We start from the raw sequence: 109818 nt of genomic DNA, 5'->3' as shown, positions 1-109818 counted from the left end.
CTCCTCGGCATGCGTCTTCGGAGAGACCGAATGATGCATCCACTCATAACCCTGGCGGTAGACGTCCTCCTGGGTGCCGAACGGACGCTTGTCGAGCTGCATCTTGGCGCGCTGATAGACCACCGCACGGATGTCGCGCGAGAACGGCATGCCGTCCTTCTCGCTCTCGAAGAAGTACTGCCGCATCTCCGGGCGTATCTCTTCGAGCAAAAAACGGATATGCGCCGAGATCGGGTAGTTGCGCAGAACGGCGTGACCCTTCTGCATGAGGTCGCGGACGCCAAGAGCCGTCAACGCGCCGAAGATCAGGATCGGGATCAGCAGGATGTCGAAGATCTTGCGGTCGGCGATGCCGATGCCGATCAGAAGCGCGGTGACCACCGCGCAGATCGTCAGGACGATGAAGCGCGGGGAGAATGGCAGCAGCAGGGTTTCCATGATCCCCTCTTCCGCCAGCGGCAGCCATTTGGGCGATAAGTTGGACGATAAGTTGGACGATTCCTGCGTCTTATTCACGTCGGCCACGATTCCCATCCTCTCGCCAGCATGAGGCGGTACGATACGCCCGCGCCTGTCATACGGATATGACGCGGCGGTTGTTTCACGCTAGCGAATTCGGCGGGGACAAATCAATCAGCCCGATGGGCGGGCTGCTGCGGTGCAGCAGAGGGCGGGCATTAACCGGTCGAGGCGCTTTACGCACAGCCGTCGTCCTGGCGAAAGCGATGCCCCCTAAGGGGGCGGATTCGAGGACTGACAACGAGCAGCCTTCGCCAAACTTCATTCGGCGGGTATAGGTCCTGGCTTTCGCCAGGACGACGTCGAGAGGGCCTACCGCTCGACGAACGCCTTTTCGATCACGAAATGGCCGGGCTTGTTGCCGGAGCCCTCGACAAAGTCGCGGCCCTCGAACATCAGTTTCAGCTCCTCGAGCATCGCCGGGCTGCCGCACATCATGATGCGGTCGGTCGCGATGTCGAGCGGCCCCTGGCCGATGTCGTTGAAGATCTGCTCGGAGCTGATGAGGTCGGTGATGCGGCCGCGGTTCTTGAACGGCTCGCGGGTCACGGTCGGGTAGTAGATGAGCTTGTCCGCGAGCAACTCCCCGAACAGTTCGTCCTCGCGAAGACCGGCGACGAGCTTCTCGCCATAGGCGAGCTCGGAGACCTGACGGCACCCGTGCACCAGCACGATGCTGTCGAATTGGTCGTAAACCTCGGGGTCCTTGATCAGGCTGGCGAAGGGCGCCAGGCCCGTGCCGGTCGAGAGCAGCATCAGCCGCTTGCCGGGAATGAGGTTGTCGGTGATCAGCGTGCCGGTCGCCTTGCGGCCGACCAGGATGGTGTCGCCTTCCTTGATCTTCTGGAGACGCGACGTCAGCGGGCCGTCCTGAACCTTGATCGAGAAGAACTCGAGCTCTTCCTCGTGATTGGCGCTCGCCATGCTGTAGGCGCGGAGCAGCGGGCGGCCCTCAACCTCGAGGCCGATCATCGCGAACTGGCCGTTCTGGAAGCGGAAGCCGGAATCGCGGGTGGCGCGAAAGCTGAACAGGGTGTCGGTCCAGTGCTGGACGGAAAGAACCTTCTCTCGGTAAAACGCGCTCATGACTTTCGATATTCCGAATAATTGCGGGTTTAGGGCAAAAGCGCTGCCCGGCCCCTGAAAGCGGGGCGGACACCATTGCCATGGCGGAGGATTTCGCGAGTGTGATCTACGCCATTGAGACCAATAATCAACCTCGTTCCGGATGCAATTGATGCCGGTCAAACCGGCATTTGCGGCGGAAATGGTCGCATCATTAATGGATCTGCTGTCCGGCGCATGCGGAGGGCAATTTCTTTTCCCTCCGAGGCTCGAATACAGCACTTAATTTCCGTAGCGCTCGCGAGAATTTCATTAAGAATAGCTCTGATTTCACCCCCGTTTGGCGCCGTTTCCCGGATTTTGCGGCTTTTGGCGCCAAGATCGACTGGAACTGGAAACTGGCGGCTGAGACACATGGCGAGCGGCGAGCGGATCTTCGTCCAGGCGATCAAGCGCTATTGCGCAACCCATAGCATTGCGCTCGATGTCCGTGCCGATGGCTGGCTGCTCGCGATGCGCCGGGGCGAGCAACGCCGCTTCGCGTTCGGCTACGACATTGGCCTCAACAGCGCCATCGCGCACCGCCTGGCCAACGACAAATCGGCCACCGCCGAAGTGCTCGCGCTCGAGGGCGTGCCCTGCATTCCCCATCGCCTCTTCCTCAATCCCAAATTGGGCGAGAAAGTTGTCGGCGTCGCCTGGCGAGAGGCAATGCTGGCACTGCTTCACGACAATCCGCAAGGCGTGGTGGTGAAGCCGAACGAGGGGACGTCGGGACGATCCGTTTTCAGGGTAACGACGGAAACAGAGCTCGATCATGCGGTTGGCGAAGCCTTTTCGATGAGCGCCGGACTCGTGATCTCACCCTATGTCGTGATCGAGGACGAAGTTCGCGTGGTCCTGCTCGATGATGTGCCACTCGTCGTCTACAGCAAGCAGCGTGGCTCGGATTGGCGGCACAATCTCGATGCGGGCGCAAAGCCCGTGCTGATGCAGGACGGCGATCTTCGCACAGCCTGCGCAAAGCTCGCCATCGACGCCGCCCATGCCATCGGCGTCACCTTCGCCTCGATCGACCTCGTGCGCGTCGAGGGCGTCTGGCACGTGCTCGAGATCAATTCCGGCGTGATGATGGAGGCGCTGTCGAAGCTGCATCCGGAGCTGGTGCGGACGACGTACGATGCGGCGCTGGATCTGGTGTTTGGGGACAAACACTGAAGCGACACGCGCGCTGCGGCTTCAACTCACCGCCAGCCGATACGCGGCCTTGGCATTCACACCGAACGCCTTCTCCCGCACCTGCGGCCCGAGCTTCGTCAGGCAGGCCTCCAGCGCGCCCTTGATCTCACCATAGCTGCCCGCGAGCAAACATACCGGCCAGTCCGAGCCGAAGATCAGGCGATCTTCGCCAAAGCATGTCGCGGCGTGCGCGACGAACGGAAACAGCCGCTCCGCATTCCAGTCGCTCCAAACCGCTTCCGTCGCCAGCCCCGAGACCTTGCACCAGACATTGCCGCAGGCCGCGAGTGCCGCGATGCCATTGGACCATACAGTGCTTCCACCATCGGCGATCGGCGGCTTGGCTGCGTGGTCGAGCACGAAGCGCGCCTGCGGGAAGGCCTGTGCGGTTGCGATCGCGGCCGGCAGCTCGCGGGTGCGGACCAGGAAATCGTAGGCAAGATCGTGCGCGAACACGGCCGTGAGGCCGCGCTGAACGTCCTCGCGCAACAGCCAATCCGGGTCGGCCTCGTCATGGACCTGATGGCGGATGCCGACCAGCTTGTCGCCGCCGGGCGAAGCGCGCAGCCGGTCCAGCGTCTCGCCGAGTGCAGCGTCGGTCAGATCAGCCCAGCCGACGACGCCGATCACCGAGGGCGTCGCATGCGCGATCCGCAGGAATTCCTCGGTCTCCGCCAGCTCGGAGCGGCACTGCACCAGGATGCTCGCGTCGATGCCGTTCGCCTTCAAGAGCGGCGCGAGATCGGCCGGACCGAAGGCACGCCGGATCGGCGTGAGCTCGGGCGCGTCCATCCAGGGATAGTCGGCGCGCGCGGGATCCCAGAAATGCTGGTGAGCGTCGATGATCATGCCCTACGCTCCGCCGGGCAATGGAGCGCGGGCATCGACGAGTTTTCGCGCACGCAGCTCCTGCCAGAACGCCGCCGGCACCGCCATCTCCGACATCGCGATGTTGTCGGCAATTTCCGCGGCATTGCGCGCGCCCATCACGGCGACCGTGACCGCCGGATGGGCCATGCAGAAATGCAGCGCCGCGGCTTTCAGCTCGGTGCCGTGCTTGCGGCAAAGCTCGTCGAGCGCGAGCGCGCGGGCGACGAGTGCCGCATCGGCGTCCTGATAGTTGAACTTCGCGCCCGTGTGCGGATTGGCCAGGATGCCGCTGTTGTAGATGCCGCCGAGCAGGATGCCGATGTTCTTCGCGGCGCAGACCGGGAACAGCGCATCCAGCGCGCCCTGATCGAGCAACGTGTAGCGGCCGGCGAGCAGGAAGCAGTCGACCGGAACGGTCTCTGCGAACCGGACCAGCATGTCCGACTGGTTCATGCCGGCACCGATCGCCTTGACAGTGCCCTCACTGCGCAGGCGCTGGAGCGCGCGGAAGGCGCCGGCGACGGCGTCGTCGTAGTGGTCGTCGGGATCATGCACGAGCAGGACATCGACGCGGTCGAGCCCAAGCCGCGCCAGGCTTTCCTCCACCGACCGCATCACGCCGTCATGACTGAAATCGAACACCGGCCGCTCCCGCGACGTGCCCTTGTAATGCTCGTCCTCGGCGGCGGCGCCATCGGGCGCACGCAGCAGACGACCGACCTTGGTCGAGATGGCGTAGGAGTCACGGGGCTGTTGCCGCAGGAATGCGCCGAGGCGTCGCTCCGCGAGGCCAAAGCCGTAGAGCGGCGCGGTGTCGAAGAAGCGGATTCCGAGCGACCAGGCGCGGGCGATGGTCGCCTCCGCATCGGCATCGCTGACGGGGGTGAACAATCCGCCGAGAGGCGCGGAACCGAGGCCGAGCGAGGTGACATCGAGAGAGCCGAGCCGCGACCTTTTCATTCCCATTGCCTCGTCAGTCTTCCCCAACAGCAAAATCATCTCTCCCGCTTGCGAAAACCGCAAGCGGGAGAGGCACGCGAGGAGCGCGGGGCTGGGGACGCTCCTATTTCAGCATCTTCGCGACGTTGTCCTTGGTCACGAGATCGAGGCCGGTATAGATGATCTCCGGCACCTTCTGGCCCTTCTTGATCGCCAGCAGAGTGTCCATCGACTTCTCGCCCATCTCGAACGGGCGCTGGCCGGTCAGCGCGTTGGAATAGCCGTCGCGCAGCAGTTCGAGCTGCATCTTCAGCGTGTCGGCGACGACGAGGGTGAACTTGCCGGCATCGATGTCCTTCTTGTTCTTGTTGACGAAGGCCTTGTAGCCCTCGGGCGCGAACATCGGCCAGCCGCCGACCGGTACGATCGCGGCGAGGTCCGGCGTCGCGGTGCGGAGGTCTGCCATCTGCTGAACCGCAAGCGCGGAATCGTCGTTGCAGAAGGTCGGCGACCCAGCGACCTCGACCCATTTCGAACCCTTGAGCGCTTCCCGCACGCCGTCGACGCGCTCGGCGAGGTTCTTGGCGCCCGGACCGCCGGAGACCACGGCGTATTTGCCGCCCTCGGGCCGGAGCTGCAGCAGCTGCTTGCCCAGTGCGAGACCGAAGTCCTTGTTGTTGGTGCCGATATAGGCGATGCGCTTGGAGCCCGGCGCATCTGCGTCAAACGTGATGACGGGGATGCCGGCCGCGGCTGCCGCGTCGATCGACTTGGTCATCGCCGCAACGTCGGCGACCGAGATCGCAAGCCCATCCACCTTCTGCGTGATGAAGTCCTGGATGATCTGCGCTTGTGTCGCCGGCTCGTGCTCGATCGGCCCCTTGTAGATACATTCGACGTTGCCGAGCTCCTTGGCGCGCTTGAGGCAGCCATCGCGCGCCACGTCGAAGAACGGATTGTTCATCGCCTTGGGCACGACCGCGAACTTGTAGGTCTGGGCGAACGCCGGCGTTGCCATCATCGCGACGGCCATACCAGCCAGAAGTAATTTCCTCATAGTTTCCCTCCACACTTGTGATGCCTATCCTTTGAAAGTTTCCGGGAGGCGGATAGACGTTAAATCGTTATTCTCCCGGAAAAGTCGTCTCAAGTCATGCGCGACCGGATGCGGTCGACCAGCACGGCGAGGATGATGATCACGCCCACCAGCGTCTGCTGCCAGTAGGAGTTGACCTGCGCGAGCACGAGGCCGTTGCGGATCACCTCGAGCAGCACGCAGCCGACGATGGCACCGAGCGGCCCGCCGACGCCGCCGGCCAGGTTGGCACCGCCGATGACGGCCGCGGCGATCACGTTCAGCTCGTACGAGGTCGCCATGTTCGCGGGCGCCGATCCGAGCCAGCCCGAGATGATGATGCCCTGCAGCCCCGCGGCGAGCGCGCAGACCGCATAGACCTGGATCTTGACGCGCACGACCGGGATGCCGGTCAGCTCGGCCGCCTTCTCATTGCCGCCGAGCGCGAAGACATGGCGGCCGAAGGAGCTGTGATGCAGCACGACCGCCATGATCGCGGCGAGGATCACCAGGTAGATGAAGGGCATCGGCACGCCGAATATGTCGCCCGAGGTGAGCGCATAGAAATAGTTGGCATCGGGGCCCCCAGGGAAACTGCCGCGGCCGTTCGAGACGACATAGGCGAGCCCACGCACGATCGAGAGCATGCCGAGCGTGGTTACGAACGGCGATAGTCCCAACACCGCGATGCAAAAGCCGTTGACGAGCCCGACGAGCAGCGCGACCACGAGCCCGGCCAGCACCGAGAGCAGCAGGATCAGGCCCGGCACATTGGCAATTGCGGTCTTACCGTCGGCGGCCAAGTGGACGAACGGCGATCCGGGCGCCGACAGCTCGACCATCACCATTGAGGTGATCATTGCGGAAAAGCACATCATCGAGCCGACCGAGAGGTCGATGCCGCCGGTGATGATGACGAAGGTGATGCCAAGGGTGGCGATGGCGATGAAGGAAAAGTTCTTCGCCACGTTCTGCATGTTGCCTTGGGTAAAGAAATAGGGGCTCGCAAAATGCATCACGAGGAGCAGCACTGCGAGCGCGACCAGGACGTAACCGGTTTGCGAGGCGAACAGGCCGCGCTGCCACCATCTGACCTTGCCGATGTTGGTGAACGTGATCGGAGATTCCAATTGCATCGCCATTTACGCAGCCTCCTTCGCGCCGGTGATGAGGGCGGTCACCTCCTCGGGGCTGGTGTCCCGGATCGGCTTGTCGGCGCGCTTCTCGCCGCGACGCATGACGATGACGCGGTCGCACACCGCGAACACGTCGGGCATGCGGTGCGAGATCAGCATCACGGCAACGCCCTGCTCCTTCAGCCGGTGGATCAGGCCGAGCACCTGCTCGACCTGGCGGACCGAGATCGCGGCCGTGGGCTCGTCCATCATGACCAGCTTCGCGTTGGAGAGCCGCGTCCGCGCAATCGCAACCGCCTGGCGCTGGCCGCCCGACATCTGCTTGACGAGGTCGTCGGGGCGCGTCTCCGAACGCAGCTCCCCGAACAGCTCCAGCGCACGCGCCGCCATCGCCTTGTGGTCGAGCAACGCGAACGGCCCGATCCTGCGCTTCAGCTCGCGGCCGAGAAAGACGTTGGCCGCCGCCGTGAGATTGTCGGCGAGCGCAAGGTCCTGATAGACCACCTCGATGCCGACGCCGCGGGCATCGACGGGCCGGTTGAAATGAACCGCGCTGCCGGCGAAACGGATTTCGCCGTGGCTGGGGCGGAAATTGCCGGCGATGATCTTGACCAACGTCGACTTGCCCGCGCCGTTGTCGCCCATTAAGCCGACGACCTCGCCGGGGAGGACGTGCATGTCGACTTCATGCAGCGCGCGGATCGCGCCGAACTCCTTGCCGATGCCGGTCAACTCGAGGACCGGTGTCGCTTGTGCATTTGTCATCAGCGGCCTTCCTCAGATGTAGCGGTTGACGAGGGATTCCAGATATTCCTGCCGGCCCGAGCGCGGCTGCGGGTCAAAGCCCGGGCCGTGCGCGCGGTCGGCAAGTTCGGCGAGCGAGCGCTGGCCGCCGAGAATGGCGCGGCCCTCGGGCCCGGCCCATCCCTCGTAACGTTTCGCAAGCGGCGCAGTGAGCACACCGGCGTCGAGCATGTCCGCGGCGGCGAGCAACGCCCTCGCGCAGGCATCCATCGAGCCGACATGGGCATGGATCAGATCGTCGGGATCGATCGACTGGCGGCGAATCTTGGCGTCGAAATTCAGCCCGCCGGAGCTGAAGCCGCCGCGGCTCAGGAGCTCGTGGAACACCAGGGCAAGCTCGGGCACGTTCATCGCGAACTGATCGGTGTCCCAGCCGAGCAGATCGTCGCCGCGGTTGATGTCGAGCGAGCCGAACACACCCAGCGCCTCCGCCAGCGCGACCTCGTGATGGAAGGAGTGGCCGGCGAGGATGGCGTGGTTCTGCTCGATGTTGAGCTTGACGTCCTTCAGCAGGTCGTAACGCGCGAGGAAGCCGTAGCAGGTGGCGACGTCGAAATCGTATTGATGCTTGGTCGGCTCCTTCGGCTTCGGCTCGATCAGGATCGGTCCCTTGAAGCCGATCTTGTGCTTGTGCTCGACGACCAGCGAGACGAAGCGGCCGAGCTGGTCGAGCTCGCGCTTGAGATCGGTGTTGAGCAGCGTCTCGTAGCCCTCGCGCCCGCCCCACAGCACGTAATTCTGGCCGCCCAGACGGTGCGTCACCTCCAGGGCGGCGCGGACCTGGCCGGCGGCATAGGTGAATATCTCGGGGTCCGGATTGGTGGCCGCGCCCGCCATGTAGCGGCGATGCGTGAACAAATTGGCGGTACCCCAGAGCAGGCGCACTCTGCTCGAGGCCATCTTCGCCTCGAACAGATCGGCGATGGCATTGAGGTTGGCGACGGATTCCGCGAGTGAGTTCCCTTCCGGCGCCGCATCGACGTCGTGGAAGGTGAAGAAGGGCACGTCGAGTAGGCGGAACAGCTCGAAGGCGACGTCGGCCTTGGCGCGCGCCTGCGCCATCGCATCGGCGCCGTGGTGCCAGGGCCGCAGAAACGTCTCGCCGCCAAAGGGATCGCCGCCGGGCCAGCACAACGAGTGCCAATAGCAGACCGCAAAGCGCAGATGGTCCTCCATCCTGCGACCATGGACGAGGCGGTCCTTGTCGTACCAGCGGAAGGCAAGCGTGTTGCCCGCATCCTTGCCGGCGAAGGCGACAGGTACGCTCGTATCGAAGAATTTCGCTGACGCATTCACTTAGGCACACTCCTTCAACGCAGGATAAAGCTCGCGCCAGCGGCGATAGGCCTCGTCATAGGCCGCAGCCACGGATGCGCGAGGCGTAAAGCTCGCGAGCCGACGCGGACGGGTGCAAACCGCAGCCGCGTCTTCGCCGGTGGCGGCGAGCCGGCCGAGCCTGGCGGCGCCGAGCGCCGCACCGACCTCGCCCTCCTCGACGCGGTGGACGGGAATGCCGAGCACATCGGCGCAGATCTGCGCCCACAGCGGCGAGCGCGAGCCGCCGCCGACGAGATCGACCTCGGGAAGCGGCCCGCTGGCCGTGCTCAGCGCCGCCAGATTGTCGCGCGCGGCGAAGGCGACGCCTTCGAGCACGGCCTGAACGATCTGGGAGCGCCCGGTCGCACCGCGCAGGCCGACGAAGGCGCCGCTGGCGGCGGCATCGTTGTGCGGCGTGCGCTCGCCGTCGAGATAAGGCAGGAATTGGACCGGGCTCGGTCCATCGACACGCTCGCCGAGCGGTGCCAGCAGCGCTGCGGCCGGTGTCTCCATCACGCCCGCGAGCCAGGCCAGCGAAGCTGCAGCCGACAGCATCACGCCCATCTGATGCCAGCGGCCGGGCAGTGCGTGACAGAACGCATGGACCGCCGAGGCCGGCGCCGGTGCAAACCGATCCGTGACGCGGAACACCACACCTGAGGTTCCCAGAGACAGAAACGCATCGCCCGGCGTGATGGCGCCGAGCCCGATCGCGCTCGCGGCATTATCGCCGGCGCCGCCGGCGATAACGACATCCTTTGCCATGCCCCAGCGTTGCGCGTAGTCCGGCGCGAGCGTCGCGCTGACCTCGCTGCCCTCGACCAAGCGCGGCATGTGATGAAGGTCGAGCCCGGTGGCATGCAGCAGCAGGGCCGACCAGCGGCGCAGACCGACGTCGAGCCACAGCGTGCCGGCCGCGTCCGACATGTCCTCGATCATCTCGCCGGTCAGGCGATAGCGGACATAGGCCTTGGGCAGCAGCACTTTTGCGACGCGCGCGAAGATTTTCGGCTCGTGCCTGGCGACCCAGAGCAGCTTCGGCGCGGTGAAGCCGGGCATGGCCAGATTACCGGCGATCGCGTGCAGCGATGGGCAGCGCCGCTCCAGCGCGACGCATTCGGCGTGCGAGCGGCCGTCGTTCCAGAGGATCGCGGGACGCAGCGGCCGTCCATCCTCGTCCAGCAACGTCGCACCATGCATCTGGCCCGAAAGCCCGATGCCGCGCACCCGCGCGACCTCACGCGGATGGCGGGCGGCAAGATCGTCGACCGCGCCGACCGCCGCATCGACCCAGCCGTCGGGATCCTGCTCGGACCACAGCGGCGCGGGATGCGACAGCGCAAGCTCGCGCGCCGCCGTCGCGAGAACCGCGCCGGCTTCGCTCACGAGCACCGCTTTCACACCTGATGTGCCGATGTCGATTCCGAGATACACGCCATCCTCCCTTTCGCCTGTTGCGGTGCGCGAACTCAAAGTCGCCTTATCCGCAACGGGTCGTTTTGAATTCCACCTGCCGCTAAGGCAGATTCTCTCGCATCACGATGTCGATCCTGATCTTCTCCTGTTCGCGCAAGATCGGCTCGCCACGCGCGAGCGCGAGCAGCACGCGCACGGCGGCGCGCGCTTCGTGTCCGGGGTTCTGCGAGATCGCGGCATGCATCACGCCCTGCAGCAACAGCCGGCGCGTCAGCGCGGTAAGGTCGTGTCCGACGAACACCACCTGCTTGTCGCGACCGGCATCGCTCAATGCCTTCTCGTTCAACGCGTTGGCGACACCTTGCGTGCCGGCGCCGACATTATAAAGGCCCACAATGTCGGCATGCCGGCTCAACAGCCGCGCCAACACCTGCTCCGAACGCGCGTCCTCGTCGCGTCCTTCGAGCACCGGCAGCACACTGAGGCCGGGGAATTCCGACGCCATCACCTGATTGAAGCCAAAAATGCGTTCGGCATGGTCGCGCAGGCCCTGTGAGCCCGCGACGATCGCAACCTTGCCGGACTTTTGTCCCACCAGCCGCCCGACCAGCGCGCCGGCGGTGCGCCCGGCGGCAATGTTGTCGATGCCGACATAATGGTGCCGGCGCGACGAGGGCACGTCCGAGACCAGCGTCACGACCTTGGCGCCGGCACCGACGAGATCGTCGATGGCGGCGCGGACGCCGGGATGGTCGAGCGCCACCACGGCGATGCCGTCGTAATCCTCCGAGAGCCCTTCCAGGGAAGCCGCGAGCACGGACGGATCGAATACATCGGTTGCGATCGTCTCGACGCCAAGGCGACGGGACGACAGCCAGCCCGACATCTCGCCGAGATAGTCCTGGATCTGCTGCATGAACGGGTTCGGTCCCGACGGCATCACGAAGGCGAAACGGCGGGCGCGGCCGCGGGCGAGCTCGGCGGCGGCCACATGCGGCTGGAACGAATTGCGCTCGATCGCCTCTTTGACGCGCCGGACCGTATCCGGCCGCACGCCCGGGCGATTGTGCAGGACGCGGTCCACCGTCGCGAGGCTGACGCCGGCCTGGCGGGCGATGTCCTTCAGCGTCAGCGCGGTGGTGGTGAGCGTATCGGCCATGGCTGAAGGCTAGCAGAGGTGTTTTGAGGTACGCAACTCATTTTGAGGGGCGGCGGGCATTTTCCTTCGGCTGAGCCCAGGAACAGCCTCTTGCGTCCGCCGTTGCTGCCCCGTGCGTAACGATATCACCCATGATCCCGGCGAGGGATTGAGCCCGACGCTCGAGCGCAACATCCAGGCCCTGGTCGAGCGCCGTCGCCGCGAGCAGCGCGCGGCCAGGGGTCAGGAAAGGGTTGCCGATGCGATCACGGCGTTCACCGGCAGCATGGCGTTCGTCTATCTCCATGTCGCGGTGTTCGGCTTCTGGATCATCGCCAATCTGCATTGGCTGCCTGGAATCCCGGCCTGGGACGAGAGCTTCGTGGTGCTGGCGATGATTGCTTCGGTCGAGGCGATCTTCCTGTCGACATTCGTGCTGGTCTCGCAGAACCGCATGAGCGCAGCAGCGGACAAGCGCGCCGATCTCGATCTCCAGATCAGTCTTCTCGCCGAGCACGAATTGACCAAGGTGGCCCGCCTCCTCACGCAAATCGCCGAGCGGCTCGACGTCCAGCCCGACTCGCAGCGGGATCTGGAGGAGGCAAGCCGCGACATCGCCCCCGAGCGCGTGCTCGACAGGATCGAGGAGACGCGTTCCTGAGCTATCGGCTCGCCGACAGATCCAGGGTCAGGAACAGGCTGTTGGGATCCTCGACATAGCCTTGGAACGGGCCGCAGAGGACAAAGCCATGTGCCCGGTAGAGCGCGTGCGCCGGCTTGAAATAGTCCCACGAGCCGGTTTCGAGGCTGAGCCGCGCCACGCCGCGCGCGCGGGCTTCCGTGATAATGTGGCGGAGCATCTCAGCGCCAAAGCCGCGTCGCCGCGTGGTCTGGAGCGTATGCATCGACTTCACCTCGCCATGCCCGGCTGACAGCGTCTTCAGCGCCCCGACGGCGACCAGCGTCTCGCCGTCCCAGCCGGTCCAGAACGCGACGTCGGGCGCGCGCAGCCCGGAGAGATCGAGCGCATGGGCGCTGCCCGGCGCGGTCTGCGCCCGCGCCGCCGTGACGTGATGATCGAGCAGCGCGATGACGCGCGGATCAAAGGTGTCGCCGGTGCGGATCTGCATCGTCAGGTTACCGAAGGGCTTTATATAGCATCAGCAACATCACGCTTTCGCACAAGAGGCGCCGCGGGGCGTGGTGACGAAATAGCGCGCGTCCTGTCTGTCTCCTTTCGAAGATCGCCGCCCGCATCACGTCGAAATCCGGGCAGTCGCTGCCGAGCAGACGAGAATAGAATGCCAATATATTAGAATCCGGACGCGCGCGAATGCGCCCTCGGCGAAAAATCCGTCATCTCCCTCGGGATTCGACGGTCGCATTTGTCCAGCGACAGGCGCTTGCGAGCCTGGCGCGGACAGCATCGATGCCGGCGAGTTCGAAGATCGCACTGATGTTGCGCCCGGCACCGTCGGCTACGGCGATAGACGTTCTTCCGACGCGCAATGCGCGCACCAATTCGACCGGGTCCTCTGCCATGGAGGCGGTACGACCGTCAGATGCCAATCGCCACCGCATTGGCGGCGCCGTTGCCTGTCCGGGAGAGATTGCGACCTCGACTTCTCCTCCGCGCAAAGCGCGCCAGAGGCCATTGGCACCGAGGGTCAGCTCGGTCCGCAGGTTGCGGCAACGCAGCACGAGCACTTCCGGTGCGTTGGCTATCACCGGAGGAAGCGCATACAATTTAGCGACGAAAAGCGGCGAGAAGTCCCTTGGAGACGTGGTTTCGCTGATCAACCAACCCCCGGCGATTGAAGGTCCCGCAGGTGCGCCGTCCCGATTGGCCGGTGCCGGTGCCGGTGCCGGTTCGGCCTGAGGTGGCAACGGCGGCATGAGGGCGTGGGGTTTGGAAGGCGTATCGCCGGGTTGCCTGACCTCGTCTTTGTTGGCGAACAAGCTATCGAGGCACTGTTTCTCCGCGCTGTGCGCCTTCAACCTGCATCCGAGACGGATCGAGGTGTCGATGCCCGCCTGATCGCATGCGGCTTCCGCCATACGGGTTTCGGCAAAGCACTGGTCCAGACCTTTAAGCGTGCTTGAGGCGGACTGACCATGGGTTTCCGCGATCTCAAGGCTGGCAACCAGGACGGCGGCGAGCCGTCTCATGGACGTCCCGTCCGATTGGCCATCCGGGGATCCTGCCAGCTCTCGGCCGCCTTCAGGCGCTGCAGTCCGGGAACGCCCGCACCGGGATTGGCCTCCTTCCACTTCGGGTCGAAGCCGGGCTCGCGCAACTGGTCGAGCCTGCCAAACAACTCGCTGACGAAGGCCGTGACGCGGTCGTATCGCGGTGTGCCCGGATTCCAGTTATAGGCGACCAGAATCGTGGGCACCGCGATCGTCTCGATATCGCCCCCCGCATGAACCAGAGCGGGATAGTCGGCCGGTGTGAGCGAGGCGGGCACGTAATAGTCCGCCAGCTTCGGACCCCACGGCACAGCCAGGAACTTGAAGCCCTCGTCCCATTTGCGCTTCACGAACGCGTCTACCGGCTTGGACGTGACGAAAACCACGGCCGCCATTTCGCCCTTGCGCATCTGCTCCAGCGCGACCGGGTGAGGCACGAAGATCTTCTCCACCTCGATGCCCAGGCGGCTGAAGATGAGCGGGCCCGAATAGGCAGCAGCAGTGCCCTGCGTGTTAAAGTTCACCTTCTTGCCCGCGAGGTCGGCGAGCGAGTTGATCTCGGGGCGCGCAAACACGTGCAGCTCCGAGGGAAACAGGTTCATCACGTGCACGATGCGTTTTTCGATCTCGGGCACCTGCGCACGATACTCCTCGAGCGAATCGCTGTTGATGATCGCGATATCGATCCCCTTTAGGTAAAGCAGATCGTTGACGTTCTCAGTCGGTCCGCGCGTCACCACCGGAAGCACATGCACCTTGTTGCCTTCGTTGACGACGCGTGAGATCTCGGTGGCGAAGCGCAGCGGCGCGCCTTCAAGGAGACCGGCGGCTAATGCGACTGTGCCCGCATTGACGCGATCTCTCACCTCTTCCTCAGCACTCCGAGGTTGAACGAGCCGCACGGCGCGGCTGCCGCGCGGCGGCCCGGATGCGGGCGGCTCGGCTACCGACTTGCCAACCGTCCTGTTGGCATTCTGCGCCATAGCGGGCAGCGCGAGCAACGACAGGACCAGCACGAACATCAGCTTGCGCATCATCCCGGCCTCCTCTCCGTTCGCTCCGGTCTAGGGCCGGACGTAGCTCCAGCCCTTCTCCTGCAGCTCCATCATGCGCACGACACCCGAAGCAACCATGGAAGCCTCCGGCAGCAGCTCGAGCGGCTTGCCTTCCTTCTTTTCCATCCCTTCCCGGGTGACGCCGCATGCGGCGAAGCGAACCTTGTTCGGGAAGGCGATGTCCGTCATGGCGTGAATGCGATCGGCGACGGGCGTCGTGTCCTTGCGCAGCATGTGCAATCCCGGACCGAACGCCACGATCTCGACGTCGGCTTCTTCGCCCTTCTTGCGGTAATAGTCGAGCACATTGGTGGCGTTGTTGAGCGCGAGATTCATCACGGCGGCGTCGTTCTGGTTGACCTGGATCACGAGCCGGTGCGGCGCCGGCTTCACCGGGTGCACGGCTGCTTGCTTCCTCGGGATCATGGCGTGGGCAGAACTCGCAGAGGCCGGCGGCTGTTGCACCGAGCTCATGGCGTATACCGAGCTGATTGCGAATGTGGCGAGCATCGCTGCGGCGATATGGATTCGTGCATCAGGCATGGACCATCTCCGTCTGCGATTTGCGCTCGACACGGAGTGCAACTCGCTTGATCCGGACCAGGCCCTCAGTGAGGCCGCAGGTGTTGCGCACTGGACTTGCGTTGGCGTGACCCGGACCGCGAAACATGAACTCCCGGCCCGCCCTTCGACAGCCTGCAGTTCGTGCTAAGCGCAATGGATTAAGCGCAGCGAGCGTCAGCTCAACGTGCCGTTGCGCCCGGGCGGATCGTCAAGAGAGACTTCAAGTCAGGGCGATTGTGCTGCGGCCAGGGCTTTGGAGCGGGCGAAGGGAATCGAACCCTCGTATGCAGCTTGGGAAGCGAAGAACGGAGAGTGAAAAGCTTTAACCAAGGCAAAGCTAAATCTTTGAAATGTAGTAATTTTTCGGTATTATGGCGATATTCCGGGCGTAGAACATTTCGGGTGTTTCGGAAGCTGCATTTGTACGATTGTTGTATGGGCGTGGGATGTCGAAAAGTCCGGTCTACAAGCGAGAAGTGAAGTCGTTGAACGAGAACGACGTCCAAAGCGCCATCTCCTACAGCGCGAGCGGCGCAATGGCGGTCAAGGTAGCCGAATGGCGCGATAAGAAAACGACGGGACTGACGTTGCGCATCACGCCGGGCAAGGTCGTCTGGTACGTGCGCCGTCGTGAAATAACTTTGAGGCTGGGCTCGGCTTCCGAAATCAATCTCGACCAGGCCCGGTATTTCGCCGGGCAGACGAACCTCGCCGCCAAGCGCAAGCGTGATCTGCGCGAATTCGTCGACCAGCTGGTGCGACTGACGCTCACCTCGAAATACAAGGATGAACTGGGACACCAGGAAGCGGCGGATCAATTCGCCGACGAAACGTCGCTGCTCGCCTACCGGAAGCGAACCGGCGACACTGGTGTCACCTGGACTTGGAAGGCGCTGACCGCGAAGTTTCTCGAGTACAAGCTGCCGAAGCTGAAGACCAGGTACCGCGAGAAGTACGCCCGCTTCCTGCAACTCGATGAATATGCGTCGGTCAACGAAAAGTTGGTTGGCGAGATCAAGCTGCGGGACCTCGAGCGTCTCCGAGACGATATTTTTTCCACTCATAAGAAGTCGACCGTCAACAGAGCCGTCACGCAATCGAAGAGCATGCTGACGTGGGCATGGAAATTCCACGCAACGGATTCCGGACTGGACGACGTCGAAGTGGGGTGCTGGCACCGGTGGTCGTTCGAATACGCCTCGGGCAAACGCACCCACGCTCCAACCATCGAGGAAATCGCGCGCACCCTGGTGATCGCCGAGAAGTTTCGGAAGCTTGCCGAGGGCGAACATGAGACCTATCCGGGTACGTTGGGCGCGCTGTGGGCGGTCGCTTTGACGGCGCAAAGAACCGGCGGCCTTCTGCAGTTGCGCGCCGACCGCCTCTTCGATCCCGACAGAAAGGACCGCAAGCTGCGAGGATGGAAAATCGCGAACTGGACCGAAGAGGAGATGAAAGGCGGACGCGACGGAGGGCGTCCCTTCTCGCTTCCTATCCCCCCGGAGGCATTGGGGATCCTAGCGGCCTATCATAAGGAATCGGGAGGCGAATCGGAATGGATGTTCAGCGGCCGCGATGCGGACGCGCACATCAGCCAGTCCGCGCTGAACCTTCTGTTGCACCGACTTCAGGGACGCGTTTACGACCATACGGTGAAGCAGAAGCCCCAGCGCAATGGCAAGCCTGGTCCCAAACCGAAGCCCAAGAAGCTGCGGCCCAACCTGTTCGCGCTCTATGGCATCGAGCCTTGGACGCCGCACGAGTGCAGGACGACCATGACGACATTCCTCGACGACAGGCGCCTCGGCGGAGCGGCCACCGCGATACTCGGACACAAGATGGTCCACGACCGCGTCGATGAACGCGAAAGAATGGCGACCGTGACCGAGCAGCACTACAACCGCTCTCAAAGGATTGGGTTGAAGGCGGAAGGCATGACGCTCTGGGTAAAAGCGCTTCTCGCGGCGTATAAGAAGGAAAAGCAGAAGTTTCGCGACTTGCGACAAGCCAAGCTCGCAGCCTGATTCCAAACGGATCACGCGCAGCTGGCGTGGAGAGTGGGACTCTCTTCCCCCATGCCAAGAATGCGCAAAAACCCGCAGAAAACAAGGATTCCTAAAAAGCCCGGCCGAGTTTTGTGACCACCGCTGTGTACCACCTGTCCGGCCGATTCGGCCGTCAATCTCGGCCGATTTCGGGGCAAATGGAGACCTAATGCCGTAGGTCCGGCCGCCTCCGCCAGCATCCGATCGCTGCACTCGGTGGAGCAACTCGATTCCGCTGCCGCGCACGACACCGCCGGCGCCGAACTTCTCCGGACCTGGCGAGGCCTGATGGCGTATCCAGCCTTCCTTCGGTTTTTGCACCGTAACCGGCGGGAGCCTTGAAGTCGTATGATAAACGCCTCTGATCCAGCTAGACTATGACGGCGCATTGATCGCGAGTCCGGCCCGCTGCAGCATCCGGATTTCATGCTCCGGGGCGCAGATTTGCCCGCGCATCCGGACGATTTCGTTCCGGACCCAGTGAAGTCTCATAGGGTCGGCTTCGGTGCGGGTGCCCGCAGTCCAGCCGAGCGTTGGGTAAGTCGCCCAGCATCTGGTCGAGAGGCTATGGTTCGCGCTGGTCGCCGTGAAACTCTGTTCTGGATTCGGACGCATTTTCACGAGGACTCACCCAGGAACGTCCGCGAGACCAAGGAATTCCTGCAGCCGCGCCCGATCTGGTGTTCTACCTTGAAGGGACCTTCGAGTGTCGTTGATACCTTCTGTTCCAGATTCAGAGCCGCGAGTTGCCTGGCTTGGCGCGCCACCTATGCCAGTTCTGCTGAAACCCAGCCTCGCCTTCCTCCGCTTGTAGATCAACAAGGCCAGCATCGTAGCGCAACAGCCGGTATTGAACGCGTTGAGTAGCGAAAGCGGCACATCAGCGAGCCGGACCCAAGCATAAACCGCCGTGGTCAAGTTCGCCCCGGTCCAGATCAGCCAGCTCGAAACCGATATGGCTTTGGCGCCGCTCTTGTCCTGGGCGAGCAAAACCAACTGCGGCGCGTAGGACATCAACCGCAGCATGTTGAAAAACCCGTAGGTCAAGGTCAGGAAGTCGAGGTTTTCCGGCAGCATGGCCCGTCTCCAACCACAGCGCTTTCAATTGGCTGGTCGAGAGTGCCGACTCTGCCTGGGCAGATTGGTAGGCGGCGATTGTCCCGCCTTCATCATCAATTCTAATTATGGGCCGACAATCGGGTTACCGGCGGCGTTAGCCGCGAATCGGGGAAATCCCGCCGAGCAAGGCGACAACGTCGGTTTGGCGCTGGCAGCCTGTTTTCTCCAGCACGCCACGAACTTGCACACGAACAGTGTTCGGCGAGACGCCGTTGTCGCCCGCGAGGTCGTCCACCGTCTTCCCGGCGGCAAGGCCCCGGGCGACACGGGCTTCGGCCGGCGTGAGATCGAACAGCGACATCACCAGCTCCACCGGCGGCGAGGTTGGCGCGGCGACCGGCATCAGGACGAACACGGCGGTGCTACGGGCGAAGATATCGCGCGCGGAATAGCGGATCGGCACCACGTGACCGACCATCAAGGCATCTGTGACCGAATCCCGAACGGGAAACGAACGAACACCGCCATTGTCGTTCAGCGCGATCCGCGCAAGGGCCTCCGTGAGCATTTCGTCGGCACGACGATCTTTCAGCGTCACCCGGTCGGCCGACCGCCAATGCACGAGATTGACCATGCCTTCGACCAAAGCATTGGCAGCGAGAACCTTGCCGCCCTCGTCCAGCACCAGCGCCGCTAGACCAAGCGCCGCAAGTGCCTGGCTTGCGGCCTGCGCGCGCTCGAGGTGCAAGCGTGCCGCCATCACCGCCGTGCGGGCGAGATGCGGTCGCAGCATATCGAGCCTTTGAATGGTGGCAGCGTCGGCAGGCCCCTGGGCGATGGTGCGAGACAAGACGATCGCAAGGGTCTCGCCGGTCGGTAGCGCAAAAGCTGTCGCCGCGCCCCAGCCAAGGCCCATCTTGCGCCAGCTGTCGCGAAAAATCGGTTCCTCATCCAGTTCGCCTGGCAAAAACAGATCAACTTCGCGAAGGAAGCCGGGATGACGGCTTTTATGAATGAGCGACATAACCCGACCGCGCCAATACCAGCCGTCGGCGACAAAGCGCCCAGCTATGTCGCGGGTGTTTTTCGAAGCCGTCCAGGCCGTCACTTCGGGATTGGTGACGAACAGGGAGCCGCCAGCGGATTCGGATATTTTCGAGGTGTCTCGTAAGACTTGCGGCCAGAGCTCCGGCACGAAGCTGCACTCGTAGATCCGGTCGATCAGCTCAGCTTCCATGGATTTACCCCTCGATCTTCTGGCATACTAAGGTCAAGCTGTGCTGGATTTTGCGCGACGACCACGGAAATAAAGGCTCGCTGCGCCGCCACCGCCTAGCAATGTAAGGCTCGGGGCCATTGTGTTGAAAGTTCACGGACGTTGCAACGCTTAATCGGCAACGTCCGATGTTCGCGAAATTTTCGGGCTAACGGCGAGACGTCCAAAGATTTCCTAAGCAAATTACCGATCGGATTTTGCTCAATCCGATCTTCGCGTCTATGACAGGCAGGGAGAAAATGACGTTCTCCCCCGTGTTAGTCGCGCGATGTTCTTCCAAAATCAACTTAGCCCGCTCCGCGCAACATCACTGCGGGAATTGATTGGTCTACGATCGAGCTGTCAAGAAGTGTCGACGGACTGCTTAGGTTCGTCCCAGGCGGCACCGGGGTGTGGCGCCCGACGAAGAATCCTTCGGAGGTATCTTGTTTTCGCGCGCCGGGCGGCAGTAGATTTCGTCCAGGCGGGGAAATCAAAATGTCGATGCTGTATGCGGCCCGGAAGACGTGCCCGGCGTGCGGGCGGCCGATGAAGCTCGCGGCCGAAGAGACTGGTCCCGGACGCGAGCGCTACGTCTGCACGAACTGCGACGACGACCCGCTGCACGATCCCGCCGTCCGCAGGTGGGCGGAGAGCCCGCTAAGGCCGCCGGCGAAATAGGAGTGCTCGATTAGAATAGGTCCGCCGCGATGTTCAGGCCGTAAGTCATGGCGGCCGCAAGGGACAGCAAAAGCCCGACGCCGCAAAAGATCAGGATCGTCTTCAGTTCGTCGGCGACGACATTCATGCCGGTCGAGCGGGAGAGCATCTTCGCCAGTGCAGCCATGATCGGTCTCCTCCGGGAATGGCAGTAGCATAGCCTGCAGCGGCCCCGACGAATGTGAACCAGCTCTCAGATCCGTGTGCGGAGTTTGCCTGAGACGAGCACACCCCGCCGTCGCCCCCGTTCAGTTTGGCCCTCTAGTGATGCGCAGGGGAATCCCGTGCGCCGGCCTCAACGTTATCCGCTGCAGCGGCCAGACCCTGGTGCCCGGCAGGACTTCCAGATCGAAGCGTTGCATCAGCACCGCCAGCACGATCGTCGCCTCCTGTAGCGCAAAGGACGATCCGATGCAGGTGCGGGGCCCCACGCCGAAGGGTAGGTAGGCGAAACGGGGCACTTCGCTCCTTGCCGGCTGCAGGAAGCGCGCCGGATCGAACACGTCCGGCCGGTCCCATAGGCGCTTATGCCGATGCAGCACGTATGGGGCGATGACGATCAGGGACCGCGCGTCGACCTCATGAGATGCCAGACGGTCGGGCCGTTCCGACATTCGGCTGAGCGCGGCGATGGGGGGATAGAGCCGCAGGGCCTCTTCGACAACCGCCCGCGTCACCACAAGCCGATCGGGGAGGCCCGCGGCCGGGCCGCTCAATTCGCGCTCGGCCTCCTCTCGAACGCGCATCCGCCACTCAGGAGCCTGCGAGAGCAGAAAAATCGACCACGCCAGCGAATTGGCGGTCGTTTCGTGGCCGGCAGAGAGGAATGTGAGAATGTTCGACCTCACCTCGGCCAGACTCATCGGCTGTCCCGTCGAAGGATCGAGCGCCCGCAGCAGGAGTGTGAGCAGATCATTCGGAGCCGTGTCGGCGGAGCAGGCAAGCCGCCGGCGCCGCGTCTCGACGATCTCGTCGATGATGCGCTCGAAGTAGCTCATCGTCCGGCGCAGCCGCGCCCGCCCGGGTCGCGGCACGAATTCCGGAGCGCCGAACAGATCGAGCGCGCCGATCCGTCCGATCACGCCGAAATAAGCATTCATGGCTCCACGAAATTCCTCAAAGTCTCCGCCGATCCCGTCAGAGAAGATGGTAAGCGCGAGGACGTTGAGCGTCAGCAGCGTCATCTCGGCGGCGGCATCGACCACGGCACCGTTGTCGAAGCGGCTCCATTTCTCGGCGAGTTCGTGCGCTGCGGTCAGCATCGCCTCGGTGAAGGACACGACGGTCCGCTTCGCGAACAGCGGCGCAAGAGTCCGGCGCTGCACCTCCCAACGGTTTCCTTCCACGCTCAACAGGCCGTCGGCGAGGCCGGAGGACAGGATGCGGCGCTGGATCGGGTCCTTGCGGTAGTTGTCTGCGTTGTCGAGAAGGACGCGCTTGATCGCGGCAGGGTCGTGAACCAGAAACGCCCGAGCAAAGGGCAGCCTGATCATCGCGACTGGCTCGCGGAAAAACTCGGCGCTCCAGCATTCGAGAGGATTCCGTCGTAGGGTCCGGATGATCGCGATCAGCCCGAGGCGTGTCGCCGGCGGCTCGGGAGCCGGCGGTCTATAGTCAATGCCGGTCGGACTGCGATCGAGCATCGGGCCTTCCCGCATCGCGAGCCGGCGCATTGCCGGCTCCAAACACTCCCAGGCACGGCCGCCGCATCCCGCGACGCCTGGTCGGGGGCGGCATCCAGCTCCAAGGTAGCCGGTCCGGATCGCCGGTCAAGCGTCGCCGCCCTGTCGAGATGTGCAGGCGCATGCTGGAAAAAGGCGCGGTGCTGAAGAAATCGTTACGGTACGCTAGTGCCCGACGGTTGCAAGGGCCTGACTGTCCGGGCGTGGGACAGCTGCAGCACTCCCTCGAATGGCGGCTCAAGTCCGAACAAAAAGAGCGCTCCCGATGAACACGCACACACGGCGAGAACACCGAAGACGGTCGCTCTAGGTGGGGAAAGAGCTCAAAGCGGGCGAACAGCACAGCGGTGCCACCCCCGAGGATTAGGACCGGGGCGCTGGCTGCGCGCTGCCCCGGATTCTTACGGTGCCGTCTTCGGGTGATCGTTTACGGTCCGCGCTTATATTGCGGATGATGGAGAGCGAGTACGACCCCGAACGCGAGGCCGTCGCGGCGATCAAACTTGCCGCGGGAGCCGTTGGCGCCGACCGACAGAGATGGATCCGCACAGCGCTGGCGTGGATCCAACTCACGCACTTTCGGGCGCCTACACCCGAACGCCGCGGGGCGGAAGAGCTGGTCTAGTCTAACTCCGTGGGGCACTCCGGGCAGGTATCGCCGCTCGAGTCCAGCACGTCGCGGACTTCAGCGACGGCATCGTGCGCAGGTACGCCCGACGGCGAATTCCGGGCCGCGACGTCGAAGGCGCGCTTGCGCGCGTGCGGGTCCGCGCGATCCTGGATCCCGCTGTGCGCCTCGCATTTGCGGATGGCACCGGCCTCGTAAAGCACAGTGGATGGCCAGCCGCGCCGCGTGTGGATCGCCCGTGCTCTTTCCTTTATCATCAGCATCGAGACGGCTCCTGCCGTGACGACTCCTTGGGACCGCCGGGCTGTTCCGGGCGATTTCTGCCGAGGAAGAACCTCACGGCCTCTGCGGCGAGTCTTCCTTGACGCCACGGGCGACGATCCGGAGCGCGCCGCCGGGAAGCGGCCGCTGCAGTTTGAGGCTTCGTCCGGAGGCGCGGTCACCCAGGCCTCCACCTCTTCAGGCGTGGTCAAGATCACGGGCATTGCCTTCGGGTGGATGGCGCCGAGCTCGGCATTCGGCTCCGTCGTCAGGGAACGCGTAGGGGTCGTTGACCGACCTCCGCCAGCATCCAATCGCGGAACGCCATCGCCGGCGCATTGCTCTCTAGCAACGACGGATGAACGAGGAAGTGCGATAACGGCAGGCGGCAGTTATGGTCGGACAACCGGACCAATTTGCCGTTGAGCAGATCGGCGCGAGTGACCGAGCGGCGCGCGAGCGCAATTCCTTGCCCATCGATCGCCGCCTCGATCAGCAGATTCGCGTCGGCGAAGGAGTTGCCGACGATCTTGCGGTCGATCTGCACCCCGAACGATTTGAACCAGGTCGACCAAGGGACGTTCGGATCGATCAACAACCGCTCGTTCACGAATGCCGACGGGTCTCGCGTGAACTGCCCTCCGTTGTAGCGCGGGCTGCAGACCGGGAAGATCTCCTCGTCCATCAGCCGGATGGCGTGAAGCCCCTTCCAGGTTCCGGTGCCGAGACGTAAAGCGACATCGACCTTGTCCGACTTGAAATTGGCGAGTTGCCGATCCGACTTCACGTTGACATGGATGTGGGGGTAATGCTCGTTGAATCGGGGCAAGCGCGGCAACAGCCAGCGGGCCGCCATCACCGGCAGCAAGCTCACTGTGACTTCGGCATCCATACGGGAAGATCTCAGCGAAGTGAATGCCCCTGTTAGCTCGGCTAACGAGCGCGCAACCCGATCATAGAGACGCCGCCCGTCCGGCGTGGGTACCATTCGGTGCCCCATTCGCTCGAAAAGCTTGATCCCGACCCGCTCTTCGATCTGCCGAATCCTTTGGCTTACCGCTCCATGAGTGATGTGAAGTTCTTCAGCCGCTCTGGAATAACTGCCATGACGAGCGGCGACTTCAAACACGCGCATGGCTTCGAGTGGCGGTAAACGGACCATTTTTAGATTGTTAGTTTTGCTAACAGAGCGTGTCAATTCATATGGTTGGGCCGCGTTCAGTGGCCGTGGTCATTTCGCTCTCTGCAACGGGAGGAAGTGATCGTGAACGGACCCGCGAATATCGCCGATTCAAAGCCGCACGCGGCGCGCACGCTGCGCGATGACCGACTTGACGCGCTGCTTGGCCATCCGGTCGCCTTAACGATCCTCCGCCTGGCGGTCCCGAATTCGACCGTGATGCTCGTCCAGGTGCTGATGGGACTTCTCGAGGTTTACTTCATCGCAAAGCTCGGGCTCGACGCTCTCGCCGGAGTGACGCTGGTCTTCCCGCTGCTCGCGCTTACCGTAGCGATCTCCCAAGGTGCGACCGGCGGTGGTATCGTCACTTCGGTGGCGCGGGCGCTAGGACGCGGCGAATTCGCCGAGGCGAGTTCCTACCCTTGGTACGCGATCGAGTTGGCGCTGCCGCTTGGATTGGCAACCACCGCATTGATGTATGGGCTGGGGCCCTTGATCTATCGTGCGATGGGCGGGCATGGCGCTTCGCTCCAGATCTCGCTGCAATATTCGACGGTGGTCTTTGGCGGAGCGACGCTGATCTGGACATTCAACTTGCTGATGGCGGCGGTGCGCGGCACCGGAAATTTGCGAGTGCCGGTCGTTGTCGTGTGCTCAGGCGCAACGCTGCTGGTACCGTTATCACCGCTTCTGATTTTCGGCGGCTTCGGCATTCCCGCGCTTGGCCCAATCGGCGGTGGCGTCGCACTGTTGATCAACTACGCTCTCGGAACACTTGCCTACGCAATCTACCTGTGGGGCCATATGGGCTTGTTGCGGCCTTCGCCAACCCCACCGCGCCTGGCGCTCGCGCCTGCCTTGACGATCCTCAAGATCGGCGGCGTCTCTGCCATCATCGCGGCGAGCACCAATGTAACGCTGACGCTTGTGACCGCTTACGTCGGCTCCCATGGTATCGCTGCTTTGGCAGCGTATGGCTCAGCCTCACGTCTAGAGTTCCTGCTTGTGCCGATCTCCTACGGTGTGGGCGGCCCGGTCGGCATGGTTGTCAGCGCCAGCCTTGGCGCCGGACTGATCGAGCGTGCGCGGCGCGCCGCCTGGACGGGCGCGGTTATAGGCGCTGCGGTGACCGCCACAATAGGACTCATTGGCGCGCTGTTAGCGCGCCAATGGATCGGCCTTTTCAACGACGACCCCGCGACCATCCAGGCGGGCGTGCAGTACCTGCACGATGTCGGCCCCTTCTTTGGGTTCTTCGGTCTCGGCTTTGTGCTGTACTGTGTAGGCCAAGCCACCCGGCGGCTCGCGCCTTCGCTGCTCGGAGTTCTGACCCGCGCGCTGATCGCTGCTGCGGGCGGTTATCTGCTGCTACGCTGGAATGCGAGTCTCGACCTGAACTTTTTCGCAGTCTCTGCTGGGATGATGGCGTTCGGGTTGATACCGCTTTCTAGTCTGATGCAGCGCGTTGGCTTCGAAGCCGATGATATCTCCAGCAAGAGAACCAGATAGTCCGCCGGCAAGAACCGACCGGAGCCGCAATCACACTCGCCCCCGACACTCTTGGCTCCCTCATACCTTCGACTGCATTTTTCCCGGAAGCTTAACATGCCTGAATCCCCAGCCGGCAAAACCGGGCTACGCTACACCTTTCCCTCGGGGGCGCCTCATGTTTGGTACGGAGACAACCGCGCTTTTGCGCGCGGTCCTGGACGACGTCTGCGAAAGCGTTTCGCATCGCGAGATCGAGGCGCGGACTCACGTCGCTTCGAAAATCCTGGAGGCCGCCACCATAGGCGAGGCTTCGGTGGATGATCACCGCCGCCGGTGTGAAGGCGGGAATAGACTTCGGTTTGTCCCCGATCGGTCAGCGCAACGGCGCGGAAACAGCGGTCAAAGGCGGAACTGTCGGATTTTGCATAGACGAAAGCCAGCGACTGGATACAGGCTGCGCGAAGAGCTGTTCAGCGGGCTCAAACAGGCAGGGTGCAGTCATGCCAATCTCGATCTCGATGATAATTCTCGGTTCGCAATTGCTTGTCCCAGTAGCCGATAACGTGCCGAAGTTCGACGTGGGGCGGAGTTGCAAGCTTGACCTTGCAGCTGCGGCCGGGCTTACGGTCGATCAGTCTCTCAAGAGGTGTATAAATGATGAGCAAAAGGCGCGGCGCCAGCTTGGTGCGCTCTGGTCGAAAATGTCGGTCTCGCAGAAAGAAAGCTGTGTCGGCCAAGAGGCCATTGGAGGTACGCCAAGCTACGTCAGTTTGCTGACGTGCCTCCAGATGGATCAGTGGGTCCGCAAACCCTGATGTGTGTTGACGCTGTGGCTTGGCATTGGATCGCAGCAAGAAAAGCATCCACTCGCATCAGGCGTAGTGATCGAGCTCGCTCAGCGCAATCCGCACTTCGCGAGCGAAATCGATAAGCGATACAGCGAACGCGCCCAGCGCAACCATGAAAAGGATAGCCACGCCGTGCTCGTGGTGGATCTGAAGAAAAGCGCTTGCAAACGCGACCATAACAAGGGCTGTGACGGCGATACTGCCGATTACCGCCCAGAAGATTGCCCGGTTCAGCATCGCTGCACGCCGCATCAGCCGCGGAAGATCCACCTTGAGCCGGGATCTGACCGTGTCGTCGTCGGCGATTCCATTCAGGAGGATCGTTCTATCGATGATCCTGTTCAAGCGGGAAATCAGGACAGCAATGAAGGCCGCCAGTGCTCCCAAAAGGAACGCTGGCGCTGCCGACTGTGAGATAACGTGCGAAAGCTGGCTGACCGTTGGCGTATCTGGGGACATTGCACTCAGCCTGTTGCCTGCGCGAGGATCATCGCGGCAGTCTTAAACCCGCTTGATGCCAGGCGGCTGCCACGTTCCTTGCCCGGGCGGCAGGATCGATGGGGGCGTTGGCTTCGGCCAATACAGGCGCATTACGAGATAGATCTTGTCGTCCGGCGCCGGCAGCCAATTTGCTTCCTTATCCGCACCGGGACTGTCTTTCTGGATGTACAGCGTCACCGAGCCGTCTGCGTCCTTCTTCATCGCCGGTAACATTGGAGAGTTGATGAGGTAGCGCTTGATCGGGTTCTTGACCAGGAGTTGGCTCTTGCCGTCGTACATCGTCACGGACCAAAAGGCGTTCACCGGCGGCAACTGGCCCGGTGCGAAGGTGATCGTGTACTTGTGCTTGCTGCCATCGAGCGGCTCACCGGTCACGTCCGTTCGGGTATAGGGGTACATCGCTTCGACGGCGTCATTGCCCAAGAGACCGCCCTTGGCAGACCCGGCTCGCATCAGCCAATCGCCATTGTAGAACGCCTCATCGCCGAAAAACGAACCGACGTTCCAGCCGTTGATGTTTTTGTTTCCGCCGGCCAGCCATTTGTCGACTTTGTCGTCACCCTGCTTCATGCCCACCAGGATTTCGGCTTTATGTTCGAGCGAAAGATCCTTGAAGACAAACGTCTTCCCGGGGCCGACGCCAATCCTCGCAAGCTTCGCGCGAATCGCCTTGTCCCTCGGCGTCTCAGGGACGAATTGCAGGGCTGCGTCGAGATACTGAAAGAAGTTATCCTTGATCCCCGCAGTGGTGGCGGGAAGGAAATCGATCTTCGGCGCGGCGGGTGGCGCCGGTTGCTTAAGGAAGGCCGAAAGCGGCTGGGCCTTGTAGCCGGTCTGAACTTTTTCGACCTTCGAGATATCGTCGGGGTTGAAGAGTTGAGTACGAATGAGAGCGAGTGGGAACGGCGTCGTCGATCGGAAGACTTTCTTAACCCCGGGCGGAGTTTCACTTTTCCAGTCGGGGCCAACCACCAGATAGTCGCCCGGCTCGGTCCCCGTGGCGCGGGTGCCGATGTAGCCAAAATTGTAGGTGTTTCCGTCGATAAGCTGGACCGCGTAGTAACGGTCCTTTGCGATCATCGGCACCGAGATAACCATCGGCTCAGCGCGCAAATCTAGCCAGATAAACGAGTAGGGAGTGTCGCTGTTCGGCGTGATGACCGCCGTATCCTCCGGTGTAGCGACGTGGTGAAGGCTGTTGATCTCGTTGAAGGGGGCCTTGAACTGTCCGGAGTTCTTGTCCACTGCGAACTCTTGCATGACCGCATAATACATTACTAGCGGTAGGCCGTAGATGAAGCCTTCTTCAGCGATGTCCTTGGCCTCAAACAGATTGGGCCATTCGGCTTTGTTCTGGGCGCTCGCGGGGGCAGACTTCACGAGTGAGGCGGTCATTACGGCAACCGCTGCGGAGCGAAGCAGATCGCGTTTGGTCAACATGGGAACATCCTCTTGTCAAATCGTGCAAAGGCTGCCGCGCACGCGCGAGAAACTTGAGACAGCCTACGAGCGGGCTGATGGGCCGACTATGCAAAAACGGACTCGCCACGAACGAATACTGCCCCGTCCATACTTGAGGTGCTGGTTCGAAAGGCCCCTAAACGTGGCCCTCCCGACAACATCGTTCGATTTTGCATAGACGGACAATCCCGCGTGTTCGTATGAACGGTGGTGGCCCAGGCTCGTTGTGCTTGGACGCTGTTCAGCGTCTCGTAAGAGGCGTCGGTCTCGCGGGGCATCCTATGGCGAATCTCGTCACCAACCTGCCACGACGGCTCCGGATAGTCGTTGTCGGGGTTGCAACTGCTGCCATGATTGGCGGCGGCTGGTTCGTTTATCGACATTTTACCAAACCTGTTATGCTAACGGTCGCCACGGGGTCGTCGGACGGTGAAGCGCAATTGCTCACCTCCGCGATCTCGGCCCGGTTGGCGGCATCAGGCGCTCATGTCCGACTAAAGGTCGTCAATGCGGGCACATCTGCGGGAGCGTCCGAGATGCTGGCTGGGGGCAAGGCCGACCTTGCTGTGGTGCGTGGCGACACGGGCGGTCTTTCCGACGCGCGAAGCGTGCTTCTTCTGACCCATGGGGTGGTTCTAATTGTGGCTCCGTCGCCTGCGAGCGCCGACAGCCTGGGCGATATGCGCAGCATAACCATCGGCGTCATCGGAGGCGACGTTAACCGGGCAGTCGTCGAAGCGCTGAAGCAAGTCTATCAGTTCGATCGCGCCAAGGTCAGCTTCCAGAATGTTGCCGTTGGGGAGGCGGCGGCTGCGCTGTCGTCTGGAAAAGTTCACGCCCTGCTCGCGGTCGTTCCTCTGACCGAGAAGTACCTGGCGAAAGTCCGAGAAATGTTTCAGCAGAACGGTGGGAAGGCATCGGCTCCGAAGCTCATCGAAATCGCCTCAGCTGGGGCCGTCGCCAACGTCGCGCAATACTATGAGAGCTACGACATCCCAAAGGGAACTCTACGCGGAGCTCCGCCGGTACCGTCAGATGATCTCACCTCGCTGCGGGTCTCTTTCTATCTTGTCGCCAACAAATCGGTTGATGCAGACACGATCACAGACCTGACGCAATCCTTGGTGGACGTTCGTAGGGATCTGCTGTCGCTATATCCGGTTCTAGCGCAAGCCGGCGCACCAAGCGCGGATGCCGATGCGCTCATACCGATCCATCCAGGAGCCGCCACCTACTACAACGGCAACCAGCAAAGCTTCCTCGATAAGTATGACGACAAGCTCTATTATCGATCGCTGCTGCTTGGATCTCTGATCTCGATTGTTGTAGCCGCGTGGCGCTTCGCCGGCTCGGACGTGGCATCGAAGAGCTTGCTCGGACCGTTGTACGAACTCGGTCGTGAGATCAAGGGCGCCGAGAGCGAGGCCGAACTGCAGGAGATCGAGAAGAAGATTGACAATATACTGAAGGTTGAGCTCGCCAGGAACGCGAACGGGGAGGGCGCCGACAATGCCGATGTTGGCGCTTTGGGTCTTGCAGCACATGGACTGCAATATTTGATGACCCACCGCCGAACCCTGCTACGCAGGGCGCCGGCAGTTGATGAGTTTGCCAAAGCCAAGTAGTGCGGGAAAACGATCATGGGCCCGAAAGGCGCCGGCGAGAACACCGCGCCCTGAATCAATGGGGATCGCGGCTGTCCGAACTTATTATGAGTCTACCTATTTCGTCACCATTCGCCGGGTCGGCGCCACGGTGCTGACTGGCGCCATGGGGGAGATCGAGAACGTCAGCCAGGTGTTCCAACCCGCCGGCCGGTTCTCCGCGGCGAACTCGCCGTATCCCTTCAGATTGAGGTAGCCCTGCATATCACCCACCGGGAATAGATATCCGATCTGTGGCCCAATTCCGAGGACGCGAGAGCGGAAGCCGCCGAGGATCGGGTGCTGGCCCGAATCGTCCGTGATCTGTTGGTACGCATATCCGACGAGGCCGACAAAAACCTGCTTCGACAGGAACTGGGATGCACCCCAATCGACGTGGAAATCGACCCCGTTCTGGTATTGCGTGTCCTGGTTCTTGAAATTGTAAGTCAACCCGCCGACTGCCGAAAATTCGTGGCCGGTTGCCGGATTGAAATAGGTGTAACCGCCGCCGCCGTCGATCGCGCCGTGACCAATGCCGAGGTTGGAAAGGCGGCTGGGATCGTAGGCCCCGACCGGAATGTCTCCGGTCACATATGTCATGAAATTATGTACGCCGGCATTCCATTTCAGCGTCGCTTGCGGATACAGGTCTCCGACCGATGTAAGTGAATCCGAGATGCTTCCTGTGCGGGTTGTGACGAGCGGACCGACTGCTGTGGTGAGGGTCCCGTCCAGGCTGGTGCTGGCTCGGCCGAATATGCCCGTGACACCGATCGCAAACTGCCCGCCCAGCACCGGCGTCGCGAAGGTGTAGGTCGGGTTGAGCAGCACCAGGTCGGCCTGCGCATTCAGATGCAGATTCAAATTGGCGTTCACCGCCGCGGGAAATCTGCCGATCTGAATCTCCCTGGCCGCCGCTGCAGCACCGAATGCCGATACCGAGGTATGATAGTAGACCTCCGCCATGGACCATCCGGGCACCTGGGGCGTGGCCGCGAGGCTGCTGAACCGGCCCGGGAGCCAATATGAAACTCCGCTTTCGTCGGCGTAAGCCGGCACGGAGGCTGATCCTATCATAGTCACAGCCAAGCCAAGGCCGCCTAGCAAGATCCGGCGACTAAGCTTTTGTTCGGAAATCTTGCGTGTCATCTCATATCCCCCGAGAACTGGACTGTCAGTCCAGCGATTGAATGTCTCCATGCAGGTCGCCGCTATGCAAAATCGGCCCAAGCTGATGCTTGAAAGTCACGCCGGCCTACATTCCAAATGCAAAGCTGGATCTATGATCAGCAGCGCCACTGATCGCCGTCGTGATAGCCGGTGATGCGCGATGAAGTGTCTTCGAGGGACTCTCGCCGAACACTTTGCGGTATTCGACTGAAAAGCGTCCCAGCTCCACAAAACCAAAACCTGTTGCGATTTCCGTCACGGTTACGACTTGGCTATCTGCGGATAAAAGGGCACGTCGAGCCTCGGACAATCGCAGCATCCTGAGGTGCCGGCATGGCGGGATGCCATGCACTTTGTGAAAAGCTTTGCGGAGAGTTCGCTCGCTGACGATAAGGGCGCGGCAAACGGACGAAATGTGGAGCGGTTCATCGAGCTCGGAGAGCGCCAGCATCTCTGCCTGCTGCACAAGTTCGTAGCAGGCCCGGTTTGTCAACCCGGTTAGCGTTTGCGGTACCCTAACAACGCACCCATGCAATTCCATTCGAAGCAGCCTCCGTTTTGAGCGCGGCAGACCGGCTCTCCTTGGAGAATAGACAGCACTCAGGAGCGCCTGCGGTATTGTCCTTCGGGGCAAACCGAAGTTGCCTGTCAGAGCCCGGACCTAGCGACGGCCGAACTGGTGCCGCCTTACGAATTGGCGTCCAGCGAGGGCGCCGCCAGCAATCCGACGCGCTCCGCAATAGAAACAGCCTGGGCGAAGGATTGAACCTGCAACTTCTGCATCACCGCTTGCCGATGCGCCTTGATGGTTCGCTCGGACGTGCCCAGTACGTGCGCAATCTGCTTGTTCAATTTGCCGCGGACCATCAATGAAAAAACCTCGCTTTCCCGCGGCGTCAGTGTCGCGACCAGCGATTTAAGCGAATTTTGCTGATTTTGGCTTGCGCGTATTCGCTCATAGCGAACGAGCGCCCGTTCAATCGCGGGAAGCAACGTGTTCTTTGACACGGGCTTGGCGAGAAAGTCTTCGGCGCCGGCCTTGATTGCACGCACGCTGGTTGGAATGTCCCCATGCGCGGTCATGAAGATAATAGGCCAGTCTGGCGATAACCTGGCCAGTTCTTCCTGCAACTGCAGTCCGCCCAGAGAGGGCATCTGGACGTCGAGCAGGAGGCAGCCCGGCTTGGCATCCTTGATGTTTCGCAGGAAGAAAGCAGCGGAATCGTAATCAGCGACCTGATACCCGGAGATTCTCAATACGCGAGAGATCGCGCTACGGAATGACGGGTCGTCGTCCACGACATGAACCACCGGGCCGCCGGTCATAGGTTTTCGCTTTCGTCAGGGACCGCCGGACAAATCCGAAAAGTCTTCGATGCAGCAGCCGCGTCAAACGGCCATTTGCGGCGACTAAATCTCAGGAAGAATATAGATGACCAGCATAGCCCGGCGCGGCCTCAAGCGTCAACTCAACGTTGCTTTGCCGCAGGCAGCCGCGCGGCTAAAGATAGGCAGTATAGGCGCTGACCCAGACAAGAATCGAGGCGAGGAGGCCAATCACGCCCGCTTTCTCAGCAAATACCGTCGCCGTTCCTGACATTCCTAGCCGCAGCGAGTCTGGGCTCAATTCATCGGGTATGGAAATCACTGCCGGAAAAGCGGATGTACCCCCGAGCGCGTTGGTGCGCGCCAGCGTGCCAGAAGCGGCAATCTGGCCTTGGCCGACCCCCTTTGGTATCGCGATGATCTTTGCGCGATAAATGCGTCCGGGATCGTTGTCGAACACGATATCGACGTGAGCGCCGGGCTTGATCGTCTGAAACCCGTTCTGCGAAAACATTCCAACAATTGTAATCTCACTCTCAACGATGAAGGACATCGCGGATTGCAACTGCTTGGCCCTGTCGCCGACGGTCAGAGCCACTGCGGTCACATAGCCATCTGCGGGTGCGCGAACGATTGTCTGCGACAGCTCCCAGTTCGCATTCTCTAATTGAGTTTCGATTTGCGCGACCGACGTGTTGACGCCGCCGATCTCGGAATCCATCGCGAGCTTGGCACTTTGTTGCGTAGCTTTGGCAGCATTGACTTGCGCAGTCACCGTCTCGAACTGGACCTGGGTGTCTTGCTCCTTGAACTCGGTGTTTGCCCCCTCCGTCGAAAGCGTCTGGATGTCGGCGAGGCGCTTCGTGTTGTACTTTAGTTGTGCGGTAAGCCCCGCAACGTTCGCCGTCGCCTGCTCATAATTCGACTTCAGGATTTGCACTTGCTGGCGTGCTGCGGCAAGCGACGCCTGCAGCTGCTTCACCGTGTACTGGAACGGAGCCGGATCGATTTGAAACAGTACGTCACCTGCCTTCACCGGCACGTTCGGCCTGACCGGAATGGCGATGATCTGTCCGGTTACGTTCGGGGTCACTTCGACGACCTTGCCGGCCACAGTAACCTTGCCGGCCGGCGTCAAATAATTGAACAGTGCCAGAAATGTCGCGAGAATGAATACGCCAACGAAGATCGCCACCGTTCCTGAGGCCCAGCTCCAGCGAGCAAGCTTGAACTTCGAGAATACCGCCCACAACGCTACAACATAGAGGCACAGGATAATGACCACGGCGAGCCTCCCGTCGTTGGTTGATGCCAAAGGTCTACCCTGCACAACGTTCAAGGACCGGACTATGCAAAAACGGTCTGACCGAGTTCTCTTTCCTTCCGAGTACTCGCGGCATTTCCAAATCTGGGTCGTTTTTTGCATAGCGGATGCTGCTTGGGCTTTCGATAATTGGCAACGAGCGTAATGCCCGCGACGATGTCGCGATACGCGCCGAAATCCCACAGGAGAAATGGACATGATGCGCGCGAGACTGACACAGATCGCAGGACTGCTGGCCGCAGCGGTGGTGATAGGGGGCGCGGAAGCAAGCTTCGCTCAAAGTACCCCGGCGCCGTCTGCCATGAAGACGATCGGCACTCCTTCCGCTGCCACCAAGCCCGAAATCGTGCCGTCCTTGTTCGTTTTGAACTCGCGCGGCGCGACACTGCAGGGGGACACGCTGATTCTGACCGGCGTAACCCCCAGCTCCATCATATTTGCCGATCGGCCCGTGCGCTCCGCGGGCCATCAACCGACGGCAGACGTTATTGCGGAATGGGGATCGGGCGATGACAGCTTTACTAAGAACCCACCGAACGCCACGGTGTCCGTGCTGGGCAAGGAGGGTGCGGTGAAGGACGCCGTGGTGGTGCTCAAGAACCCGAAGCTCGAGGGCGACAAGCTCACATTCAATGTGCAGACCCTCGAAGGCGACCTCGCCGGCGCGGATGGAGCGGCTGCGCTGTTCATCGACATCATCGGCCGGCCGTTTACGCCAATGTCGTTTGCCGGTGTGGCGCGGCGCTCGGCGTTCCGGGGCGCCATGTATGCCGGCGCAGTCGGGGCAGCAGCCTATGCTGCGCCCTACGCCTACGCATATCCCCGTCCCGTCTGCGGCTACTATCCGTATCCGCCGTGTTATTGAGACTAGCAGGGGAAGGCTAACCTTTCTTCCCTGCCGGACAGCTCACAGCTGTCCGGCACCGGCAGAACTGGAAGGCGGCAAACGGAACGGAATGGAGAAGAAGAAATGTTTAGATCCTTGATTCTGGCCGCGATAATTTACGTGGCGATGGTCCCGACGGCTGACGCGCAAGTCGATCTAAGCACGTATGCCGACGCCAACGGCTTCATCAACGTTCAGAAGCTGACTTGCGCTCAGCTGGCGGGGACGTGGCAAGGTGACGCCGACATGCTGACCACCTGGTACAGCGGCTGGTACAACGGTCTTGCCAAAAAGCACTACCTTGACTTCAAAAAGGGCAAAGAAGCGGAGCACGAAGTAATCGTCTATTGCAAAGCCAATCCCGATCAATTGATCATTGAGGCGATCGCCGTCGTGTTCAAGGACATGCGTGCGAAACTCGGAATAGATATGAAGCCTTAGGCTTCCAGAAAGGATCTAGCGATCCTGAACAAAGCGGCATGAACCATCGTGTTCTGAGAGCACCAGCACCGAGGCAGGTGCTATGCGCGAAGGTCGCGTGTTGGAAGCGCTGATCGCGGCCACAATAGGCTTGTTTTTCTTGCGCGGGGACAACTGCAAACAGCCAATGATCATTTCGTCATGCGCACCATAGCTGTGGTCGACGACAGTCCCAGCATGCTCCAAGGCCTGGGCCGCCTTTTGTCGGCCCATGGCTTCCATGTCCGCACATTTGCATCGGCAGAGGCGTTTTTGGAGGCCTATGTCGAGTGCGAAGCGGATTGCTTGCTGTTGGATATTCACCTCGGGGGGATCTCAGGGATCGACCTGCAACGGCAATTGATCGCGCTAGGCAGTGAATTGCCGGTCATTATGATGACGGCCATCCACAATGAGGTCACTCGGCAAGAGGCATTCGACGCCGGCTGCGTTGCGTATTTGAAGAAGCCATTTCTGTCGAAATTGCTTATCGATGCTATTGGTCGGATTCCATAAGGCCCGGAAAGTCTCATTCCTTACTGATCGCGCGAATTGCTGCTGAAGTCGGTTTCTACGATTATTCTCCCACATGCTCGACGAGTCGAGTATCATTGGCTGTCCCACCATTGGGTCCCGTGTAAGCAGCCCCTCATCGCATGTTAGCTAGAATACTTTGCAGTTCGGTCGTTCTGCTCTTGGCGATGTCCGTGGCGGCTTTTTCCCAGCCGAAGCGGGTGCTGGTTGTTCATTCCGTCGGCCGCGATTTTTCGCCATGGGATGATTATGCGAGAAACATCCGCGAAGAGTTGAAGCTTCAGTCGAAGGATCCGGTCGATATCTTCGAGGCGTCGCTGTCGACGGCCCGCTTTCCTGACGGGAACGAAGATGCCTTCGTCAACTACTTGAATGCGGTGTTTTCTGAACGCCAGCTTGATCTGATTATGACGATCGGCGGCCCCGCAGCACGATTCTTTCAGCAGAACCGTCAACGAATTTTTCCTTCGACCCCCACCTTGTACGCGGCCCTCGCGCAGCAGATGTCGTCGAACGCACCCGCGACCGATGCAATGGTGTCGGTAACTGTCGATGTATTAGCCACTATCGATCAGATCCTGAAGTTGATTCCGGAGACAATCAACGTCTTCATCGTGATAGGAAACTCTCCGATCGAGAAGCTATGGTTGGGGGAGATGCGCAAACTGTTCCAGCCGCTGACTCATCGGCTCGAGATAACTTACTCCAACGAAATGTCGCTCGAAGAAATCCTCAAGCGGGTGGCTACCCTACCACCCCGGTCCTTCATCGTGTACGGGCAAATGTTGGTGGACGCCGACGGCGTCGTGCACGAGGGCAAAGCAGCCATAGATCGGATTCACGCGGTCGCTAATGCGCCGATTTTTTCGGAACAGGACGCCTTCTTCGGCCGGGGCATCGTGGGTGGCCGGATGACGAACATATCTGACGTCGCACGCCAGTCTGCCGCAGTTGCCGTGCGCATTCTGAAGGGAGAATCTCCGGGGGACATCAAGGTGCCACCCATCCTCGCCGCATCGTCTAGATATGACTGGAGAGAGTTGCAGCGCTGGAACATAAGCGAAAGCCGATTACCGCCAGGCAGTGAAGTGTTCTTTCGAGTGCCCAGCCTTGGGGAGCAGTATCGCCCCCAGCTGACGGCTGTCTTCGCGGCCATCCTGCTGCAGGCAGGCATCATTGCATTGCTCCTCGTCGAGCGACGCCGACGGCTTACCGCCCAGGCGGAGGCGACTAGTCGTCGGCAGGAGGTCGTCCGTCTGAACAGGGTGACGACCGCAAGCGTTCTGTCGTCCTCGATCGCCCATGAACTTTATCAGCCGCTCGGTGCAATCTTGAGCAACACCGAGGCCGCGCAGATGTTGCTCAAGGCTAGTCCGCTAGATGTGTCTCAGCTTGGGGAGATCCTTTCCGATATTGTCCGTGATGAGCAACGTGCGAGCGAGATCATTAACGGATTGCGGAACCTGCTCAACAACAGAATGGAAGCCGATCTGCAAGCCCTCGATTTAAACGATACTGTGCGCGACGTCGTCAGGATCGTCTCTCCTGAAGTCACAAGGCGGGGAGTGGTTGTACGAACTGTTCTTGCGACGGAGCCATTGTGGGTGCGCTGCGATCCAATTCATCTACAGCAGGTCATCATCAACCTAGTGATGAATGGCGTCGACGCGATGGAGGAGGTCCCCAACCCGCATGAACTGACGATCCGAACCAATCTGGCTGATGCCGGCCATGTCGAGGCTAAAATAGCCGACTCTGGCCCGGGTATCTCCCATAACCAGCTCACTAAGATATTCGATGCATTCGTCACGACGAAACCGCAAGGGACCGGGCTAGGGCTGCCCATCGCACGGACGATCGTTGAAAGTTACGGAGGCGAACTCTGGGCTGAGAACCGTAAGCGCGGCGCCGTGTTTTCCTTCAAGCTGCCTCTAGTTGCATCAACCTCTCTGAGCCACAAATAGCGGTCTCATCATACTGCGGCCAACTCCGCTCACGCTGCCGGCCGTCATGTCCATAGTCTTAGATGGCTCGTGGTCAGATCCCTGTTAACGACCGCGCATCTGGTTTGAATATTTACGGAGCGCGGCGCTCCAGTTCTGTAGACGGTAGTGGACTGTGACAAGAACTCCGCCAAAATATTGGTTTATTGTACCTTTCAGTCCAGCGATCTATTTCGATGTGGTACCCTTGAGGGGCGCCGCGAAGCATTAGTTTCCATAGGCGAAATCCCGTTAGCTGAGGGAACTGGCTGATCTGACCCTTCGATAGTTGTTGCGCTGTTGGGCACTGGCAGAGGTCGCACTGGGGGGATAGTGGGACTCCCATCCCCTATGCCGCGATTGCGCCAAAACAGCTGATAAACAAGGATTCCCAAAAAGCCCGGCCGGATTTTGTGACCACCGTTGTGTACCACCGCGACGGCCATTTCGGCCGTCAATCTCGGACGATTTCGAGACGCTTGAGGTCGCCGGTCGCCCTGACCGTTGCTCTATCCGGACTTCCCGGCGGCTATGCGATCGAGACGTAGCCGGTGTCGATGGTCGGTAAGCAGGCGAGCGCCTCCCAGGACGGCCGCCAGCGTTCCCAGGCCGGTGCCGCCGGCGATCAGGAACATGATCAGCAATTGATATTTGACCGCATCGACCGGCTCGACGCCGGCAAGGATCTGGCCGGTCATCATCCCGGGCAGAGAAACGAGGCCGATCGCCGCCATGCTGTTCATGATCGGCATGAACCCACTTCTCAAGGCGTCCCGTATGATCGGGAGCATTGCTTGGTGTCGGGTGCCGCCTAGTGCCAGACAAGCTTCTACGGCGGCCCGTTCCCGCACCAAGCTGTTCGTCAGCACGTCCAGGCCAAGGCTTATTCCGGTCATGGTGTTGCCCAACATCATGCCCAGCAGAGGCAGCGCATAGCGCGGATGGTACCAAGGATCGGGGCGTAACTCGGTCAGGAGCGCGAACATCGTGACGGTACCGGCAGCGAGTAGCGTACATGTCGCTCCCAGGCCGTATTTCCAGACGCCCGTAAGACGCCGCTTCTGCCGCGCGACGATTTCCCGCGAGGCGAAGAGAACCATGATGAACGCGGCGAGTGCGGTCCAAATCGGCGAGACCGCGGCAAACAGGAACGCCAGCACGTATCCGACGAGAACGAGCTGAACGACCATCCGGACGGTCGCGATGGCCAGTTGCTTCTCAAGTTTGAGGCGGAGAACAAGCGAGAGGACGCCATCCATGACGACAAGGAGCGCGGGTAGGATCAGATCGCCGTACGAAAGCTGAATGTACGTCACTGCCGGCTTTCCTTGATGCCGCCGTCAGGGCTCATCGCGAATATCCTTGATCCGACACGTCGCGCTTGAGCGTCATCATGGGTGCTCCAGATGACGCTCGTTCCGTCCGCGACACGTTCGGCAATCAAAGCCTCGACGGTGGCGGCGGATGCCGAGTCGAGCGCCGAAGTCGGCTCATCCAGTAGCAGGACGCGCGACCGCAGCATCAGCCCCCGCACAAGCCCCAATCGCTGTCTCTCGCCCGTCGAAAGTCTCTGAACCGGCCAAGGTCCGCAGTCGTCTGGAAGGCCAAGACGCATGACCAGCGGTAGCGCATCATCCCAGGCCGTGAAGTGCTCCTGCACGATGTCGGACCACCAGCCCGGCTCGGCGGCGATATAGGTCACTCGCTTTCGCCAGGTGGGGGCGGGCATAGACTCCCTAGGCGTTCCGTCAAGCTTGACCGCCCCTTCGTTGGGGTCGAGGTCCGCGATTGAGCGAAGCAGCAAGGTCTTCCCGACGCCGGATGGTCCCTGCAGGGCGACGCATTCGCCGTCCTGCAGATCGAATGACACTGAGATGTGCAAGCGCTTGAGCCTGCTGACCGTCAGCATGCGTCAAACCTTGAGCTGCAAGCGATCGGCAACCCGACGGGCGATCTCCGCCGGCGCCTCGGCCGGGTACGGATGCACAGAGCTGACGTTGATCTCGCCGAGCACGTAGCTATCGTTCCCGTCCGCCTGGACGGGTCCCAGCATGAAGTCGGCGTCCCAGATCGCGGGCAGGTCGCCTCGCGCGATATCCAGCAACGAGGTCAGCTGCGGCGTCCACTCGTCTTCCATCACCCGACGCAGCCGCTGGAAGCGCGGGTCTGCGTTGGACGAGTAGAGCCGCGGTCCAGCCTCGGCGCGCGCAGCCGGCGAGTCGACCAGGGCCTTGACTTTGTGATGGCCGAAGCCGGCGCAGCGGTCGCCTGCCATGTAGCAGCGCACCACGCCCTCGCTCAGGCGAGGCTGGAACGCCTGGTCGATCACGCTGCCGTTCTCGAAATACTCCGCACAGCGGCGGAGAAAATTGTCCAGCGTCAGTTCCTCGGGCGTGTCTTTGGTCGCGTCCAGCACCCTGATCATGGATGAGGTCGGCAGCTTCTCGACCTTCCAGACGCCCTGGCCACCGTTGCCCCGGTTGCGCTTGATCACGCGCGGGCCGGAGGCGAGCCGCGCCGGCAGCTCCGCGCGCATCGCAGCGGCGGTTTGGTACAGCGCCGTGTCGCTTCCCCAGCCCATGGAGCGGGTGCGATAGAGGACCTCCTTGGTGCCCATCTTGAGGATTACGTCCGGATGAGCGCTTACCCAAACGCCTTGCGCGGCGACGTCGCGCAGCAGGGCATCGATACCGGCCCGGTTCCGACCGTCTTGGATAGGGTTGACCCAGACGAGTACGCCGTCAACCGCGAGCAGCTGTTCGCGGACGGCGTCTGCGAAGCTCTCGTCGTAGATCACGGGGCGCCCTTGGACGCCGACGGCGGCAAGCGCATCGAAGACGTCGACGAAGCGGCCGCTTTTCGGGGTGGCATCTCGACGCGCGGCGGCGTCTCCTCGCGAGAGGGTGGCTACGGTGCGTCGGGCAGAGGAGTGTTTGTCGGTGTCCATGCGCAAGCTCCACGTGTTGCGTGCTGCGCAGAGCTTGGACCGAAGTCTCGCCGGGAGTCTGCTTAATCCCGCCCAGGCAGTCTACGTGATATCGCGTGGATCCTTCAAGCGGCGGCTTTCTTGATTGGCGTGTTGACGTAGGGGAGAGTCGCTTCCGTTCCGGACGGCGGTGAAATTTTCGTGACGTTCGGTTTCACGCGCCCGAGCGATCGCGGGTTGACAGCCTGGCCGAGTGAGTTTTTAGTCGCGTGACGGGGATATGCGATCTCCCCGCGAGGCGTCATGCTCAAGAATCGCGTCCTGATCACGAAGGGCGCAGCATGTCAGCATTGTACACCTACCTTTCACCCGACAAACTATCTCGATCGGTAGGCTCGGCGGCCGCGCCGACGCTGGGCCGGCTCGCGGCTTCGCGCGGCGCTTCGCGCATGTTCGACGACGCCATCGAGCGGGTGAACCCAGGTCTCCTCCTACACGACCGATGTTGCCGCGACACGATCAGGGGATCGCACGATGGGCCGGCCAACAAGGTCGGGTGAGGCCGGATGCGGGACTACTTCTGGGGCTGGGACAACCAGGAGATCAGACATGCGAACATCGACGATCTATCAGGTAGCGATAATCGTGACCCTTGCGGCGGGGCTCTCGCCCGTCCACGCCCTGACTCAGGAGGAGCTCATCGCCAAGATCCAGGCGGCCGGCTACTCGCAGGTGAAAGACGTCAAGTCCACGGCCGAAGGCATCGCCGCCAAGGCGGTGAAGGACGGCAAGCCGGTGACGCTCGTCGTCGACAGCAGCGGCCAGATCAAAGAACGAAACTGAGGTTGAGGAGTCGCACAATGAAAAAATTCATCTCGGCTCTGACAGTCACCGGCGTCTGCCTTTTTGCGTTCCGCCTCGCGGCCTTCATCCCGGCGTACGCCCAAGATGCCAACTGGCAGAAGGTGGATGAGACCCTGGGTCGCAAGCCCGCCGTTTCGGACGATGTCCGGCGCTACGGCTTCCCTCGCAGCGATCTCACCGTGACTCTGGACGGCGTCACGGTGAAGCCGGCGCTGGCGCTTGGCGGTTGGGTCGCGTTCAAGCCTGCGCATGGCGGCGCAATGGTCATGGGCGATCTTGTGCTGCTCGAGACTGAAATCAATCCCGTCATGGCGAAGATGATCGCGAGCGGTCTCGAAATTACCGCCGTACACAATCATCTACTCCGCGCCAGCCCGGCGACGTTCTACATGCACGTCGCCGGCCACGGCGATCCCGTCAAACTGGCCTCGGCAATTCATGACGCACTTGCCGAGAGCAAGACACCGCTAACGATCACGGCACCGGCGAGCCCGCCGCCCGCAGTCGAGCTGGACACGGCGAGGCTCGACCGTATCATCGGCGTCAAAGGGCAGGCCAATGGCGGCGTCTACCAGTTCAACGTGAAGCGGCGGGATCCTATCACGGAGGACGGCATGCCATTGACACCGGTCGGCCCAATGGGCGTCGCGATTGGCATCAACTTTCAGCCGACCGGAGGAGGCAAGGCCGCCATCACGGGCGACTTCGTGCTGACCGGCGACGAGGTCAACCCGGTCATTTTGGCGCTGCGGGCGCACGGCATCGAGGTGACTGCGCTGCACAGTCACATGCTCGATGAGCAGCCAAGGTTGTTCTTCATGCACTTCTGGGCGAACGACGACGCAGTGAAGCTCGCGCAGGGTCTGCGCGCGGCCCTCGACAAGACCGCCAGCACGAAGGGTTGAGCCAAAGATCGAGCGAAGGAGTGCAAGGGGCCACCCGCGATAGACTGGATTTCTGACCTGAACAGGTCTCTGGCTATTGTGTGCGAGGATTTGAACGCGATGGTCTAAGAACCGGTCGCCGCAGCGGGCCTTTTGGGTGCGGCACTCAAAGAAGAGCAATCTGTGAACTAGCTCATTTTAGGTTGAAGGAAATCGTGTCGTAATAGGCATGCGAGTCCGAGGATTGCACCAGGAGGCGGGCAATGCCGATCACAACGGAGACGACCTCGTTCACCAAAGACATTCAAGGCCGCTATCTCTGCAACAATCTCGCGGAGGTCGATGCATGGAAATCCGCAGGCGGGCGTCCGTTCGATTTCATCATTGTGGGAGGCGGTACGTTCGGCTCGGCTATCGCGGAGCATCTGTGGTTTCGTCAGAAGCAGAGTGGCGGCGGATTACGGACACTGGTCGTAGACGCCGGGCTGTTCACCGTTCCTGAGCACGTCCAGAACACGGGAATCCAGGGGTTTGCCGATCCGGCCAATCCGTTCTTTCTGAACGAAAACCTGCCGCAGCCGGAGCCGCCGCGCAACGAGGTGTGGGGCATTCCTTGGAAGTCGACCATTCCCTTCAAGGGACTAGCGTATACGCTCGGAGGCCGATCACTCTATTGGGGCGGTTGGTCGCCTCGTCTGCTGGACGAGGAGATGTTGGGTTGGCCCGCAAACACCGTAGCCGATCTGAACAGCCGCTATTTCGATGAGAGTTCTCGCCAGATCGGTGTCGATGAGGCGAACGACTTCATTTTCGGCGAATTGCAGAATGCGCTGCGTCGCCAGCTCTTCGACAATTTGTCGAGCGTGCCCGGAGCGTTCGCGCTCGACGCGCTCCCGCCGTCTCCGCTGCTGAAGCCCGGCGCCGACCCCGCACAGTTGCTTGGCCTGTCGTCGAGCGGCGGGCTTTCGCAAAACGACCTGCTGAACCTGCTGAAGCTGGAAGCGCCGCTTGCTGTGCAGGCGCGCGCGCCACACGCGGGGTTCTTTCCCCTGAACAAGTTCAGCGTCGTTCCGCTGCTGATGAAGGCTGCTCGGACCGCGGCGAGCGACTCCAACGGCAGCGATTCCGTCAAGGAATTCATGGTGCTGCCCGACACGCATGTGCTCACGCTGCGCAGCGTTCCTACCTCAGCAGGGACTTGGCGCATCTCGGGCATCGACACCAGCCGAGGTCCGATAGATTTGGCACCGGGTGGTGTGGTCGTCATGGCCCTCGGCACGATCGAGAACGCGCGGCTGGCTCTCGCATCGTTCGATGCCACCGGACTTTCGACCCTGCCGCTCATCGGCAAGAACCTGATCGCGCACCTTCGCTCGAACCTCGTCGTCCGCGTGCCGCGGTCGGCGATTTCCGGGCTTTCCGCAGTGGTGAACGAGCTGCAGACCGCGGCCCTGTTCGTGAAGGGGCGGGCCACGCGCCCGAATGGTGATCTGATCGGCCACTTCCACCTTCAGATCTCCGCGAGCGGCGGCGCCAACACCATCGGTGCCGAGGACGAGCTCTACCGCAAGGTGCCCGACGTTGACTTCTTCGATCAGCTGAAGACCTCGACCGATACGCATGTTGCAATTGCGATCAGAGGGCTCGGAGAGATGGAGCCCGCCGATCCGGCCAATCCTGCGGCTCATCCAAGCCGCGTTGATCTGAGCTCGCGGACCGACGAGTACGGTGTTCGTCGCGCATCGGTTGCGCTGACGCCGACGCAGCGCGATCGGGATCTCTGGGCCGCCATGGATGCGGCGATGCAGAAGGTCGCCGCCGCCTTCGCCAACGGTCAGCCCATGCAGGTGCTCCAGAGCAACCAGGACGGGCTCGGGACGACCCATCATGAAGCCGGAACTCTTTGGATGGGCACCGATTTGACGGCGAGCGTCACCGACGGCAACGGACGCTTCCATCACACCGAAAACCTGTATGCGGCGGGCCCGGCGCTATTCCCGAGCATCGGTTCGCCCAACCCGATGCTGACCGGGATAGCGTTATCGCGCCGCACCGGCGACCGGATCATGACGCCTCCAGCCTTCGTGGCCGAGGCGGGTTTCGAGACGCTGTTCGATGGCACCTCTCTGGGGGACTGGACAATGTCGACGATCAGCAACCAGCTCGGTCGGGACGACCCTGGCTCGTTCCGGGTACGGCGCGGCGTTCTCGAGGCGCGAACGGGGACCGACCTGGGGCTGCTCTGGCTGAAGCGCCCGACCCCGCCTCGCTACGTTTTGCGGCTGCAATGGATGATGACGGCACCCGACGACAATTCGGGCGTCTTCATCGGCTTCCCCGACCCTCGAAACGAAGGCTACGACAACACGGCCTATGTCGGCGTCAACTTCGGCTTCGAAATTCAGATCGACGAATTGGCCCGTCCAGACAATGCGCCGATCCACAGGACGGGGGCAGTCTACGCCTTCAAGGGGCCAACCGACGGTCCATTGATCGTCCATCCGGTCGGAGAATGGAACAACTATGAGATCACCGTCGATGGGGCCGACATCACGGTCGCGCTGAACGGGCAGGCGGTAAACATTTTCCATTTCGCCGGCGATCCGCAGTCTCCGCGCCGCGGCCTGCCGTCCACCTCGCAAGACCCGCGCTTCGTCGGCCTGCAAACGCATACGGGCCGCGTGTTCTTTCGCAACATTCAGTGGAAGTCGTTGGAAGGCGCTGTGGCATGAACTTGATGCCACTCGGATCGTTGGGCGCCGTCGAAGCACGCGGCACCATGACGTTCGGATTCTGGCTGCCTTGGGTGTCGGCGGCCGATGGCAACGTCGTCACCGTTAAGATCATCCATGAGGCAGATCAGTTTCTTCAGGCATTTCCGGCTCGGGAATTTCAGCTCACACACAGTTTTCGTCCGCCGTATGGGGACTTCTGGTCGGTCGCGGTGCCAATCGCCGGCACGCCGCCTGCAGTCCCGGGCTCAGCCTGGGGCAATCCGGGCCGCTACGTCTATCGCTACACGATCACGAACCCGAGCGTAGGCACGCTCGACTGGATCATCGACCCCTTCGCGCGCGAGTTCGGTGTCGGCAAGCAATCCGCCTTTACCCTGGGCTATGAGCCCTACGTCTGGAGTGCCGGCGAGGCGCAATGGCGTACGCCCGCGCTGGCCGACCTGATCCTCTATGAGGTGAACATCGCCGAGTTCGGCAACGACCTCGACCGCGCTCGCGAGCTCGTTGCCTACCTGGCCGACCTCGGGATCAACGCCATCGAGATCATGCCGCTGTCCAACGTCGGAAACTCTGTGGACTGGGGCTATCTGCCGATCGGCTATTTTGGTGTCGACGAGCGGTTCGGCAAGCGGTCGGATTTCCAGCAGCTAGTCGACATCTGCCATCAGCACGGGATCGCGGTGATCGTGGACGTCGTCTATGGCCATACGGGCGTGGATTTTCCTTACTACGACGCCTACACGCGGTTGCAGTACCGCGATAATCCGTTCATGGGGCCGTTTGCCAAGGACTACTTCAGCAACTTCGGCAAGAGCACGGATTTCAATCGGGAGATCACGCGGGACTATTTTTTTACGGCCAATCACCATTGGCTCGAAGTCTATCACGTCGACGGCTTTCGATACGACTGCGTTCCGAACTACTGGGACGGGCCGATGGGCGTGGGCTATGCGAGCCTCGTCTATGAGACGCACCAGCTGACCAGGGCGAACATCGCGGCGGGTCGCCCGTACTGGAGCCGCTTCGACGCAGGCGCCGGCAAGCCGCTGAGGCTCGTGCAGATGGCCGAACAGCTCGAAGCTCCGGAGGACGTGCTGCGCTCGACCTATTCCAACTGCACGTGGCAGAACGGCACCTATGGCGCGGCACGCGCGGTGGCCCAGGGGGATCGCGGCCGGCTCGCCGACCTCGGCCTGCAGCTTGGTCTCTTCGGCTACCCCGACCGGGAGACCGTCAACGGCGACGACATCCCCAAGACCGCGCTCCAGTACATCGAGAATCACGATCACGAGCGCTTTCTGTGCAATTTCGGCACCTCCAATCCCGACGAAGCTGGCAATCCTCTGTTCGCCGAGGGCGACCGGGCGCGCTGGTACATGCTGCAGCCCTATTTAATCGGCCTGCTGATGAGCAAGGGGATTCCGATGCTTTGGCAATGCGAGGAATTCGCCGAAAACTATTTTCTGCCCGATTTCGGAATGGGCCGCGTCTCGCTCTTGCGGCCGATGCGGTGGGACTTCTTCTACGATGAGTCCGGCCGGCCGATCGTGAGCCTGGTCCGCAAGCTGCTGCGCATCCGGCGGCAGCGCGACCACATGCGTCAGGGCACGTACTTCTTCTTCAATGACTGGAACCGGTATCAGCAGTTCGGTGTTCTGCTGTTCGCGCGCTACGCAGGCGCCCACTACACGTTGGTCGCTGTCAATTTCAGCGACACCGACCGGACCGTCCCGTTCTGGTTTCCGATGGCCGGTGACTACGCCGAAGAGCTGCATGGCGGCGCTCTCGACCTGAGGAACGTGCTTTCGCTCCGGCAAGTAGATCTAAATATCCCATCGCATTATGGACGGATCTGGACGCTGACGTAGGCGCCCGGGGACTTCCACTCTACCTATCGCTCCAAGCATACCGCTGCGGTTTGCCAGCGGCGATGGGCAGCACGCAACGTCACCGACGCGCGACGCAACGCCGCGGCTACCGAAGCGGGCGGGACCGGCTGAACAAGAAACCGCTGGGAGTGAACTTTCGGGCTACTGCGAGCGCGCTGCCCTCGGTCGTTTCGAGCGCGATCTTCTGGGCCAGCATGACGTCTCCAATCGGAAGGTCGCCAACGGGCAGGAAACACAAGCCTATCTTTGGGCGACCGTTTTCGCCGATCTCGCAGACATTCGCAGCCGCTCCCGCATAGATTCTGTAGCGGTTGCCCGTGTCGCCGCCGATTACCTCGAAATACCCCTTTTCCGCGAATTGCCGCCGTTGGACAGGCGAGAGGTAATGCCGCAGCAGTAGCAGCGCGCGTCCTTCCGGAGTCCCCTCGGCGCCGTGTCTAATGAACAGCGCCTTTGCAGCGCTCATCCGTGAGCGTTCACCCGGCCGCGACCGCCTGAACAGCCACACGGCTCAGCGATTCAGCCGCCGACCAGCCGGGGGAAGAAGAGAGTTTCTTCCGCAGTGGGGTCGAACGATCGGATCCGCGACACCTGACCTGAACCGGTCCGGACCGCGGCGGTGAAGCCGACGTCCGTCAGCTGGCGGAATCGCTGCTCCGCCTTGGCTACTTCCCTTGCATCGTCCGCATCGAAGAAGTGACGGCTGTCGCCGGTACTGTCCATCACGGTCTGGATCGGCATGAGGATCCCTCCTTGTTGATCATGACAGAATATTGTTGAACCTCTGAAGTTCCTCGATCGCACCAAAGCTAGTGCCTTTCGCGCCTCGCAACCAAGGCTTCGGTATGGTGGTACGCAGATAGCCCGCAAGCCAGAGCGCAGATTTGGTGGACTTCGGCGAACAGCATCAGCCCGCCACAGCGTCACTGGATATGGCCATTGGTCGAAAGTCGGTCCGCATCCTTCCACAAACCAGCTTTCGCATTCAGATACGATAATTCACCTGATGGAGAGCGCAGTTATGCTCAGAGTGGGCGTTGCAAGTTCAGAGGCTTTCATGCCGTACTACGATTTGAGCTTGTCACCGATGCAACATGCCAGCATCAGGGCGGAATGATCCTTAAGATCGACAAGGAGCGGCCGACCAACCCGAGCGTCTCGCGGCAGAGCTCACGCTGGCGTCGCTTGCGCTCTGAGAAACAGGCAATCGCAGAACGGCTTTTCATCCGGTACCGTAGCTGGCCCGTGAGCGCTCTGGTCGTCAGGGGTTGTGACACCCGGCGATCTCCTAAGCTGCGGCCCTCGTCCTGCTTCCTGATCGAAATGGACAGCCCCATTCGGCTGGCGCCCGCCCCTCGGGCGGCACGTGCATCGGAGCGAACTTTGTGTCGCTCCGCTGAGTGCGTTTGCAGTTTGGGCAAACGAAAAGGTGGGCGATTATCGATTCTGGAGTATCTCGCACCAGCTCAGAGCGAAACCATCTCATCGGAATGCGGCAATTCGGACAGTGAGGGGCATCGAGGTGCCCCAATGTTTGCTTTAGCCCGTCCATGTCCGCCCACACTCCGTTCCGGGAAACAGTAGCAAAGCATAACAGTGCGCAAAGTATCAAAAGATACACACCAGTACATTGAGCCGCCCAAACTCAGCTGAGGACACCAAGGCGAGCCGCGATGCCTACGGCACGTTGGCAAGCTCTCCGCCAATCTGGTGGTCTAGGGCGGGGTGGGACCGAGTGCCGCGCGCGGGGCCCGTCAAATTCGGGCCAGTGGCCGCGCGCCTTCCGGATCTCGACATCTTCTCGCAGGCGTAGTCGAACGCCTAAACCTCGGATGGCCGTTTTACGGAGAAGGGGAGGACGGCACTCGATTTCAAGCCAAGTTTTCCAGGCCGCAAACCGGACGGGATGGTCCGGTCGAGCAGCTGTCGTGCGAAGCCCGCGCCCCACTGTCGCCGTCACATGGATTGGCCGAATCCAACGCCTGCAGCGCCGGCGTGCGGCAATTACGCTGGCGCATGTCAGCGCATCCTGAGCTTCCTCCCTTCGTCTACTGTCGGGAAAATCCGGAAACTTTCCGGAGTGCCTTGAGTTGGCAGCGACTGGGTTCGACTGCGGAAGGAAGAGCATGGTCGATGAAGTCGTCTTGAAGAACGCCACAGAGACCGCCTGGACGGTGTACCGGGCGGGGCACCCTGAAGTCGATGCGCACGACAGCCGGCGCTGCCTGCTGGAGCGCCACCTCCACAGCAGGTCGGAGGCGCGCGAGAGCGACACGGAAGAACTCGCTGGCTTCGGGATAGCCTACTTGCAGCGGCTTCCTCGAGACGAATGTTGACGGCTGTGAAAATGCTCGCGGCGCGAGTGGCTCGCGAAAGCACAAGACCAGCCTGGACGCTGCTCGCGATTTCGTCCCTCATTTCCGCGACGATCGTGACAGTCCTGCGGTTCGTGTTCGGGGCCTAGCCGATGCGGATTGCCCAGCTTGCTCCGTTGGCCGAGAGCGTACCTCCCAAGCTTTACGGCGGCACTGAGCGTGTGATCGCCTGGCTCGTGGACGAACTGGTCGAATCCGGACACGACGTGACCCTGTTTGCAAGCGGGGACTCCAAGACAAAGGGAAAGCTCCACGCGGTGTGGCCGCGCGCGCTGCGCCTGGGGCGGAAGGGTGCGGATCCGAGCGCCGCCTGCGCGCTTCTGATCGAAGCTATCGCCGAGCGGGCGCGCGACTTCGACGTGATCCACTCGCACGTCGACTGGTTGCCCCTTCCGGTGCTCAGCCGAACCGGCGTGCCTTTCCTCACGACGATGCACGGCCGGCTAGACCTTCCCGGTCTGCCCCAGGTAATCGGTGCCTTTGCGGACGCTCCGTTCGTCTCGATTTCCGCCGACCAGCGTCGTCCGCTTCCGGAGGCGAACTGGATCGCGACGATCCAGCACGGACTGCCCAAGGATATGTTTCGGCCATCCTACGAGCCGGGTTCGTACCTGGCCTTTCTGGGGCGGCTGACGGCGGAGAAGGGGCCGGAAGACGCCATCCGCATCGCGCGGGCGGCGCGGATGCCCCTGCGGATCGCTGCGAAGATTCCTCGGGCGGAGACGGCCTACTTCAAGAATAAGCTCGAGCCGAACATCGATGGCCAGACGGTTCAGCTCGTCGGCGAGGTCGACGACGCGAAGAAACAGCCTTTCCTCGCGAATGCAGCGGGCCTGCTGTTTCCGATCGATTGGCCCGAGCCGTTCGGTCTGGTCATGATCGAGGCGATGGCGTGCGGGACACCCGTGATCGCCTATCGATCAGGCTCGGTGCCGGAAGTCGTGGAGGACGGCGTCACCGGCTTCATCGTCGATGGTGAGGAGCAGGCGATCAGCGCCGTGAAAGAACTGGGCCGGCTGGATAGAAGAGTGATCCGCGCCCGGTTCGAAGAGCGCTTCGCCGCAAGCCGCATGGCGAATGAATACGAGACCCGATATCGCAACCTGATCGCTCGTGGAGGACGCTTCGCGTGACAGTTCCGCGGCTGGCTTGTGGGACTGGCGCGCGATCGAATCCTGGGCCATCCGTTTCGAATCAGGAGCAAGTGGAATTCTAGAGTTGAGGTCGGCATCCGAACGGGCGTGGCTTGGACGTACTCTGCGATCGCTGTCAATACGTGCTCTCGGGAGCTCCCCGCAAAGCATGTCTCGGGCTTGCCGCAGATGTATGTCGGTTCCTGACGCGGAACTTTCACTCCGAAGCAACATTGTGGTTGGCGGCAAAGGCTGAGTCATGAAAAACGAACCATCCCGGATCTCAAAATTCTTCGGTGATTTGGCGAACAAGACCTCGCTTGCGGCTGGGCGCGCCTCGACCTTCTTGTTAGCCGCGGGTGTGGTGGTCGTATGGGGCATCAGCGGCCCGCTCTTCCAGTTTTCGGACACTTGGCAGTTGGTCATTAATACTGGGACCACAATCGTAACTTTCCTTATGGTATTTCTGATTCAGAACTCGCAAAACCGTGACAGCGCGGCCATTCAAGTAAAGCTGGACGAACTCATTCGCGTGAGTGCGGCGCGCAATAGTCTCGTGGGAATTGAGCACCTCACAGACGATGAGATTGAGGAGCTTCGCTCGAAATGTGAAGCGCGTGCCAAGGCCGAAAAGGCCGGAGATGAGACAGTCGACCGGACCCGACAGTCAGCGCGGCGGGCCGCCGAGCAGATCGCCAGCTGACGATGTCAGCGCCGGCATCATCGAAAAGGCCGGTAGAAAATATCGACGCCATCCTGCGGCTTGAAAAGCAGGATGAGGAAAAGATCGCTCTTCATCATCGTGTTTTTCATGCAATCGGATCGTTCGCAGGCACTCCGCAGTTCGTTGTGCTGCAGTGCGCGGCGGTGGTGTGTTGGATTGCCTTCGGCGGGGTATTTCCCGATCGCGCGCTTGATCCATTCCCGTTCCCGCTGCTCGGGACATTCCTCGCGCTAGAGGCGGTACTTCTCACCTCCTGCGTCCTCATTCGTCAAAATGCGACTGACCGCATCTTGGAGAAGCGGGATCGCCTAGAACTTCAGATTAATCTTCTCTCTGAACGGGAGGCGACGCGGTCTTTGAGAATATTGCAGAAGCTTGCCAAGCGGCTGAATGTCGATGACGAGGATTGCCAACAAGACGAATTGGCGCAGGAGACATCTATTGATCAACTTGCCCGAGGCTTGCGCGAGCGCGAGCAGGCTGAAAAGCCTCAATGAGATTCGCCCGGAAGACGACATGGGGGTCGCTCTGATGCCCCCTGCGCCATCGTGTTCATCTGCACGAGCTCTTCCTGGAGCAGAGTCCGTGCGATGCGCACGGTGCTAGAATTTTAACGTCGTCCTTAGACCGAACACCGACGCGTTTTTGAGGACCTTTCCGGCGAATGGCGTCGCCGGCCCCGTAGCGCCGCCGCCGGGGTGGATGATGTATTGGAAGTTCGGCTGCAACGACCAGCCGTCCTTTATCTGGTATTGGTAGACCGCCGTCAGCAATCCCTCAAAGTTTCGCGAGGGCCAGTTGGGATTCACCAGCGTGCGGTAATCGGCGTCGAGCGCCTGCGCCCGTTTGGACACATGGGCATAGCCCGCGGCGATCCCGAACTTGTCGTAGGGCCGGTCGTCACGAAGCCCGATGAACTCGACGCCGGCATCAGCGTATAGATCGATCAGGTTGCGATCAGCGGGCGCGCCGGCGGCCCTTGCGAACACACCGATCCCGCGATCGTCGCTGCGAGACACGCGGTAGATCTGTTGCTCAAAGACCGCCCAGCCACCGATGTCTCCTGCGAGCAATAGCGGCTCTCCGCTGCTACCGGGAGCGGCGAACGAGACGCCGTTCGACGCGAGCTGTTGATCCGCGAAAGCGCCGAAGTGCCGCCAGCCGCCAAACTTGATCTGGCCGGTCAGGTTGGGATCGCCCTTCTTGTTGTTCCAGGCGTACTGGATCTGACCTAGAAGCAACGGTGGATCGTTGACGCGGAAATTGACGCCGTAGCGATTGCGCTCCTGCGGGTCGCCCGATCCCGGTCCTGCTTGGTCGCCGTCGAAGATCCCACCCAGAACGGAGAGCTGGTCGGTCACGTTGACCAGTAGCCTTGCGCCCATAGCCGCCAAAGGTGGCGACGGTCCGCCGCTGGGAAGATTGAGCGACGTGATCGCGGGCCAACCCATTGAGGCGTTGGTGAACACGTCTGTATACTTGGTGTTGAAGAATTCGCTGTCGGCGGCAAGCTGACCCACTTTCACCGAGATCCTCTTCGCGCCCCACTGCTTCTCAAAATACGCTTCGTAAAGACGCGTTGAGGGTAGAGCCTCGATTCCGCTGACGACAAAGAAGTTCTGAAGATTGCTCCGGGACAGGCCGTCGCCATGGATCTGGAACATGTTGGCGTGAAAAGTGAGCTTGTCGATGCCGACGAGTTTCTGCAGATCGACATCCACCGCAAGGTTGAGACGGCCTTCGTAGATAGCGCCCTGCTTCAGGCCGCCGGAAGCGTTACCCAACGCCTCGCCGATGTAAGTGGCAGCGAACTTCACGCCATACTTCTGCAGTGGGTTAGGAAGAAGGCCGAGCGTCTTTTCCTCCACGGTGCTCTCACCCGTGTCCGGGTCGGCAGGCTTGTCGTCGTCGGTCTTCTTATCCTCCTGGGCGGCGGCGCCGGCTGCCAGGAGCAAGAGGACCGACATCGAAAGCACGACCTGCCTATAGACTCGCTGGGGTCTCGACACGCGAGTGTTCCTGATCTCGAGGATAGCCTTACGACTTGCCCGATCTTACAAGACAAGTCCACCTTGCAGGGCATCTTCCAAGGATACAGGTCAGACCAGCTGGCCTGGCCAATCGCGATCGAACTTTGTTGAGTCGCGCTGAGCGAATGTTGGCTATAGTGGGACTTTCGCTTGCTGGGGAGCATCGATGTTCGATGCGGCAACCACTGCGTTGTTGCGCGCGGTCTTGGACGAGGTCTGCGAGAGCGTTTTGCAGCGCGAGATCGGACCGCGTAGCCATGTCGCCTCAAACATACTTGAGGCGGCGATGGGGCGAGGTATCGCAGGACGAACTCACGCAGGCCGGCGGTGACGCCCTTTGGCGGGCGCCCGCGATGTGGCGCTGATCGGTCGAGGCGGGCGTGAATTTCCAAGTCACGGTGCTGAAGATCTTGGTGAGCTATCCGGACGGCTTCGCCGTCATGGATGACCTCAAGCGCGACATGGCCATTCTGGCGACCAGCGGCCGCGATTGGGCGGACCGGACCAAGCGCCTCGCTGCGCAGGTCCCCGACCTCGACATCTTTTCTCAAGGCTTAGTCGAACGCATCAGGGGGGTTGGAAGATCACGGCAAAGGGTCGGGCAGTGCTTGAGTTCATGGAAGCCCGCCCGGAGGCATCCGAGCTGGCCCAACAGGCCGCAGCCGATGAGGCTCCCAAATTGGTATCCGAGACAGCGCCGGTTCCTCCGCTGCGGCAACCTGCTGACCGTGCCAAGCGGCGGCGTGAACGCCGCCAACGTCGTCGTGAGGCGCGCGAACGCGCGAGAGCGAACGCCTCTTGAGGTGGATCGAAGCCAAAGAAGAAACCGACCGCTGGCGCGACGGCTGTACTAGTCCCGGCCATTCGAGTACCTCCGCCAGCCCCAAGCGGACGACGTTACGTTGTTTGCGGCTAAGCGCGAATGGCGAGGACGAAAGCCGAACCCGCGCGGTAAGCGACCGTCCCGCCGGCTCGCACCACACCGGGCACCCCGGCTTTGAATGGAAGGCCCATTTTTGCCGACGAGAGCACCAGCCGAGGCGTGCCTGGAGGCGTCGAGAAGGACGCAGGCGTCCCCGGAGACCGGGTACGCGAGGCCTAGGCGGGCGTCTTCAGAGAATCGAGACGCTTGCGGAGAAATGCCAGCACCACGATCTCGTCGGAAGTAAGCTTGGCGTACTGGCGCTTGAACTTCTGCGCGATCTTGGCATCAATCATCTTCACGAGGTTGCCGGACATGTAGGCGTTCAGGACTTCCGGGTGCACGTAGCACTTGCGGCAGATGGCTGGTGTGTTGCCGAGCTGCTTCGCGACGCTTTCGATCGCGGCGACGACGTTGCGCTTCGCCTCGGCTTGGCTGTCGTACTTCTTGAATTCGGCAAGCGCCAACGCCGCCAGAACGGTTCCCGCCCAAGTCCGAAAATCCTTGGCGCTGAAGTCCTCGCCGGTGATGTCCTTGATGTAGGCGTTGACGTCGCCGGAATCGACGGTGCGGGGCTGTCCGTCGTCGTCGAGGTACTTGAAGAGTTCGTGTCCCGGGATCTCCGCGCAGCGCTTCACGATCGCGGCTATCCGCTTGTCCTCGACGCGAAGCTTCCATTGTTTGCCCGACTTGCCCGTGAAGTCGAAACGAAGGACGCCGCGCCCGACCGCGACGTGCTTGCGGCGCATGGTGGTGAGCCCGTAGGACTTGTTTTTCTCGGCGTACTCGGCGTTACCGACCCGGATCAACGTCTTTTCCAGAAGACTAACGATCGTGGCCAGCACCTTCTCGCGGGGCAGTCCGTCCCGCTTCATGTCGGCAGCGACCCGTTCCCGCAGCGCGGGCAGCGCGGCAGCGAACAGGATGATATGCTCATACTTGTTCTGGTCTCGGAGCTCGCGCCACTTCGGATGGTAGCGATACTGCTTGCGACCCCGCGCATCGAGCCCGGTTGCCTGGATGTGGCCGTTCGACGACGGGCAGATCCACACGGACTCGTAGGCCGGCGGGATGCCGATTGATTTGATGCGTTGGATGACGGCGGCATCGGTGATGCGGTTGCCGTCCTGGTCGTAGTAGCTGAAGCTGGTTCCAGCCTGCTTGCGCGTGTACCCCGGCGCGGAGTCGCTGACGTAGCGGAGGCCTTCTTCCGCGATGGTGGCCGCGACCTCGGCGGTGCGGTCCAGAACCTCTTCTTCGTTGCTGGCTTGGCGGAGCATGAGCCGGCCCCCTCGGAAGCACCCGGGGATCGAGGCTCCACTCTTTCTCAAGGGATGAAGACACCGGTTGGTTCCGCTCTGAGGTCGAACGCGAGGTCTGGATGAGCGGCCTCAAGAATAGCGGGACGCTCAGATGGCGAGCCGGTCCGGTTCCTTTCGACAAGGCGCTGCGCAGTCGATGACGGCATGGTCTAGCTTCAGACAATCGCCACAAATTTCACCGACACGCTTCCCACAGTCAGTCTTCACGAAGGCCCCTATGCCCCAGTATTCGCTCGATGCGTTGCGCCGGCGCTATGTCGTCGAGAAAAGACCGCTCGAGGCCGACGTCGAGCAGATCTTGCGGGCCGACGCCCGCGCGGGAGCCCGTGCCATCCTGGCTTCAATCGACAAGCGGCGCTCCGAAAACAGGTCCGAAGGGCAGCGCCTCCGTAAGATGTTCCGCTTCGAGACCTCTCTCTGGGAAAGCGGCCAACATGCCGTGGCAGGCGTGGACGAGGCCGGAATGAGCCCTCTCGCAGGGCCAGTCTCTGCTGGCGCCGTGATCCTGAAGCCCGGCACGCGGATAATCGGAATCGACGACTCGAAAAAGCTCGATGCCGCCGCTCGCGAAGAACTCGCGAAGGAAATCAAGGAAAAGGCAGAGAGTTGGTGTGTAGCATTCGTCGAGGTCGAGGAGATCGACGAAATCAACATCTATTGGGCAGGCATCCAGGCGATGCAACGTGCGGTCCGGGGCCTAGGGTTGACGCCGCAGCACTTGCTGATCGATGCGAAGCGGTTGAAGGAAATCGACATCCCTCAGCAGTCGATCATTAAAGGGGACGCCAAGTCCGCCAGCATTGCCGCCGCCTCCATCCTAGCGAAAGTCGAACGCGACACGGTCATGCGGACACTCGACGTGCGTCACCCCGGCTACGGCTTCGCGGATCACAAGGGCTACCCGGTGCCGGCTCACTATGAGGCGCTCGCCAGGCTTGGTGCATGCGCAGCTCACCGGAGGTCGTTTGGACCTGTACGCAAAGCCCTCGGATTGCCGCCCCTGCCGCCGTGGCCTTCGGCATCCGAGCGCGCCGCCAGCTGAACTACAGGTCGTACTCTGCGTCTGGGGGGCATTATTTTCGCGACCACTTCTTTTCGCAAACAACGTCCTTGACGTTTTTGTCGGACCTCAGGCCGAGATAGACCGGCTGGCGCAGCTCGCCCTTGCTGGTCCACTCCGCGAATTTCACTTCCGCGACCAAGGAAGGACGCACCCAGGTCGTAACCCGCTCATTTTTCACCTTGCCAGCGAAGGGCGACTTGGCTGTCTTCAGCCTCACGAGCTTGCGGTGAAGCTCTTCGAGAACCTGGTGGCTGAAGCCGGTGCCGACGTGGCCAATGTACCGCCATGCATCGGCGTCGCGTACCGCCAGCACGAGGGCGCCGAAGAAGGGCCGGGTTCGCCTCGGCGCGGTGAAGCCGGCGATCACTACCTCCTGCCGCTGCGCGGTCTTCACCTTCAGCCAATCGGCGGTCCGGCGTCCGGACGCGTACGGGCTGTCGGCGCGCTTGGCCATGATGCCTTCGAGATGTCTCAGCTCGGCTTGTGCAAAGAACTTTGTGCCGCTGCCTTTGCGGTGGTTGCTGAACGCGATGAGCTTGTGGCGCGGCAGTAGGGCGTTGAGCCGCTTCTTGCGCTCGAGAAGCGGCAGCGCACGCAGGTCCTCGCCGGCTGCGAACATGAGGTCGAACGCGCAGTACAAAAGCTTGGCCTCGTGACGCAGGGCGTTTTGAAGCAACTGGAAATGGGATACGCCGTCCTTCCCGATCGCAACGAGCTCGCCATCGATCACGGCGTCCGCCTTCACTCCCTCGAGTGCTTTCGCGACCTCGACATAGGAGTGGCTGATGATCTTCCCGTTCCGGCTGTAGAGCGCGACCCGACCACGCCGGATTTCCGCGACCATGCGGAAACCATCGAATTTGTCCTCGAAGACCCAATCGGGATCGTCGAACGGCGCATCCGTGAGCGTGGCCAGCATAGGCTGCAGGCGATAAGGCAGGGTCGATTTGCGGGCCATGTAGGCTCTTTCTACACGGCCGGCAGAGGCCGAAACGAGGAGGACGGAGGGCGAGCCCGCGCGGTATCACCAGCCGCGACCATCCCGCCGGCCCGTACCACACCCAGCACCCCAGATTTGAACGGAGGGCCCGTTTCCGCCGACGAGAGCACCTGTTGCTTAAGGCCGGGGTGGAAGCGGTCGATCAGAACGCAAGGCGTCCGGAGGCCGGTCAGTTCCACGATGGCCGTTGGTCCAAGCTCGATGAGCGTCCCGAGCGGCATCCGCTCAAGGTCCAGACCGGCAGTGGTGATGTTCTCGCCGAGCTCTCCTACCTCGAAGCCCGCGTCCGAGAGGGAGGCAAAGAGCTCGGACGGGATCAGGTGGACCTGCCGGAGATTGGGCAGGCCTGGCCGGCGGCGGGCGAGATAGCGGTGCCGGACGAATGGGCCGGCGTGGGCGTCGCCTTCGACGCCGTGGCCTTCCACCAGGACGATGCGGTCCTGGAGCGGTTTGCTGAAGTTGTGCCCCGGGTCGGCGGCGACCGCCACCACCCTTCCCTGCAGCGAGAGATCGTGCGCCTGCGGCATCAGGCCGCCCGGGCGACCGAGCGCCGCTTCTGGCGGAGGTAGCGCGTGATCTCCGGAAGGGCCATCGCGTTCAGAACCCGGTCGGCAGGGACGCCGCCCTTCCGGGCCATCTCGACGCCCCAGTGCATGTGGTCGAGCTCGGGGATCGAGTGCGCGTCCGGATTGATGCTCATCATGCAGCCGAACTCGAGGGCGGCCTGATGCCAGCGCCAATCCAGGTCGAGCCGCCAAGGGTGGGCATTGATCTCGACGACGACGTCATGCCTAGCGCATGCCCGCAACACCTTCTCGATGTCGATTTCGTAGCCCGGCCGCCGCTGCAGCTGCCGCCCGGTCATATGGCCTATGATGGTGGTGTGGGGATCGGAGATCGCACGAAGCAGGCGCTGCGTCTGCGCCTTGGGGTCGAGTTTGAATCGGCCGTGGACGCTCGCGACCACGAAGTCGAAGCGCTGCAGCACGTCGTCCGCATAGTCGAGCGAGCCGTCGGCCAGAATGTCGGACTCGATGCCTTTCAGGATCCGGAAATCCTTGCCGAAGCGCTTGTTCAACCGGTCGGCGTCCCGGTGCTGCTGCCTGATCTCTTCCTCCGAGAGGCCGCCCGCGTAGTGCGCGGACTTGGAGTGGTCGGCGACGCCGAAATACTCGAAGCCGCGCTGGCGCGCGGCCTTGGCCATCGTGTCCAAGCTCTCCGTGCCGTCGGAGGCATCGGTGTGGCAATGAAGGATTCCGCGCAGGTCCTTGTCGGTGACGAGCTTCGGCAACTTGCCCTTCAGGGCGAGCTCCACCTCGCCGCGGCCCTCACGGAGTTCAGGATCGATGAACGGCAGACCGAGGGCACTATAGATCTGGACCTCGTCGCCGGCGATCAGGGTGCGGCCCTTGTGCAGCCCGTCGCTCTCCAGCCGCATTCCTTTCTCCGCGGCCAAAGCCTGGAGCCTCTCGATGTGAGCGGCTGAGCCGGTGCCGAAAAGAAGGGCGGCGCCGAAGTGGTTGCGGTCGGACAAGCGGATTTGCAGTCCGTCGGTCGCCGAAGCATTCGCCGCCTTCTCGATCTTGGCAGCCTCCGCAACGATCGTGAGGTCGCCGACCAGTTCGCAGCCGCGGCGGAAGTCGCCTGCGATGGTCACGCGCTTGAGCTCCGGCCGAGCCTTGCGGAGCGAATCCTTGGCGTGCGCGAGCAGGGCGGCGGCACGGTGCAGATGGAGGCGACCTTCTCCACTTTTGGCGATGGCCAGGTTTTGCAGGATCTTGGTCTGCAGCGCGGCGCCGAGGCCTTTGGCCTTCTTGATACGGTCGTCCTTGGCGGCGGCCTCCAACTCGGCGAGCGAGGTGATGCCGAGATCCTTGTAGAGCCGCAGCACCTTCTCGGGGCGGAGGCCGGGAACGGCGAGCATCTCGAGCACGCCCTCGGGTATCTCCTTCCGGAGCTTCTCAAGGCTCGGATGAGAGCCCGTCTTGTGAAGCTTGGTGATGATGTCGGCGATCGCATCTCCGACGCCGGGAATCTCGGTGAGCCGGTCTTCGGCGATGAGCACGTCCAGAGGGACGGCAAGGGCCGCCAGGCTGTCTGCGGCCCGCGTGTAGGCTTTCGCCCTGTACGGGTTGCCGCCACGCAACGCCGTCCGCTGTGCGTATTCTCGCAGGAGACTGACGATGGTGCGTAAGTCAACGGAAGCCACTCAACGAGCCTCCCGTTCCGCGCCCGGCCTCACCGGAGCAAACGCTCCTTTAGCGGGTGGGCCGTGATCGCGGCGATCGAGAGATGCCTCAAGTTTTTGCGCTGCCCGGAAGTCCTCAAGGTGCTGCGTGTTCGGGCTGTAAGCGGCCTCCTTCTTGAGGAGATTGTAAATTCGCCCCGCAACGAGCTGCAGATGCTTCATTCTGCCGCGCGGCAGCGATCGGGCTTTGCAAAGAGCCCGGACGGCGTAGGCGCGGAAGTAATCGAAGGCGTCAGACATGGTCTGGGTAAACGCCCATTCTCGCCTATAGTTCGGTCGACATCGTCAGCCCGCAGGACCGTTATGGGCGACATTTGGCGTGCACCTATAATCGTCAGCAGGCTACAGCTCAGCGCGTGGCGAGAACAACCAAGGCAGGGGCGATGAAAGCGCGGCTGCGACCTTCGTTTGCGGCCGGGCCTGTTCGAAACGTTCGGACGTCACGTTTTGGGACTTGGCTGCGGAGTAGGAAGACCTTGGGGAGGCTGAGAAGGTGCGGGATTACTCTGCTGCTGAGGTGCTACGGCGGCGCCGCCCGCATGAGGAACGCACGTACCGATGTTGCTGAGCAGGCGTTTGGCCTGGAGATCGCGGACCTTCGAGTATTCGCGCCGTCGCTCGATATTGGCCGCGGCCCAACTGTCCCAGGCCTCGAAAGCGTCCGTATAGTGCTTTCGCATCTGCTCCTCGGCGGCGAGGCAATCGGCAAACTTGTCGAAGACCAGGTCGGTGTTAACCGGTGTCATCCCTCCCGCCAGCACAACGAGCATCCATTTCATCTTGCTTCGCCTTTCGCGCCGGGCGAATTCTCCGCTAACCCGCAGAATTCCGCTCGCTGTGGTTAGATGGCCCGACGGCTGCGACCGGCCACAAAACCGTAGATGAAAAGCACGATGATGGCGCCTACCACTGCCCCCACTAGCCCCGCGCCTTGTCCTGGCCGGTACCAGCCGAGAGCCTGACCAAGATAGGTCGCAACGAACGCCCCTACTATTCCCAGGATTGTGGTCAGGATGAAGCCCGAGGGCTCGTTATCGCCGGGCATGATGAACTTCGCGATGATGCCTGCGATGAAGCCAATGATGATCGTCCAGATAATGCCCATGTCTCTCTCTATCGCTGTGATTATCCCGCCGATGGAGCCGGAAGACGTCCATCAGGCGTGTATTTGTCCACGGCCGTCGGAAGCTCTCGGGACAATCGGTCGAGGATCTCCTGCTGCGACAGGCCGGTCTGCTGCTCCAGCTTTTGAAGGACGTCCGGACCGATAGCCTGCTGGAGTTCGGGCGGGGTGACATCCCGGTTTGGCCCCTGATTGATCCAGGATTGAGCCGCCTCGCCCTGTCCGTTCTGCTTGAAGTGCTCGAGCAACTCGCCGATCCCGCCGTTCAGGAGCGAACCCACGCCGCCGCCCCCCACAAGGCCACCAAGGTTGCCGAGCATGCCGCTCAGGGAATCCTTGGCACCCGCCGGCTGACCGGAGGTCGCACTGCGAAACATGTCGGCCAACTTGTCACGATTCTGGTAACCGGCGATTGCGAGCATACCCAAGAGGGCGGTCATCGATGGCATTCCGCGGCTCATATTCGGCTCCTCAGTTCGATCATTAGTAACGTGCAAGAAAAGGGCGGCCCGCCTAGGGCGGGCCGCCGGCTAATTCATCGCACTCCGGTGCCGTAAAGTTGGCGCTCTCTGCGGACCTCGTCCGCGCCATAAGGCTGGGCGGAGGGATCGTAGCTCTTCCACCCGGCCTTCTGCCAGGCTGCGCTCCGTTCGCGGAGATTGACGGCGGACTGGTTCAGGATCGCTTCGTAGCGCGCGCGGTCCGCATCAGGTACACGAGCCGAAACCAGGGTGCCGCCGCGCCTAACACCTTCGGCGTAGAGTGGTGCTTCCTCATCGGATACGCCGGCCTGCGTCAACGCTCCCACGACCCCGCCCGTCGCGCCGCCGGCAACGGCACCGAGCGCGGTCGATGCGAGCCATCCGGCCGCCACGACCGGACCCAAGCCAGGTATCGCCAACAAGCCAAGGCCCGCGAGCAAGCCGGCCGCGCCACCGAGGCCTGCGCCGACGCCCGCTCCCGTGGCCGCACCTTCAGCCCGATCATCAACCCCATCTCGATCTCGATCGACCTTCTTGTCGGTGCTGTACCAGTTGTCGGAATTGTTCGCGACGATGCTCAAATCCGAATGCGGCACGCCCGCAGCCTCCAGGCTCGTCACCGCGCGCTGCGCATCGGAGTAGTTATCGTAGAGACGTGAAATCGTGACGGTCATCTTGAATCCCTCAATTTTGTTGGGCGCAGGTTATTTCGCCGCGTTCACGTTGCCTTGGAAATCCAGACTCACATCGGTCGAGGCGCCGCCTTTGCTGGCCTTTCCGCGCCAGACGCCGTTGTCGTCCTTCTTCAGGGATGTGACGTTGGTGTAGCCCGCGTCCTCAATCTTCGATTTGGCCTGCCCCTCGGTGAAGCTGTTGGCCCCTGCGACCGGCTTGTGCGAATTGTTCTGACCGGTACTGTTGACCGCGTTATTGTTCGGCCGATCAGTGGCCGGCGGGTTTTGCGCAAACGACGAACCCGCCAGAAGCGAAGCAGCCGTTAGCAGAAGAAGCAGTCTCTTGTTCATGTCGTCCTCCAGAAGTGGCACGGCACAAACATGCGCTGGACTGAGAAGTTCCAAGTTTTCCCGGTCCGTGGGTTTGGAATGGAAGATGTAGAAAAGGATCTGCAAGAAAACGGGAGCGGGCTCAGGGCGCGTACTTCAAGGTCATTCGGGCGGAGCGTTCGGAGCTGGCCAACCCGGGCGACGTACGCCAAAGGGCCGCTGTAGTCATGCGGTGCGACGAAGCCTTCGTGCAGGCGGTCGAGCAAACGAAATGGAAAGGCCAACAAGGGTGAAGCCGAGATGCTGCCGGCGCTCGTTCGGCTTCAGCCCGCAACAGCTTCTTTGAGGGAACCCCGCGATTCCTTGAAGCGTTGCACTGCCATCAGTTTCGCAGACGGAGGAGCAGATGGCAGGGAAGAAGAAGACCGCACGGGGACGCAAACAGGATCGCGCCCGCGTGGCTAAAGGCCAGCACTACGAATTGCGGTACGAAGCAAAGAAGACTGGCCGCTCGGCCTCGGCGGTGAAGAAGGCCGTGAAGAAGGTCGGCAACAGCCGCAAGCGGGTCGAGAAACGTCTCGGCCGCTGAGGGCAGGTTCGCGCGCGTAGCATGGCCGTTGGCGGCCATCAGATCCTGCAGGAGAAGCGGGTGAAGGCGGTCAGCGTCTGCAGGCGCGGCTCCACGTCGCGCAGGTAGATCTCGGTCCGGAGAAACGCGAGCTCGGTGTCCAGCGCCGAGTCGCAGACGTCGACGTACCAGGACTTTGGCCGACCGTCCGTGCCGTCGCTCCAGCGATAGCCGCGCCGATTCAGCGAATCCTTGAGTTCGAACGGCGACTGTTCGGCCCAGATCCGGATGGTCTTCTGTCGTGCGGTCTCGAGCAGGACGGCGAGCGCGGGCGCGCCGGTCGTTGGTAGGTCGAAGTCCAAGATCTCGAGCAGCGCGTGACAGTCGTCAACCGCGCGGTGCGCCTGGTGAAAATAGCCGGCGCCATTCAGAAGGTAGCCGAGCTTCGCTCCATCGAAGCCGTGCTGCCGCCACTGGACCTCGGTCGCGGAGCATGCCCACGCCTTCCGCTCGAAGACGGGCCAGTAGCGTTCGGAAAACTTCCGATCGAATCCACTGTTATGCGCGATGACCAGGACCACGGAATCATCGACGAAGGCGTTCACGGCGGCCTCGTCGATCCTGTGGCCGGCCACCATTTCGTGGGTGATGCCGGTAAGCGCCGTGATCTCGGCCGGGATCGGCTCGGACGGCTCATTGAAGGCGGAGAACGTGTCCCTGACATCAATGATGCGCCCGTCCGGCGTGTAGCCGAACTTGACCATGCCGAGTTCGATGACTTCATCTTTGCGGTGGTCGAGGCCGGTGGTTTCGGTGTCGAGCAGGATGCCGATCCTCATTTCGTGTCCGGAGACCCCCATCGACCTCGGCCGCGGCACCAGGCGCCGGAGCACCCGGTAGTCGCTCGATCGCCCTAGTACCTCGGCCATCGCGGCCAGATCCGATGCGTCTTGAAACATCTCTTCTCGTGGTGAGCCGATGAGGTAGTCCCGTCAGGCCCCACAATATCGGGACCGCTCGGCGCGAGATATCTGAAAGACAAAGCAATTCACGGGCTTTTCGGGAGAGTCGGTGCAGTTGGGTCCCCTTGCGGGACGCTCGCGCAGGGCTTCAAGCGCGAGCGCTCCAGAGGTCCGCGCTATGAACGGGCGGATCGGCGGAGCAGCTCCAAAGGCTAGACAGGCGTCCGCCTATCGTGCCGACCCCGGATTGCTACGGTCCCACTGGTGCGTGATCGTTTACGATCTGCAGCTATATTTGTATCTATGGATCTCGAGTACGACCCCAAGCGCGAGGCCGCCGCGGCGATGAAGTTTGCCGCCGAAGCCGATGGGCTAGAACGGCAGAGATGGATCACCGCCGCCCTGGCGTGGTCGGAGTTGACTCGCCTACGCGGGGCTGCCGAGCACAACGTGCCGGAAGGGTGGCCTACGCGGCAGCTCGTTACCGAGGCAAGGCGCAGCGCCTTCCCGGACCCCCTTCCAAGGCGCTAGGAGCGAGTTCAGGGGGCAACGCGATGCCGCACCACCCGCTCACGGCATCAAATCCTCGCCGGTGAGGCCAGGACCACCGGCTGGGTACGTGAGCTTGGCCCTGGGGAGCGTCTGTCGGCAGATCTCTCGCGCGCTGCGGCGCCAGGCTTCATCGGGTGCGCGGTGCGGCACCATCAAGAACGACACGGGTGTGGGCGTCAGGCCTCACTGGGTCCAGAGAAAGTCGCTGCAGGCGGCGGCGTGCGAGACGCCGGCAGCGGCCGCTCGGTCGGCCCGGATGCCGAGGGCTGACCGCCCCTGCTGTCATACCGTTTGGCGAGATCTAGGAGACGACGCCGGGTGAACGGATCGGCTTTCTCCGCCATACCTCGGACCTTTTGGGCCAGACCTCGGTAGAACTCCTGCTCCATGACACGCCCCTCAACATCACTGCCCAGAGTTGAGTGCTGTGCGGCGGCGGAGTCAAGAAGGCGCGCAACAGTGCGTGAACCCGACCTAATTTTTATCGGCCAGCTTGAGCTCGCGATCTCGGCTGAACTAGAGTGCCATCGCAGGGGAAAAATAGATGGCCATGCTCCATCCGATCCGGAAGGCGTGCCCGACGTGCGGCAAGCCGATGAAAGCTATGTCCGACGAAGCTTCAGAACGGCCGCCGCGGTACGTCTGCACCAATTGCAACGATGACCCGCTACGCGACCCCGCCGCCCGCAAGTGGGCGGACGGCCCGCTGCGCCCTCCGGAGCCGTAGGCGTTCGAGCCGCGCGTGGTCTTGGTGTCGAACATGGAACGGGCTCGGCCGGATACCGTTGATGTGGTGGGCCCGCGCGAATGCATGGCCTGCGTGGCTCCGCCCCCAAGCCCCCCAGCCCCCAAAAGGCGAGGCCACGCTCATTCCTCCTCGTCCTCCCGCAGAATTTTTCGTCATCACTAACTTGCGTGAATCCCAGTCTGGGCGGGTTCATGCAAGATCCCGCTTTCGCTGGGGGAGACCTCCAATGTTCGATTCTGAAACCACCGCGCTTTTGCGCGCGGTCCTCGACGAAGTGTGCGAGAGCGTGTCACGCTATGAGACCTCTGCCCGCACCCACGTCGCCTCCATGATCCTCGAAGCCGCCAGCAAGGGCGAGACATCGGTCGACGGGCTGAAGCAGATCGGCAGGAGTGCACTTCGCGAGGCGCCGATCCTGCGGAACTAACCTGCTCCCTCCGAGCCGCGGTTCGTCATAGGCCGCAAGAAGCGCCCCCGGCGCCACCATACTACGGTGTCAGTCAAAAATCTCCGCTGACTCAGGGCGCTACGACGTCCGCTCTGCCTCTGATATCCGGCGGCATCTCACCAGAGGTCAGACTTAGGTCCCGACCGGGCACCTCGAAGTTCGTCCAAGATGTGAAATTCCTTGGCACCCACAGCCAACTGCGTAGACTGGCCTCGATCATCCAGGAGGGCGACTTGGCGATCGACCGGCAAATCCGACGGTTGACCACGATCCTGGCGGCCGATGCAGTCGGCTACAGTCGGCTTGTGGGCAGTGACGAGGAAGGTACGCTCGATCGCCTCCGGGACCTTCGCAAGGACTTGATCGATCCCGCCATCACTGCCCATCGAGGTCGCATCGTCAAAACTACTGGAGACGGTTTGCTGGCCGAGTTCGCTTCGGTTGTGGATGCGGTTCGTACGGCGATCGATGTGCAGCGGGCCTTGGCCGGGAGCAACGCCGACCTAGCGCCGGATAAGCGCATTGAATTCCGCATCGGCATCAATGTTGGTGACGTGGTCGTGGAGGAAGACGGCGATCTCATGGGAGATGCGGTCAATGTGGCGGCGCGATTGGAGGGGATTGCCGAGCCTGGCGGTATTTGCCTGTCCAGTGCCGCCTATGACCAGGTACGTGGCAAGATCGATATCGCGGCGCAAGATCGCGGCCGCCACAAATTGAAGAATATCGCCGGGCCAGTCCAAGTCTATACGCTATCGCCTACCCGCTCGTTAGCAACGGCGCCGGACAACGCCATCGCACCGCGGCTCTCCATCGTCGTCCTGCCCTTCGTCAACCTCAATGGCGACAGCGCGCAGGACTACTTCGTCGATGGTGTAACGGAAAGTCTGACAACCGACCTATCCCGCATTCCTGGAGCTTTCGTCATAGCTCGCAACACGGCCTTCACCTTCAAAAGCAAGCCAGTGGACGTCCGGGTGATCGGCCGCGAACTTGGGGTTCGATACGTGATGGAAGGGAGCGTGCAGGGCGGCGCCGACCGCGTTCGCGTCAACGCACAGCTCATCGACACAGAAACCGGCGCACACCTTTGGGCCGAACGTTTCGACAAGCCGCGCGCCGACATTTTCGACATGCAAGATGAGATCACCACGCGGCTCGCTCGGATTGTTGGCATCGAGCTCGTTGCTGCCGAAGGCCGCCGGGCCGAGCGCGAACGGCCAAACAACATGGATGCCGTAGATCTAGCCATGCGCGGTTGGGCGATCCTCAACCAACCCTTGTCGCTGCGCCGCGACCGTGCGGCGTGTGACCTGTTTGACGAAGCGCTCAAGTTGGACGCCCAAAACGTAGAGGCGTTGATCGGTGTTGCGTTCTATCATGGCAACGAACTTCGCACCTTCGCCTCGATCAATCGGGACGAGCAACTACGAATCGCGCTTACCGCGATTACTCAGGCGCTGACGCTGGCCCCTAGCAACGCTCTTGCCCATTTTGTCCACGCCAACGTCCTGCATGTCTCGGGCGCGACGGAACGAGCGCTCAGCGAGCTTGAGTTCGCGATCGGGCTTGATCACAATCTGGCCTGGGCGCACGCCGACGCAGGCTTCATGAAGGTGCTACTCGGGCGCGCGGAAGAGGCAGAAGCTAGTCTCACAAACGCAATCCGACTCAGCCCGCGCGATCCCGGACTGGATCGCTGGCACGCCCTGCTTGGGATTGCCGATCTGTTCCTCGGCCGGCTCGACTCTGCCCTGGACCGGCTACGTAAATCAGTCGGATTGAATCCTAATGTCGGCATGCCTCATTTCTTCCTGGCGGCGGCCTCAGCGCTCAGCGGCCGCTCGACGGAGGCGCGAGAAGCGCGGAATGCCGGCCTCCGGCTCGACCCGAACTTCACTGTCGCTAGATTTCGCAATGAACGCCGCAGTGAAAACCCGATTTTCCTGGCGCAGCGCGAGCGCATCTACGAGGGCCTACGTTTGTCAGGTGTGCCGGAGGAGTAGGCTGGCTGCGAGACTGTCACTTCTACTAATGAGATGGTCCGGCCGTGCTCCTGCCCCGCCAGCGATAAGCTGGCCAGGGGCGCCAAGGACATGGAGGTCGCCATGTGCCAGACACCCAATACCGCGATCGCCGTGATCGGAATCGATATCGCCAAGAATTGGTTCCACGTGGTCGGCACAATGCACGCGGCGCCATCGTGCTGCGGGCAAAAGTGGTCGCGTGACCAAGTGGAAGTGCGGCCCGCCAACACACCTTTGCCTCATCGGCATGGAAGCCTGCGTCGGTGCACATCACCTGAGCCGCAAACTCGCATCGCTTGGTCATGATGCCAGGTTGATGCCGGCCAAATATGTTCGTCCCTAGCGCGGCGAACCATACCGACGTGTCAACGAAGGCGCTCATGGGCGTCACTCCTGAACCGGATGCTCCCAAATTTTGCCCGTCGGATCGTTCTGCTCAACCCACTTTTCCGCACACGCTTGCGAGGCAAAGAGCCTGCCCCAATCGACGTCGCCAATGTCTGTGGACTCCGGATCGTGCGAGTGGAGCCAAACCGATCCTCGCGCCCGACCGCCTTCCACTTCGTACTCCCAGGCTACGCCTTCGGGGTCGTTTTCCTTGAGCCACCTTTTGGCGACGTCGGCCGATGCAAACACCTTCACCCAGCCGGAATCCTCGATCGTGCGCGGTGCGCGGTCGTGGTAATCGAGGTAGAGCCATACGGTTCTGCCCTCGCGGCGAGCTTCATCATGGCTGCGAACCACCTCGTTCACCCTTTGCCGGTCGGAGCGATCGGCCTCAGGCAGCGACATCACCGCGGCGTACAGTTCGGCAGGAATGTTGCGCCTGTCACGGCGAGGTTTGTGGCGCCATTCCACCCATTGATCGAATGCATCTGACATATGGCTTACCTTCTCGACTTGGCGCGGAATGGATTGTCCATGGTGAAGGCGTCCGGCGCGATCCCGCCCTCGATCCGCTTCCAGGTCACGGGCGCTGCGATCGGAAATCCCTCCCGGGCTCGCGGGGAATAGGTGCCGATGGCCGTGGTACCGCGGCCATTTCGCAGATAATCGAGGAAGATGCGATCGCGACGCTTTGCCTGCGCAGACAAGAGGTAGCGGTGTGGATGGCGCGCTGCGAAAGCGGCCACCAGCTGATGCGCCACCCGATGCGCCTTATCGTGCAGCACCGGCTGATCCAGCGGCGCCATCAGATGGATTCCTTTGCCGCCGGTGAGCTTGGGCCAGGTCTCGAAGCCCTCGCGTTTCATCAGTGTGCGCAGAGCGAGCGCAGTCTCCACGACGGCATCCCAGTCGACGCCCTCCCCGGGATCGAGATCGATGACGATGCGGTCGGCATGCTCGAAGTCCTCGACAGTCGCATTCCACGGGTGCAGCTCGACCGCCCCGATCTCGACAAGGCCCAGAAAGCCTTCCAGGCTGTCAACCCACAGGCGCGTGCCTTCGCCGCCCTCGCGTTTCTGAATCCGGAGCTGGTGCACGGCGGCCGGAATGTCCTTCGGCAGCGGCCCCTTGTGGTAGAAGGTGGTGCCGTGCACGCGACGCACCAGCTTGAGCGGGCGATGGCCGAGGTGCGGGAGGGCTTTCTTCCACACCCTGCGCCAGTAGTCGGCGAGTTCTTCGTTTGACGGCACAACGGCGTCGGGCAGAAGCTGCAGGATGTTCTCTCGGGGGACACCCAGCTTCGGCCGGCCGGCTGCGGACGGCACCAGCCGCGGCGCCTTGACCTTGCGTAGCGCAAGATCGTCTCGAAAACCCTTGAACACGGCTTCGCGAAGCAGACCATCATCGGTCAGCGCGCCATACTGGACCTCGATTTCTAGGGTAGGCTCGACCCACGTCGCCTTGGGCTTTTTGACGGCGACATCGAGCGGCGAAGTCTTCCGAATCAACGGATCCAGCCGCTCGCGCAATTCGCGCGCCGTCGTCTCCGTGTAGCCGGTACGCACCTTGCCGGCGTAGAGCAGCTTGCCATTCTGGCGCCGGCCGACGTAGAGGGACGCGACCTTGCGGGGGCGCGCATCCAGCTTTTCGACGAACGCGACAATCGGAAAGGTCTCGCTCTTCTTGCACTTGAGCTTGACCCAGCTGTCCTGCCGCCCCGAGCGATAGGGCTCGCCGAGTCGCTTGGCGACGAGACCTTCAAGCCCCATCTTACAAGCGTTTTCGAAAATCTGCTTGCCGTTCGCCCGAATCCCTTCGACATAGATGAAGGTTTCAGGCGCGCCCTTCAGGAGCCGCTGCAGCAAACGCTTGCGCTCCTCGTACACGACGCGGCGCAGGTCGTAGCCATCGAGGTAGCGAAGATCGAAGGCGTGGTACCGCACACGCTCGCTGCGCATTCGGCCGAGCTCCCTCCTGAGCTGCTGGAAATCCGGCAGGCCGCCACTGCCGTACACCACCGCTTCGCCGTCGATGATCGCGCTGTGTGCCTTGAGCAGGTGGGCGCTCGCTGCGATCGAGGAGAACTGCTCCGTCCAGTCAAGGCCCGTGCGCGAGTAAACTTTGATGTCGCCCTCTTGCAAGTGCAGTTGTGCGCGGTAACCGTCGGCCTTGATCTCGTAGACCCAGTCTTCGCCGCGCGGCGGCTTTTCGCGCAGAGTGGGATCACACGGCTCGATGTAACCAGGAATAGCAGCTTTGACGGCGCCATGGACACGCGATACTCCGAAACGGGATTGACGCAACGCCACGGCACACATGCCGATTCAACGCGGTCGCGCTGATTCGTTCCGTGTCGTCCAGGACTACGTCCGGAACGCGGGTTGTCTCCGAGCGTTGGCGAGTTGAGGACGCGGGAAGGAGCGAGTGCGATGATAGAATCGGAGAGCCTGCTGGAAAAATGTCCCCAATGCGGCGCATGGCCTATGGCGGCGAAAATCCAAGAGCTCGCCTCCGCGCAACGCGAAATCCAGTTCAGGTGTCCGAGGTGCCAGGCGGAGGAGGTCGGCCGGCTCCGTCGTCCGACGTCCCCGTTGCGGGCCGCCTGACACCACGCGGCTGAAGCACCGGAGGCGCTATCACCGTCGCCTTTCGAGTTGGCGGGTTCTCGCCCGGCGGGGATACCAGGCTGACCAAGCTCGATCCCAGTGGTCCCCACGAGGAAGACGAGTAGCGCGCCCGCTTTCAATCCATAGCATCAGGCGTCTGGAACGTATTTGACGTTCCGGCTTTTTGCTCCGTGATAGTCGGAGGGAAGTGCGATGAAGTCGACGAGCGCTCTCGCATTGGCACTTGTCGTCTCGACAGCGACGGCCTCGGCGCAGCCGGTGCGATGGAGTAAGTACACCATTCCCCAGACCGGCACCTCGATGGATTTTCCATCTTCGATCTTCACGGAAGAAGCTGGCCGACCCGACGGCTACGGGCAACGGTTCCGAACCGCCGACGGGCGTGCCGACATCACGATCCAGGCCGCGCCCAACGTCGAGAACGATTCACCCGCGGCCTTTCTCGCCAAAAAGCATCCGCCTTCACGCATTCAGTACAAGCGAGTGACACCACGCTTCTTTGCGGTCTCCAGCTACAAGGGCGACAAGGTTTGGTACAACCGCTGCAACTTCTCGGGGCAGCTAATCCATTGCGTCCTGATCAACTACCCCGCAGAGGAAGAAGAGCGCGCCTGGGACAACATTGTCACTCGTATGAGCCTGTCGCTCAGCGGAAGGTAGCGGGCTTGCGGGGCTCCGCGCAGAACTTCTCCGCGCGTCCCTTCACAGGGTGCTCAGATCGTCCGGCACGTCGCCGAACTTGCGGATCACGATTGCGTCTCCGAACTCGCCTGTAGCCGGATCCCCGCTGCGGCTGAAGGCCACCGCGCCGACTATGCCGGGCCTTCGCGAAAGCGCCTCGGCTTTCATCACGGCGGCGTTGGGATTGAAGCATTCGACGGCCTCGCCGGCGGCGACACCGTCATCGGAAGGGAGGAACGGCAGAGCCACATGGTAGGTCACCGCGGGCATGTCAGTCGTACCAATCCTTCCGGTCGCGCGGGACGTCGAACCGGCCCCGCGAGTAGCCGGCAGAAATCGAAGCCCGCAGCTCTTCGACCTGCGCCTCCAGGAAGCCATTCGCGACGATGAGCGCCTTGAGAGCTTCCCGGGCGTCGCCCCCACAGGCCGCAATCGCCTGGTCGGCGGCATTCTCCAACTCGAAGTTGGCCGGTCCGGATGCCATGGGTTGGCTCATCACGCTATGTTCTTATTTTGTTCGTGAGAGTCAAGGCTCCCTGCCATGTCTCTCGGGGGCCTGACCGGACGTGACATCAATTCGCGGTGGACACCTGTGGCCGGTGTCGGAACCGCGCTGCCCGGTTCGTCTTGAATCCAAGTACCCGTACCTGGAGCGTTGCGTAACCATGGCCCCGCGAGCAAACTGGAAAGGCTTCCTGCGTCTGTCCCTCGTCACCTGCCCGGTCGCGCTCTATCCGGCGACGTCGGAGAGCGAGAAGATCTCGTTCAACCAGCTCAACCGTCAGACCGGTCATCGGATCAAGTACTTGAAAGTCGACGCCGAGACCGGCGACGAGGTGCCCAACGAGGACATCGTCAAGGGCTACCAGCTCGAGAAGGACCAGTTCATCGAGGTGACCAAGGAGGAGCTTGAGGAGATCGCGCTGGAATCCACGCGGACCATCGAGATCGACGAGTTCGTAGACAAGGCCGACATCGATCCGCGCTATCTGATCCGTCCCTACTACATCCGTCCTGACGGAAAAGTCGGCCACGACGCGTTCGCGGTCATCCGCGAGACCATCCGCGAGATGAACAAGGTCGCTATCGGGCGGGTGGTGCTGACGAACCGCGAGCACATCATCGCGCTCGAGCCGATGGACAAGGGTCTGGTCGGCACCTTGCTGCGGTATCCCTACGAGGTTCGTAGCGAGCAGGAATACTTCGACGAGATCCAGGACGTCAAAGTGACGAAGGACATGCTCGATCTCGCCAGGCACATCGTGAACCAGAAGGCCGGCAACTTCGAGCCGGAGAAGTTCGAGGACCACTATGAGACCGCTCTGATCGAGCTCATCAACCAGAAGCGCGCCGGAAAGACCATCCGCCCCAAGGAGCGGCCGAAAGGCGAGAACGTCGTCGACCTGATGGACGCGCTACGCAAGAGCGTCGGCGGCGCAGCTGCAGAGAGCAAGGCTGCGAAAAGTCCGGCCAAAAAAGCCAAGAAGGTGGCCGCCGGCCAGAAGGAGATGCTGATGCCGATCGCCGGCAAGAAGCCCGCCAAGGAATCCGCAGCCAAGAAGCCGCCGGCCAGGGCGCGGCGGAAGTCGGCATGACCAATGCTGGTACGAAGGAGTGTCGCGGGGGCTCAGTGCCGGACTGGGGAGCGCGCTCCTCGTCGGCTCTACCTCACGGACACTTCCGGAGGCGCATAGGTAGGGCGTTCGTTGGCCTTAACGTAATCCCCTGCAGCGGCCAGACTTTGGTGCCCGGCAGAAGGTCTAGATCGAAGCCTCGCATCAGCACCGCCAACACGATCGTTGCCTCCTGCAGCGCAAAGGATAAGCCGATGCAGGTCCGGGGACCTGCGCCGAAGGGCAGGTAGGCGAAACGAGGCACTTCGCTTCTTGCCGGCGGCAAGAAGCGCGACGGGTCGAACATATCCGCCCGGACCCACAGGCGCTCGTGCCGATGCAGCACGTAGGGTGCGATAACGATCAGGGACCGGGCGCCGATCTCATGAGATCCCAGATTGTCCGGCCGTTCGGACATTCGGCTGAGCGCGGCGATCGGCGGATAGAGCCGCAGGGCCTCTTCCACGACAGCCCGCGTCACCATCAGCCGATCGGCCAGCCCAGCCGTCGGGCCGCTCAATTCGCGCTCCGCTTCCTCTCGAACCCGCGCCCGCCACGCAGGCGCCTGCGAGAGCAGAAATATCGACCACGCCAGCGAATTGGCAGTCGTCTCATGGCCGGCGGAGAGGAACGTGAGGATGTTCGACCTCACCTCGGCGCGGCTCATCGGCTGTCCCGTCGAAGGATCGAGCGTGCGGAGCAGCAGTGTCAGGATGTCGTTCGGATCGTCCTTGCCGGCCGAGCAGGCAAGTCGACGGCGCCGCGCTTCGATGAGCTCGTCGATTACGCGCTCGAAGTAGCTCATCGTCCGGCGCAGCCTCGCCCGCCCTGGGCGCGGCACGAATTCCGGAACGCCGAATAGATCGAGCGCGCCGATGCGTCCGATGACCCCGAAATAGGCGTTCATGGCCAGACGAAATTCTTCGAAGTCTCCGCCGATCCCGTCGGAGAAGATGGTCAGGGCCAGCACCTTGAGCGTGAGCAACGTCATCTCGGCGACAGCGTCGACCACGGTACCGTAGCCGAGGCGGCTCCATTTGCCCGCGAGCTCGTGCGCCGCGGTCAGCATCGCCTCGCTGAAGGAGGCCACGGTCCGCTTTGCGAATAGCGGTGCCAAAGTCCGGCGCTGCACCTCCCAGCGGCTTCCTTCCACGCTCAATAGGCCGTCGGCGAGACCGGAGGATAGGATGCGCCGCTGGATTGGGTCCTTGCGGTAGTTGTCCGCGTTGTCGAGAAGAACGCGCTTGATCGCGGCCGGGTCGTGAACCAGAATTGCCCGGGCAAAGGGCAGTCTGACCTTCGCGATCGGTTCACGGAAAAACTCGGCGCTCCAGCATTCGAGAGGGTTCCTTCTCAGGGTCTGGATGATCTCGATCAGCCCGAGCCGCCTCGGCGGCGGCACGGGAGCCGGTGGTCGATAGTCAGTATCGGTCAGACTGCGATCCAGCATGGGGGTGGGCGCCCGGGTGGGGCGAAGGTGGACGCCTCCGGGCGATTGTCCATCACTTGGATGAACAGACCTTGACCGTCTCCATGCCGGTCTCCGCCTTCCGCGCGTGTCTTGTAGATGGTGCCAGACCGGCTGACGACGATCATGGAGGTATCCGTCGGCTTCTTGTCGAGGATCGTGCACTTCTTCGTCTTCATATCCTGAGCGATGCAGAATTCGTTGGCCGCTAGGGCCGGAGCGACGGAAGCTAAAACGAGACCTGCGGCAGCAAACGGCCTGAGCTCCATATCTTCCTCCTTACGCCGGCAGTCGCCGGCAAGGAACAACAGGAAAAAACGGCAGTTTGTTCCTAACTCGGAACACTGCGGGCACGCCCGCGGTCCTGATCGAGCCGTCCCTAAAGGGCCCGCATCGTCGTCCCCCGCACGCTTTCCTCGCGAGCCGCTCCATCTCACTCGGGGAGCATCCGTTGCATCACGCGGTCGCGGTAAACGAAGATGTGCGCCAGTGCGGCAGCCAAGTGGATCCCTATCAGCGCAAGCAACGACCACTCCGCCGCCTGGTGCAGCCCGTCGATAGCCTTTCCGGCGGCCGCGTTGTCGGACGCGAGCATCGGCAGCGGAACGAGGTAAAATAACTTCAGCGACCAACCGCGGTAAGACGCGAACAGCCAACCGGTGAGGGTCGTCGCCAGCACTGAAATGTAGAGCATCCAGTGCACGACCTCCGAGCTCAGGCGCTGCCACGCCACAAGCGAGGTTTCCGGCGCAACCGGATGTGTCAATCGCCAGACGAAACGCACAACGATAAGCGCAAGGATTACGATCCCGATGGAGACGTGGAAGGTCATCGGAGCACCCGGTGTCTGGCCGCGGTGGACGTCCGGCATCAACCAGCCGATCGGATACTGCACGGCCAGGAGACCGACGATCGTCCAGTGCAGGATTTTTGCGGTCCTCCCGTAGCGCAAGCAAAGGGTGGTCATTCTAGGGTCCTCCGGTCGGTTTGGCCGTGCCAACAACGCCGGCTCTTCGGTGCCGTTTCTCGCTATCCGAGGAGATCGACGAGGAGCAGCGAAACCGTCGTGAACAGTCCCGCGACCGGCACCCACATCGGAACGAAGAATACGCCGGCAGGACGAGTCAATTCGGCTGCCTTGATCCGAAGCAGCGCCAGATTGACCAAGGCAAAGATTCCGAGCGTCAGGCGCGAAGTCCACTCGGCCAAGCCCGTCAGCGGAATGCCCAGCGCAAGGATCAGGATGGCTCCAACCCCGAAGAGGGTCGCCACGATGGGCGTGCGGCTTCTGGCGTTCACTTTCCCAAGAAGTTCGGGAAGGCTACCCTGGTCGGCCAGCCCATACAGCACGCGTCCGATCATGATCATGTGAACGATGATACCGTTAATCGTCGCGACGATCGCGATGGCGCCCAAGACCTGCAGAGGAAGACCCGTCAGCCGCTGAAATACAAGGGCAAGCGGAGCGGAGGAGCGCGCGAGCTCGATCGGCGGCACGGCGACGACCGCGATCCACACGATGGCTGCGTAGAGAAGCGCGGTGACGCCGAGCGTGATGAGGAGCGCCCAAGGCAACGTCCGGAGAGGATTCTTCATTTCCTCGGAGATGTTCACCAGGTGTTCGAAGCCGATGAACGCAAACACTGCGAGCAGCGAAGTTTGCGCGATGCCGGACCAGGCCCCCGGGTCATCCAGCGAAGGCCAAAGTTCAGGCAGACGAGAGACGAGCGCGCCGCCATTGAACAGGCCGGCGGCGAGGATGAGGATCAACCCTCCGATCTCGACGACCGTCATCAGCCCGGCGAAGCTGATGGACTGAACCGCGGAAAGGCAGGCGATGGCTCCCATCGCGAGCACGACGCCGGCAATGATCCAGGCAGCAGGGAGCGGCACGAAGACGCCGATGTAACCGGCGCTCCCGACGCTGATGGTGGCGCCTGAGATCGTCGCCGCGGCCACCACGAGCAGTCCTGTGGCGCCGCTAAGCCATTTCCGGTGAAAGGCTGCCTGGACGTAAGCTGCCTCGCTTGCCGCGACCGGCAGTCGCGTCCCCAATTCGGCAAAGGTTCCTGCGGTCATGCCCATCACGACCGCGGCGGCGAAGAACGCGAGAGGCGCGTGCATGCCGCTCCGGGCCGCTGCCGCCCCGACCAAGACGTAGATTCCGGCGCCGATGGTGACGCCCAGCCCATAGAGCACCGCATGCGTCAGCGTTAGTGAGCGGATCAGTTTCGGCCGTGTTTCAGTGGTCATTTTCTTTGGTCGCCGATGGGCCCATGAGAACCGACTTGACCTTCTTTGTCATGGCCACGCGAGCACTGCTTGACGCTGATCAAGTGCATCGCAGGCGCGCTAGGTCATCATTCCGAGCGAGCAGGCACGCGCTTCGCGGCCCGGCGCTGATGCGACGCCTAGCCGAAGAGGTGCGCGAGCCAGTACGCCGCTCCTGCGGCCAAGCCGCCGACCAGCAGCGTTTGCGCTGCGGATTTGAGCTTGTTGACGCCCGTGAAGTGCCCCTTGACGGCTCCGAAGCACAGCAGGGCCATGCCTGTCGCGGCAACCGAGATCTGCAGGGCCGCTCCGATGTCTTTCGTGAACATGTAGGGCACCAGGGGAATCAGACCGCCGACCACGTAGGAGCCGCCGATGGTGACTGCGCTGATCGGCGCCCGCTTCGGGTCGGGGCGCTCCAGCCCGAGTTCGAAGCGCATCATGAAGTCGACCCAGCGCTGCCTGTCGGACGCGATGGCGCCGACGACGGAGTTCAACGCGTCCCCTTCGAGTCCGTACTCGCGGAAGACTTGCTCGACTTCCTCGATCTCCCGCTCGCGCAGGTGCTCGACTTCGTGGTGCTCGCGCTGTTCCTCGGCCGCAAAGTGCTCCGCGTCCGTGCGCGCCGCGAGATAGCCGCCCAGCCCCATCGCGATGGCGCCGGCGACGACCTCGGCGAGGCCGGCGGTGACGATCACGTCCGTGCTGGCGACGGCCGCCGAGAGACCTGCGGCCAGCGCGAACGGGACGGTCAAGCCGTCGGCCATGCCGATCACGACGTCGCGGACGCTTTCGGTGGCGGTGAAGTGCTTTTCGACATGGGGCGTGGCGGGCACGGTGATGCTCCTGCTTGACGGAGTTGATGGTCGAGTCCGAAGAAGGCTGCCTAGTCGGCAGCCCTCTTGCGACCGGAGATCATGGAGACGACCAGGTTTTCGCGATGCTCGAAGCTCGCGATCAGCACCCCGAGAACATGCGCCACGACCAGGCCGATCGTCGAGTTGGCCAGGAATTCGTGGACGTGCTCGAGCATCTTCGAGCCCCAGTAGGCGTCCGTGGTCATCATGTAGCCGGTGACGCAGGTCCCGGCCAGCGCGACCAGGAGCGCCACGATCATGGCCCCGCCCGCGGGGTTGTGCCCGATGTAGCGCGGCGCCCGGAGCAGCGCGACGTCGCGGACGTAGGCGAGCACCTCTCGCGGAGGCCGGGCGAAGTTGGAAAATCGCGCATGCCGCGGACCCACGACGCCCCAGAGAACGCGGGCCCCGACGAGGCCTGCCATGGTGTAGCCTGCGGCGACGTGCACCCGCTCGATTTCGTCGCCGGTGGCGTAGGCCAGAACGAACAGGCTCGCCAGCGACCAGTGGAAGATCCGGACGAACGGATCCCAGACCCTGACCATCGCCGGCGGCCTCGCGCCGCCGGCCTGGATCGTGTTGCTAACGGTTTTCATTTGCGACGATCACATCTGGCCGATGATCTGGCCGTTGGTGGGGTCCACGAACAGCTCGATCCGGCTGCCGTTCTTGTCCAAGGCGTAGAGTTCGCCGCATGCGCTCTTGAGCTTGGCCTTCTGTAGCCTTGGGCCTCCACCTTGGCCTGCAACTGAGGCATCGGCAGCCACTGGGACTCCGGTGCCGACGTGCAGGGCTTGCCGAGGCTGCCGGCCTGGGCGGAAGCCGCCCCGAGGGCGACGGCGGCGACAGTCAAAATGGCGATCTTGCGCATGGGTATCTCCTGACGGTGGCCGGGACACCATGCCCCGGCCATGCGCTCAACCTGCCAGAAGTCGCCTGACTGCCGCCTGTTGACCCAAGTCAGCGATTTGTCAGGTTGGATCTGGCATCCATATGCTTCGCATGACGAGTGTCCTGATGGATTTGCGCTTGCACCGGCTTCGGCCCCTGATCCTTGCCCTCTCGCTTCTGGCTTCGGCTGGTGTGCCCGCGTCCGGCCGCGACCACGACGAGGCGCGGCGCGCCGCGGAGGCCGGCGAGATACGTCCGCTCGCGGACGTTCTCGACCTGGTGAAGGGGAAGCTTCCCGGCGAGGTAGTCGGCGTGAAGCTCGAGCGCGAAGGCGGCGCATGGACCTACGAATTCCGCGTGCTGGACGGCAAGGGCCGGCTGTTCGACATCCACGTCGATGCGAAGAGCGGCGAAGTCGAGCGGACGAAGGAGAAGTGATGCGCGTGCTTCTTGTCGAGGATGACCCTCGGATCGCATCCGACGTCTCGCACACGCTCGAGGCTTCCGGTTACGTAGTTGAAACAGCCGGGAATGGCGAGGACGCCTGGTTTCTCGGGGACACCGAGGATTTCGGGGCCGTCATCCTCGATCTTGGGCTCCCGGGCATGGATGGCTTGGCGGTGCTGAAGCGCTGGCGCGCCAACGGCCGTCAGATGCCGGTCCTCATCCTCACCGCTCGGGGAAGCTGGGCCGAGCGGGTGGACGGCATCGACGCCGGCGCGGACGACTACCTGCCGAAGCCGTTCCGGATGGAGGAGTTGCTGGCGCGTCTGCGCTCGATCGTGCGGCGTTCGGCGGGGCACGGGTCCTCGTTTCTGACCGCGGGCGAGATCACCCTCGACGAACGGCAGATGAAGGTGACCCGCCGCGGCGTGCCGATCGCGCTCTCGCCGCTCGAGTACAGGCTCATCGCCCATCTCCTCCGCAATCGCGGCCGGGTAGTCTCTCAGCAGGAGATCGACGAGAACGTCTACGGGCACGGCGAAGATCACGACTCCAACACTCTCGAGGTGCTGATCGGCCGAGTCCGCAAGAAGCTGGGCGCCGAGGCGATCGAGACGCGCCGCGGCTTCGGCTACCTGATCCCGGAGCCCGTCGAATGATGCGGCACTCGTTGCGGCTGCGGCTGGTCGCCGGCGGCATCGTCGCCATCCTGATCGCGCTTGCGGTCGCGGGGGGCGGGCTCGTCGTCCTGTTCGAGCGGCATGTGTCCCGCACGCTGGCTCAGGATCTCGAGGTCCATCTCAAACAGCTCATCGCGAATATCGATCTCGATCCGCAAGGCAAGCTGGTTCTGATGCAGACGCCGGTCGATCCGCGCTTCGCGGATGCTCTTTCCGGGCTGTACTGGCAGGTGGGCGACGATCGCGGGCAGCTTCTACGCTCGCGCTCGTTGTGGGATTCCGCGATGAAGCTACCGGCGGATCGGCTCGGGCCTGGCGAGACTCACCAGCACGAAGCGGTGGGACCGGGCGCGCAGCGCGTGCTCGTGGCCGAGCGCGCCGTCACGCTGACCGCGAACGGCAACCCTGTAATCGTCCGCCTTGCGGTCGCCGAGGACCTGGCAAGGGTCTCGGCGGCGACTTCGGCCTTCGCGAAGGATCTTTCGATTGCGCTCGTTTTGCTCGGCGGGGTGCTGGCAGTTGCCAGCTGGGTCCAGATCAGTGTCGGCCTGCGCCCGCTGGTCGCGTTGCGCGGCGGCGTGGCCGACATCAGGGCGGGGCGGACCCGCCATCTGCCCTCGTCCGTCCCTTCCGAGGTTCACCCTCTCGTCGAGGAGGTGAACGCGCTGATCGACGCCCAGGAAGCCGAGATCGAACGGTCCCGCGGACGCGCCGCCGACTTGGCGCACGGATTGAAGACGCCGCTCGCGGCGCTGGCGGCCGATGCCGAGCGTCTCCGGAATCGGGGCGAGCGCGAGATCGCTCGGGACATTGAGGCGGTCGGTGAATCCATGGGGCGCCACGTCGACCGCGAACTCGCGCGGGCCAGGGTCCGCGGGCGCACCCGAGGCAACGCCGCGTCCGCGGCCGTGAGGCCGCTCGTCCAATCGATCGTCGGGACCCTGTCCCGCACGCCTGACGGGGCGCGGGTGAGCTTCGACAATCTCATCGGCGACGACCTCCGGGTCCCGGTCGACCGCACCGACCTCGCCGAAGTTTTGGGAAATCTGCTTGAGAATGCGACTCGCCACAGCGCGGGAGTGGTCCGGATCAAGACAAAGGTCGGCCGGCCCTGCATCGTGATCGAAGACGATGGCGAAGGCATCGATTCAACCCATTTGGCGCGTGCGCTTGAGCGCGGCGCGCGCCTCGACGAGCGAGGTGGGACCGCCGGCCTTGGCCTTGCCATCGTGCAGGACGTCTTGGACGCCTACGACTGGGGACTGCAGCTATCCAGGTCGAAGCTCGGCGGCCTGATGGCCACAATTGGTCCGAGATCGGCATTGATCGAGAAAGCAGGCGTCATTGGTTCAGAGCGCTCGCCCTCGTCATCAGTGGCTCAGCCGCAGCAAGCCTGATGGTTTCCCGGCAGTTGGCGTCAGGTGCATTCGGGGCAAGTATCACCGATCGACTCCAGCACGTCTTGGACCTCGGCGACAGCCTGGTCCGGAGACAAACCGTCTGGAGGCTCCTGACTTGCGATGTCCACCGCGCCCTCGCGGGCGTGAGGGTCGGCTCGGTCCTTTGCCCAGCCGTGCTCCTCGAATTCGTGGACGGCGCCCGCCTCCTGCAGCACGCCGAGCGCCCATCCGCGCAACGTTATGATCGCCGGCCGTCTTTCCTTCGTCATCAGCATCGAGCTTGCTCCTGCCGGGACGAATCCCTTCGTCCGTCTTCTCGTTCCGGGCGGTTAGCACGCAGCAGGGATTCGCATCGGCAGGGCTGAATGCGGTACCGGGGCTATCCAGGGCATCGAATCCTCACTGGCGAGGCCAAAACGACCGCCTCAGCTATGTCGCTGCGGATCCCGGGGTGGCGAACGTCTCCAACCTGTTCCGGCCGAGTCTGCCAGTATTCCGGGGGCAGTCCTGCTCCGGAGCCGTTCCCCGCACGGCCGGGGCGTTCCTGGCCGCGGCAGCGGCCATCTTTTCGATCTGCTTGGGGGGCGGCATGCGCCAGCTCGCGGGTCGGTACCCGTACGGAGCTCAAGCTTCAGGTCTCGGTACCAAGATAGTATCGCTTGAAGTCGACGTGTTCGGTGAGTGCCTCCGGCCGATAGGGTGCCGTACCTGACGCGCACTGCAAGACGGCGGGCAGATCGAAGCGTCGTGCGACGGTCGCTTCGCGGCACATTCATTCCAGCGCGACGTCGGAGAGGCGGGACTCGGGCTCCGGATTACGTTGACGGCGTTGGGGCCAACGCGTCGACCACGCTCGAAGATCTGTGCGCGCGGTGTAGCTTCGCTTCCGCCCTCCCGCGTATGCACGCACCAGCGACGTCGCCGCGACGGATGATGTCGCCGAGTTCCAGCATCCCCGCCGGTCTCCGCCCCAATCGATCTCCAAACGGTCGGTGTGACCGACCACGTAACATCACCCCTTGCCGCGGCTCAGGGGGCCGTATTTGGCGGCATCGGTGGCCAATTCGTGGAAGACTAGTGCCAGATGATTGGCGGCTGTTCGCCGATCGCGAGCGGCGGCCGATTGAGATTGGAGGTCGCCACTCCGGCGGACGAAGGATCAGCCGGCGAGATCGCCCCAGGTTGGCGACGGCCGCGACGTCATCGCCGAAAGAACGTCGGATCAGTCCGTCGGCCTCCCGCGTCCGCTGGCGGCGCCCTCGGCCGGCTGCGCCTTGGCACCAACCGTCGCAAGCGCAAGCCAGGCGCATGCAATGACGAGAATTCTGCTCATGAAACTCCGAACTTTATCGCGATTCACGTCATTGCAGCGACGTCTGCCAGCTCTACCGGGACGCGCTCTTCTGAAGGGACCGGGCCGTCTCCAAATGCTTTTGCAGCACCGGAACCGTCTGCTTGGCGAAATCGGCTACGGGTGACTGGGATTTTGCTTCCTTCTGGAACTTGCGCACGTCTTCCTCGTGGTCCTTCACCATGCTGCGCGCGAAGGCGGCATCGAATTGCGCGCCGGACAGCCCGTTCAGCTTCTCGTAGATCGCCTTCTGCTTGCTGTTCGGCTCGCTCGGTGCCTGAACGCCCTGCGCGTCGGCGAGCTGCTGCGCCTGCTTCAGATTGTCCGAGTGGTCCTGCTCGAGCATCTTTCCGAACTGCTTGGCCTGGTCGCTCTGCGCCTTCTGCTGGGCGAGCTGACCGACCTTCACTTCGGAGAGATCGCCCTGGATGGCTTCGACCAGGAAATGCTGGTCGTGCTTGCTGGCCTTGCCCTGCGGCGCGGCGGATGCGCCTCCAATCGTCATGAGACAAAGACCGACGACCGCCGCGACGCCTTTCGAAATTTGATTCCGGACCTTGGTTTGCATGGTACGCCTTCCTGATTGATCGTGGGGGTTACGCATCCGGGCGCGAGGTCGCGAAAGCCGACAGGGCGCGCGGGCTGTTCGTGTCAATAAACCGGTCCCGCGCGGCGCGTTCCTATGTCGTTGCAGAGCTAACCTGTATTAGCTGCGACGTACTGGTCGCCTGCCCGGGGATTGCTTCAACCGCGGTCCCCGTGCCGAACTTGCAACGAGCATTCCTGGTGACCGGCACGCCGGCCGCGGTTCGCTCGGTAACGACCGGCAATTCGGATGGACTGGTGGCTGCGATCTTCTGCAGCATCGAGCGAGACAGGTTGGCTGGCGTGATATCCGCGACGACATCCGACAGGTCAGGCAGCCTTCCCTGATCGTCAACGAGGTCCCGGCTTTTCCGCGCCTGGTTTACCAAAGCGGACGAGCTTCATCTGATGTTCCTTTGGTGTGCGTGTTCACGCGAATCGCGCCGAAACGGTCCCGAGCCCGGCGATGTTAGCCTCGAATGCGTCGCCCGGATTCACGGGCACCATCGGCCCCAGCGCTCCAGACAGAACGACGTCGCCGGCGCGCAGCGGCCGCTTGCGACGCGCCAGTTCGCCGGCGAGCCAGGCCATCGCGTTGAGCGGATTGCCGAGGCAGGCGGCGCCCGTCCCCTTCGATACGACCTCGTCCTTCCTCGTCATCTGCATCTGGAGGGAGCGCAGATCCAAGCCATCCAGCCGCCGGACGGGTCCTCCCAGAACGAAGAGCCCCGACGAGGCGTTGTCGGCGATGGTATCGACGATTCCGATATCCCAATTCGTGATACGGCTGCCCACGATCTCGAGGGCGGGCATCGCATAGGCCACTGCACGCACGACGTCGGCCACGGTCGGCGTTTCGACCTCGATATCGCGCTCGAGAAGAAAGGCTACTTCGGCCTCGATCTTCGGCTGCAGGACGCGCCCCGCCGCGACAGGCTCGTCTTCTCCCATGATCATGTCAGCGAAGAGTACGCCGAAGTCCGGACGATCGACGCCGAGCTGCTTCTGGACCGCACGGGAGGTCAATCCTATCTTGCTTCCGACGACGCGCCGCCCCTCCTTTTCCCAGTGCGCAGTGTTCTCCTGCTGGATGGCGTAGGCCGCATCGACATCGAGCTCTGCCAGTTGCGTCCGGATGGGCGCGATCGGGGCACCGGCGTAAGCCGCGCGGATCTGGGCGGCGAGCTCGCCATGCTTGGTTTGCTGGTTCATCTGAATGATCCTTACTTGCCGGTCCGAAGGAATTCGATATGGAGGCGGTTGAACTGCTCTGGGTCCTCGAACTGAGGCCAGTGGCCGCAGCGGTTCATGACGACGAATTTCGAACCCGGGATCATGTCCGCGATCTGCTTGCCTTCCTCGGGCGTGGCGGTCGGATCATGCGAGGTCCACACGACCATGGTCGGAGCGTTGATCGACCGGTACTGGTCGGCGGTGATCATGTTCGGTCGGCGGATTTCCATGTCCTGCAGGCACATGATCCGCTTCATCGTGTCGGCGAATCCCGGCTGCGCGTAGATCGCACGACGGGTCACGATGAGATCGTCCGAGACCATGCTCTTGTCGCACATCAGGAATTCGAGGCGCGTCTTGATCCGCTCCCATGATGGATCGGAAGCGGCCTCATTCGACAGCTTCTTCAGTCTTTCCATCACCTGCGGGTGCGCGGTCCAACCGCCGGCGGTGTTGAGGACCAGTTTCTCCACCACGGCGGGACGATGTACCGCGAGATAGGTGGCGACCCAGCCGCCCAGCGATTCCCCGCTTATCATCGCCTTGTCTCTGCCGAGGGCCTTCAGGACCGCGAGCACGTGGTCGGCGTAGTCCCTGACCTGGTAGTCGATCGCGGGCTTGTCGGTCCAGCCGTGTCCCAGCATGTCGATGGCAACGAACCAGAAGCTATCGGCATGAGGGCCGAAATTCCTCGAATATGCCTCTGCATGTCCGCCGACGCCGTGCAGCGCCAGGACGAGCGGTTTGGACGGGTCGCCCGCCTCGATGCAGCGGGTCCGGATTCCGCCGGCGTCGATGTAGTGCTGCTTGAAGGAAACGCCCCGCAGGTCGGCCCAGACGCTGGAGAAGTTCGCTGGTCTTGTGTCGGTCATGAATCGAGCTCGTTGGTTTGTGTGTCAGGCGAAGAGGGGCGTGCCACTCGGTTTCGACGGCGGCTGCGGCTTATCGCGCGGGATCGCCGAAAGGTCCGAGACATCTAGGACCCTTCGTATCGCAGCGCTCAGCCGGTCCAGGGCTTCGCCTGTGTCAAAAGTCCCATCCATGTTGCGCCACGCGACCACACCATCGGGGCGAACAAGAAGAACTCCGGCTTCCTCGATTTCGCGAATGCGCTGCCACTCGCAATAGAGGTCCTGCGCTTCGGGAGAGCCCGTCACGACGACCCGGAGAAACGGCAGGTCGAGACGCAGCGCCGCTTCCTTCCATGCGATGCCGGCAAGGCCCGTCACGATGGTGAAGAGACCCTTGCCCGTCACGTCGAGCGTCGACACCCGCAACCCGTCGCGATCGACGAGCCACGCATGCGGGATCTTGGCACCCGGGCGCGACGTCGGCTGATTGTAGAGGCCGCGATCTCGCCGCCACTGCTCGGGCTCGCCACCGACGTCGGGAATCACGGCCGAGGACTCGTACCGCTGGTTCATCTCGGTGCCCTGGGCATTGAATTCCGTCTGCTTGAGATCAAGCGCGGCCTGCGCCGCCTTCCGGGCCGCGACGCCATCTGGACCCGGATCGCGAAAACGCGCGATGCCGGCGGCGACCGGATTCTCGGCGCCCGGCACGCGGAAGCATGCGTTCAGCGGGGCGTAGTCGAGCCGGGACTGGTTGGCACGCAGCACGATCTGCTTTCCGACGGGCGCCCGCTCCTGCGAGTAGCTTTCCAGAAGCTTCGGACCGGCCCAACCCTTCACGGCGTACGCAAGCTTCCAACCGAGGTTGTGGCTGTCCTGTACGCACGTGTTGTTGCCGAGCCCGCTCGACGGCGGATGCCGGTGGACCGCGTCGCCGCCGCAGAGCACCCTGCCTTTCGAATACTGGGGCACGTAGGCCTGGTTGACGTACCAGATCGAGGTTCTCACGATGTCGATGTCGACCAAAGGGTCGCCGATCAGCACCTTGATCTTCGGAATGATCGCTTCCGGCGCGAGGTCCGGCTCGCCGCCTTCGGCCTTGTTGAACTCGCTGAACGAGTTGAACGGCACGACGCAGCGGTGCTCGAGGCCCAGCCAGCGCGTCCAGTGCTTGCTCTTCACGTTGCGGATGTTGGTCGTGCCGCCGTCGGGCTCCATCCGTAGCAATTCCTTGAAATTGACCTCCTTGCCCTTGGCCTGCAGCTTCTCGGCACGCTTCTTCGTCGCGTCCATCAAGGCCTTCGGCGAGGACGGCATGCCCCAGCGCGCGGTCGCGAGCTCGCGGCCCTCGGCTCCGGTCCGGACGATCGGCGCTCTATAGTCCGGAAATCCGGAAGACTTCGCGAACTACTTGGCCAGGATCCGAAGCCGACAAGGATTGGCCTCGCGCGACGATCGCGGCTCATCGCCTCTCGGATAGACCTTCGGGTTCAGCTCAGCTAACCGACGGGCTGCCACGGGGAACGACGCCGCTTCGGTCGCGCCTTCCGCGACGAGCACCCGCCTCGACAGGAGTCCTTCGCAGAACCGCGTCCGGAACTCCTGTCGGTATCGCTTGTGCTTCACGCTCTCGGGCAACTCGATCGTCGCCTGAGTCAGCTCTCCACTGTCCGATCTCGAAAGGATGACCGTCTGTTCGAGACCGAACTCCTCCAACACGTAGGGGGAATGCGACGTGAAGATCGCCTGAGCCGAGAGATTTCGGAGTTCATGAACGATGCGTTTCTGCGCATAGGGCGGGATCGCCGTCTCGACCTCTTCCATGGCGAAGATGACGTTCTGCTTGTCCTCGGCAATCTGGGACAGCATCGCGAGGACTAGCATGTTGATCGTGCCAGTACCTTGCCGATAAAATGGCGCGGAATGGTCGCCATCGCCGGTCGCGATGAAGGCCGTGATCACCTTGCGCAGGTGCTCCCTTGTGAGGCTGGATACCTTCAGGTGCGGTTTCGCGCCCCATTCGCGGGGTACGTATTTCTTCAACGAGACGTTTATGCTTTCGAGCACGCCAGAGATCCCGATCTCCGGCTTTTCCGCCACGTTGAATTCAGCCAGCGTGTCTATGGCATCCTCCCACATTCGCGGGCGGATCACCGTCCGACCACATCCGCTCGTTCCAGCTTTCGCATAGCAACCTGTCGGCCTGCTGCAGCATGATCTCGGCCTTGCCCCGCATCTCAGTCGACTGCGCAGCCAGGATGTTGGCCATCGCCCGCGACTTGCCGAGCTCCTTCTTCAGGGCCTTGCGGTCGCCTCCGGAAAGGGGCGTCGGGTGATACTTCGGCGCCATCGAGCGGCGCCTAGGCCACGTCGAAGGTCGGCCAGCAGCCGTCTTCCTCATGGCGCCCGGTTCGGTTGCCGCAGGTGTCATCGAGCAGCCGCTGACCGACATCCCTCCAGACCGCCTCCGGACCGTAGAGCCTGGTAGCGTCCGCCTTCTGAATCTCGACCGTCCTGCCGCAGCGCCGGCAGCCCACCCTGAGAAGGTGCTGGGGTATCTGCCTCAGCCGCAGCAGGCGTGTCGAAGCGCCAGGACCTGAGCCGACCGCTTCCTCGCGAGGGTCTTCCAGCACGGCCTGCCAATATTCCGGCGGCAGATCCTCGTTCGGGGCCAACCCGCGTCCGGGCGGGGCCTTTCGGCCGACTGCAGCTGTCATCTTTTCCATCTGCTTGACTGTCGGCATGCGCCAGCTCGCGGGTCGGTCGGCCATGGGCCATTAGAACATATCAAGAACGTAAGAGTCGAGTCCGCCCAAAGCGGAAAGTAGCGAAATGAAGCGGGCCGTCGGCTCGGTGCCGGAACCGCGCCGCGCCGTTCGTCTGGAGTCCGAGTCCCCTACGTGGAGCGATGGGTAACCAAGCCCCCAGAGCAAACTGGAACGGCTTTTTGCGTCTCTCGCTGGAAACACGTCCCGTGGCGCTACCCCGCCACGTCCGAGAGCGAAAAGCTCAACCGGCAGAACGGAATCGCATCAAGTCAACGCCGACGCCGACACCGGCGACGAGGTGCCCAACGAGGACATCGCCAAGGGGCTACGAGCTGGCGAAGGGCCAATACGTCGAGGCCTCCAAGGAGGAGCTCGAGGAGATCGCGCTGGAGTCGACGCGGGCCATCGAAATGGACGAGTTCGTCGACAGGACCAACATCGACCCGCGTTACCTGATCCGTCCCTACTACGTCCGCCCGGAGGGCAAGGTCGGGCACGACGCCTTCGCCGTGATCCGGAAGGCCATCCGCGAAATGGACAAAGCCGCCATCGGGCGCGTGATGCTGACGAGCCGCGAACACATCACCGCGCTCGGGCCGATGGACAAGGTTTGGTCAGGACGCCGCTGCGCTACGCTTCGAGGAACGGATCTTCCTTGACGCCGCGCGCGAGATTCTAAGTGCCCGTCCGGAAGCGGGCGCTGCAGATTCAGCGCCTCGTCGGCGGCGCGGTCATCCAGGCTTCGACCTTGCAAGGCCTAGTCAGCATCACGAGCATCGGCTTGGCGCCGCGGCGTTCGGCTCTTCCTCGGTTTGCTCGTATATGCCCGGCCCTTTGAAACCTGCCACCTCCGCAGAGAGCCGGTGCGGCGCGACCGCGTTCAGTCAGACCTCAGCGAGTAACGCTCGTACGCAGTCAGCAATCGAGCGTCGATGGACGGCGCCGGTTGGCGGTAGATTTCGTGCCGGAGAAAATCGCATTCGGCTGGAAAGGAACTTTGGTCGGTCTCGGTGCACCAAGCGCCCTGTGCCCCGCCCTTGCCGGCTTCCCAACGGTAGCCTCGGAGCTTCAGGCGTTCGCGAACGGCAAACGGAGGCCGCACCGCGCGAAGGCGCCATTTCGGACGGCGCGCGGACTCTAAAAGAGCACTGAGGGCGATCCGCCCGGTGCGCGGCAACGGTCTCGAGAGCACATCGAGCGCGGCCTCGCAATCGTGCAGGGCTCGATGGCTATCGAAGAAGCGACCGTAGCCCGCAGCGAGAGATGACAGGCGCGCGCTTTCGAAGCCCTCGAAAATCCAGTCCACTTCCCGAATTGAGCAAGCCCACGGCTTCGCCGCAAATGACGGAACAAGCCGTTCGCAAACTCGCCGATCGAAGGCGGCATTGTGAGCGATTACCAGAGCCGCATCAGCTATGAACGCATCCACGGAGGCGCAGTCGATGCTTTGATCCGCGACCATTTCGTCGGTGATGCCGGTCAGCCTGGTGACTTCCGGCGGAATCGGTTGACCGGGCTCACGCAGTTGATCGAACGTATTCGCAGATGCAACGAACGCCCCATCCGTCGAGTAGTCGAAAGCGAGCATCGCCAATTCAATGATCTCGTCGGTCGCCGAATCCAGACCCGTCGTTTCGACGTCCACAATCACGCCCCGCCGCATCGTCGCTCCTACCGGGGGCGGAGTGGCGCCCGCCAGGCGCAATCGCCTGAGGATCCGGTACTCGCCACTGCTTTCGAGCATGGCCGCGAGCTTCTCCAGCTCGTGTGAGTTTGTCACCTCCGGTATCACGTGAGGGAGCTCCCGGTGTCCACCGTGTCGGAAACGTATCCATTCCCGACGCCGGCGCCAGCGAGAATCCTCTCGATCTCGTCGCCCGACAGAAAGCTCCTCTCGATGAGCGCATCGGCGACGGCTACGATCTGATCGCGACGCACTTCGACGATCTCGCAGGCCCGGGCTTGCAGCCGGTGCAGCCTCTCGTCGACGCGTTGCCGGATGGTCCGATCGAGCCGCAGTTCCTCGACGGCCGCGTCGGCGTCTCCGACGTAAGCCAAGCTGTTCTCCCCCAATCCGAGAGAGAGCTCCATGCTTGCCACGAGGCGCGTCGCGAGCGCCAAGTCGGACCGCTCACTTCCGCCGGCTCCTGCCGAAGGGGCACCGAGCATCACGATTTCCGCGGCACGTCCCGCGAGGATGCCCACAACCTGCCTTTCGATCGACCGCCGTGTGGCGAGATCGCTGGAAATAGGGTCGATGCTGGTCATGCCACCGGTGCCTTGACGACCGCCGATCCTGACCGACCTGACGGTGCCCACGCCTGTAGCAATGGCGACGACCACGTGCCCCGCCTCGTGGAATGCGATCCGCCTCAGCGACGCGGGCGGGACGGTCGTCGCCGGCAGGACGGCACGCTTGAGATCGTCAGCAGAAAGGTCGCGTCCGGAAGTCCGTGCCGTGCGGCGCGCGCTTCTCACCGTCTCCATGATTTCCGCCGGCGTGAAACCATCCAGCATCTCCGCCGCCGAGTGCAAATCCTTCTCGGGCAGGCTGTCACGCACGTGAAAGCGCAGGATGTTGAGGATCCCCTCTGGACCGGGGGCCGTGAGTTCGATGGCGCGCTCCAGCCTCCCGGGCCGCAGGATGGCCGGATCCACCGCCTTGATCCGGTTCGTGGCTCCGATCACGACCACGCCTTCGCGTCGCGCGCTCGTGGCGTCGTCCAGCAGCAACATGAAATCCTCGATGATCGGCATCCACCATTCGCGGGCTCGGGAGCTCAACGAATCTCTCGAGGGCAGACCGTCGATCTCGTCCAGGAACAGGATCGACGGCGCCGCAGCTACGGCCTTGGCAAAAAGCTCGCGCTGAGCCTTGATCACGCCGTCGAGATATCCTGAACTGCTGGCGAAGAGTTCGCCGACGCTGCCGACGATCAGCGTCGACTCGCACGCGCGGGCGATGCTTCTTGCGAGAACGCTCTTGCCCATCCCGGGCCCCGAGTGGAAGACCGCGCCTCTGTCGACCGCGCTCCATGGCAAATTCCCCGCCCGGTAGTCACGCAGGTCGCGCGCCAGAGCCAAAGCCCAGTCCCTGGCGGCACCGTATTCGACGGCCGTTTCGAGGAGGGGCACGTCGTCGGCGTCGGTTTGTCCGAGGCGCGTCTTTGCTGCGGCTGACAGACGAGTCTTGACGTCTTGCCCGGTGCTGCCTCTTCGCATGGCAGCGACCACGTCCTCGAGATCGAGGCCGATGAGATCTCGCTCTTGGATCTGCGCGGCGCTTCCGTGGATCTTCAGGATCGCCTCCTCGACGACCTTCACACCGAACTTGAGGGGGAGCCGGAAATCGGCAGCTCCGATGAGCGTCGACGGAAGAGTCTGTTCCGGAGCGACGGCGATGCCGACCACCGAGGCTCCCGCCGCGAGAGCGGTGGCGGCTTCCGTGTTACCAGAGGACGGCTGGTGCCCTCGGCGGTCGGATCCGTCGCGAGCAATGCACGTCCACTTTCGTCCGAAGGGGCGCCGCAGGAAAAGATCTCTTACGGGCGAGATCCAACCCGCCGACGGAACCGAGATCACGAGCGCCCGAGAGGAAGGAGATTTCAGGGCTTCCTTAGTGGCGGGCGTGAGAGCGGCAGCGAGCGCAGCGGATACCAGGGTCTCGCGTGGCGTGAAGGAGTCGGGAATGGTGTCTTCCACCGCATCCGCGGCGGGGTCGTCGCACGTATCGCCGTCGAGATCTTCCCGAGTTTCCAGATGTTCACGCATGGTCGCGCTGGCGGCCAAACGGGAGAAGCCCCCGACCTTGCTCGCCTCGTTTTGCTCGTCATCAGTGCTCATGGCTGCCCCCCTTGAGGCGCCGAGATGGCAACATCGTCGGATGCCACCAACGCACTCTCAACGGCCTCTCGACAGGCACCAAAGACGAGCGACTTCAACGCCGGCCCTTCGCACGCCTGTCTGCCGAAGGCGGAAAGTTGGTGCATGATCTGGAAAAGCGAGAAGGTGGTCATCGACTTCTTGGCTTTCGGAGTTGGCTTACAGCGACATACGGGCCGACTAAGGATCAGGCAGTTCAACGACGAAGGCCGGATCGAAGGACCTGCTCTCCCCAGGGTAGCCGGCGGGGTTGCTGAGGAGGCGCGTGCGGCCGCGGGTCAGGTCCATCGGGTAGTGCGTGTGACCCGACACGATCAGGTCGGGCTGGAAGCGATCGATCAGGGACGACAACTCGGAAGCGTAGGCGGCCGTGACCATGCTGTCCCGGAAGGCGGGCGCGACCGCCTCCGGCGTCATGGCGTGGTGCGAAATGCAGACCGTCGGGCCGTCATGCGATTTCGCAAGCTCCGTCTCGAGAAACAACCGCGACCGGTGGTGGAGGAGGCGGGCCTCGGCGGGACGAAACCGCCGCCAAGGATCGCGCCTCCACTTGATGCGGCGATGGTCGAGCATGGTGTGGGCTGCGGCGTGCATGGCCACGTCGCGCATGTGCGCTCCGAATAGCTCGTAGTCGGTCCAGAGGGTGCAGCCCAGCAGACGAACGCCCCACAGTGTCAGGGCGGAGTTCTCCAGAAGGTGAACGCCGTGGCGTTCGGCCGCCAGGAGGCCCTCCTCCCAGTGTTCTTCGAAGTCCAGATTCTTCGACCACAGTTCGTGATTGCCGGCCACCATGACGACTTCCGTCGGCGCCGGGTAGGCGCGACGAAGTTGTTCGACGGCATTGACCAATCCTTCGCAGGTGTCGCCGGCGACCACGACCATGCGGACGCCCTTAGCCAGCGGCGGTGCCCCGCCGCTGCCGGGATGGTCGAGGTGCAGGTCGTTGACGATCTGCAGCCGCATATCAGTCATTATCCAGTCCGGCACGCGCGAGGAGCGGCCGCATCGCGCGGACGGTCCAGGACGTGGCGAGCCGCTTCTCGCGGGTCTTCGCTTTGGGTAGCCGCCTGAGCACCCAGGCGATGACCAGGCACGATGCGGCGTCGCCTTCGCAAGCGCAGATGACGAGGGCGGTCATGCAGATGTCGAACTTCAGTGCGTGGGAGTTCTCCGGCCCCATCGCAAGCACGAGGGCGATGGCCGCGGCAGCATCGCCGGAAGCCGCGTCGCGCCAACGGGGCTCCGCGAGCATCGCGATGTTGGCGACCGCAGCCTTCATCTCGCCCAGTGAAGAGGCGTGGAAGTTGTCCGCGCGCGTATTCCGCCACCAGCCGAGCGCCCTGAAGGAGGGCTCCTCGATCGAGCGAAAATCCGGAACGGTCGTTTGGTAGGGTTTGCGTTGGGTGCTCACTCAATTCTCCTAAGCTATCGCGATGGCCGCTCGCGCGTGCCCGCGGGGTCGAGGTAAGGGAACCTGACCTTGAGGGTGACGCGCCGCCCCTTCTCGACCTCACGGCTACCCGATCGGTTACAAAATGTCACCGACGGAAGCGCGAGTCAATACGTCGGTGTCTTTTTGTGCCCGTTAGGTTAACCGCGCGATCTTCATCGGATTGTCGAAGTGCGGTAGTCTGGCGAAATGAGTCGTCGGTTTGCGGCGGCGACGGACACCGACCTGGCCAGGAATGCCGACCGAAATCCCCGTGGCGGACTTATGGCCGCCGCCTTACCTCATCCGGGCCGCTCGCGGTCTCGTCGGCATAGATCAGGCAACGCTTGCCGAGTACGCGCACGTCTCCAGGAAAGCCATAGTCGCGCTGGAAAACGATGAATCGGTCGCGCTGGACTACCGGCGCGTTGCGGTGCTCGAGAAGGTCTGCGCATGCCTGGAAAAGCGCGGTGTTGAATTCATCAAAGCCGTCGGTGGCAAGGGCGAAGGGGTTCGGCTGTCCCGGCCCAAACGTCGCTAGTTCACCCTCCACCTCCTTCAGCCCGCCGCGGAAGCGCGGCGTACGCGCCTTAACCAAGCAACCACGCGGGACTTGCTTCGGCGGTGTTATCGGTTACATAATGTCACCAACATAAACCGTCAAGCGTGAGAACAATGGCTGATCTCAAAGGGCCGACCGACGACACCGTAGTTTTCCAACAGTACCCGCTGCTCGATCGCGAATTCCCCTTCGTGGCGACGATAGAACTTCTCGATACGTCGCTCTGCGGACTGCGCCGGTCGCAGTCCATGGGCGGCATTCTGGCCGTCGTCGCGGCGCCGTTTCTGCAGCTCGACCGGTTGAAGGCGCAACTCCCCTCCGCCTCCAGCAATATCTGCTATATCGTCCACGGATCCGTGGTGTATGTCGGTGAGGGCAACGGGAATCGGAAGATCGGCGAGCGCGTCGCCGCCGAGGTCCTCAACAAGGCGCAGGTCTATCTGCTGTATTCTTTCGACCCCCGCTTCCATAAGCTTGCGGCCGGCTACGTCGAGGCCAGATTGGTCGACCGGCTTCACGACATCGGAGTGCCGCTCGCGAACCTCCACCGTCCCTTGGGGGGAAACCTCAACCTCGACCCAGGGTTCGAACAGCTCGTCCGACAGGCAGAATTCCTCCTCGGCGTCGCAGGCTTCCGTCCCCTCGAAGCGCCTGGTTCGACCGCGGGCCGCCCCTCCCTTTCGCTGCCCGCCACGCGCATCCTGGGTGATGTCGTGCCGATCGAGCCGGACCAGATGCCGACGCCGCCGGCGACGCTCTACCGCCTCCGCCATAAAGGTCTGCAGGCGACGGGCTTCCTGTCGGGCGGAAAGGTGTTCTACGTCCTCCCCGGTGCCGATTACGCGCTCACCGCGCGGAAGGGCATGACCGAATACAACATCCTCCGTCGCACGGGCCTGGAGCAGTTCCTCGAGCCGGTGCCGGGCGCGGAGCACCTCGGGCGTCTGAGTGTGGGACTGAAGTGCGCCACCTTGCCGATCGCCTCCAAGATGCTGACCGGCGAGCACATCGGCAAGAAAGCGTGGCAGGTCGTGACACCGGACGGCGGCGCCGCGCTCCCGGTGTAGAACAACCGGGCCGCCGTTGATCTCGACGCGGACGGCACCGCGTTCACCCTTCCGAGGGGGGCCGCGATGACCACGGTGCGTTAGCTCTGCTCGGTCAAGGCGGTCGTTGCCGATGAACGGACCTCCGTAGCCACCGAAGTCACTGCTGATAAACCTCGGCCCAATGCCTATTATCAAGCAGGAGAAGACCTTCTCGGGTTTGTCATGACGAAGCAGGCCGACGGCACCATCGTCGCGGGACATAGCTCGCACGCGTCGCATGCTTCACATGCCTCTCATGCCTCCAGCCGCTAAGCTTCCTGCGGCGTCTCAGGTCGAGGTAGCTGTCGATTTCGATTCAAGCATCCAAAGCCTGAACGCTTTGGATGCGGCAGCCTATCGTCTGATCGGATCGGCGACCTGCCAGGTTGACCGTGCAGGCGACCGCTATATTTGCCGCTTAGTTTCCTCTGGCAATCCGCAAAAAGGAGCCGTGCTTAGTTCGGACGAACTGAAGGAGCGGTTTCTGTACCTTGTCGCCAACGAAAACTTGCGGATTCGCGTCGCTGAAAAAACCGAAGGCGTCCGGAACGTTATCCTCGCACTTGCCTTCGGGGCCCTGGCCACCAACCAAAAGTAGAGTCCTGCCGGAGAACCATGGCGCGGTTTTTATCTCCTGAGACCTTCAGAGCGGCAACCGAAGATCTATCGCTGTTGCCGTTCAATTTTGAGCGCATCGGCGAGGGCCAGTGTCTTGTCGCCAACATGATCGGCGATTTCATCCGCCTGACGGAGGATGAACTAAGCAGGCTTGTCGACCTTCGGGTCCGACCCGGCGACGGCCTCTACGAAAGGGCCTATGCCGCTCATCTCGTCACCGGAGCGAACCAGAAGGCGCAACGTCAGCTTCTGGCCGCCCGACTGAGAAGCCGGATGTCGTTCCTGCAGCAGATGACCCCGCTTCATATTTTCGTCGTGACGCTTCGGTGCGAACACTCTTGCCCTTATTGCCAGGTCTCGCGTCAAAGTACCGATCGCTCGCGCTTCGATATGAGCCAGGAAACGGCGATGCGCGCCCTGGACATTGCGTTCGCCAGCCCGTCGGCACGAATCAAGATTGAGTTTCAGGGCGGGGAGCCTCTTCTCAATTTTCCGCTGATCAAGACGATCATCCAAGCTCGTCATCACGGCATGCATCACTTGATCAGGGAGCCGGACCGGAGAGGCGTCGAAGTGATAGGAATCCCCGACCGCACGGCCGCGCAGGATCAGCTCGTCATCATCCGCATCATAGAGCTGCCGCACCTCGGGATTGAGGGCATGGCGCTGTCCGGCTACGCGACCGACGATCACGCCGTCGATCTCTTCGTAGCTTCCGACGTGGGCGAAAGCCGAGTTTCCGCCCAGCATGCGGCCACCGCGCACACGCATGACGCTACGGTTCAGCACGCGGCCGGCACGATACTCGCATTTGTACAATCCGTCGAACACCCGCCTGTCTCTGCTATTGCGCGGTGCAATCTAGCCGGTCAGAGGGTGCGGGAAAAGCAGTATCCGTCAGCCGCCCGTCTTGTTGCCTGAGTGCGGCGGCGATCTCATCGATCGCCGCTACTCTCAGAGGATTGATTGCAGCTCTGGAGATTGGGGACGGCACCTTCCCGCCGCTCCAATAGGGAGATGAGTAGAGGGGCCGTTCGGCGGCCGCGCACCTTACATCGTGAGCGAACGGATAGCGCTCTCGCTAGAAAATCGATTATCACGTTCTTGGTCTGCAAGTACTCGTCCAGCGCAGCGACGCCGCGTTCTGCATGATCGCGCCCGAGCAGCGAGGCCTCGACACAAGATGGGGAACGCCGGCGTGGGTTGCCGGGAGTTCGAAGAGTAGAGGTCATATCCAGCGGAACGGCGGATGCCATTATGTGTATTCGGGAAAACTAGCGCCTCCTCACGGACAGCGACCCGCTCTAAAAGACAGCGGGATACCGACCGCCGTCCAGCATGACAGTCTGACCGGTTAAATAGCCTGGATGGGCGCTGCAATAGAATGTGCAGACGGCGCCGAACTCTTCGACACGCCCAATGCTTTGCCGGGCTGCTGGCGGCGGACGCGGCCACCTCTTCGTCCAGAGTCCGGCCGCTTTTGGCAGTCAGCTTTTTTACGTTGGAGCGCAGCCGGTCAGCATCGGCGGAAATTCCGAGTAGGTCGCGGCCAACCCACTGGCATTCCGAGATGAACTGCTGACTAACCGACCGTCAAGGATTGCGCCGCGAGAACGAGATCGCGTAGGCGCCGTTGCGAACATCGACCATCGGATCGTCGGACTGCTCGATCCCGTCGGTGAGGGCCCGGCAGGAACAGGAGCTTCTTTTGCGCCTCCTCACTGTTCGCCACGGCTTTGTCGATCGTCAGCACGCCAAGCTCGACCAGCTTGCGATCATCAGGCCAGGGCTTCGATGGGTCTTTGGTGGAGTCGCCCTCGGCAGCGAGTTGCACCTTGAACCGGAAGGTCACCGGCCCCTGCTTCAATCGTGAGGGCAGCTCCTCCATCAGGAAGTCCGGCGTCATCTTCGCAGCCTCCGCCTTGTCCAGGTGCACGAGCTTCTCGGGAATCATCTGGTAACGGACGGCCTGTCGCTGACCACCTTTGTTGACGAACACAAACGCATTGATGCCGAAGTAGGCCTCGTTAGCGAAACTGTTGGGCGTGGCGACCGTGGCGAAGGCAGCTGGGACCGTGAGGTGGCTTGCCACGAACTGCTCAAACTTCGTCGGCTTGGCCGCGTCCGGCGGGCTCTGCGCGATTGCGACGAGCAGGTCGCGAAATTCCTCGCTGGTCGCGACGGGAAAGAATTTCAGCGAATTGATCACGATGTCCGTGTCGCTGCCGTCGGGCAGGTGAAATTTCACCGAGACGCCATGCGGATTGGCGTCATCCGATCCGTCGGGCAGATTTGGTACTCCCGTGGAGTCAGAGAACCGCACAGTCACCGGGATGTCGGTGCCGCCGAAATGCACCGCCTTGCTCAAGCCTGCGGCTTCTGGAGAGGCCTTAAACTTCCCCTCGGCCACGACGCCTTTGGCGTGATTGGCGCGGAATCCAGAGTGGACACCGAACACTTTGTTCATCTGGTTGACGATCTGCTCCTCAAGCGGCGCGTCCTGCGCGCGGGTGACGGCGGGCGAGGCCAGGCCAAACGTGACCAGCGCGGCAACGAGGTTGCGGTTCATCATCAGCGGCGTCTCCACGAGTGGGCTGATTGCAGCATAGCAGCATTAAATTGTCGCGTGAGCGACTTTTGTGACCTTCACGACCGACGCCTGCGAGCGGCATGATTTTCGCTACATCAAACGCGAGTGCTGATTGTGAAGGACGCCACAGCATCAATTTCGAGATTGCACTAGCATCGCGCCGTTTGGAGACCGCTTTTTTTCATCCAGGCTGGACTCTCGTGCACACTTTTTCAGCAGACGCATTGGAAACAACATGAAGACGTCAAATGCTCTTGAATTTTGCAGCCCCGGCGCTTCCACGCTGTCGTTCAGGACACTCTCGGCTGGGGAACTCCGGTCGCTTCTTGTCCCTTTCTTCAATAGCCTGACATTCGATCAACGGCGCGCACGCTTCGGATGCGGCATGTCGGACGACGCGATCGTGGGCTACTGCCGTGGTCTCGATGCTGAGGAAGCAATTGTGATCGCCTGCATCGCGCGCGACGCGCTCGTCGCTGTGGTTGAATTGCACCCGGCCCCGACTCTTGCCGGTTGCACGGAGCTGGGGGTCGCAAGCTCGGCGGCCGAAGATCGCCTCATGATCTATGGGCACCTCCTCCAGCTCGCAGCGTTTGCTGCGGGCCAACGAGGCTATCACACCTTCATGTGGCCGGAGTTTCTCGTTGAGCAGGATGTGCTCGCTCTGTGGCGCGGTATGGGGCACGTGACGTGGTGACATGTTGTCCATCGATCTCGTCGAATATGTTCGGCTTCACACGCACGGAGCGTGACATGGAGCCAACCGACCAGGCGTTTTTGCTCGTGGGGCTGGTGATCAGTCTCGGTGCGTGTCTCGTTGCGGGTCTCCAGGAGCTCGAAAGATGGCGCGAGCGACGAAGCGGGCGCGAAGACATTATCCGGGCTGCGATGAGGCTGGTGGTCATGCCCAAAGACCGCGACTGAGACTGGCCCCTGATCTGCTTTCTTTGGACATTTGCGGTCAGCCATGGTCAAGGAGCAGCTTCAGCGCGACTCAGCGGGGAGCTCTGTCCAACCCGCGACATAGCCATCATCGAGGCAGGTCTCGAGAGTTGGCCGCGGCTCGCTTCCGGCGCAGGAGTGGACATGAACAGGCTGTGGCTCGTGGCCGCCGATGTCAGGCAGGCGGGTAGACCGCAAGTTTGCGAGAAGATTTCTACCAGCCCTGGCCGCCTGAGCCGCCCTTGAAAGAGCCGTTGATCCCCGAGGTGATCCAGCCGCCGTAGAATTCGCCCTCTTGCGCTATGGCCTGCTCGTGGCCGACGAAGCAGGCATCGACCCGAGATGGATAAAAGGCGAAATGGCCCGCAATCTCCTTGTACGGCTCGAGCGGGCGCGGATAAACCCAAGCCGCACGTACCGAGACCCGGTCGCCGACGCTGATCGTACGATATTCCGCGACGCCCTTAAACTCACAAAACGAATGACCGTCGGCGCGGCGCAACAGCGCGAGCGCGACATCTGTGGGAGGGAAGTAGTAAGTGGGAGGATGACTTGTCTCCAGCACGCGATAGCCGGATTGCGTGTCGGCGACGAGGACATTTTCGAACATGACGATCAGGCGGTGCCGTACCCTCTCCAGCCGTGGAGGCCGCGGGTAGTCCCAAACAGATTCGAAGTCGTCATTTGCCGGTAGCATTCGCCGATTCCAAGGGTGCGAGCGGGCGCTCGGGACTGGAGGAGAACGCGCCCGCTCGCGGCCGGCGCTAACTTGCCGGCATCAGGACCTGGTTGACGACATGGATGACGCCGTTGGACTGGTTGGCGTCCGCGATGGTCACGGTCGCTGCACCACCCTTTGCGTCGACAATCATCACCCTGCCGCCCGACTTTTTGACGGTGAGCGGCTCGCCTTCGACCGTCATCAGCCGCTGCCCGTCCATGAGCTGGTCCGCGCTGAGCTTGCCCGGAACCACGTGGTACGTGAGGATCTTGGTCAGCGTCGCCTTGTTCTCCGGCTTGACCAACGTTTCGACCGTACCTTTCGGTAGCTTCCCAAAAGCAGCATTGGTTGGCGCGAACACCGTAAACGGACCTGGCCCAGATAGTGTATCTACCAAGCCAGCCGCCTTGACCGCTGCGACCAGGGTCGTGTGATCCTTTGATTTCACAGCGTTCGCGACGATGGTCTTGCTAGGATACATGGCGGCGCCACCGACCATGACGGTCTTGTCCTTTGCGAAGCTGATAGTGGCGGGAACCGTAACGACCATGACAGCCATCGCCGCAGAAACAAGCAGTCGCATTTTCATAAGCTATCTCCACTTGAGGGGCGCTGCCCCTATAGGATTTTGCGTGCCAATCTGGCGCTCAAGCTGTCGCGAGCCGCGGACACGGCCAGGCCGAAGCGCACGCAAATCTGTAACGCTCCCTAGCGGCGCGACGGATCACCCGTATGCGAATTTTTCTGCACCCGCCGGGACGAGTGCCGCCGCAACACGGCAGATTGAAGAAATGAGGCGTCCCAGGATCGTTGGACGCATTTACCGCAATCGTCGCTCAAAGATCCGCCAGTTCTTTCGTCGGCCTGCCTGCCAATCCAACATTCGACGAGGCGTCAACTGCGACCGCGCCCCTTGCCCATTAACGCACCATCCAAAGCACTCTACGGTGATCCAAGCCGGCCACGACTTCGTTCCTTTGAACGTCACCATGGGAAAGACATCACGAGTTGCACGACTGCACGAAGGGTACCACTAGCCGTCCAACCCGGCTCGAAGCAGGGCGTTTTTGATCCGCATGCGAAAGGCTGAAGATACTGGTGAATTGGGCGAGCGTACCTCGGATGTCGCCCTGTAATCGACCCGGACCATCGAGATCGACGAGTTCGTCGACAAGAGCGACATCGATCCGCGCTACCTGATCCGTCCCTACTACCTGCGTCCGGACGGCAAGGTCGGCCACGACCCCTTCGCGGTAATCCGCGAGACCATCCGCAAGATGGAAAAGGTCGCCATAGGACGCCCTTGGCGGCATCCGACTGGCCGCCAAGGTTTGCATGCCGCAAGGAAGGATTCGTGGATGAAAGATGTTCGGGCGCTCAGGCTGGCCCGTTGGCCCTTTTTGCAGCTGCTGGCGTTTACGGGTCGCTGTCCTATTGCCCCTCTACTTCCTCGAGGCAAACATCGCCGTCGATACGGGGGTCTTCGCCCATCCGGAATACTTCTATCGCTTCGTGGGAACGGCTCTCGCCGCACAAGGTATCTTTTTCATGATAGCGTATGATCCGCTACGCTTTCGACCGGCGATGCTGTTCGCGGTCCTTGAAAAGCTGGCCTTCTCAGTCCCGGTCTTTGCGCTATCTGGATCCGGTCGTGTTGTCGGCTCTGTGGTGCCTTTCGGTGCCATCGACTTCTTCTGGGCGATCGTGTTCGCGTCTTTGTGGCTCCGGTAAAGCTGCCTTGGACGCTCGGTTTTGATCTGCCTTATAGATACAATTGGATGCTCCTGCAGGGTTCGCAACGGCTGCCGAGCCTCTGATGTAGGCGCGAGAGTCCAGCTGGTGTCGCGGAAAAAAAAGGCCCTCCGGTGGGCCAACTTCGCCGAATTATATATGACATATCGTCGCCCGGTAGAGGCTGCTCGGACGGCTCGTTAAGACGTGGCGGGTAGTTTTTGAGCCATGCGATACACGGACGGTTCATTTGCCGATGTGAAATCCATCAGTCAGCAGGCCATGTGCCGGTACTGTGCACGCACGGCCGGCGATCTGCCCTTCCCCTCGCTCGATCAGTTCAGGCCGGAAGCGCGACTAACCGTCTCTACAAGGAATGCCGAAGCTGTCGCAAGTGAGCGCGAATGACTCTTTCGCCTTTGCATCTTCGAAGCAAAAGCGCGTTCCTACCTCGGCAGGATCACTCCACCAATCCGCTTTGGCTCCCTTTGAGATGCGGGACGCTTCACCGCGCAGCAGATCCAATTGTCGGCCCGCGGCAACAACGATCAAACAATTGGGCATAATGCTATCCGTTATGGGCAATCAGGACTATCGGCGCAAGGGCCGCAGCAGGAGGATACTGCTGCGGCCCAGCGCGGTCGAAAACTCCGGGTGAAAAGGTTTAAGCAAAATAAGGAGCCAGCCCCGGTATCGTCAGCAAAACATCGGATTGTTTCAGCCGTGTTTCGTCGCGCGAAGAAAATGCTGTTCCTTGCGAGGAACTTAGACTGTGTTGCGGAGGTGCAGCCCCGTGGAAGGGAAAGCCCGCCGTGGGCTGGCTGCCGGCGGCCTTCGAGCACAAGGCCGCGTAATCCCCAGGGCCCCGTCCCAAGCAACACTGACAGAATTCCAGCTAATGATTGGCTAAGATCGTGGCGAGGTTGGCGCGCGATATGCTTAGGTCCAGCCGCCGTGTCGATCGTGCGGAACGTCGCGGCGTCGGTCGCAGGAGCAGCTTCTTAGCCGTTCCTGCGACCTTCACTTTCGCGGCTCTGGCGCTCTGATCCGCAATTGGCTTGGCAGCCTGGAGCTGGAAAAGAAAGCCTGCCAGTTTGCTCCGTAGCGACAATTCGTGGCAAGGCAGACTCCGGTAGTCGTACCGACTCCATTTTCGGAACGGGGTGTTCTACAAGGAGAACACCGGCGCGATTTAAGTACCAACCATCAATTTCAAGTTGCCCGGGAATGCCGCAGTGGGGCTGGAACCACGCTGCGGCTTTTCCCTTTCCGGGTAAGCGCGGATGCATTTTTACCCGCCAGCTCCCGCGTTCGCATTGTGCCGTGTCCCGACACGTGAAAGGCGTCTTAACGAACGGTTAACCGCCTTCGAGGTTGCAACCAATCCTAAACCGGCGTCCTGTACCGTTTCACTATGAATCATGAGGATAAAGCCGAGTGGTTTTTACCTAGCCTTAGGCGCAGCTATGCCCGCTTGGCGGCTTGGATGACGCGCGGTAACCGTGTGCCAGAGCCCACCCGTTTGCCAGCACCGTCACGGCTAGAGCGCCCCGCGCGTGTTCCGGACCCACCGCGACGGCCAGCGCCGCCGCGCTTTTAGGCAGGCCAGCCCTTAAATGACGAACAGTCGCAGATCGGTACGTCCGTGGTTGCCGACAGAAGAGGCGGAATTGCTTTCGCTCTTTGGCGCAGGTGCTACAGCTAAGCAGGCTGGCGAGCGGCTAGGACGCACAAGGCAATCGGTTTATGCCCGCTTACAGCGCTTTTAGAAACAGCGGGGTAGAACAAGCAGGACAAGCGGAAAGTCCTTCGCGCAGTTGCCGGAGGAGTGACAATTTGGGCGTGCAGCCTTAGCTTCAGCCTCGTCGCTCACTCGAGCAGGATGATCGTAGGTGAGAAAGTTTTACCCAAGTGTGATTCAGTCGGTCGCGGCTGAGGTGATGCTGCTTGCGAGAGGGGGTAGACCTTTTTTTAGTGTAGGCGACCGATTTGGCCACATCGGCGTTCTCGTGGCTTTTTAGGCTTGAGTGGAGGAGCGCGTAAGTCGTGAAGGTCTCTGGCTGGTCATCTGAGGCCCCCGGGGCGACATGCCGACGGGTTCGCCGAGAAAGCGAATAAACGCTGCTGGGCCTAGAGTCTAACCTTGGACCCGTGCTCCTGCTAATTTCGCCAACGCCGGCCGATCACCTGCGGAGCCGCGGTTTTTCGACTATGGAGTTGGAAATCTCGCGAACGCAGTCAATGAACTTCTCGGCCGCAGGACTGATGGTGCGGTTCTTCATTCTTACAACAGCGACGTGCACGGGCGGCCTTCGTGGCAGCTTTACCGGGAGCATTTTCAGCGACAGATCACGTCCGCCGAACCGCACAATGGAGCTGGGCAGCAGCGTGACAAAGCGCCCGGTCGCGGCAAGCCTGCAGCAGAGATGAATGGATAGCGTTGTGAGAGGCGTGCGAGGCATGTTTAAGCCGACTTCGCGGAACAGCTTAGCCGCTGCAGAACCCGGAAACGTATCGGAAGGAGGCAAGATCCAGGCTTCGTCGGCCAGATCGGACATGCTGACCTTGGAGGACCGCGCCCATTTGCTTTGCCTGCCGGCCACCACGCCGCTAGGATCGTCAAATACGCGCTCCGCCAGTAGATCTTCTTCCGCGAAAGGCGTGGGAATCCAGCCCAGCAACAGATCGATGCTACGCTCGCGTAGCTCGCGATACTGACTCGTACCAAGCACCGCTTGTGAGACGTTCAAGCGAATGCCGGGATACTGCCGCGAGAAGCGGTCGATGACGGCAGGGAGCAGGCCGGCCGCTACGTTCTCAGAACTGCCGATGCGCAGCTCTCCAACGGTCGGATCGGCAAGAAATTCGAGTTCTTGCAAGCCCTGCGTCAGTTCGTCGAAAATTGTCACACCGCGCTTGATGAGCGCGCGGCCATAGGCAGTAGGTTCTACGCCATGGCGGCCGCGGTCGAGAAGGCGAAGCCCCAGTCCCTCCTCCATATCGGCGATTGCCCTCGATACTGCCGGCTGAGAAATGCCAAGCTCTGCCGCGGCCTTCGCCATGCTGCCCCGCATCGCTACAACGACCAGAATATGCAGGTCGCGAAGTTTGAGACGGCGCCGAGCCAGTTCGATGGATTGCATGTTCGAGGCCTATCAAAACGGTTATGGAATCCTCACACAATAGCATTGGACTGATATGTCTGCCTCAAGCATCCTCGTCCTGCAACGTTTCGGTTGCCGAGCGCAAGCGGCGCCGGGTCAAGGAGACGGTTCATGGCGACACATCTTATGGTCAGACGTCGCGACCTGCTTGCAGCCTCGGCGGCAGCGGTCGGTATCGCGTTCTCCGCTGTTTCGGTATCGACGGTTGTCGCCCAATCGCGCACGAAAACCACATACATCATGACTGGCTTTACCCCCGGGTTGGTGGACGGCCTAGCAAGGCTCGTTGCCGCGCAGATGAAGGATTATGCGGAGACGATAGTCGTAGAGACCCGGCCAGGTGCAGCCGGTCGCCTCGCGGTGCAGGCCGTCAGGGCCGCTGACGCCGACGGATCAGTCATGCTGCTCGCTCCGCTTGGATTTATGACGCTCTATCCGCACGTCTACAAGACGCTCAAATACGAGCCACAGGACTTCACTCCAGTTTCGATCGTCGCCTCGAGCCCAACGCTGGTGACGGTCGGTCCGAAGGTGCCGGGTGACGTAAGGACTCTTGCCGATTTCGTCGCCTGGTGCCGCGCCAATCCCACGGAAGCCACCTACGGTACGGCGGGTGTCGGAAACACACTGCACTTCATCGGTGCGATGCTGGGGCGTAGTGCAGGCTTCGGATTTCTTCACGTGCCCTATCAAGGCAACGCCGCAATCCAGGATCTTCTCAAGGGCGAGATCGCATCGGCCATTATGCCGATAGGAAGCTCATTGGGGCTTGTCCAATCCGGGCAACTTCGTGCGCTGGCGACGACCGGGCCACGTCGCAGCTCATTTCTTCCCGATGTGCCGACGATGGCTGAGGCCGGTTATCCGTCCCTTGAGGATCTCACGCGCTATGGATTCTTCGTTCCGGCGAAGACGCCGGCCGATACCGTCGAGAGGCTCGGCCGGTCCATTCATGAGGCCCTGAGCACCAACGAGGTCAAGTCCGGCATGACAGGAATGTCACTTGAAATCGAGTCGATCTCCACGACGGCCTTTGCGCAGCTGATCGGGTCGGAATCCGAACGATGGAAGGCGATCGTGCAAGCGACGGGCTTCACCCCGATCGACTGAAGTATCGAAAATTCTGCGATGGAGCGCCCTCTACGGATACTTGCCTGCATGTTTCAGGGAGGGGGCAATATCCCCCTCATCTTGCCAATTCTCGCGGAGCTGATTGCGCGAAATCACCGAGTGCGCGTCATGATAGGACCGGGTGTTCGTCGATCGCGCCTAGCCGTCAGTCCTTCGCTCCTGCAGCGTGTCGGCGAGTTGGGAGCCGAGTTGGTTCGGTTTGAGGAGCCCGATCTTCATCCTTTTGATGATCCAACATATGCCGACCGGGCCCTGATCGGATCTTGGACGCCGGCATCGTTTCGAAGCGTGCAGGGCGAGGCCTACACGGCCGTATGGGCATCCGCCTGGGCCCTGAATGTTTCGGACGAACTGCGGCGCGACAAAGCCGACCTTGTCGTCGCTGACTTTGTTTTGCTTGGCGCTTTTGCCGCGGCCGAGGCGGCACGCATCCCGTCAGTAGCCCTGATGCATACCGTCTATCCCTGGCCTGTCGCGAAGGTGCCGCCCTACGGACCGGGTTACGCACCGAAGGCGGGACCTTTGGGCTTCTGTCGGGACGTGCTCGGCCGCTTGATCATCGGCCAACTGTGGGTTGGCAACGCCCTCTTGCCTCTAAACAGGGCTCGGGCACTTTCTGGTTTGCACACCTTGCGATCGCCGTTCCAGCAATACGGTGCGGCGCGGGTGCTGGTCCTCGTGAGTCCAGCATTTGATTGGCCTGCGCGCTTTCCGGCCAACGTGCGTCATGTGGGCACCCCGGAAGATATAGCTAAAGCGATGGGCGCAGGCGTAGGGTGGCCGACCGAGGGTAGCCCGCTGGTCCTCGTCTCGCTCAGCACACTCAATCAGGGACAATCTGGCCTGTTGAGAAAGATCCTTGTGGCACTTGCTGACCTACCCGTCCGCGCTCTGGTCACACTCGGGCCTGCACTGGAGGCCGGAGAATTCGAGCGGCCGTCAAACGTGCGTCTCGTGAAATTCGTCTCACACGACGAGGTGTTGCCCCAGGCGCATGCTCTGGTAACTCAATGCGGCATCGGCACGGTGACAAAGTCTCTGCGACACGGGGTACCGATGGTTTGTCTGCCCCTGGTCGGCGATCAGCATGACAATGCCGCCCGAGTGGTTGCCCGCGATGCGGGAATCCGGCTGCCCGCCAACGCAGACTGCGGGTGCATTCGGTCGGCTATCGTGCGGGTTTTACGGGATGAACGTTTCCGAGAAGGTGCGCTGGCGCTTCGAACCGCAATGTCATCGGGCGAAACTCCCGCCCAGCACGCTGCCGATCAGATCGAACAGGCGGCGTGTTCGCCTACGGGTGGGCGCTCTGGCTAGGTGCTGTACACAAGTTGACCGACCCCCGACCTAACCAGATAACCTCGCATTCGGATCGCTACATCTACGCGGGCTGATCTGCACGTTATGTCGCCGATGGGCGGCAACCGGACTTGACCATTTAGCGGAGTGGATGGAGGTCTCTGCATGGAAGGCCGGTCATAATGTACAGCGGCCCTCGCGACAGGAGGGGTTTCTTTTTTCTCACCGCCAGTGTTTCATCTGCACGGCGGAGAACGGGCATGCCGGGATCGTTGTGGGAAAAATTGGGCGAGCTCAGTGATCTTCGCGGGGCCAAGAGGTGGCAGTGGTACGTCTCCTGTCGCCAGCCGCATACCGCCGCGAGTCCCCGGCTGATCCTCTTGGCGACATCAAACAAGTTATTTTCAGCCGCCAGCGTAACGTAAATTGCCGCAACGTAGTCCTTGAGATAATCCGGCGTCTTGAATCCGGCGAGCGGAATGACAGCAAAGCCAGGACGACTTGGGACAGTGTGATCCCCTCCCCGCACGCAGTCAGGACCACGCACTCGTTTGGCGGTTGGCCGGTTCAAATATCTTGCCGAATGACGATTTTGCCCTTGGTCAAACCAGATTCCAGTTCTCGGTGTGCCGCAATCGCTTGCGAGTCGGCAATGACGGCGTGAATCTGCGGCGAAATCGAGCCGCTTTCTAGATCATCCGCGACTTGGCGAAGGATTGCACTGAACGCAGGCTTCTTCGTGGTCCAGAGCGTGAAGAGGTCGGAACTTCGGATTGCTACGCTCTTGTTGAAATGCGGCATGAGCAGATCGCTCGCGGAGCCTTGCGGCGGGCCGCCGAGATGACCAAAACTTATGATCTGGCCGAACTTGCCAAGCACCTTTAGGTCCTGGACGATTGTGGGGCCGCCCACGGAATTCAGGCTGAGAGCCACGCCCTGATCGCCCGTCACGCGTAATATTTGCTCCACGACATCGCTTGCCGCGCGGTCGATGGCAATCGTAGCGCCCTGTTCCAGGGTAAAGTCGAGCTTCGCCGATGTCGTCAGCGCAATCGTCCTGAAGCCGTCGTTGCGGGCAACCTGCAGTGTTGCAATGCCAACTCCGCCCGCCGCCGAATGGACCAGGATCCAGGCGCCCGGGTCGGGAGCTCCATAGGTATGGATGTTGTGTCGAGCGGTGACGTACGCGACCGGCGCTGCGGCGGCAATTTCGAATGGAATGGACGCCGCAATCCTCGCGACGTAAGCGGCGTCAATGACTGTGAACGGCCCATAGCCACCTGCCGTTAGGTCGCCCAGCCACATCACGTGGTCGCCGCGGTAGAGAGTGTCGACGCCGGGGCCGACCGCATCGATCACGCCGGCACCTTCGACCCCCAGCACATGCGGCAAGGGTGTTGCCTCGGTGGGCAGCGCGCCGCGACGGATCAGCAGGTCAATATTGTTCACGCCGGCCGCGCGGTTGCGGACGAGCACCTGTCCCGGCCCAATCGCTGGCGTACGAGACCGCATTGCGGAGAAACACGGCCGCAGGCAAGCGAATTACGTAATGGCAGTTGTATCGGTTGCATGTGAGCACGGTAAAGAGCACGGGATCGTTCGCGATAATCCGGTCAAGGGCTTGAAGCGTGTCAAGAGGTCTCGAAGCGCACCTTCAGCCAGTCGACCTTGGACAATCGAAGAATGTCGAACTGTTCTCGCAGAACTTCCCCACCAACTGAAATTACCAGTAGGGCTGGCAATGTTCACCGGTCTACGCAAGGGGGATGTTTTGGCGTTGAAGAAGAGCGCGATTCGCGAAGGTCGAATTTGGCGGCGGACGAACAAGACGGGCCAAGAACTTTCACTCCCGATCCATCCTGACTTAGCTCAATTACTAAAGCAATCGCCGCAGCACATTGCGATCACTATCGCAGCGACAACCAACGCGACGCCATGGACGGAGAGCGGCTTCAACTCCAGCTTCATCAAAGCGATGGGAGCTCTAAAGCGTGCAGGGAAGATCGGCGACGGGCTCACGTTTCATGGCCTGCGGCACACAGTTGGAACTCTGCTTATTGAGGCCGGCTTCGATATCGACACAGTCCGGCGATGGCTCGGCCAGAAGACGCTCGCAATGGCGATTCACTATTCCGAGACGGCGGACACTCCACAGCGAATGCGAGAGGTGATCGAGAAGTTGGATCCCTTGGGGAGCAAATCGCGAACGTAATTGTCTAACCAGGCTTTGGAAGTGTCTAACGGGTCGCCGTCAATCGCTGTAAGTCATTGAAATGATGGTGCCCAGGGGCGGACTAGACATCAACCTACCAAACGTGAGCAAAAACAAAGACTTACAGAGACGCACTCTTGACTGTTTGTACCACTTAAATGTGCTGATGTCGACTAGCGGACAGCACGCTTGTGCCTGATGGACGCCACGATTCAACTCTCCGCCACGCGATTGAACCTAACCAAAAACTTTCGCGCGATGGCCAAAGCCTCAAGTCAGTCGGGCGACATCGCGCCGCCTCAGTTACTCTTCGAGGCCGCGAACTCATAACAGCCGGCTCGATGCACGGGTGCCTCAATTTGAGCAGGCGGCCGTCCACCCACCTTTAGCGACCTGTTTGTTCCTGCTGCCGTATCAGACCATTCCCTCGATCTACGGTAACATCGCCGAGATCGCGTCGGGTTGTTGCCACCCGTCTTTCAAGCTGTGGAGACGATGGGCCTGCGTATTCTGTTGCGACACACGCGC

103 protein-coding genes and 14 pseudogenes (1 of these 117 only partly in view) are annotated in these 109818 nt (G+C 62.1%); 42 read left to right on the top strand and 75 right to left on the bottom strand.

From position 1 onward, the window contains the following. A protein-coding gene (locus BRA471DRAFT_RS04490) for an FMN-binding glutamate synthase family protein (protein ID WP_198287859.1) crosses the window boundary here: on the bottom strand, window positions 1-534 show its beginning. Its footprint begins 1188 nt before the window's first position; 534 of the gene's 1722 nt are visible here — the first part of the coding sequence; the start codon lies at window positions 532-534; its stop codon lies off the left edge, out of view. Between the two features lie 297 nt (window positions 535-831). Then, window positions 832-1605, bottom strand: a complete 774-nt coding sequence (locus BRA471DRAFT_RS04485; RefSeq protein ID WP_007597827.1) for a ferredoxin--NADP reductase — start codon at window positions 1603-1605, stop codon at window positions 832-834. 393 nt (window positions 1606-1998) lie between these two features. On the opposite strand from BRA471DRAFT_RS04485, the gene BRA471DRAFT_RS04480 reads away from it, so the two are divergent. Further along, window positions 1999-2802, top strand: a complete 804-nt coding sequence (locus BRA471DRAFT_RS04480; RefSeq protein ID WP_007604934.1) for a RimK family alpha-L-glutamate ligase — start codon at window positions 1999-2001, stop codon at window positions 2800-2802. Window positions 2803-2823: 21 nt separating this feature from the next. On the opposite strand, the gene BRA471DRAFT_RS04475 is transcribed toward BRA471DRAFT_RS04480, so the two are convergent. From BRA471DRAFT_RS04475 to BRA471DRAFT_RS04440, 8 genes are all read right to left on the bottom strand, one after another. Next, window positions 2824-3672 carry an amidohydrolase gene (locus tag BRA471DRAFT_RS04475; protein WP_007604933.1) on the bottom strand — a complete coding sequence of 283 codons (849 nt, stop codon included), beginning with the start codon at window positions 3670-3672 and terminating at the stop codon, window positions 2824-2826. A gap of 3 nt (window positions 3673-3675) precedes the next feature. Then, window positions 3676-4653, bottom strand: a complete 978-nt coding sequence (locus BRA471DRAFT_RS04470) for an aldo/keto reductase (RefSeq protein ID WP_007604932.1) — start codon at window positions 4651-4653, stop codon at window positions 3676-3678. A 103-nt stretch (window positions 4654-4756) separates the two neighbouring features. Next, window positions 4757-5689 carry a sugar-binding protein gene (locus BRA471DRAFT_RS04465; protein ID WP_007604931.1) on the bottom strand — a complete coding sequence of 311 codons (933 nt, stop codon included), beginning with the start codon at window positions 5687-5689 and terminating at the stop codon, window positions 4757-4759. An 89-nt stretch (window positions 5690-5778) separates the two neighbouring features. Beyond that, on the bottom strand, window positions 5779-6849 hold the full coding sequence (locus BRA471DRAFT_RS04460; protein WP_007604930.1) for an ABC transporter permease: 1071 nt from the start codon (window positions 6847-6849) through the stop codon (window positions 5779-5781). Then, window positions 6850-7608, bottom strand: coding sequence for an ATP-binding cassette domain-containing protein (locus BRA471DRAFT_RS04455; protein WP_007604929.1), 759 nt, complete (start codon window positions 7606-7608; stop codon window positions 6850-6852). It abuts the gene before it with no gap. Window positions 7609-7620: 12 nt separating this feature from the next. Further along, entirely contained in the window at window positions 7621-8943 is a 1323-nt protein-coding gene (xylA, locus tag BRA471DRAFT_RS04450; protein WP_007604928.1) for a xylose isomerase, read from the bottom strand. After that, entirely contained in the window at window positions 8944-10398 is a 1455-nt protein-coding gene (gene xylB / locus BRA471DRAFT_RS04445; RefSeq protein WP_007604927.1) for a xylulokinase, read from the bottom strand. Window positions 10399-10480: 82 nt separating this feature from the next. Beyond that, window positions 10481-11539: a LacI family DNA-binding transcriptional regulator gene (locus tag BRA471DRAFT_RS04440; protein WP_007604926.1), complete on the bottom strand. Its 1059-nt coding sequence runs from the start codon at window positions 11537-11539 to the stop codon at window positions 10481-10483. Window positions 11540-11651: 112 nt separating this feature from the next. Here BRA471DRAFT_RS04440 and BRA471DRAFT_RS04435 point away from each other — a divergent pair, with 112 nt between their 5' ends. Beyond that, a complete protein-coding gene (locus tag BRA471DRAFT_RS04435; protein WP_007604924.1) occupies window positions 11652-12179 on the top strand; it encodes a DUF1003 domain-containing protein in 528 nt (175 codons plus the stop codon). Window position 12180: 1 nt separating this feature from the next. Here the strand turns inward: BRA471DRAFT_RS04435 and BRA471DRAFT_RS04430 are convergent, their stop codons facing one another. The 4 genes from BRA471DRAFT_RS04430 to BRA471DRAFT_RS04415 all read right to left on the bottom strand — a co-directional run bounded on the left by BRA471DRAFT_RS04430 (window position 12181) and on the right by BRA471DRAFT_RS04415 (window position 15306). After that, window positions 12181-12648: a GNAT family N-acetyltransferase gene (locus BRA471DRAFT_RS04430; protein ID WP_007604921.1), complete on the bottom strand. Its 468-nt coding sequence runs from the start codon at window positions 12646-12648 to the stop codon at window positions 12181-12183. 226 nt (window positions 12649-12874) lie between these two features. After that, window positions 12875-13687, bottom strand: coding sequence for a type VI secretion system-associated protein TagO (locus BRA471DRAFT_RS04425; RefSeq protein ID WP_007604920.1), 813 nt, complete (start codon window positions 13685-13687; stop codon window positions 12875-12877). After that, window positions 13684-14745: a TAXI family TRAP transporter solute-binding subunit gene (locus BRA471DRAFT_RS04420; RefSeq protein ID WP_007604919.1), complete on the bottom strand. Its 1062-nt coding sequence runs from the start codon at window positions 14743-14745 to the stop codon at window positions 13684-13686. The genes BRA471DRAFT_RS04425 and BRA471DRAFT_RS04420 overlap by 4 nt, the downstream gene beginning before the upstream one ends. 27 nt (window positions 14746-14772) lie before the next feature. Continuing rightward, window positions 14773-15306: a DsrE family protein gene (locus tag BRA471DRAFT_RS04415; RefSeq protein WP_007604918.1), complete on the bottom strand. Its 534-nt coding sequence runs from the start codon at window positions 15304-15306 to the stop codon at window positions 14773-14775. 497 nt (window positions 15307-15803) lie between these two features. Between BRA471DRAFT_RS04415 and BRA471DRAFT_RS04410 the strand changes: the two genes are divergently transcribed. After that, a complete protein-coding gene (locus BRA471DRAFT_RS04410) occupies window positions 15804-17351 on the top strand; it encodes a hypothetical protein (RefSeq protein ID WP_231171132.1) in 1548 nt (515 codons plus the stop codon). A 648-nt stretch (window positions 17352-17999) separates the two neighbouring features. Here BRA471DRAFT_RS04410 and BRA471DRAFT_RS04405 read toward each other — a convergent pair. The 8 genes and pseudogenes from BRA471DRAFT_RS04405 to BRA471DRAFT_RS04380 all read right to left on the bottom strand — a co-directional run. Next, complete coding sequence (locus BRA471DRAFT_RS04405) at window positions 18000-18449, bottom strand: hypothetical protein (protein ID WP_035973538.1); 450 nt, start codon at window positions 18447-18449, stop codon at window positions 18000-18002. A gap of 136 nt (window positions 18450-18585) precedes the next feature. After that, complete coding sequence (locus BRA471DRAFT_RS04400; protein WP_007604916.1) at window positions 18586-19668, bottom strand: helix-turn-helix transcriptional regulator; 1083 nt, start codon at window positions 19666-19668, stop codon at window positions 18586-18588. A 190-nt stretch (window positions 19669-19858) separates the two neighbouring features. Next, window positions 19859-19999, bottom strand: a pseudogene (locus BRA471DRAFT_RS39335) (YdcF family protein); the annotation flags it as partial. Window positions 20000-20377: 378 nt separating this feature from the next. Next, window positions 20378-20533, bottom strand: coding sequence for a hypothetical protein (locus BRA471DRAFT_RS37875; protein ID WP_007604914.1), 156 nt, complete (start codon window positions 20531-20533; stop codon window positions 20378-20380). A 121-nt stretch (window positions 20534-20654) separates the two neighbouring features. After that, a complete protein-coding gene (locus BRA471DRAFT_RS04390; RefSeq protein WP_007604913.1) occupies window positions 20655-22079 on the bottom strand; it encodes a cytochrome P450 in 1425 nt (474 codons plus the stop codon). 630 nt (window positions 22080-22709) lie between these two features. Beyond that, a complete protein-coding gene (locus tag BRA471DRAFT_RS04385) occupies window positions 22710-22979 on the bottom strand; it encodes a hypothetical protein (RefSeq protein ID WP_007604912.1) in 270 nt (89 codons plus the stop codon). Between the two features lie 73 nt (window positions 22980-23052). Continuing rightward, window positions 23053-23274: pseudogene (locus BRA471DRAFT_RS39330) on the bottom strand (SOS response-associated peptidase); the annotation flags it as partial. A gap of 13 nt (window positions 23275-23287) precedes the next feature. Further along, window positions 23288-24112 (bottom strand): annotated as a pseudogene (locus BRA471DRAFT_RS04380) (LysR substrate-binding domain-containing protein); the annotation flags it as partial. Between the two features lie 129 nt (window positions 24113-24241). Between BRA471DRAFT_RS04380 and BRA471DRAFT_RS04375 the strand changes: the two are divergent. Together BRA471DRAFT_RS04375 and BRA471DRAFT_RS37870 are read left to right on the top strand one after the other, a co-directional pair. Continuing rightward, window positions 24242-25666 carry an MATE family efflux transporter gene (locus tag BRA471DRAFT_RS04375; protein ID WP_007604910.1) on the top strand — a complete coding sequence of 475 codons (1425 nt, stop codon included), beginning with the start codon at window positions 24242-24244 and terminating at the stop codon, window positions 25664-25666. A gap of 299 nt (window positions 25667-25965) precedes the next feature. Next, window positions 25966-26463 (top strand): hypothetical protein, encoded by a 498-nt coding sequence (locus BRA471DRAFT_RS37870; RefSeq protein ID WP_050992543.1) that lies wholly within the window; start codon window positions 25966-25968, stop codon window positions 26461-26463. A 57-nt stretch (window positions 26464-26520) separates the two neighbouring features. On the opposite strand, the gene BRA471DRAFT_RS04365 is transcribed toward BRA471DRAFT_RS37870, so the two are convergent. Further along, entirely contained in the window at window positions 26521-26955 is a 435-nt protein-coding gene (locus tag BRA471DRAFT_RS04365; protein ID WP_007604907.1) for a DUF2721 domain-containing protein, read from the bottom strand. A 42-nt stretch (window positions 26956-26997) separates the two neighbouring features. Further along, window positions 26998-28437 carry a DUF1254 domain-containing protein gene (locus BRA471DRAFT_RS04360; RefSeq protein WP_007604906.1) on the bottom strand — a complete coding sequence of 480 codons (1440 nt, stop codon included), beginning with the start codon at window positions 28435-28437 and terminating at the stop codon, window positions 26998-27000. Window positions 28438-28739: 302 nt separating this feature from the next. On the opposite strand from BRA471DRAFT_RS04360, the gene BRA471DRAFT_RS04355 reads away from it, so the two are divergent. Next, the gene (locus BRA471DRAFT_RS04355) at window positions 28740-30083 is read left to right on the top strand and encodes a TAXI family TRAP transporter solute-binding subunit (RefSeq protein WP_007604905.1); all 1344 of its coding nucleotides are present in this window, start codon (window positions 28740-28742) and stop codon (window positions 30081-30083) included. Between the two features lie 96 nt (window positions 30084-30179). On the opposite strand, the gene BRA471DRAFT_RS04350 is transcribed toward BRA471DRAFT_RS04355, so the two are convergent. From BRA471DRAFT_RS04350 to BRA471DRAFT_RS04340, 4 genes are all read right to left on the bottom strand, one after another. Beyond that, window positions 30180-31181: a transporter gene (locus BRA471DRAFT_RS04350; protein WP_231171131.1), complete on the bottom strand. Its 1002-nt coding sequence runs from the start codon at window positions 31179-31181 to the stop codon at window positions 30180-30182. Window positions 31182-31359: 178 nt separating this feature from the next. Continuing rightward, window positions 31360-31725, bottom strand: a complete 366-nt coding sequence (locus tag BRA471DRAFT_RS36125; RefSeq protein WP_157233974.1) for a helix-turn-helix domain-containing protein — start codon at window positions 31723-31725, stop codon at window positions 31360-31362. Window positions 31726-31961: 236 nt separating this feature from the next. Further along, window positions 31962-32600 (bottom strand): response regulator transcription factor, encoded by a 639-nt coding sequence (locus BRA471DRAFT_RS04345; RefSeq protein ID WP_007604903.1) that lies wholly within the window; start codon window positions 32598-32600, stop codon window positions 31962-31964. A gap of 175 nt (window positions 32601-32775) precedes the next feature. Continuing rightward, window positions 32776-33885, bottom strand: coding sequence for an HlyD family secretion protein (locus BRA471DRAFT_RS04340; protein WP_007604902.1), 1110 nt, complete (start codon window positions 33883-33885; stop codon window positions 32776-32778). 235 nt (window positions 33886-34120) lie between these two features. On the opposite strand from BRA471DRAFT_RS04340, the gene BRA471DRAFT_RS04335 reads away from it, so the two are divergent. The 4 genes from BRA471DRAFT_RS04335 to BRA471DRAFT_RS04320 all read left to right on the top strand — a co-directional run bounded on the left by BRA471DRAFT_RS04335 (window position 34121) and on the right by BRA471DRAFT_RS04320 (window position 37767). After that, window positions 34121-34789, top strand: a complete 669-nt coding sequence (locus BRA471DRAFT_RS04335) for a hypothetical protein (RefSeq protein ID WP_007604901.1) — start codon at window positions 34121-34123, stop codon at window positions 34787-34789. 105 nt (window positions 34790-34894) lie between these two features. Next, window positions 34895-35251 carry an HdeA/HdeB family chaperone gene (locus BRA471DRAFT_RS04330; RefSeq protein ID WP_007604900.1) on the top strand — a complete coding sequence of 119 codons (357 nt, stop codon included), beginning with the start codon at window positions 34895-34897 and terminating at the stop codon, window positions 35249-35251. Window positions 35252-35431: 180 nt separating this feature from the next. Beyond that, entirely contained in the window at window positions 35432-35785 is a 354-nt protein-coding gene (locus BRA471DRAFT_RS04325; protein WP_007604899.1) for a response regulator transcription factor, read from the top strand. A 191-nt stretch (window positions 35786-35976) separates the two neighbouring features. Next, window positions 35977-37767: a sensor histidine kinase gene (locus tag BRA471DRAFT_RS04320; RefSeq protein WP_198287858.1), complete on the top strand. Its 1791-nt coding sequence runs from the start codon at window positions 35977-35979 to the stop codon at window positions 37765-37767. Between the two features lie 527 nt (window positions 37768-38294). On the opposite strand, the gene fetB is transcribed toward BRA471DRAFT_RS04320, so the two are convergent. From fetB to BRA471DRAFT_RS04305, 3 genes are read right to left on the bottom strand one after another with little or no spacing between them, the layout of a single operon-like run. Then, the gene (gene fetB, locus BRA471DRAFT_RS04315; protein ID WP_007604896.1) at window positions 38295-39101 is read right to left on the bottom strand and encodes an iron export ABC transporter permease subunit FetB; all 807 of its coding nucleotides are present in this window, start codon (window positions 39099-39101) and stop codon (window positions 38295-38297) included. Continuing rightward, a complete protein-coding gene (locus BRA471DRAFT_RS04310) occupies window positions 39098-39694 on the bottom strand; it encodes an ATP-binding cassette domain-containing protein (RefSeq protein ID WP_007604894.1) in 597 nt (198 codons plus the stop codon). The genes fetB and BRA471DRAFT_RS04310 overlap by 4 nt, the downstream gene beginning before the upstream one ends. A gap of 3 nt (window positions 39695-39697) precedes the next feature. Next, the gene (locus tag BRA471DRAFT_RS04305; RefSeq protein ID WP_007604893.1) at window positions 39698-40732 is read right to left on the bottom strand and encodes a Cj0069 family protein; all 1035 of its coding nucleotides are present in this window, start codon (window positions 40730-40732) and stop codon (window positions 39698-39700) included. 588 nt (window positions 40733-41320) lie between these two features. Between BRA471DRAFT_RS04305 and BRA471DRAFT_RS38675 the strand changes: the two genes are divergently transcribed. The 4 genes from BRA471DRAFT_RS38675 (at window position 41321) to BRA471DRAFT_RS04285 (ending at window position 47062) form a co-directional block, all read left to right on the top strand. After that, window positions 41321-41554 (top strand): PepSY domain-containing protein, encoded by a 234-nt coding sequence (locus tag BRA471DRAFT_RS38675; RefSeq protein WP_007604892.1) that lies wholly within the window; start codon window positions 41321-41323, stop codon window positions 41552-41554. A 17-nt stretch (window positions 41555-41571) separates the two neighbouring features. Further along, window positions 41572-42480 (top strand): DUF1259 domain-containing protein, encoded by a 909-nt coding sequence (locus BRA471DRAFT_RS04295; protein WP_007604891.1) that lies wholly within the window; start codon window positions 41572-41574, stop codon window positions 42478-42480. A gap of 242 nt (window positions 42481-42722) precedes the next feature. Then, window positions 42723-45191, top strand: a complete 2469-nt coding sequence (locus BRA471DRAFT_RS04290) for a family 16 glycoside hydrolase (protein WP_007604890.1) — start codon at window positions 42723-42725, stop codon at window positions 45189-45191. After that, window positions 45188-47062, top strand: a complete 1875-nt coding sequence (locus BRA471DRAFT_RS04285; protein ID WP_007604889.1) for an alpha-amylase family glycosyl hydrolase — start codon at window positions 45188-45190, stop codon at window positions 47060-47062. The genes BRA471DRAFT_RS04290 and BRA471DRAFT_RS04285 overlap by 4 nt, the downstream gene beginning before the upstream one ends. A 106-nt stretch (window positions 47063-47168) precedes the next feature. Here BRA471DRAFT_RS04285 and BRA471DRAFT_RS04280 read toward each other — a convergent pair whose 3' ends face one another. Both BRA471DRAFT_RS04280 and BRA471DRAFT_RS04275 read right to left on the bottom strand, forming a co-directional pair. Further along, on the bottom strand, window positions 47169-47549 hold the full coding sequence (locus tag BRA471DRAFT_RS04280; RefSeq protein ID WP_007604888.1) for a hypothetical protein: 381 nt from the start codon (window positions 47547-47549) through the stop codon (window positions 47169-47171). Between the two features lie 53 nt (window positions 47550-47602). Further along, window positions 47603-47824: a hypothetical protein gene (locus BRA471DRAFT_RS04275; protein WP_007604887.1), complete on the bottom strand. Its 222-nt coding sequence runs from the start codon at window positions 47822-47824 to the stop codon at window positions 47603-47605. A gap of 1385 nt (window positions 47825-49209) precedes the next feature. Between BRA471DRAFT_RS04275 and BRA471DRAFT_RS04265 the strand changes: the two genes are divergently transcribed. The 4 genes from BRA471DRAFT_RS04265 (at window position 49210) to BRA471DRAFT_RS04250 (ending at window position 51812) form a co-directional block, all read left to right on the top strand. Next, window positions 49210-49419 (top strand): hypothetical protein, encoded by a 210-nt coding sequence (locus tag BRA471DRAFT_RS04265; RefSeq protein ID WP_007604886.1) that lies wholly within the window; start codon window positions 49210-49212, stop codon window positions 49417-49419. Between the two features lie 131 nt (window positions 49420-49550). After that, window positions 49551-50591 carry a glycosyltransferase family 4 protein gene (locus BRA471DRAFT_RS04260; protein ID WP_007604885.1) on the top strand — a complete coding sequence of 347 codons (1041 nt, stop codon included), beginning with the start codon at window positions 49551-49553 and terminating at the stop codon, window positions 50589-50591. 259 nt (window positions 50592-50850) lie between these two features. Further along, on the top strand, window positions 50851-51294 hold the full coding sequence (locus BRA471DRAFT_RS04255; protein WP_007604884.1) for a low affinity iron permease family protein: 444 nt from the start codon (window positions 50851-50853) through the stop codon (window positions 51292-51294). A 2-nt stretch (window positions 51295-51296) separates the two neighbouring features. After that, window positions 51297-51812 (top strand): DUF1003 domain-containing protein, encoded by a 516-nt coding sequence (locus BRA471DRAFT_RS04250; RefSeq protein ID WP_035973533.1) that lies wholly within the window; start codon window positions 51297-51299, stop codon window positions 51810-51812. A gap of 105 nt (window positions 51813-51917) precedes the next feature. On the opposite strand, the gene BRA471DRAFT_RS04245 is transcribed toward BRA471DRAFT_RS04250, so the two are convergent. Continuing rightward, a complete protein-coding gene (locus tag BRA471DRAFT_RS04245) occupies window positions 51918-53282 on the bottom strand; it encodes a carbohydrate porin (protein ID WP_007604882.1) in 1365 nt (454 codons plus the stop codon). A gap of 229 nt (window positions 53283-53511) precedes the next feature. Between BRA471DRAFT_RS04245 and BRA471DRAFT_RS39325 the strand changes: the two are divergent. Together BRA471DRAFT_RS39325 and BRA471DRAFT_RS04240 are read left to right on the top strand one after the other, a co-directional pair. After that, window positions 53512-53710: pseudogene (locus BRA471DRAFT_RS39325) on the top strand (hypothetical protein). A 15-nt stretch (window positions 53711-53725) separates the two neighbouring features. Then, a pseudogene (locus BRA471DRAFT_RS04240) lies at window positions 53726-54147 on the top strand (hypothetical protein). A gap of 296 nt (window positions 54148-54443) precedes the next feature. Here BRA471DRAFT_RS04240 and BRA471DRAFT_RS04235 read toward each other — a convergent pair. Continuing rightward, entirely contained in the window at window positions 54444-55547 is a 1104-nt protein-coding gene (locus BRA471DRAFT_RS04235; protein ID WP_007604880.1) for a DNA topoisomerase IB, read from the bottom strand. Between the two features lie 259 nt (window positions 55548-55806). On the opposite strand from BRA471DRAFT_RS04235, the gene BRA471DRAFT_RS04230 reads away from it, so the two are divergent. After that, complete coding sequence (locus tag BRA471DRAFT_RS04230) at window positions 55807-56631, top strand: ribonuclease HII (RefSeq protein ID WP_007604879.1); 825 nt, start codon at window positions 55807-55809, stop codon at window positions 56629-56631. A gap of 31 nt (window positions 56632-56662) precedes the next feature. Here the strand turns inward: BRA471DRAFT_RS04230 and ligD (BRA471DRAFT_RS04225) are convergent, their stop codons facing one another. From ligD (BRA471DRAFT_RS04225) to BRA471DRAFT_RS04185, 8 genes are all read right to left on the bottom strand, one after another. Then, entirely contained in the window at window positions 56663-57610 is a 948-nt protein-coding gene (gene ligD, locus BRA471DRAFT_RS04225) for a non-homologous end-joining DNA ligase (protein ID WP_007604878.1), read from the bottom strand. Between the two features lie 11 nt (window positions 57611-57621). Continuing rightward, window positions 57622-58179 carry an MOSC domain-containing protein gene (locus BRA471DRAFT_RS39320; protein WP_007604877.1) on the bottom strand — a complete coding sequence of 186 codons (558 nt, stop codon included), beginning with the start codon at window positions 58177-58179 and terminating at the stop codon, window positions 57622-57624. After that, a complete protein-coding gene (locus tag BRA471DRAFT_RS04215; protein WP_007604876.1) occupies window positions 58179-59861 on the bottom strand; it encodes a DNA polymerase/3'-5' exonuclease PolX in 1683 nt (560 codons plus the stop codon). The genes BRA471DRAFT_RS39320 and BRA471DRAFT_RS04215 overlap by 1 nt, the downstream gene beginning before the upstream one ends. 479 nt (window positions 59862-60340) lie before the next feature. Beyond that, on the bottom strand, window positions 60341-60679 hold the full coding sequence (locus BRA471DRAFT_RS04205; protein WP_007604875.1) for a hypothetical protein: 339 nt from the start codon (window positions 60677-60679) through the stop codon (window positions 60341-60343). Window positions 60680-60741: 62 nt separating this feature from the next. Then, window positions 60742-61005 (bottom strand): GlsB/YeaQ/YmgE family stress response membrane protein, encoded by a 264-nt coding sequence (locus BRA471DRAFT_RS04200; RefSeq protein WP_007604874.1) that lies wholly within the window; start codon window positions 61003-61005, stop codon window positions 60742-60744. Between the two features lie 20 nt (window positions 61006-61025). Further along, the gene (locus tag BRA471DRAFT_RS04195) at window positions 61026-61484 is read right to left on the bottom strand and encodes a YidB family protein (RefSeq protein WP_007604872.1); all 459 of its coding nucleotides are present in this window, start codon (window positions 61482-61484) and stop codon (window positions 61026-61028) included. A gap of 74 nt (window positions 61485-61558) precedes the next feature. Next, window positions 61559-62179 carry a general stress protein gene (locus BRA471DRAFT_RS04190; RefSeq protein WP_007604870.1) on the bottom strand — a complete coding sequence of 207 codons (621 nt, stop codon included), beginning with the start codon at window positions 62177-62179 and terminating at the stop codon, window positions 61559-61561. Window positions 62180-62209: 30 nt separating this feature from the next. Then, the gene (locus BRA471DRAFT_RS04185) at window positions 62210-62530 is read right to left on the bottom strand and encodes a PepSY domain-containing protein (protein WP_007604869.1); all 321 of its coding nucleotides are present in this window, start codon (window positions 62528-62530) and stop codon (window positions 62210-62212) included. 385 nt (window positions 62531-62915) lie between these two features. On the opposite strand from BRA471DRAFT_RS04185, the gene BRA471DRAFT_RS04180 reads away from it, so the two are divergent. Further along, complete coding sequence (locus tag BRA471DRAFT_RS04180; protein ID WP_007604867.1) at window positions 62916-63098, top strand: DUF3606 domain-containing protein; 183 nt, start codon at window positions 62916-62918, stop codon at window positions 63096-63098. A gap of 38 nt (window positions 63099-63136) precedes the next feature. Here BRA471DRAFT_RS04180 and BRA471DRAFT_RS04175 read toward each other — a convergent pair whose 3' ends face one another. From BRA471DRAFT_RS04175 to BRA471DRAFT_RS37855, 3 genes are all read right to left on the bottom strand, one after another. Then, complete coding sequence (locus BRA471DRAFT_RS04175) at window positions 63137-64036, bottom strand: 3'-5' exonuclease (RefSeq protein ID WP_035973530.1); 900 nt, start codon at window positions 64034-64036, stop codon at window positions 63137-63139. A 731-nt stretch (window positions 64037-64767) separates the two neighbouring features. Beyond that, a complete protein-coding gene (locus BRA471DRAFT_RS39315; RefSeq protein WP_007604864.1) occupies window positions 64768-64980 on the bottom strand; it encodes a hypothetical protein in 213 nt (70 codons plus the stop codon). A 127-nt stretch (window positions 64981-65107) separates the two neighbouring features. Then, complete coding sequence (locus tag BRA471DRAFT_RS37855; protein WP_007604863.1) at window positions 65108-65353, bottom strand: hypothetical protein; 246 nt, start codon at window positions 65351-65353, stop codon at window positions 65108-65110. 212 nt (window positions 65354-65565) lie between these two features. Here BRA471DRAFT_RS37855 and BRA471DRAFT_RS04160 point away from each other — a divergent pair, with 212 nt between their 5' ends. From BRA471DRAFT_RS04160 to BRA471DRAFT_RS36105, 3 genes and pseudogenes are all read left to right on the top strand, one after another. Next, a complete protein-coding gene (locus tag BRA471DRAFT_RS04160; RefSeq protein WP_007604862.1) occupies window positions 65566-65766 on the top strand; it encodes a hypothetical protein in 201 nt (66 codons plus the stop codon). A gap of 254 nt (window positions 65767-66020) precedes the next feature. Then, complete coding sequence (locus BRA471DRAFT_RS04155) at window positions 66021-67793, top strand: adenylate/guanylate cyclase domain-containing protein (RefSeq protein WP_007604861.1); 1773 nt, start codon at window positions 66021-66023, stop codon at window positions 67791-67793. Window positions 67794-67895: 102 nt separating this feature from the next. Beyond that, window positions 67896-68154 (top strand): annotated as a pseudogene (locus tag BRA471DRAFT_RS36105) (IS110 family transposase); the annotation flags it as partial. Window positions 68155-68201: 47 nt separating this feature from the next. Here BRA471DRAFT_RS36105 and BRA471DRAFT_RS04150 read toward each other — a convergent pair. Together BRA471DRAFT_RS04150 and ligD (BRA471DRAFT_RS04145) are read right to left on the bottom strand one after the other, a co-directional pair. Continuing rightward, window positions 68202-68696, bottom strand: coding sequence for a hypothetical protein (locus BRA471DRAFT_RS04150; protein ID WP_007604860.1), 495 nt, complete (start codon window positions 68694-68696; stop codon window positions 68202-68204). 5 nt (window positions 68697-68701) lie between these two features. Beyond that, a complete protein-coding gene (gene ligD / locus BRA471DRAFT_RS04145) occupies window positions 68702-70519 on the bottom strand; it encodes a DNA ligase D (RefSeq protein ID WP_007604859.1) in 1818 nt (605 codons plus the stop codon). A gap of 501 nt (window positions 70520-71020) precedes the next feature. Between ligD (BRA471DRAFT_RS04145) and BRA471DRAFT_RS04140 the strand changes: the two genes are divergently transcribed. Then, window positions 71021-71488, top strand: a complete 468-nt coding sequence (locus tag BRA471DRAFT_RS04140; protein WP_007604858.1) for a hypothetical protein — start codon at window positions 71021-71023, stop codon at window positions 71486-71488. Between the two features lie 42 nt (window positions 71489-71530). Here BRA471DRAFT_RS04140 and BRA471DRAFT_RS04135 read toward each other — a convergent pair whose 3' ends face one another. Both BRA471DRAFT_RS04135 and BRA471DRAFT_RS04130 read right to left on the bottom strand, forming a co-directional pair. Beyond that, window positions 71531-71779 (bottom strand): hypothetical protein, encoded by a 249-nt coding sequence (locus tag BRA471DRAFT_RS04135; protein WP_007604857.1) that lies wholly within the window; start codon window positions 71777-71779, stop codon window positions 71531-71533. 1 nt (window position 71780) lies between these two features. Continuing rightward, complete coding sequence (locus BRA471DRAFT_RS04130; RefSeq protein ID WP_007604855.1) at window positions 71781-71993, bottom strand: hypothetical protein; 213 nt, start codon at window positions 71991-71993, stop codon at window positions 71781-71783. Window positions 71994-72174: 181 nt separating this feature from the next. On the opposite strand from BRA471DRAFT_RS04130, the gene BRA471DRAFT_RS04125 reads away from it, so the two are divergent. After that, entirely contained in the window at window positions 72175-73104 is a 930-nt protein-coding gene (locus BRA471DRAFT_RS04125) for a Ku protein (protein ID WP_007604854.1), read from the top strand. Window positions 73105-73177: 73 nt separating this feature from the next. Here BRA471DRAFT_RS04125 and BRA471DRAFT_RS04120 read toward each other — a convergent pair whose 3' ends face one another. The 7 genes and pseudogenes from BRA471DRAFT_RS04120 to BRA471DRAFT_RS04090 form a co-directional block, all read right to left on the bottom strand. Then, complete coding sequence (locus tag BRA471DRAFT_RS04120) at window positions 73178-74572, bottom strand: cytochrome P450 (protein WP_007604853.1); 1395 nt, start codon at window positions 74570-74572, stop codon at window positions 73178-73180. Beyond that, complete coding sequence (locus BRA471DRAFT_RS04115; protein ID WP_007604852.1) at window positions 74554-74859, bottom strand: hypothetical protein; 306 nt, start codon at window positions 74857-74859, stop codon at window positions 74554-74556. The genes BRA471DRAFT_RS04120 and BRA471DRAFT_RS04115 overlap by 19 nt, the downstream gene beginning before the upstream one ends. Window positions 74860-75023: 164 nt before the next feature. Beyond that, the gene (locus BRA471DRAFT_RS04110; RefSeq protein ID WP_007604851.1) at window positions 75024-75557 is read right to left on the bottom strand and encodes a cytochrome b; all 534 of its coding nucleotides are present in this window, start codon (window positions 75555-75557) and stop codon (window positions 75024-75026) included. Between the two features lie 62 nt (window positions 75558-75619). Continuing rightward, window positions 75620-76843, bottom strand: a complete 1224-nt coding sequence (locus BRA471DRAFT_RS04105) for an APC family permease (RefSeq protein WP_007604850.1) — start codon at window positions 76841-76843, stop codon at window positions 75620-75622. A gap of 158 nt (window positions 76844-77001) precedes the next feature. After that, window positions 77002-77697, bottom strand: a complete 696-nt coding sequence (locus BRA471DRAFT_RS04100) for a VIT1/CCC1 transporter family protein (RefSeq protein WP_007604849.1) — start codon at window positions 77695-77697, stop codon at window positions 77002-77004. A 50-nt stretch (window positions 77698-77747) separates the two neighbouring features. Beyond that, window positions 77748-78314: a cytochrome b/b6 domain-containing protein gene (locus BRA471DRAFT_RS04095; protein ID WP_007604848.1), complete on the bottom strand. Its 567-nt coding sequence runs from the start codon at window positions 78312-78314 to the stop codon at window positions 77748-77750. A gap of 9 nt (window positions 78315-78323) precedes the next feature. Next, window positions 78324-78589: pseudogene (locus tag BRA471DRAFT_RS04090) on the bottom strand (PepSY domain-containing protein). A gap of 146 nt (window positions 78590-78735) precedes the next feature. Between BRA471DRAFT_RS04090 and BRA471DRAFT_RS04085 the strand changes: the two are divergent. Genes BRA471DRAFT_RS04085 through BRA471DRAFT_RS04075 form a run of 3 tightly spaced genes read left to right on the top strand, consistent with a single transcriptional unit; the run spans window position 78736 to window position 81130 of the window. Beyond that, window positions 78736-79047 (top strand): PepSY domain-containing protein, encoded by a 312-nt coding sequence (locus tag BRA471DRAFT_RS04085; RefSeq protein ID WP_007604847.1) that lies wholly within the window; start codon window positions 78736-78738, stop codon window positions 79045-79047. After that, on the top strand, window positions 79047-79712 hold the full coding sequence (locus tag BRA471DRAFT_RS04080; protein ID WP_007604846.1) for a response regulator transcription factor: 666 nt from the start codon (window positions 79047-79049) through the stop codon (window positions 79710-79712). The genes BRA471DRAFT_RS04085 and BRA471DRAFT_RS04080 overlap by 1 nt, the downstream gene beginning before the upstream one ends. Further along, window positions 79709-81130, top strand: a complete 1422-nt coding sequence (locus tag BRA471DRAFT_RS04075) for a HAMP domain-containing sensor histidine kinase (RefSeq protein ID WP_007604845.1) — start codon at window positions 79709-79711, stop codon at window positions 81128-81130. Before BRA471DRAFT_RS04080 ends, BRA471DRAFT_RS04075 begins: the two co-directional genes overlap by 4 nt. Before the next feature lie 20 nt (window positions 81131-81150). On the opposite strand, the gene BRA471DRAFT_RS04070 is transcribed toward BRA471DRAFT_RS04075, so the two are convergent. The 9 genes and pseudogenes from BRA471DRAFT_RS04070 to BRA471DRAFT_RS04030 form a co-directional block, all read right to left on the bottom strand. Then, window positions 81151-81408: a hypothetical protein gene (locus tag BRA471DRAFT_RS04070; RefSeq protein ID WP_007604844.1), complete on the bottom strand. Its 258-nt coding sequence runs from the start codon at window positions 81406-81408 to the stop codon at window positions 81151-81153. Between the two features lie 1110 nt (window positions 81409-82518). Next, window positions 82519-83052: a DUF4142 domain-containing protein gene (locus BRA471DRAFT_RS04065; protein ID WP_007604841.1), complete on the bottom strand. Its 534-nt coding sequence runs from the start codon at window positions 83050-83052 to the stop codon at window positions 82519-82521. Window positions 83053-83498: 446 nt separating this feature from the next. Further along, window positions 83499-84281 (bottom strand): 2-keto-4-pentenoate hydratase, encoded by a 783-nt coding sequence (gene mhpD / locus BRA471DRAFT_RS04055; RefSeq protein ID WP_007604840.1) that lies wholly within the window; start codon window positions 84279-84281, stop codon window positions 83499-83501. A gap of 11 nt (window positions 84282-84292) precedes the next feature. Further along, entirely contained in the window at window positions 84293-85174 is an 882-nt protein-coding gene (locus tag BRA471DRAFT_RS04050; RefSeq protein ID WP_007604838.1) for an alpha/beta fold hydrolase, read from the bottom strand. 24 nt (window positions 85175-85198) lie between these two features. Next, window positions 85199-85618 (bottom strand): annotated as a pseudogene (locus tag BRA471DRAFT_RS40130) (2,4-dichlorophenol 6-monooxygenase); the annotation flags it as partial. A gap of 306 nt (window positions 85619-85924) precedes the next feature. Beyond that, window positions 85925-86542, bottom strand: a pseudogene (locus tag BRA471DRAFT_RS40125) (FAD-dependent monooxygenase); the annotation flags it as partial. Between the two features lie 87 nt (window positions 86543-86629). Continuing rightward, window positions 86630-87304, bottom strand: a pseudogene (locus BRA471DRAFT_RS04040) (ATP-dependent endonuclease); the annotation flags it as partial. Continuing rightward, window positions 87300-87503 (bottom strand): annotated as a pseudogene (locus tag BRA471DRAFT_RS04035) (hypothetical protein); the annotation flags it as partial. The pseudogenes BRA471DRAFT_RS04035 and BRA471DRAFT_RS04040, both read right to left, overlap by 5 nt. A gap of 10 nt (window positions 87504-87513) precedes the next feature. Then, window positions 87514-87897, bottom strand: coding sequence for a hypothetical protein (locus BRA471DRAFT_RS04030; protein WP_231171030.1), 384 nt, complete (start codon window positions 87895-87897; stop codon window positions 87514-87516). Between the two features lie 164 nt (window positions 87898-88061). Between BRA471DRAFT_RS04030 and BRA471DRAFT_RS04025 the strand changes: the two genes are divergently transcribed. Beyond that, window positions 88062-88580 (top strand): Ku protein, encoded by a 519-nt coding sequence (locus BRA471DRAFT_RS04025; RefSeq protein WP_007604836.1) that lies wholly within the window; start codon window positions 88062-88064, stop codon window positions 88578-88580. A 221-nt stretch (window positions 88581-88801) separates the two neighbouring features. On the opposite strand, the gene BRA471DRAFT_RS04020 is transcribed toward BRA471DRAFT_RS04025, so the two are convergent. The 4 genes from BRA471DRAFT_RS04020 to BRA471DRAFT_RS04005 form a co-directional block, all read right to left on the bottom strand. Continuing rightward, window positions 88802-89713 carry a 3'-5' exonuclease gene (locus tag BRA471DRAFT_RS04020; protein ID WP_007604835.1) on the bottom strand — a complete coding sequence of 304 codons (912 nt, stop codon included), beginning with the start codon at window positions 89711-89713 and terminating at the stop codon, window positions 88802-88804. Continuing rightward, on the bottom strand, window positions 89710-91764 hold the full coding sequence (locus tag BRA471DRAFT_RS04015; protein ID WP_007604834.1) for an AAA family ATPase: 2055 nt from the start codon (window positions 91762-91764) through the stop codon (window positions 89710-89712). The genes BRA471DRAFT_RS04020 and BRA471DRAFT_RS04015 overlap by 4 nt, the downstream gene beginning before the upstream one ends. 219 nt (window positions 91765-91983) lie before the next feature. After that, complete coding sequence (locus BRA471DRAFT_RS04010; RefSeq protein ID WP_035973527.1) at window positions 91984-92766, bottom strand: metallophosphoesterase; 783 nt, start codon at window positions 92764-92766, stop codon at window positions 91984-91986. A gap of 1 nt (window position 92767) precedes the next feature. Then, window positions 92768-93214, bottom strand: a complete 447-nt coding sequence (locus BRA471DRAFT_RS04005) for a hypothetical protein (protein ID WP_007604832.1) — start codon at window positions 93212-93214, stop codon at window positions 92768-92770. A gap of 274 nt (window positions 93215-93488) precedes the next feature. Between BRA471DRAFT_RS04005 and BRA471DRAFT_RS04000 the strand changes: the two genes are divergently transcribed. From BRA471DRAFT_RS04000 to BRA471DRAFT_RS35605, 5 genes and pseudogenes are all read left to right on the top strand, one after another. Next, window positions 93489-93773 carry a helix-turn-helix domain-containing protein gene (locus BRA471DRAFT_RS04000; RefSeq protein WP_007604831.1) on the top strand — a complete coding sequence of 95 codons (285 nt, stop codon included), beginning with the start codon at window positions 93489-93491 and terminating at the stop codon, window positions 93771-93773. Between the two features lie 134 nt (window positions 93774-93907). Further along, a complete protein-coding gene (locus BRA471DRAFT_RS03995) occupies window positions 93908-94861 on the top strand; it encodes a hypothetical protein (protein WP_007604830.1) in 954 nt (317 codons plus the stop codon). 168 nt (window positions 94862-95029) lie between these two features. After that, window positions 95030-95155: pseudogene (locus BRA471DRAFT_RS40120) on the top strand (hypothetical protein); the annotation flags it as partial. Then, window positions 95130-95480 (top strand): hypothetical protein, encoded by a 351-nt coding sequence (locus BRA471DRAFT_RS03990; RefSeq protein ID WP_157233972.1) that lies wholly within the window; start codon window positions 95130-95132, stop codon window positions 95478-95480. The pseudogene BRA471DRAFT_RS40120 and the gene BRA471DRAFT_RS03990, both read left to right, overlap by 26 nt. Before the next feature lie 17 nt (window positions 95481-95497). After that, window positions 95498-96421, top strand: a complete 924-nt coding sequence (locus BRA471DRAFT_RS35605; RefSeq protein WP_007604828.1) for a radical SAM protein — start codon at window positions 95498-95500, stop codon at window positions 96419-96421. Between the two features lie 672 nt (window positions 96422-97093). On the opposite strand, the pseudogene BRA471DRAFT_RS03980 reads toward BRA471DRAFT_RS35605, so the two are convergent. Further along, window positions 97094-98072, bottom strand: a pseudogene (locus BRA471DRAFT_RS03980) (catalase family peroxidase). Between the two features lie 253 nt (window positions 98073-98325). Here BRA471DRAFT_RS03980 and BRA471DRAFT_RS03975 point away from each other — a divergent pair. Continuing rightward, window positions 98326-98787 (top strand): hypothetical protein, encoded by a 462-nt coding sequence (locus tag BRA471DRAFT_RS03975; RefSeq protein ID WP_157233971.1) that lies wholly within the window; start codon window positions 98326-98328, stop codon window positions 98785-98787. A 459-nt stretch (window positions 98788-99246) separates the two neighbouring features. Here BRA471DRAFT_RS03975 and BRA471DRAFT_RS03965 read toward each other — a convergent pair whose 3' ends face one another. Together BRA471DRAFT_RS03965 and BRA471DRAFT_RS03960 are read right to left on the bottom strand one after the other, a co-directional pair. Continuing rightward, a complete protein-coding gene (locus BRA471DRAFT_RS03965) occupies window positions 99247-99729 on the bottom strand; it encodes a DUF427 domain-containing protein (protein ID WP_007604823.1) in 483 nt (160 codons plus the stop codon). Window positions 99730-99796: 67 nt separating this feature from the next. After that, window positions 99797-100312, bottom strand: coding sequence for a fasciclin domain-containing protein (locus tag BRA471DRAFT_RS03960; protein WP_231171128.1), 516 nt, complete (start codon window positions 100310-100312; stop codon window positions 99797-99799). Window positions 100313-100889: 577 nt separating this feature from the next. Between BRA471DRAFT_RS03960 and BRA471DRAFT_RS37850 the strand changes: the two are divergent. Together BRA471DRAFT_RS37850 and BRA471DRAFT_RS38665 are read left to right on the top strand one after the other, a co-directional pair. Continuing rightward, window positions 100890-101054: pseudogene (locus BRA471DRAFT_RS37850) on the top strand (Ku protein); the annotation flags it as partial. Between the two features lie 64 nt (window positions 101055-101118). Next, window positions 101119-101484, top strand: coding sequence for a hypothetical protein (locus BRA471DRAFT_RS38665; RefSeq protein WP_007604821.1), 366 nt, complete (start codon window positions 101119-101121; stop codon window positions 101482-101484). Between the two features lie 2183 nt (window positions 101485-103667). Here BRA471DRAFT_RS38665 and BRA471DRAFT_RS03945 read toward each other — a convergent pair. Beyond that, on the bottom strand, window positions 103668-104627 hold the full coding sequence (locus BRA471DRAFT_RS03945; protein WP_007604820.1) for a LysR family transcriptional regulator: 960 nt from the start codon (window positions 104625-104627) through the stop codon (window positions 103668-103670). Between the two features lie 132 nt (window positions 104628-104759). Here BRA471DRAFT_RS03945 and BRA471DRAFT_RS03940 point away from each other — a divergent pair, with 132 nt between their 5' ends. After that, on the top strand, window positions 104760-105758 hold the full coding sequence (locus BRA471DRAFT_RS03940; RefSeq protein WP_007604819.1) for a tripartite tricarboxylate transporter substrate-binding protein: 999 nt from the start codon (window positions 104760-104762) through the stop codon (window positions 105756-105758). 210 nt (window positions 105759-105968) lie between these two features. Beyond that, window positions 105969-107096, top strand: coding sequence for a glycosyltransferase (locus BRA471DRAFT_RS03935; RefSeq protein ID WP_157233970.1), 1128 nt, complete (start codon window positions 105969-105971; stop codon window positions 107094-107096). Between the two features lie 549 nt (window positions 107097-107645). Here BRA471DRAFT_RS03935 and BRA471DRAFT_RS03930 read toward each other — a convergent pair. Continuing rightward, window positions 107646-108554, bottom strand: a complete 909-nt coding sequence (locus tag BRA471DRAFT_RS03930; protein ID WP_198287857.1) for a zinc-binding alcohol dehydrogenase family protein — start codon at window positions 108552-108554, stop codon at window positions 107646-107648. Between the two features lie 73 nt (window positions 108555-108627). Between BRA471DRAFT_RS03930 and BRA471DRAFT_RS35600 the strand changes: the two genes are divergently transcribed. Beyond that, on the top strand, window positions 108628-109290 hold the full coding sequence (locus tag BRA471DRAFT_RS35600; protein ID WP_083843126.1) for a tyrosine-type recombinase/integrase: 663 nt from the start codon (window positions 108628-108630) through the stop codon (window positions 109288-109290). Window positions 109291-109818 lie beyond the last annotated feature (528 nt).

The sequence above is a fragment of the Bradyrhizobium sp. WSM471 genome (assembly GCF_000244915.1).
Taxonomy (GTDB): domain Bacteria; phylum Pseudomonadota; class Alphaproteobacteria; order Rhizobiales; family Xanthobacteraceae; genus Bradyrhizobium.
Note: the sequence above shows the minus strand (reverse complement) of the source record. Positions and strands in the feature narration are given on the sequence as shown.

Bases quoted from the DNA above. Each gene is read 5' to 3' on its own strand.
- BRA471DRAFT_RS04355 (WP_007604905.1), top strand. From the start codon at position 28,740: ATGGCGAATCTCGTCACCAACCTGCCACGACGGCTCCGGATAGTCGTT.
- BRA471DRAFT_RS04350 (WP_231171131.1), bottom strand. From the start codon at position 31,181: ATGATAGGATCAGCCTCCGTGCCGGCTTACGCCGACGAAAGCGGAGTT.
- BRA471DRAFT_RS03945 (WP_007604820.1), bottom strand. From the start codon at position 104,627: ATGCAATCCATCGAACTGGCTCGGCGCCGTCTCAAACTTCGCGACCTG.
- BRA471DRAFT_RS04260 (WP_007604885.1), top strand. From the start codon at position 49,551: ATGCGGATTGCCCAGCTTGCTCCGTTGGCCGAGAGCGTACCTCCCAAG.
- BRA471DRAFT_RS04365 (WP_007604907.1), bottom strand. From the start codon at position 26,955: ATGTCCCCAGATACGCCAACGGTCAGCCAGCTTTCGCACGTTATCTCA.
- BRA471DRAFT_RS04345 (WP_007604903.1), bottom strand. From the start codon at position 32,600: ATGACCGGCGGCCCGGTGGTTCATGTCGTGGACGACGACCCGTCATTC.
- BRA471DRAFT_RS03940 (WP_007604819.1), top strand. From the start codon at position 104,760: ATGGCGACACATCTTATGGTCAGACGTCGCGACCTGCTTGCAGCCTCG.
- BRA471DRAFT_RS04460 (WP_007604930.1), bottom strand. From the start codon at position 6,849: ATGGCGATGCAATTGGAATCTCCGATCACGTTCACCAACATCGGCAAG.
- BRA471DRAFT_RS04230 (WP_007604879.1), top strand. From the start codon at position 55,807: ATGCCCCAGTATTCGCTCGATGCGTTGCGCCGGCGCTATGTCGTCGAG.
- BRA471DRAFT_RS04135 (WP_007604857.1), bottom strand. From the start codon at position 71,779: ATGCCCGCGGTGACCTACCATGTGGCTCTGCCGTTCCTCCCTTCCGAT.
- BRA471DRAFT_RS04110 (WP_007604851.1), bottom strand. From the start codon at position 75,557: ATGACCACCCTTTGCTTGCGCTACGGGAGGACCGCAAAAATCCTGCAC.
- BRA471DRAFT_RS04440 (WP_007604926.1), bottom strand. From the start codon at position 11,539: ATGGCCGATACGCTCACCACCACCGCGCTGACGCTGAAGGACATCGCC.
- BRA471DRAFT_RS03990 (WP_157233972.1), top strand. From the start codon at position 95,130: ATGCCTCTCATGCCTCCAGCCGCTAAGCTTCCTGCGGCGTCTCAGGTC.
- BRA471DRAFT_RS04330 (WP_007604900.1), top strand. From the start codon at position 34,895: ATGTTTAGATCCTTGATTCTGGCCGCGATAATTTACGTGGCGATGGTC.
- BRA471DRAFT_RS04405 (WP_035973538.1), bottom strand. From the start codon at position 18,449: ATGCTGCCGGAAAACCTCGACTTCCTGACCTTGACCTACGGGTTTTTC.
- BRA471DRAFT_RS03975 (WP_157233971.1), top strand. From the start codon at position 98,326: ATGAAGACGTCAAATGCTCTTGAATTTTGCAGCCCCGGCGCTTCCACG.
- BRA471DRAFT_RS04465 (WP_007604931.1), bottom strand. From the start codon at position 5,689: ATGAGGAAATTACTTCTGGCTGGTATGGCCGTCGCGATGATGGCAACG.
- BRA471DRAFT_RS37870 (WP_050992543.1), top strand. From the start codon at position 25,966: ATGATCACCGCCGCCGGTGTGAAGGCGGGAATAGACTTCGGTTTGTCC.
- BRA471DRAFT_RS04130 (WP_007604855.1), bottom strand. From the start codon at position 71,993: ATGGCATCCGGACCGGCCAACTTCGAGTTGGAGAATGCCGCCGACCAG.
- BRA471DRAFT_RS04180 (WP_007604867.1), top strand. From the start codon at position 62,916: ATGGCAGGGAAGAAGAAGACCGCACGGGGACGCAAACAGGATCGCGCC.
- BRA471DRAFT_RS38675 (WP_007604892.1), top strand. From the start codon at position 41,321: ATGCGAACATCGACGATCTATCAGGTAGCGATAATCGTGACCCTTGCG.
- mhpD (WP_007604840.1), bottom strand. From the start codon at position 84,281: ATGAACCAGCAAACCAAGCATGGCGAGCTCGCCGCCCAGATCCGCGCG.
- BRA471DRAFT_RS04305 (WP_007604893.1), bottom strand. From the start codon at position 40,732: ATGGACACCGACAAACACTCCTCTGCCCGACGCACCGTAGCCACCCTC.
- BRA471DRAFT_RS03965 (WP_007604823.1), bottom strand. From the start codon at position 99,729: ATGCTACCGGCAAATGACGACTTCGAATCTGTTTGGGACTACCCGCGG.
- BRA471DRAFT_RS04125 (WP_007604854.1), top strand. From the start codon at position 72,175: ATGGCCCCGCGAGCAAACTGGAAAGGCTTCCTGCGTCTGTCCCTCGTC.
- BRA471DRAFT_RS37855 (WP_007604863.1), bottom strand. From the start codon at position 65,353: ATGTTCGACACCAAGACCACGCGCGGCTCGAACGCCTACGGCTCCGGA.
- BRA471DRAFT_RS04140 (WP_007604858.1), top strand. From the start codon at position 71,021: ATGAAGTCGACGAGCGCTCTCGCATTGGCACTTGTCGTCTCGACAGCG.
- BRA471DRAFT_RS04105 (WP_007604850.1), bottom strand. From the start codon at position 76,843: ATGACCACTGAAACACGGCCGAAACTGATCCGCTCACTAACGCTGACG.
- BRA471DRAFT_RS04050 (WP_007604838.1), bottom strand. From the start codon at position 85,174: ATGACCGACACAAGACCAGCGAACTTCTCCAGCGTCTGGGCCGACCTG.
- BRA471DRAFT_RS39320 (WP_007604877.1), bottom strand. From the start codon at position 58,179: ATGCCGCAGGCGCACGATCTCTCGCTGCAGGGAAGGGTGGTGGCGGTC.
- BRA471DRAFT_RS04245 (WP_007604882.1), bottom strand. From the start codon at position 53,282: ATGTCGGTCCTCTTGCTCCTGGCAGCCGGCGCCGCCGCCCAGGAGGAT.
- ligD (WP_007604859.1), bottom strand. From the start codon at position 70,519: ATGTGTGCCGTGGCGTTGCGTCAATCCCGTTTCGGAGTATCGCGTGTC.
- BRA471DRAFT_RS36125 (WP_157233974.1), bottom strand. From the start codon at position 31,725: ATGCTGGCGCTCTCCGAGCTCGATGAACCGCTCCACATTTCGTCCGTT.
- BRA471DRAFT_RS04430 (WP_007604921.1), bottom strand. From the start codon at position 12,648: ATGCAGATCCGCACCGGCGACACCTTTGATCCGCGCGTCATCGCGCTG.
- BRA471DRAFT_RS03960 (WP_231171128.1), bottom strand. From the start codon at position 100,312: ATGGCTGTCATGGTCGTTACGGTTCCCGCCACTATCAGCTTCGCAAAG.
- BRA471DRAFT_RS04255 (WP_007604884.1), top strand. From the start codon at position 50,851: ATGAAAAACGAACCATCCCGGATCTCAAAATTCTTCGGTGATTTGGCG.
- BRA471DRAFT_RS04200 (WP_007604874.1), bottom strand. From the start codon at position 61,005: ATGGGCATTATCTGGACGATCATCATTGGCTTCATCGCAGGCATCATC.
- BRA471DRAFT_RS04175 (WP_035973530.1), bottom strand. From the start codon at position 64,036: ATGTTTCAAGACGCATCGGATCTGGCCGCGATGGCCGAGGTACTAGGG.
- BRA471DRAFT_RS04390 (WP_007604913.1), bottom strand. From the start codon at position 22,079: ATGCGCCGGCTCGCGATGCGGGAAGGCCCGATGCTCGATCGCAGTCCG.
- BRA471DRAFT_RS04190 (WP_007604870.1), bottom strand. From the start codon at position 62,179: ATGACCGTCACGATTTCACGTCTCTACGATAACTACTCCGATGCGCAG.
- BRA471DRAFT_RS04115 (WP_007604852.1), bottom strand. From the start codon at position 74,859: ATGGAGCTCAGGCCGTTTGCTGCCGCAGGTCTCGTTTTAGCTTCCGTC.
- BRA471DRAFT_RS04360 (WP_007604906.1), bottom strand. From the start codon at position 28,437: ATGTTGACCAAACGCGATCTGCTTCGCTCCGCAGCGGTTGCCGTAATG.
- BRA471DRAFT_RS04485 (WP_007597827.1), bottom strand. From the start codon at position 1,605: ATGAGCGCGTTTTACCGAGAGAAGGTTCTTTCCGTCCAGCACTGGACC.
- BRA471DRAFT_RS04025 (WP_007604836.1), top strand. From the start codon at position 88,062: ATGGGTAACCAAGCCCCCAGAGCAAACTGGAACGGCTTTTTGCGTCTC.
- BRA471DRAFT_RS04455 (WP_007604929.1), bottom strand. From the start codon at position 7,608: ATGACAAATGCACAAGCGACACCGGTCCTCGAGTTGACCGGCATCGGC.
- BRA471DRAFT_RS04470 (WP_007604932.1), bottom strand. From the start codon at position 4,653: ATGAAAAGGTCGCGGCTCGGCTCTCTCGATGTCACCTCGCTCGGCCTC.
- BRA471DRAFT_RS04075 (WP_007604845.1), top strand. From the start codon at position 79,709: ATGATGCGGCACTCGTTGCGGCTGCGGCTGGTCGCCGGCGGCATCGTC.
- BRA471DRAFT_RS04185 (WP_007604869.1), bottom strand. From the start codon at position 62,530: ATGAACAAGAGACTGCTTCTTCTGCTAACGGCTGCTTCGCTTCTGGCG.
- BRA471DRAFT_RS04205 (WP_007604875.1), bottom strand. From the start codon at position 60,679: ATGAAATGGATGCTCGTTGTGCTGGCGGGAGGGATGACACCGGTTAAC.
- BRA471DRAFT_RS04290 (WP_007604890.1), top strand. From the start codon at position 42,723: ATGCCGATCACAACGGAGACGACCTCGTTCACCAAAGACATTCAAGGC.
- BRA471DRAFT_RS38665 (WP_007604821.1), top strand. From the start codon at position 101,119: ATGTTCGGGCGCTCAGGCTGGCCCGTTGGCCCTTTTTGCAGCTGCTGG.
- BRA471DRAFT_RS04385 (WP_007604912.1), bottom strand. From the start codon at position 22,979: ATGCTGATGATAAAGGAAAGAGCACGGGCGATCCACACGCGGCGCGGC.
- BRA471DRAFT_RS04120 (WP_007604853.1), bottom strand. From the start codon at position 74,572: ATGCTGGATCGCAGTCTGACCGATACTGACTATCGACCACCGGCTCCC.
- ligD (WP_007604878.1), bottom strand. From the start codon at position 57,610: ATGGCCCGCAAATCGACCCTGCCTTATCGCCTGCAGCCTATGCTGGCC.
- BRA471DRAFT_RS35605 (WP_007604828.1), top strand. From the start codon at position 95,498: ATGGCGCGGTTTTTATCTCCTGAGACCTTCAGAGCGGCAACCGAAGAT.
- BRA471DRAFT_RS04310 (WP_007604894.1), bottom strand. From the start codon at position 39,694: ATGCTGACGGTCAGCAGGCTCAAGCGCTTGCACATCTCAGTGTCATTC.
- BRA471DRAFT_RS37875 (WP_007604914.1), bottom strand. From the start codon at position 20,533: ATGGCTGCACTGGCGAAGATGCTCTCCCGCTCGACCGGCATGAATGTC.
- BRA471DRAFT_RS04235 (WP_007604880.1), bottom strand. From the start codon at position 55,547: ATGCTCCGCCAAGCCAGCAACGAAGAAGAGGTTCTGGACCGCACCGCC.
- BRA471DRAFT_RS04295 (WP_007604891.1), top strand. From the start codon at position 41,572: ATGAAAAAATTCATCTCGGCTCTGACAGTCACCGGCGTCTGCCTTTTT.
- BRA471DRAFT_RS04065 (WP_007604841.1), bottom strand. From the start codon at position 83,052: ATGCAAACCAAGGTCCGGAATCAAATTTCGAAAGGCGTCGCGGCGGTC.
- BRA471DRAFT_RS04030 (WP_231171030.1), bottom strand. From the start codon at position 87,897: ATGCCGACAGTCAAGCAGATGGAAAAGATGACAGCTGCAGTCGGCCGA.
- BRA471DRAFT_RS04335 (WP_007604901.1), top strand. From the start codon at position 34,121: ATGATGCGCGCGAGACTGACACAGATCGCAGGACTGCTGGCCGCAGCG.
- BRA471DRAFT_RS04150 (WP_007604860.1), bottom strand. From the start codon at position 68,696: ATGTCAGATGCATTCGATCAATGGGTGGAATGGCGCCACAAACCTCGC.
- BRA471DRAFT_RS04400 (WP_007604916.1), bottom strand. From the start codon at position 19,668: ATGGAAGCTGAGCTGATCGACCGGATCTACGAGTGCAGCTTCGTGCCG.
- BRA471DRAFT_RS04160 (WP_007604862.1), top strand. From the start codon at position 65,566: ATGTTCGATTCTGAAACCACCGCGCTTTTGCGCGCGGTCCTCGACGAA.
- BRA471DRAFT_RS04015 (WP_007604834.1), bottom strand. From the start codon at position 91,764: ATGAGCACTGATGACGAGCAAAACGAGGCGAGCAAGGTCGGGGGCTTC.
- BRA471DRAFT_RS04280 (WP_007604888.1), bottom strand. From the start codon at position 47,549: ATGAGCGCTGCAAAGGCGCTGTTCATTAGACACGGCGCCGAGGGGACT.
- BRA471DRAFT_RS04480 (WP_007604934.1), top strand. From the start codon at position 1,999: ATGGCGAGCGGCGAGCGGATCTTCGTCCAGGCGATCAAGCGCTATTGC.
- BRA471DRAFT_RS04415 (WP_007604918.1), bottom strand. From the start codon at position 15,306: ATGCCTGATGCACGAATCCATATCGCCGCAGCGATGCTCGCCACATTC.
- BRA471DRAFT_RS04265 (WP_007604886.1), top strand. From the start codon at position 49,210: ATGGTCGATGAAGTCGTCTTGAAGAACGCCACAGAGACCGCCTGGACG.
- BRA471DRAFT_RS04095 (WP_007604848.1), bottom strand. From the start codon at position 78,314: ATGAAAACCGTTAGCAACACGATCCAGGCCGGCGGCGCGAGGCCGCCG.
- BRA471DRAFT_RS04080 (WP_007604846.1), top strand. From the start codon at position 79,047: ATGCGCGTGCTTCTTGTCGAGGATGACCCTCGGATCGCATCCGACGTC.
- BRA471DRAFT_RS04285 (WP_007604889.1), top strand. From the start codon at position 45,188: ATGAACTTGATGCCACTCGGATCGTTGGGCGCCGTCGAAGCACGCGGC.
- BRA471DRAFT_RS04000 (WP_007604831.1), top strand. From the start codon at position 93,489: ATGCCGACCGAAATCCCCGTGGCGGACTTATGGCCGCCGCCTTACCTC.
- BRA471DRAFT_RS04475 (WP_007604933.1), bottom strand. From the start codon at position 3,672: ATGATCATCGACGCTCACCAGCATTTCTGGGATCCCGCGCGCGCCGAC.
- BRA471DRAFT_RS03995 (WP_007604830.1), top strand. From the start codon at position 93,908: ATGGCTGATCTCAAAGGGCCGACCGACGACACCGTAGTTTTCCAACAG.
- BRA471DRAFT_RS04010 (WP_035973527.1), bottom strand. From the start codon at position 92,766: ATGCGGCTGCAGATCGTCAACGACCTGCACCTCGACCATCCCGGCAGC.
- BRA471DRAFT_RS04195 (WP_007604872.1), bottom strand. From the start codon at position 61,484: ATGAGCCGCGGAATGCCATCGATGACCGCCCTCTTGGGTATGCTCGCA.
- BRA471DRAFT_RS04325 (WP_007604899.1), top strand. From the start codon at position 35,432: ATGCGCACCATAGCTGTGGTCGACGACAGTCCCAGCATGCTCCAAGGC.
- BRA471DRAFT_RS04425 (WP_007604920.1), bottom strand. From the start codon at position 13,687: ATGAGACGGCTCGCCGCCGTCCTGGTTGCCAGCCTTGAGATCGCGGAA.
- BRA471DRAFT_RS04070 (WP_007604844.1), bottom strand. From the start codon at position 81,408: ATGCTGATGACGAAGGAAAGACGGCCGGCGATCATAACGTTGCGCGGA.
- BRA471DRAFT_RS35600 (WP_083843126.1), top strand. From the start codon at position 108,628: ATGGCAGTTGTATCGGTTGCATGTGAGCACGGTAAAGAGCACGGGATC.
- BRA471DRAFT_RS04420 (WP_007604919.1), bottom strand. From the start codon at position 14,745: ATGATGCGCAAGCTGATGTTCGTGCTGGTCCTGTCGTTGCTCGCGCTG.
- BRA471DRAFT_RS04085 (WP_007604847.1), top strand. From the start codon at position 78,736: ATGGATTTGCGCTTGCACCGGCTTCGGCCCCTGATCCTTGCCCTCTCG.
- BRA471DRAFT_RS04250 (WP_035973533.1), top strand. From the start codon at position 51,297: ATGTCAGCGCCGGCATCATCGAAAAGGCCGGTAGAAAATATCGACGCC.
- BRA471DRAFT_RS04275 (WP_007604887.1), bottom strand. From the start codon at position 47,824: ATGCCGATCCAGACCGTGATGGACAGTACCGGCGACAGCCGTCACTTC.
- BRA471DRAFT_RS39315 (WP_007604864.1), bottom strand. From the start codon at position 64,980: ATGGAGCAGGAGTTCTACCGAGGTCTGGCCCAAAAGGTCCGAGGTATG.